A 115,343-nucleotide genomic window follows, 5' to 3' on the forward strand; every position below is an offset into this window, starting at 1 on the left:
GCTCCGGATATGACCAACAACAATCACAACAACAAAGCCAGCTATCAGAGTCATCTGGCCAACAAGCCCCGCAAGCCACCAGCCAACAAACAGGCTCTTTCACCGACCCTCTGTCTTCTGGCTCCGGTGACGGCTACGCAGACCCTCAACAACACGCACATACTTTGGGTTTAGATTGTTTCGTCCACCCCTGTCATGGCATTTGTAAATTCCGACCATCTTTCGAAAACATGGGGCCAGATGAAAGGTCGCTGAATTTTGAAGAAAGTCTGGCAAGCCTATCAGGAGCAGTACCTGGGCAAAACTCATGCCCCCATAATTGTCTCTGCTATCGTTGCATCTGGCATTCTGATCCTGCAAATGAAACATCAAATGACCCCTTTGCTATTCAACTCCAATGGGCTTCTGACCATCTATTTCAGGTATATGGTATTGATGACAACCCGGTCAATACAACCGCCCCTGCAGAGCAAGTCAGCTGTAACCGGACAATGGTCGATGAGGATCGCCAGTTACGGTGTTGCGAGAGAGTCTACAAGAGTGTTCAATCCCTTTTGAATCACCAAAGAAAAATCCACACTGGCAAAAAAACCTGTCTCGCACCCGTGTTCGGAGAGGATGGCCGACTGCGACCATGCGGGGAGGTCTGGAAAAATGCCAGTGCCCTGTCGGGCCACAAAAGAAAAATGCACACTGGGCAGCAAATCTGTGAAGTAATCGTGGTCGGAGAGGATGGTATAACGCAACCATGCGGGAGAGTCTGCAAGAATGCCATTATCCTCTCAGATCATAAAAAAAGAAAGCACATGGGGCAAAGAATCTGCACTATGATCCTTGCCGATGAGGATAGCCAGCAGCGGCTATGCGGGAAGGTGTGCATGAATGTCCACGCTCTACGGTATCACGAAAGAAGCGCTCACACCGGGCAACAAACCTGTAACGTTATGATGCTCGGAGAGGATGGCCAGCAAAGGCCATGCACGCTGATCTGCAAGAATGTTGGAGCCCTGACGAATCACAGAAACAGATACCACTCCGGGCAACAAACCTGTAAAGTAACCGAGACAGGAGAAGATGGCCAACCTCGAGCATGCGGCAAGGTCTTCAAAAATGTCAGCGCCCTGGGGTATCACAAAAAAAGCGCCCACACCGGGCAACAAACCTGTGACTTTATGATGGTTGGGGAGGATGGTGAGCGACGGCCATGCGCGAAGGTTTGCAAGAATACCATAGCCCTTTATGATCACAAAAGAGGTACCCACACCGGGCAACAAACCTGTGACGTTATGATGGTTGGGAAGGATGGCGAGCGAAGGCCATGCGGAAAGGTTTGCAAAAATATCCAAGCTCTTGGTGATCATAAAAGAAGCGAGCACACCGGGCAAAAAACCTGTGATGTGATAGTAGCCGATGAGGATGGCCAGCAACGACCGTGCGGGAAGGTCTACAAGAATAGACATGTCCTCTGGGATCACAAAAAAAACGCCCACACCGGGCAAAAAACCTGTGATGTGACCGTGGCCGATGAGGATGGCCAACAGCGCCTGTGTGGAAAGGTTTACAAGAATGCCAAAACACTGTCTGTGCACAAAAGAACACATCGCAAACGCAAGCCTGTTGATACGAACCAGAAAGACGGCCTCAGCCCTCCATAAGGTAATGTGAATAAGCAACGACCTTAAGCAGAAGGTTTTTTCTTGATCTATCCTTCCTCTCTGTATAGAAGGTGTCACGAAACTCCAACAAATCGTTCCCACGCTGCGACCCACAGGGCCTGAGAGCATGGAAACCAGAGTTTTGCGACCCGCTCTATATCCGGAGGCAAGGATAAGATCATTAAATACTCACTCTTCGCGGCACCTCTGTTGCTACTTTTGCTGACTGTCGCCTGTCGGGCCGAAACCTTGACCGGACGCTATATTGTCGAGCTTCAACAGGATGCAGCTTTTTCAAACCAGAGTTTTTCTTTAAAGCAAGACCAACGTGCATTGTCGGATAACCCGTCAGATATTACCGAAAAAAACGGCTTTAAAAGACCAGATTTACCCTCTGATGATAAACGACAAAGATTTTTCAGTTACGAAGTAAAAACAACCTTCATTGAATCGATCTCATGGCAGTTGCTTTATGCCACGAATTTACTGGTTACCTTCGAACTGATCATGACCAGCAAAACCCACCCTCCGGGTTCTACCTCTTATTCATGCTCACCAGTAGAAGGGATTGTCACTGTCGGCTGGCTTTTGAAAAACTATTGGAACCCCGACTCATCGTTTTTTAAACCGATTAAACAATCAGGAGTGAGGTTGGCACGGGGGAATGAGCCCATTGCAATCACTACTATGATGCACGGCTCCGGATATAACCAACAACAACCACAACAACAAAGCCAGCTATCAGAGTCATCTGGCCAACAAGCACCACAAGCCATCAGCCAACAAACAGGCTCTTTCACCAGCCCTCTGTATTCTGGCTTTGGTGACGGCTTCGGAGACCCTCAACAACAAGCACATACTTTAGGTTTAGATTGTTTCGTCCACCCCTGTTATGGCATTTGTATATTCCGATCATCTTTCGAAAACATGGGGCCAGATGAAAGGTCACTGAATTCTGAAGAAAGTCTGGCAAGACTTACAGAAGCAAAACCCGGACAAAACTCATGCCCCCATAATTGTCTCTGCTATGGTTGCATCTGGAATTTTGATCCTGCAAATGAAACATCAAGTGATCCCTCTATCATTGAACTCCAATGGGCTTCTGGCGACCAATTTCAGGTACATGGCATTGATGACAAACCGGTCAATACAACCGCCGCTTTGGAACAAGTCAGCTGTCACCTGACAATGGTCGATGAGGATGGCGAGCTTCGCAATTGCGAGAAAGTCTACAAGAGTGTTGCATCCCTTTTGAATCACCAAAGAAAAATCCACACCGGCAAAAAAACCTGTCTCGCGACCGTAGTCGAGAAGGATGGTCGGCTGCGACCATGCGGGGAAGTCTGCAAAAATGCCAGTAACCTGTCGAATCACAGAAGAAGGGTCCACAGCGGGCAACAAACCTGCAACTTTACAGTGGTCGAAGAGGACGGCCAGCAGCGACCTTGCGGAACGGTCTGGAAAAATGCCGGTGCCCTGTCGAATCACAAGATAAGGACCCACACCGGGCAACAAACCTGTGACGTGACAGTGGTCGAAAAGGATGGCCAGCAGCGACCTTGCGGAACGGTCTGCAAGAGCACCAGAGCCTTGTCGTTTCACAAGCGTGGATACCACAGCGGGCAAAAAACCTGTGAAGTGATCGTGGTCGGCAAAGATGATAAACCGCAACCATGCGGGAGGGTATGCAAGAATTCCATCACCCTGTCGCATCACAAAAGAAACGCCCACACCGCTCAAAGAACCTGTGACCTGATCGTGGTCGGGAAAGATGGTCAGCCGCGGCCATGCGGAAAACTCTGCAAGAGTGCTCAATCTTTCTCGTGTCATAAATTTAACCAGCACACCGGGAAAAAAACCTGTAACCTGACCGTGGTCGAAGAGAATGACCAGCAGCGACCTTGCGGAACGGTCTGCAAGAACGCCAAAGCTTTATGGATTCACAAACTTGGATACCACAGCGAGCAAAAAACCTGTGATGTGATCGTGGTCGATGAGTATGGCCTGCAGCGGCCATGCGGGAAGGTCTACAAGAATGTCAGCGCTCTATGTGATCACAAAAGAAGGCCTCACACCGGGCTACAAGCCTGTGACGTTATGACGGTCGGGGAGGATGGCAAGCAATGGCCATGTGGAAGGGTTTACAAGAATGCCAAAGCCCTGTCTGTGCACAAAAGAATACACCGAAAGCGCAAGCCTGTTGCTGCGAACCAGAAAGACGCTGTCAGCCCTCCATAAGGTAAAGTGAATAAGCAAAAACCTTTAGCAGAAGGTTTTTGAAAGAAAAACACGCTTGCTTTCTTGATCTATCCTTCCTCTCTGTACACCCCGAGGCAAGGATAAAATCATTAAATACTCACTCTTAGCGGCTCCTCTGCTGCCACTTTTGCTGACTGTCGCCTGCCAGGCCGAAACCTTGACCAGACGCTTTATTGTCGAGATTCAACAGGATGCAATTTTTTCAAAACAGAGCTTTTCTATAAAGTCAAATAAACGCTTAATGTCGTATATTATATCGAATATCTCCGAAAGAAACTGTTTTAAAACACCAGATTTACCCTGTGATGATAAACGACAAAAATTTTTCAGTTACGAAATAAAAACAACCCTCATTGAGTCGATTTCCCGGCAGTTACTTTACGCCACGAATTTGCTGGTTGCCTTCGAGCTGATCATGACCAGCAAAGCCCCTCCTCTGAGTGCTACCTCTTATTCGTGGCTACCGATAGAAGGGGTTGTCACTGTCGGCTGGCTTTTGAAAAGCTATTGGAACCCCGACTCACCGCTGTTTCAACCGTTTGAACAATCAGAAATGAGGTTGACACAGGGGAATCAGCCCTTTGCGATCACTATTATGATGCACGGCTCCGGCTATAACCAACAACAACCACATCAACAAAGCCAGCTACGAGAATCATCTGGCCAACAAGCCCCACAAGCCAACAGCCGACCAACAAGTGCTTTCACCAACCCTCTGTCTTCTGGCTCCGGTGACGGCTTCGAAGACCCTCAACAACACGCACATACTTTGGGTATAGATTGTTTCGTTCACCCTTGTCATGGCGTTTGTAACTTCCGACCATCTTCCGAAAGCATAGGGTCAACTGAAAGGGTGCTGAAATCTGAAGAAAGTCTGACAAGCCCTGCAGGAGCAACAGCCGGACAAAACCTATGCCCCCATAATAGTCTCTGTCATCGTTGCATCAGGCATTCTGATTCTGCAAATGAAACATCAAATAATCTCTTTGCCATTCAACTCCAATTCACTTCTGGCCAACTGTTTCAGGGACATGGCATTGATGACAACCCGGTCAATACAACCGCTCCAGTGCCAGTCCCCTGTAACCTGACAATACTTGATGAGGATGGTCAGCTACGAAATTGCGAGAAAGTCTACAAGAGCGCTTTTTCCCTTTTGAATCACAAAAGAGCATACCACTCCGGTAAAAAAACCTGTCTCGCGCTCGTGGTCGGGAAGGATGGTCAGCTGCGACCATGCGGGAAGGTCTGCAAGAATGCCAGCACCCTTGGGTATCACAAAAGAAAGACGCACACCGGGCAACAAACCTGTGACGTCATAGTGGTCAAAGAGGATGGTCAGGAACGGCCATGCAGAAAGGTCTGCAAGAATGCCGACGCCCTGTCGAATCACAAAAAAAACGCCCACTCCGGGCAAAGAACCTGTGATGTAACCGTGGTCGATGAGAATGGTCAGCTGCGGCCTTGCGGGAAGGTCTTAAAGAATGCCGGTCTCCTGTCGAGTCACAAAAGAGACGCCCACACCGAGCAAGAAACTTGTGACGTGATCGTGGTCGGAGAGGGTCACCAGCAGCGACCATGCGGAAGGGTCTGCAAGAACGCCAAAGCCCTTTCATCTCACAAGACTGGATGCCACAGCGGGCAAAAAACCTGTGCAGTACTCGTGATCAGCAAGGATGGTAAACCACAATTGTGTGGGAGGGTCTTCAAGAATGCCTATATCCTGTCAGATCACAAACAAAGAAAGCACAGTGGGCAAAAAACCTGTGATGTGACCCTGGTCGGAAAGGATGGTCAGCCCCGGCCATGTGGAAAGGTTTTCAAGAATGCCAAAACCCTGTCTGTGCACAAAAGAATGCATCGAAAACGCAAGCCTGTTGATACAAACCAGAAAGACAGTCTCAGCCCTCCATAAGATAATGGGAAGTAACGACCTTTAACAGAAGGTTTCTGACAAAAAAACAGGCTTACTTTCTTGATCTATCCTTCCTCTCTGTATATCTGGAGGCAAGGATAAAATCATTAAATACTCACTCTTTGCGGCACCTTTGCTGCTACTTTCCCTGACTGTAGCCTGTCAGACCGAAACGTTGACAAGACGTTATATTGTCGAAATACAGCAGGATGCAACTTTTTCAAAACAGAGTTTTTCTGTAAAACCAAACCAGCATGTACTGTCGTATGATACGTCAGATATTGCCGACAAAAACGGTTTTATAACACCAAATTTACTCTCTGATTATAAACGACGATGCTTTTTCGGTTACGAAGTAAAAAAAAACCTGATTGAGTCGATTTCCTGGCAATTGCTTTACGCCACTAATTTGCTGGTTGCCTTCGAACTGATCATGACCAGCAAAGCCCACCCTCCGGGCGCTACCTCTTATTCATGGCCACCGGTAGAAAGGATTGTCACTGTCGGCTGGCTTTTGAAAAGCTATTGGAACCCCGACTCACCGATGTTTAAACCGATTGAACAATCAGAAATGAGGTTGACCCAGGGGAACCAGCCTTTTGCAATCACGACTATGATACACGGCTCTGGATATGTCCAACAACCACAAAGCCAGCTACCAGAGTCATCTGGCCAACAAGCCCCACAAACAACCCACCAGCCAACAAACGCTTTCACCAACCCTCTGTCTTCTGGCTCCGGTGACGGCTTCGAAGACCCTCAACAACACGTACATACTTTGGGTATAGATTGTTTCGTTCACCCCTGTCGTGGCGTTTGTAACTTCCGACCATCTTCCGAAAGCATAGGGTCAACTGAAAGGGTGCTGAAATCTGAAGAAAGTCTGGCGAGCCTTACAGCAGCAACACCCGAACAAAACCCATGCCCCCATGATTGCCTCTGCTATTGTTGCATCAGGCATTCTGCTTCTGCGTATGAAACATCAAATAATCTCTTTACCATTCAACTCCAATGCGCTTCTGGCCAACTTTTTCAGGGATATGACATGGATGACAACCCGGCCAATACAACCCCCCCTCCAGAGCCAGTCCCCTGTAACCTGAAAACGCTTGATGAGGATGGTCAGCTACGAAATTGCGAGAAAGTCTACAAAAGCGTTCAATCCCTTTTTGATCACCAGAGAAAAGTCCACTCCGGTAAAAAAACCTGTCTCGCACCCGTGGTCGGGGAGGATGGCCGTTTGCGACCATGCGGGGAAGTCTGGAAAAATGCCGTTGCCCTGTCGAATCACAGAAGAAGTGCCCACACCGGGCAACAAACCTGTAACGTCATAATAGTCACAGAGGATGGTCGGGAACGACCATGCGGAAGGGTCTGCAAGAATGCCAGTGCCCTGTCGAGCCACAGAGGAAGGACACACACCGGGCAGCAAACCTGTCAAATCACAATGGTCACAGAGGATGGTCAGGAACGTCTATGCGGAAAGGTCTGCATGAATGCCTTCGCCCTGTGGAGTCACAGAACAAGTGTCCACTCCGGGCCAAGAACCTGTAATGTAACCGTGGTCGGTGAGGCTGGTCAGCTGCGGCCTTGCGGGAAGGTCTGCAAGAATGCCAGCGCCTTTTCCGATCACAAAAGATACGCCCACACCGGGCAACAAACCTGTGACGTGATCGTGGTCGGAGAGGGTGGTCAGCAGCGACCATGCGGAACGGTCTGCAAGAACGCCAAAACCCTTTCATCTCACAAGGTTGGATGTCACAGTGGGCAAAAAACCTGTGAAGTAATCGTGCTCGGCAAGGATGATAAACCGCAACCATGCGGGAAGGTCTGCATGAATTCCGGCGCCCTGTCGAGCCACAAAAAAAGCGCTCACACCGGACAAAGAACCTGTGATGTGACCGTGGTTGGGGAGGATGGTCAGCTGCGGCCATGCGGGAAACTCTGCAATAATGCAGGTTCTCTCTCGTCTCATAAATTCAAACAACACACCGGGAAAAAAACCTGTCAGGTAACCATGGTCGCAGAGGATGGTCAGCCGCGACCTTGCGGAACGGTCTGCAAGAATGTCAGCGCTCTAAGGTATCACAAAATAAGCACCCACACCGGGCAACAAACCTGTGATGTGACCGTGCTCGGGGAGAATGGTCAGCTGCGACCATGCGGAAAGGTTTACCAGAATGCAATGGCCCTGTCTGCGCATAAAAGGACCCATCGAAAACGCAAGCCTGTTGATGCGAACCGGAAAGACGGTCTCAGCCCTCCGCAAGGTAATGTGAATAAGTAACGACCTTTAGCAGAAGTTTTTTGACAGAAAAACACGCTCACTTTCTTGATCTATCCTTCCTCTTTGTATATCAGGAGGCAAGGATAAAATCATTAAATACTCACTCTTTGCGGCACCTTTGCTGCTACTTTTGCTGACTGTCGCCTGTCAGGCCGAAACGTTGACAAGACGTTATATTGTTGAGCTACAACAGGATGCAGATTTTTCAAACCAAAGTTTTTCTATAAAGCCAAACCAAGGTGCACTGTCGGATGATCCGTCAGATATTGCCGACAAAAACGGTTTTGTAACACCAGATTTACTCTCTGATTATAAACGACGATGCTTTTTCAATTGCGAAATAAAAACCACCCTCATTGAGTCGATTTCCTGGCAGTTGCTTTACGCCACGAATTTGCTGGTTGCCTTCGAACTGATCATGACCAGCAAAGCCCCCCCTCCGGGTGCTACCTCTTATTCATGGCTACCGGTAGAAGGGATTATCACTGTCGGCTGGCTTTTGAAAAGCTATTGGAACCGCGACTCACCGCTGTTTAAACCGATTGAACAATCAGAAATGAGGTTGACACAGGGGAATCAGCCTTTTGCAATCACGACTATGATGCACGGCTCCGGATATGACCAACAACCACAACAACAACAACAAAGCCAGCTACCAGAGTCATCTGGCCAACAAGCCCCACAAACACCCCCCCAGCCAACAAGCGCTTTCACCAACCCTCTGTCTTCTGGCTCCGGTGACGGCTGCGGAGACCCTCAACAACAGGCACATACTTTGGATTTAGATTGTTTCGTTCACCCCTGTCATGGCGTTTGTAAATTCCGACCATCTTCCGAATTCACCTGCAACCTGACAATGATCGATAAGGATGGCCAGCTACGGAATTGCAAGAAAGTCTACAAGACTACTCAATCCCTTTTGAACCACAGAAAAGGATACCACACCGGTAAAAGAACCTGTCTCGTGCCCGTAGTCGGGAAGGATGGTCGGCTGCGACCATGCGGAGAGGTCTGGAAAAATGCCACTGCCCTGTCGAATCACAGACTAAAGGCCCACACCGGGCAACAAACCTGTAACGTCATAATGGTCACAGAGGATGGTCGGGAACGGCCATGCGGAGAGGTCTGCAAGAATGCCAGTGCCCTGTCGGGCCATAAAAGAAGGAAGCACACCGGGCAGCAAACCTGTGAAATCATAATGGTCACAGAGGATGGTCAGGAACGTCAATGCGGAAAGGTCTGCAAGAATGCCAGCGCCCTGTCGTGTCACAAAACAAGCGCCCACACCGGGCAAAGAACCTGTGATGTGACCGTGGTCGATGAGGATGGTCAGCCACGGCCTTGCGGGAAGGTCTTCAAGAATGCCGGTTCCTTGTCGGGTCACAAAAGAGACGCCCACACCGGGCAAAAAATCTGTGACGTGATCGTGGTCGGAGAGGGTGGTCAGCCGCGACCATGCGGAACGGTCTGCAAGAACGCCAAAACCCTTTCATCTCACAAGGTTGGATGCCACAGCGGGCAAAAAACCTGTGCGGTACTCGTGGTCAGCAAGGATGGTAAACCACAACTGTGTGGGAGGGTCTTCAAGAACGCCTATATCCTGTCAGATCACAAAAAAAGAAAGCACAGTGGGCAAAAAACCTGTGCTGTGACCGTGGTCGGAAAGGATGGTCAGCCGCAGCCATGTGGAAAGGTTTACAAGAATGCCAAAACCCTGTCTGTGCACAAAAGAATGCATCGAAAACGCAAGCCTGTTGATGCGAACCAGAAAGACGGTCTCAGCCCTCCATAAGGTAATCTGAAGTAAGCAACAACCTTTAACAGAAAGATTCTGACAGAAAAACAGGCTTACTTTCTTGATCTATCCTTCCTCTCTGTATACTTGGAGACAAGGATAAAATCATTAAATACTCACTCTTTGCGGCACCTTTGCTGCTACTTTTGCTGACTGTCGCCTGTCAGGCCGAAACGTTGACAAGACGTTATATTGTTGAGCTACAACAGGATGCAGATTTTTCAAACCAAAGTTTTTCTATAAAGCCAAACCAAGGTGCACTGTCGGATGATCCGTCAGATATTGCCGACAAAAACGGTTTTGTAACACCAGATTTACTCTCTGATTATAAACGACGATGCTTTTTCAATTGCGAAATAAAAACCACCCTCATTGAGTCGATTTCCTGGCAGTTGCTTTACGCCACGAATTTGCTGGTTGCCTTCGAACTGATCATGACCAGCAAAGCCCCTCCTCTGGGTGCTACCTCTTATTCATGGCCACCGGTAGAAGGGATTGTCACTGTCGGCTGGCTTTTGAAAAGCTTTTGGAACCCCGACTCACCGATGTTTAAACCGATTGAACAATCAGAAATGAGGTTGACACAGGGGAATCAGCCTTTTGCAATCACGACTATGATGCACGGCTCCGGATATGACCAACAACCACAACAACAAAGCCAGCTACCAGAGTCATCTGGCCAACAAGCCCCACAAACAACCCCCCAGCCAACAAGCGCTTTCACCAACCCTCTGTCTTCTGGCTCCGGTGACGGCTACGAAGACCCTCAACAACACGCACATACTTTGGGTTTAGATTGTTTCGTTCACCCCTGTCATGGCGTTTGTAAATTCCGACCATCTTCCGAATTCACCTGCAACCTGACAATGGTCGATAAGGATGGCCAGCTACGGAATTGCAAGAAAGTCTACAAGACTACTCAATCCCTTTTGAAACACAGAAAAGGATACCACACCGGTAAAAAAACCTGTCTCGTGCCCGTTGTCGGGAAGGATGGCCGGCTGCGACCATGCGGAGAGGTCTGGAAAAATGCCGGTGCCCTGTCGAATCACAGAATAAAGGCCCACACCGGGCAACAAACCTGTAACGTCATAATGGTCACAGAGGATGGTCGGGAACGGCCATGCGGAGAGGTCTGCAAGAATGCCGGTGCCCTGTCGGGCCACAAAAGAAGGATGCACACCGGGCAGCAAACCTGTGAAATCATAATGGTCACAGAGGATGGTCAGGAACGTCAATGCGGAAAGGTCTGCAGCAATGCCAGCGCCCTGTCGAGTCACAAAACAAGCACCCACTCCGGGCAAAGAACCTGTGATGTGACCGTGGTCGATGAGGATGGTCAGCCGCAGCCTTGTGGGATGGTCTTCAAGAATGCCGGTCCCCTGTCGGATCACAAAAGAGACGCCCACACCGGGCAAAAAGCCTGTGACGTGACCCTGGTCGGAGAAAATGGACGCCAGTGGCCTTGCGGAAAGGTCTGCAAAAGCGCCAGAGCCTTGTCGTCTCATAAGTTTGGATGTCACAGTGGGCAAAAAACCTGTCAAGTAATCGTAGTCGGCAAGGATGATAAACCGCAACCATGCGGGAGGGTCTGCATGAATAGCAGCGCCCTGTCGAGACACAAAAAAAGCGCTCACACCGGGCAAAGAACCTGTGATTTGACCGTGGTCGGGGAGGACGGACAGTCGCGGCCATGCGGGAAACTCTACAGTAGTGCTGATTCTCTCGCGTGTCATAAATTCAAACAACACACCGGGAAAAAAACCTGTGACGTTATGATGGTTGTGAAGGATGGTGAGCGACGGCCATGCGGAACAGTTTGCAAGAATCGCCAAGCCCTTTGTAACCACAAAAGAAATGCCCACACCGAACAAAAAACCTGTGACGTTATGATAGTCGGTGAGGATGGCCAACAGCGACCATGCAGAAAGGTTTACAAGAATGCCAAAACCCTGTCTGTGCACAAAAGAATACACCGAAAGCGCAAGCCTGTTGCTGCGAACCAGAAAGACGGCCTCAGCCCTCCATAAGGTAAAGTGAATAAGTAAGAACCTTTAGCAGAAGGTTTTTGACAGAAAAACAGGCTTACTTTCTTGATCTATCCTTCCTCTCTGTATATCTGGAGGCAAGGATAAAATCATTAAATACTCACTCTTTGCGGCACCTTTGCTGCTACTTTTGCTGACTGTCGCCTGTCAGGCCGAAACGTTGACAAGACGTTATATTGTTGAGCTACAACAGGATGCAGATTTTTCAAACCAAAGTTTTTCTATAAAGCCAAACCAAGGTGCACTGTCGGATGATCCGTCAGATATTGCCGACAAAAACGGTTTTGTAACACCAGATTTACTCTCTGATTATAAACGACGATGCTTTTTCAATTGCGAAATAAAAACCACCCTCATTGAGTCGATTTCCTGGCAGTTGCTTTACGCCACGAATTTGCTGGTTGCCTTCGAACTGATCATGACCAGCAAAGCCCCCCCTCCGGGTGCTACCTCTTATTCATGGCTACCGGTAGAAGGGATTATCACTATCGGCTGGCTTTTAAAAAGCTATTGGAACACCGACTCAGCAGTGTTTAAGCCGATTGAACAAACAGAAATGAGGTTGACACAGGGGAATCAGCTCTTTGCAATCACTACTATGATGCAAGGCTCCGGCTATGAGCAGCAACAACCACAACAACAAAGCCAGCTACCAGAGTCATCTGGCCAACAAGCCACACGCCAACCAACAAGTGCTTTCACCAGCCCTCTGTCTTCTGGCTCCGGTGACGGCTTCGGAGACCCTCAACAACACGCACATACTTTGGGTTTAGATTGTTTCGTTCACCCCTGTCATGGCGTTTGTAAGTTCCGGGCATCTTCCGAAAACATGGGGCCAACTGAAAGGGCGCTGAATTCTGAAGAAAGTCTGGCGAGCTCTACAGGAGTAACACCCGGACAAAACCCATGCCCCCATAATTGTCTCTGCCATCGTTGCAGCAGGCATTCTGATTCTGCAAATGAAACATCAAATGATCGCTTTGCCATTCAACTCCAATGCACTTCTGGCCAACTGTTTCAGGGACATGGCATTGATGACAACCCGTTCAATACAAGCGCTCCTGTGCCAGTCCCCTGTAACCTGAGAATACTTGATGAGGATGGTCAGCTACGAAATTGTGAAAAAGTTTTCAAGAGTGTTCAATCCCTTTTGAATCACACAAAACAAGTCCACAGCGGTAAAAAAATCTGTCTCGCGCCCGTGGTCGGGAAGGATGGTCGGCTGCGACCATGCGGGGAGGTCTGGAAAAATACCAATGCCCTGTCGAGCCATAAAAGAAGGATGCACACCGGGCAGAAAACCTGTGATGTTATAATGGTCACAAAGGATGGTCAGGAACGGCCATGCGGAAAGACCTGCAAGAGTAGCGGTGCCCTGTCGGACCACAAAAGAAGGACGCACACCGGGCAGCAAACCTGTGAACTCATAAGGGTCACAGAGGATGGTCAGGAACGTCAATGCGGAAAGGTCTGCATGAACGCCAGCAGCCTGTCGAGTCATAAAAAAAGAGCCCACGACATGCGAAGAACCTGTGATGTGACCGTGATCGGGGAGGATGGTCAGCCGCAGCCATGCGGGACACTCTGCAAGAGTTCCAGGTCTCTCGCGAGTCATAAATTCAGACGCCACACCGGGCAAAAAACCTGTGACGTAATCCTGGTCGGAGAGGATGGCCAGCAGCGACCTTGCGGAACGCTCTGCAAGAATGTCGACACTTTACGGTATCACAAAGATAGCACTCACGCCGGGCAAAAAACCTGTAACGTTATGATGGTTGGGGAGAATGGCCAGCAACGACCATGCGGAAAGGTTTGCAAGAATGTCTATAAACTGTCAGATCACAAACAAAGACAGCACAGTGAGCAAAAAGCCTGTGCTCTGATCGTGACCGATGAGGATGGCCGGGAACGACCTTGCGGAACGGTCTGGAAGAATGTCAGCGCTCTACGGTATCACAAAAAAAGCACCCACACCGGGCAACAAACCTGTGACGTTATGATTGTCGGGGAGGATAGCCAGCGACGACCATGCGGAAAGGTTTGCAAGAATGTCTTTACCCTGTCTGAACACAAAAAAAGAAATCACAGCGAGCAAAAAACCTGTGATGTGATCGTGACCTATGAGGATGGCCAGGAGAGGCCATGCGGGAAGACCTGCAAGAGTGCCTGCGTTCTACAGGAGCACAAAAGAAACACTCACTCCGGGCAACAAACCTGTGACTTTATGATGGTCGGGGAGCATGGTGAGCAACGGCCATGCGGAACAATTTGCAAGAATAACCTTGCCCTTTGTTATCACAAAAGAAGTACCCACTCCGGGCAACAAACCTGTGACGCCATAATGGTCACAGAGGATGGCCAGAAACGGCCATGCGGGAAGGTCTACAAGAATAAAAATGTCTTGTGGCGTCACAAAAAATACGCCCACACCGGGCAACAAACCTGTGATGTAACAGTGGTCGGGGAGAATGGTCAGCGACGGCCATGCGGAAAGCTTTACAAGAATGCATTGACCCTGTCTAATCACAAAAGAACCCATCGAAAACGCCAGCCTGTTGATGCGGACCAGAAAGACGGTCTCAGCCCTCCATAAGGTAGAGTGAATAAGAAAGAACCTTTAGCAGAAGGTTTTTGACAGAAAATCACGCTTGCTTTCTTCATCTATCCTTCCTCTCTGTATATCTGGAGGCAAGGATAAAATCATTAAATACTCACTCTTAGCGGCTCCTCTGCTGCTACTTTTTCTAACTGTCGCCTGTCAGGCCGAAACCTTGACCAGACGTTATATTGTCGAGCTTCAACAGGATGCAGCTTTTTCAAACCAGTGTTTTTCTATAAAGCCAGACCAACGTTTACTGTCGGATAATCCGTCAGATATTGCCGACAAAAACAATTTTATAACACCAGATTTAGCCTCTGATTATAAACGACAGAGTTTTTTCAGTTACAAAGTAAAAACAACTCTCATTGAGTCGATTTCCTGGCAGTTGCTTTACGCCACGAATTTGCTGGTTGCCTTCGAACTGATCATGACCAGCAAAGCCCCTCCTCTGGGTGCTACCTCTTATTCATGGCTACCGATAGAAGAGATTGCCACTGTCGGCTGGCTTTTGAAAAACTATTGGAACCCCTACTCAGCACTGTTTAAACTGATTGAACAATCAGAAATCAGGTTGACACAGGGGAATCAGCCCTTTGCAATCACTACTATGATGCACGGCTCCGGCTATGAGCAACAACAACCACAAAGCCAGCTACCAGAGTCATCTGACCAACAAGCCCCACAAACCACACGCCAGCCAACAAGCGCCTTCACCAACCCTCTGTCATCTGGCTCAGGTGACGGCTTCAGAGACCCTAAGCAACACGCACATACTTTAGGGTTAGATTGTTTCGTTCACCCCTGTCATGGCGTTTGTAAATTCCGATCATCTTCCGAAAACATGGGGCCAGCTGAAAGGTCGCTGAAATCTGAAGAAAGTCTGGCAAGCCATTCAGGAACAACACCAGAACAAAACTCTTGCCCTCACAATTGTCTCTGCTATCGTTGCGTTCGACATTCTGATCCCGCAAATGAAACATCGAATAATCCCATTGCCATACAACTGCAATGGGCTTTTGGCCAACCATTTCAGGTACATGACATTGATGACAACCCGGCCAATACAACCCCCTCCCCAGTGCCAGTCCCCTGTAACCTGACAATACTTGAAGAGGATGGTCAGCTACGGAATTGCGAGAAAGTCTACAAGAGTGTTCAATCCCTTTTGAATCACAAAAGACAAGTCCACACCGGCAAAAAAACCTGTCTCACTCCCGTGGTCGGGGAGGATGGCCTTCTGCGACCATGCGGGAAGGTCTGCAAAAATTTAGTTGCCCTGTCGAATCACAGAAGAAGTGCCCACACCGGGCAGCAAACCTGTAACGTGATAATGGTCACAGAGGATGGTAGGGAACGGCTATGCGGAAAGGTCTGCAAGAGTGGTGGCGCCATGTCGAGTCACAAAAAAAACGTCCACAGCAGGCAAAGAACCTGTGGTGAGACCGTGGTCGGGGAGGATGGTCAGCTGCGGCCATGCGGGAAACTCTTCAGAAGTACTCAATCTCTCTCCACTCATAAGTACAGTCGACACACCGGGCAAAAAACCTGCGACATGCCCCTGGTCAGAGAGGATGGTCGGCAGTGGCCATGCGGAACGGTCTGCAAGAGCAACAAAGCCTTGTCAGATCACAAGCGTGGATACCACAGCGGGCAAAAAATCTGTGAAGTAATCGTGATCGGCGAGGATGGTAAACAGCAACCATGCGGGAGGGTCTGCAAAAATGCCTATATCCTGTCGAGTCACAAACAAAGACACCACAGCGAGCAAAAAACCTGCGATGTGATCGTGGCCGATGAGGATCGCCAGCAGCGGCCATGCGGAAAAGTCTGCAAGAGTGTTCAAGACCTGTCATGTCACAAAAGCAGATACCACTGCGGACAACAAACCTGCAACGCTATATTGGTCAGCGAGGATGGCCAGCAACGACCTTGCGGAACCGTCTGCAAGAATAAACGAACTCTGTCGGGTCACAGAAGGAGCGCCCACACCGGGCAACAAACCTGTGATGTGACCATGGTCGGAGAGGATGGTCAGCCGCAGCCTTGTGGAAAGGTTTACAAGAATGTAAACACCTTTTCTAAGCACAAAAGAACCCATCGAAAACGCAAGCCTGTTGATACAAACCAGAAAGACACTCTCAGCACTCCATAAGGTAATGTGATTAAGTAAACAACTTTAGCAGAAGGTTTTTAACAGAAAAACACGCTTACTTTCTTGATCTATCCTTCCTTTCTGTATATGTGGAGGCAAGGATAAAATCATTAAATACTCACTCTTTGCGGCACCTCTGCTGCTACTTTCGCTGACTGTCGCCTGTCAGGCTGAAACCTTGACCAGACATTATATTGTCGAGCTTCAGCAGGATGCCGCTTTTTCAAACCAGAGTTATTCTATCAAGCCAGACCAACGTTCACTGTCGGATAATTCGTCAGATATTGCGAACAAAAACGGCTTTAAAACACCAGATTTAGACCCTGATTATAAACGACAGAATTTTTTTAGTTACGAAGTAAAAACAACCCTCATTGAGTCGATTTCCTGGCATTTGCTTTACGCCACGAATTTGCAGGTTGCCTTCGAACTGATCATGACCAGCAAAGCCCCTCCTCTGAGTGCTACCTCTTATTCATGGCTACCGATAGAAGGGATTGTTACTGTCGGCTGGCTTTTGAAAAGCTATTGGAACCCCGACTCAGCACTGTTTAAACCGATTGAACAATCAGAAATCAGGTTGACACAGGGGAATCAGCCCTTTGCGATCACTACTATGATGCACGGCTCCGGCTATGACCAACAGCAACCACAAAGCCACCTACCAGAGTCATCTGGCCAACAAGCCCCACAAGCCAACTGCCAGCCAACAAGTGCTTTTACCAGCCCTCTTTCTTCTGGCTTCGGTGACGGCTTCGGAGACCCTCAACAAAACGCACATACTTTGGGTTTAGATTGTTTCGTCCACCCCTGTCATGGTGTTTGTAAACTCCGACCATCTTCCGAAAAAATGGAGCCAACTGAAAGGTCGCTGAATTCTGAAGAAAGTCTGACAAGCCTCACAGTAGCAACACCCGGACAAAACCCGTGCCCCCATAATTGTCTCTGCTATCGTTGCACCAGGCATTCTGATCCTGCAAATGAAACATCAAAGGATCCCTTTGCTATTCAACTCCAATGCGCTTCTGGCCAACTATTCCAGGTACATGACATTGATGATAACCCGGATAATACAACCGCCCCTGCAGAGCAATTCGCCTGTAACCTGACAATGGTCGATGAGGATGACCACTTACGAAATTGCGAGAAAGTCTACAAGAGTGCTCAATCCCTTTTGAATCACAAAAAACAAGTTCACAGCGGTAAAAAAACCTGTCTCGCGCCCGTGGTCGGGCAGGATGGTCGGCTGCGACCATGCGGGAAGGTCTGGAAAAATGCCGGTGCCCTGTCGAGCCACAAAAGAAGAACGCACACCGGGCAGAAAACCTGTGAAGTCATAATGGTCACAAAGGATGGTCAGGAACGGCCATGCGGAAGGGTCTGCATGAGCGCCAACTCCCTGACGAATCACAAAAAGAGAGCTCACGACATGCAAAGAACCTGTGATGTGACCGTAGTCGGAGAGAGTGGCCAACAGAGGCCTTGCGGAACGGTCTGCAAGAGCGCCAAAGCCTTGTCAGACCACAAGCTTGGATACCACAGCGGGCAAAAAACCTGTGCAGTCATTGTGGTCGGCAAAGAGGGTAAACCGCAACCATGCGGGAAGTTCTGCAAGAATGCCAGCGCTCTGTCGAGTCACAAAAACAGCGCCCACACCGGGCAAAGAACCTGTGATGTAACCGTGGTCGGTGAGGATGGTCAGCTGCGGCCATGCGGGAAACTCTGCAACAGCAATCACTCTCTCTCTTCTCATAAGTTCAATCAACACAGCGGGCAAAAAACCTGTGACTCAACCCTGGTCGGAGAGGATGGCCAGCAGCGACCTTGCGGAACGATCTGCAAGAGCGCCAAAGCCTTGTCGTCTCATAAGCTTGGATATCATAGCGGGCAAAAAACCTGTGAAGTCATTGTGGTCGGCAAGGATGATAAACCACAACCATGCGGGACGGTCTGCATAAATGCCTACGCCCTGTCGGCTCACAAAAAAAACGCCCACAGCGGGCAACAAATCTGTGAAGTTATGATAGTCGGGAACGATGGTCAACCGCAGCCATGTGGGACTCTCTGCAAGACTGCTCAAATTCTCTCGTGTCATAAATTCGATCACCACAGCGGACAAAAAACCTGTGTCTTAACCGTTGTCGGGGAGGATGGCCTGCAGCGACCCTGCGGAAGAGTCTGCAAGAGCGCCAGGTCCTTGTCGTCTCACAAGCTTGGATACCACAGCGGGCAAAAAACCTGCAGTATGCTCATTGCCGATAAGGATGGCCAGCAGCAGCCATGCGGGAAGATCTGCACGAATGTCAACGCTCTGCGGTATCACAAAAAAAGCGCTCACACCGAGCAACAAACCTGTAACCTTATGATGGCCGGGGAGGATGGCCAGCAACGGCCATGCATGACGATCTGCAAGAGTCCTGCCATGATGAATCACCAAAGAAGATACCACTCCGGGCAACAAACCTGTGAAGTAACCGTGACTGGGGAAAATGGCCAACCTCGGACATGCGGCATAGTCTTCCAGAATGTCAACGCTCTGGAGTATCATAAAAAAAACGCTCACACCGGGCAACAAACCTGTGTCGTTAATATGGTTGGGGAGGGTGGTGAGCGACGGCCATGCGGAACAGTTTGCAAGAATAGCCGAGTCCTTCGTAATCACAAAAGAAATGCCCACGGCGAGCAACAGACCTGTGACCTTATGATAGTCGGGGAGGATGGCCAGCGACGACCATGCGGGAAGGTCTATAAGAATAAGTCGGTCCTTGCGGATCACAAAAAAAACGTTCACACCGGGCAACAAACCTGTGACGCTATGATAGTCGGTGAGGAAGGTCAACAGCGGCCATGTGGAAAGGTTTACAAGAATGCCAAAACCCTGACTGCGCACAAAAGAACACATCGAAAACGCAAGCCTGTTGATGTGAACCAGAAAGACAGTCTCAACCCTCCATAAGATAAAGTAAATAAATAACGACCTTTAGCAGAAGGTTTTTGAAAGAAAAAAAACTCACTTTCTTGATCTATCCTTCCTGTCTGTATACCCGGAGGCAAGGATAAAGTCATTAAATACTCACTCTTAGCGGCACCTCTGCTGCTACTTTCGCTGACTGTCGCCTGTCAGCCAGAAACCTTGACCAGGCGTTTTATTGTGGAACTTAAACAAGATTCAGTTTTTTCAAACCAGAGTTTTTCTATAAAAAAAGACCAACGTTCACTGCCGTATAGCACGTCAGATATTACCGACAAAAACGGTTTTAAAAGACCAGATTTATCCTCCGACTATAAACGACAGTACTTTTTTAGTTACGAAGAAAAAACAACCCTCACTGAGTCGATTTCATGGCAGTTGCTTTACGCCACGAATTTGCTTGTTGTCTTCGAACTGATCATGACCAGCAAAGCCCCTCCTCTGAGTGCTACCTCTTATTTATGGCTACCGGTAGAAGGGATTGTCACTGTCGGCTGGCTTTTGAAAAGCTATTGGAGCCCCGACTCACTTCTGTTTAAACCGATTGAGCAATCAGAAATCAGGTTGACACAGGGGAATCAGCCCTTTGCGATCACTACTATGATGCACGGCTCCGGCTATGACCAACAACAACCACAGCAACAGCCACAACAGCAAAGCCAGTCACCAGAGTCATCAGGCCAACAAGCCAAAGGCCGACCAACAAGTGCTTTCACCAGCCCTCTGTCTGCTGGCTCCGGTGACGGCTACGAAGACCCTCAACAACACGCACATACTTTAGGTTTAGATTGTTTCGTTCACCCCTGTCATGGCGTTTGTAAATTCCGACCATCTTCCGAAAACATGGGGCCAGCTGAAAGGTCGCTGAATTCTGAAGAAAGTCTGGCAAACCCAACAGGAGCAACACCCGGACAAAACCCCTGCCCCCATAATTGTCTCTGCTATCGTTGCAACTGGCATTCTGATTCTGCAAATGAAACATCAAATAATCTCTTTGTCATTCAACTCCAATGCGCTTCTGGCCAAATTTTTCAAGTACATGACATTGACCGCAATTCGGTCAATACAACCGCTCCGGTGCCAGTCCCCTGTAACCTGACAAGACTTGATGAGGATGGTCAGCTACGGAATTGCGAGAAAGTCTACAAGAGTGCTCAATCCCTTTTGAATCACCAAAAAAAATTCCACACCGGCAAAAAAACCTGTCTCGCACCCGTGATCGCGGAGGATGGCCGACTGCGACCATGCGGGGAGGTCTGGAAAAATGCCGATGCCCTGTCGGGTCACAAAAAAAAGGCCCATACCGGGCAACAAATCTGTGCAGTCATAATGGTCACAGAGGATGGTCAGGAGCGGCCATGCGGAAAGGTCTGCATGAATGCCAGCGCCCTGTTGACTCACAAAAAAAGCGCCCACACCGGGCAAAGAATCTGTGATGTAATCGTGGTCGGGGAGGATGGTCAGCCGCAGCCATGCGGGAAACTCTGCAATAGTGCTGGCTCCCTCTCATGTCATAAATTCAAACAACACACCGGGAAAAAAACCTGTGACGTAACCATGGTCTCAGAAGATGGCCAGCCGCGACCTTGCGGAACGGTCTGCAAGAATGTCGGCGCTCTGCAGTATCACAAAAGAAGCACCCACACCGGACAACAAACCTGCGACGTTATGATGGTCCGGGAGGATGGCCAGCGACGGCCATGCGGAAAGGTTTGCAAGAATGCCTGTACCCTGTCAGATCACAAAAAAAGAAATCACAGCGAGCAAAAAACCTGTGATGTGATCGTGACCGATGAGGATGGCCAGGAGCGGCCATGCGGGAAAGCCTGCAAGAGTGCCTGCGTTCTACAGGAGCACAAAAGAGACACTCACTCCGGGCAACAAACCTGTGACGTTATGATGGTCGGTAAGGATGGCATGCGACGGCCATGCGGAAGAGTTTGCAAGAATCGCCGAGCCCTTTGTAATCACAAAAGAAATACCCACGCAGGGCAACAAACCTGTGACGTAATGATAGTCGGGGAAGATGGCCAGCGACGACCATGCGGGAAGATCTATAAGAATAAGTCGATCCTTGCGGATCACAAAAAAAACGGCCACACCGGGCAACAAACCTGTGATGTTATGATAGTCGGGGAGGATGGTCAACAGCGGCCATGTAGAAAAGTTTACAAGAATGCCAAAACCCTGTCTGAGCACAAGAGAACACATCGAAAACGCAAGCCTGTTGATGCGGACCATAAAGACAGTCTCAGTCCTCCATAAGGTAATGTGAATAAGTAACCACCTTTGGCAAAAAGTTTTCGACAGAAAACCACGCTTACTTTCTTGATCTATCCTTCCTCTCTGTATATCCGAAGACAAGGATAAAATCATTAAATACTCACTCTTTGCGGCACATCTGCTACTACTTTCGCTGACTGTCGCCTGTCAGGCTGAAACCTTGACCAGCAAAGCCTCTCCTCTGGGTGCTACCTCTTATTCATGGCTACCGATAGAAGGGATTGCCACGGTCGGCTGGCTTTTGAAAAGCTATTGGAACCCCGACTCACCACTGTTTAAACCGGATGAACAATCAGAAATGAGCTTGACACAGGGGAGTCAGCCCTTTGTAATCGCTACTATGATTCAAGGCTCCGGATATGACCAACAACAACCACAACAACAAAGCCAGCTACCAGAGTCATCTGGCCAACAGGCCCTGCAAGCCAGCCGCCAGCCAACAAGCGTTTTCACCAGCTCTCTGTCTTCCGGCTCCGGTGACGGCTACGAAGACCCTCAACAACACTCACACACTTTGGATTTAGATTGTTTCGTCCACCCCTGTCATGGCGTTTGTAAATTCCGATTACATTCTGATTCGGCAAACGAAAGGTCAAATGATCCCTTTGCCATTCAACTTCAGGCACATGGCATTAATGACAACCCGGTCAATACAACCGCTCCTGCAGCGCCAGTCTACTGTAACCTGACAACGGTCGATCAGTATGGCCAGCTATGGAATTGCAAGGGAGTCTACAAGAACGCTAAATCCCTTTTGGATCACCAAAGAAAAGTCCATTCCGGTGAAAAAGCCTGTGTCGTGCCCGTGGTCGGGAAGGATGGCCAACAGCGACCATGCGGTAAGCTCTGCAAGAATGCCAAGACCCTGTCGGATCACAAAAGAAGGTCGCACTCCGGGAAAAAAACCTGTGACGTAACATTGGTCACAGAGGATGGCATGGAAAGGCCATGCGGGAAGGTCTGCAGGCATGCCATGGCCCTGTCGGATCACAAAAGAAACGCCCACACCGGCCAAAGAACCTGTAATCTTGCCTTGCTCGGGGAGGATGGTCTGCGACGGCCATGCGGGAAGGTCTGCAAGAATGCCATCGCCCTGTCGGATCACAAAAAAAACACTCACATCGAACAGAGAACCTGTGGCCTGACCATGGACGGAGAGGATGGTCTGCAGCGGCTATGCGGGAAGGTCTTCAGAAATATCAAAGCCCTGTCGAATCACAAAAGAAACGCCCACATCGGACTAAGAATCTGTAAGGTGCGACTGGTCCGAGAGGATGGCCAGCAGCGGCCTTGCGGAAAGGTCTGCAAGAGCGTCAGAGCTTTGTCGTATCACAAGCTTAGATACCACAATGAAAATAAAACCTGTGAAGTAATCGTGGTCGGCAAGGATGGTAAACCGCAACCATGCGGGAAGGTCTGCAATAATGCCTACATCCTGTCACTTCACAAAAAAAGAAACCACAACGGGCAAAGAACCTGTGTTGCAATCGTGGCCGATGATGATGGTCAGCAGCGGTCATGCGGGAAGGTCTGCAAGAGTGTCGGCGCTCTGCGAGATCACAAAAGATACACTCACAACAGGCAACAATCCTGTGACATAGCAGTGGATGGTAAGGATGGTCGGCAGCGGCCGTGCGGGACGCTCTGCAAGAGTGCACAAACTCTTTCAAGTCACAAAAAAACACATCAACAACGCAAGCCTGTTGATGTGGACCAGAATTAGCAAAAGGTTTTTGTCAGAAAAACAAGCTTATTTTCTTGATCTATCCTTCCTATCTTTATACCAGAAAGCAGGTATAGAATTATTAAACACTCTCTCTTTGTGACACCACTGCTGCTATCGTTGTCTGTCGTTAGTCAGGCCGAACCGTTGACAAAACGTTTTGTTGTCGAGTTCCAACAGGATCCAGGTTCTCCAAACCAGGGTTTTTCTGTAAAGCCTGACCGACGTAAATTGGCGGGTAAGCCGCCAGACATTAATGGCTTAAAAAGATATTCAGAGCCTTCTCTACCTTATTCAAAACGACAAAGATCGTATGGTTATCGCATAAAAACGTTCATCATCGAGTCGATTTCCTGGCAATTGCTATACGCCACCAACCTGCTGGTTACTTACGAACTGATACTGACCACAAAAGGTACTCCTCTGAGCCCCAGCTTTTATTCATGGCTTCCTTTAGAAACAGTTGTCGCTGTCGGCTGGCTTTTAAAAAGCTACTGGAACCTCTGTTCACCACTGTTCAAACCAATTAAACTACAGTCGGCTTTTATTTCGGCACTGGGGATGCATCCTTTTTCGGTCACTATTATGATGCCTGGCTCTGAAAATGAACAACAAAAGGGCCAACCATCAGGATGCTCTGACCAACAAACCCCCGTTACAACCACACATCCTATAAGCTATTTCACCAGACTTCAGTATTCCGGCTCTGGTGGTGGTGACAAAGCCCCCCACCAACAACACACGTTGGATTTAAACTGTTTTGTCTATTCCTGCAATGGCGTTTGTAGATTTCGATCAGCAGCCGGACCGGACCCACACTGCAACTTGATTGAAGGACACTGCTCGAGATCCATCAATGATTTTGATGCTTTAAGCGCTCCGGATTTCCGACAAAACCCACTTTTTGAAACATTGAACAGTCTACCTGACATTCAACACCATAATGCGCAAATGCCCGGGAATGAATCTGCCACCACTGAAGATTTGATTATCATCAACGGGTTACTCAATCTTCGAAATCAAAGCTCTTTTAAAGTAACACAACAAACGACAACAGGATCATACCAATGGGTTAAAAAACCACGTCATCTTTCAACAGGTATCAGGCATGCCAGTGATCACAGCAGGAAACTAACCTGTGATGCGTCAGTGATTGGAGAAGATGGCCTACAGCGGCCATGCGGGAAGGCCTCTAAGAATACTAAATCTCTGTCGTCTCATAAAAGTAGAGTTCACACCGGACAGCGAACCTGTAACAAAAAACTGGTCGGGGAGGATGGTCGTCAGCGGCTATGCGGTGCCCTGTACAAGAATGCCGGGGCTCTATCGAATCATAAAATCAGAGACCACACCGAACAAAAAACCTGTGACGCGACAGTGGTTAGAGAGGATGGCCAGCCGCAAGCATGCGGAATTCTCTGCAAGAATGCCAGAGCAATGTCAGATCATAAAAGCAAATACCACACAGGACAAAAAACCTGTGAAGAGATCCTGATCGGGGATGATGGAGAGCTACGGCCATGTAGAATGGTCTGCAAGAATGCCATTGCGTTGTCGAATCACAAAAGAATACATCGAAAACGAAAGCCTGTTGTTGTGGATCAGGATTAGGAAATGTTATTTGACAGAAAAGCACGCTTATTTTCTTGATCTATCCTTCCTCTCTGTATACCAGAAGGCAAGGATAGAATTATTAAACACTCACTATTTGCGGCAGCGCTGTTACTGCTATGGTTGTCTGTCATCAGTCAGGCCGAACCCTTGACAAAGCGTTTTATAGTTGAGCTGCAACAGGATACAAGTACTCTAAACCAGAATTTTACTATGAAGCCGGACGGGCTTAAATTGGCGAGTAACCCGTCAGACGTTGCTGACACAAATTTAGAACGTCAAATGACGTATAATTATGACATAAAAATGACCTTCATTGAGTCAATTTCCTGGCAATGGCTCTACGCCACTAACCTGCTGCTTGCTTACGAGCTGATCCTGACCACCAAAGACATCCCTCTGAGTCCCACCCCTTATCCATGGCTACAGATAGAAACGGTTGTCACCGTCGGCTGGCTTTTAAAAAGCTATTGGAACCCCAATTCACTGCTGTTTAAACCGATTGAACGACAGTCTGAATCTATATTGACACAGGAGGGACTCCCGTTTGTGGTCACTGCTATGGAGCCAGATTCCGGAGATGAACAACAAGGCCAACCATCAGAATCATCTGACCAGCAAGCACCCGAAACACCTAAACGCTCTAAAGGCTATTTCATCAGCGTTCAGTATTCGGGCTCTGGTAATGGTGACGAAGCCCCTCAACAACACCAACACACATTAGATTTAAACTGTTTCATCTATCCTTGTCATGGCGTTTGCAGATTTCGATCAATGAATAGTCTTCAGCGCCAATGGGCTTCTGGCCAAACCTTTCAGCCTCAGGCACATCAACCTGATAATCTACGAATGCCCGGGGGTGTGTCTGTCACTTCTGATGATTTGATTATAATCAACGGATTACTCAGTCTTCGTAATCAAGGCCCTCTTAAAGAAACCGTAATTTCCTGTGCGCCTGTGCATTTCACCCCGTCAATGGAAACTTTAGTAACAGAACAAACGACAAAACCATCCCAATGGGGGAAAAGCCCACCCCATCTCTCTCAGAAAGGCACAAGTGAAGCCAGAAGCCACAGCGGGAAACGAACTTGTGACTGGATGCTGGCCGAGGAGAATGGCCAACGGCGACCATGCGGGAAGGTCTTCAACAATATTCACTCCCTGTCGGCCCACAAAAGCAGATACCACAGCGGGCAAAAAACTTGCGACGCAGAAGTGGTCGGGAAGGATGGCCTGCAGCGACCTTGCGGAAAGGTCTGCAAGAATGCTACCGTCCTGACGAATCACAAAAGCAGATACCACACCGGGCAAAGAACTTGCGACGCAAGAGTGGTCAGGAAGGATGGCCTGCGGCGACCTTGCGGAAAGGTCTGCAAGAACGCTCGCGTCCTGACGGATCACAAAAGAAAAGCCCACAGCGGACAAAGAACCTGTACTCTGATGGTGACCGGAGAAAATGGCCTGCGGCGACCATGCAGAAAGGTCTGCCTGAATGCTCGCGCCCTGACGAATCACAAAAGAAAAATCCACGGCGGACAACAAACCTGTGATCTGATGGTGATCGGAAAAGATGGCCTGCAGCGAACATGCGGGAAGAGCTACAGTAGCGCCAGAGCCCTGTCTGATCACAAAGGCAAATACCATACCGGGCAAAAAACCTGTGACGCGACATTGCTCGGGGATGACGGCAAGGAGCAGCCATGTGGAAAGGTCTGCAGGAATATTCAAGCCCTGCGGGATCACAATAGAAGGTACCACACCGGACAACAAATCTGTGACGCGACATTGCTCGGGAATGACGGCAAGGAGCAGCCATGCAGAAAGGTCTGCAGGAATCTTCAAACCCTGCGGGATCACAATAGAAGGTACCACACCGGACAACAAATCTGTGACATAAAACTGGTCGGAGAAGATAGCCAGCAGCGAACATGCGGGAAGATCTGCAAAAATTTTGCGGCCCTGTTGACTCATAAAATCAGAAACCACAGTGAACAAAAAACCTGTGAAGCAACCGTGGTCGGAGAGGATAACCAGCAGCGGCCATGCGGTAAGGTCTACAATAGTGCCAGAGCCCTCTCTGATCACAAGTGCAAATACCATACCGGGCAAAGAACCTGTGATGTGATAGTGGTCGGCAATGATGGTAAAAAACGACCATGCGAAAAGGTCTGCAACAATATTCAAGCCCTCTCGGATCACAAAAAAAAAGACCATACCGGGCAACAAATCTGTGACGCTAGAGTGGTCGGGAAGGATGGCCAGTGGCGATCGTGTGGAGAGGTCTGCCAGAATGCTATCGCCCTGTCGAATCACAAAAGAACACATCGAAAACGCAAGCCTGAAAATGTTGACCGGGACGGTGACTTCAGCCCCCAAAAGATAACGCAAATAAGTAACGATCTTCAATAGCAGGTTTTTGACAGGGAAACACGCTTACTTTCTTGATCTATCCTTCCTTTCTGTATATCGGAACGCAAGGACAGGATTATTAAAAACTCACTTTTTTCGACACCACTTTTTCTGCTACTGTTCTTATCTGCCATCGGCAAGGCCGAACCGTTGACAGGTCGTTTTATTGTCGAGCTTCAACAGAATTCAGGTCTTCCAAAACAGAGCTTTTCAATCGAGTCATACCGGAGTAAATGGTCGGATAAACCGTCAGGCGTTGCCGACATCGACATTTACTCAAGACTAGATTTACCATCCTGTAATGTACGTCAGATATCTAACAATTACGAAGTAAAAACAACTATCATTGAGTCAATTTCCTGGCGATGGCTTTACGCCTCGAATTTGCTGACTGCCGTCGAACTGATCTTTACCGCCAGAGTCTCCAATCTGAACTCTACGCCCTGTTTATGGCTACCTGTAGAAGCCGCTATTGCTGTCAGTTGGTTTTTGAAAAGCTATTGGAGCCCCAGTTCACTGCAGTTTAATCCGATGGAGCATCAAGAGGAGCAACAAGAGGCGACATCCATTTTGAGACATGGAGATCTACCATTTACCAACATCGCTATAATGCTTGGCTCTGGAAATAACCAACAACCCTGTCAACAACAAGACCAGTCATCAGAATCATCCGGCCAGCACGCTCCGGTAGCCACGGGCTATTCTACCAGTGTCCTGTATTCTCGCTCGTGTGACGGTAACGAAGACCCTCAACAACAGCAACATACCTTAGGTTTAAAATGCTTCGTCCAGCCCTGTTATGGTGTTTGTAAATTCCGACCCTCTTCCGAAAGCACGGGGCCAGCTGAATCGTCGCTGAATTATGAAGACGGGGTCGCCTTAGACGGGGTCGCCTCGAAATCAATGGGTAAAAGGGCAACCGATAGGGTGGCCTCTGCCGGGCAGGCAACCTGCAACGTGGTAGTGTTTGGGGACGTCGGGCAGCTGAAGCAATGCCAGAGAATCTTCAAAACTGCTCAAGCCCTGCGTAATCACAAAAAAAGAGTCCATACCGGGCAAAAAATCTGTGATGTGGCCGTGCTCAGGGAAGATGGCCAGCTGCGGCCATGCGGAAAAGTCTACAAAAATGTTGATTCTCTGTCGTCTCACAAAAGAAACTTCCACAGCGGACAAAAAACCTGTAATTCATCCGTGGTTGACGAGAATGGCCAGCTGCGGCCATGTGGAAAGCTCTGCAAAAATGCTGATTCTCTGTCGTCTCACAAAAGAAACTTCCACACCGGGCAACAAACCTGTGACTCAACCGTGGCTGGGGAGAATGGCCAGCTGCGGCCATGTGGAAAGCTCTGCAAAAGTGCTCATTCTCTGTCGTCTCACAAAAGAAACTTCCACACCGGGAAACAAATCTGTGACGTCAATGTGATCGGGGGGAATGGCCAGCAGCAGCCATGCGGAACAGTCTGCAGGAGTGCTCAAAACCTGTCAGAACACAAAAACAAATTCCACGGCGAGCAAAAAACCTGTGAGGAGGTCATTATCGGGGAAGATGGCCAGCCGCAGCCATGCGGGAGGATCTGCAAGAATACTTATAACCTGTTGTTCCACAAGTACAGAGTCCACGGCAAGCAACAAATCTGTGACGCGATAGTCTTCGGGGGAGGTGGCAGGCAGCGACAATGCAAGAAGGTCTGCAAAAATGCTCTTTCACTGTCGGTTCACAAAAGCAAATACCACAGAGGGCAACAAAAATGTGACCATCGAAAACGCAAGCCTGTTGATGTAAAACAGGATGATGATCTCAGTAATCCAAAAGGCAAAGCCGACAGGTAACGGTCTTCGACTGAAGGTTTTCACAGAATAACATCCTTATTCTCCTAGTCTATCCTTTCTTTCTGTAAACCAGAACGCAAGGATAGAATTATTAAGTTCTCACTCTCTGCGACACTGCTGTTGCTGCTAACGTTGTTGCCCGTCATCGGCCTCGGCGAACCGTTGACAAAGCATTTTATTGTCGAGCTTCAAGAGAGTGCAGGTCATGCCAACAAAAATGGCCATGCAAGACAAGACTTACCGCTCGATAACAAACGACAAATATTCACCAATTATAGAGTAAAAAAAGCTATCATTGAGTCGATTTCCCGGCAATGGCTTTATGCCACGAATCTGCTGGTTGCCTTCGAACTGACCCTCACCACCAGAGACGCCACGACTCTGAGCTCCACACCTTGTTCATGGCTACCGGTAGAAGCGGCTCTGACTGTCGGTTGGTTTTTAAAAAGTTATTGGAGTATCAATTCATTGTTGTTTAACTTGGTGGAACAGCAAGAGGCGACACCCATCCTGAGACAGGGAGATCAGCTATTTAGCAACATCGCTATAACGTTTGGCTCTGGAAATAATCAACAACCCTGTCAGCAACAGGACCAGCCATCAGCATCACCCGATCGGCAAGCTCCGGCAGCCAAAGGCTATTCCACCAGCGTCCAGTATTCTCGCACGGGGGACGGTGAAGAAGGTCCTCAACAACAGCAGCATACTCTGGGTTTAAATTGCTTCGTCCAGCCCTGTTATGGTGTCTGTAAATTCCAACCATCTTCCGAAAGCACGGGACCAGCTGAATGGTCGCTGAATTGTGAAGACGGGGTCGCCCCGGACTCAATGGCTATAAGGACAACCGATAGAGGGGCCTCTGCCGGGCAGGCAACCTGTAACCTGGTAGTGGTTGGGGAGGTTGGGCAGCTGCTGCAATGCGGAAAAGTCTACAAAAATGCTGATTCTCTGTCGTCTCACAAAAGACGCTTCCACACCGGGCAAAAAACCTGTGACGTCTCCGTGATCGGGGAAGATGGTCAGCAGCAATGCGGGCAAGTCTGCAAGAATGCTGTAGCCCTGTCACATCACAAAAGCAAATTCCACAGCGGGCAAAAAACCTGTGACTCGACCGTGATTGGGGAGAATGGCCCGCTGCGGCCATGCGGGAAAGTCTGCAAGAATGCTCTAGCCCTGTCAAATCACAGAAGCAAATTCCACAGCGGGCAAAAAACCTGTGATTCAACTGTGGTTGGGGCGAATGGCCAGCTACGGCCATGTGGAAAGCTCTACAAAAATGCTGATTCTCTGTCATCTCACAAAAGACGCTTCCACAGTCAGCAAAAAACCTGTGACTCAACCGTGGTTGGGGAGAATGGCCAGCTGCGGCCATGTGGAAAGGTCTACAAAAATGCTCATTCTCTGTCGTCTCACAAAAGAAACTCCCACACCGGGAAACAAATCTGTGAGGTCAATGTGATCGGGGGGAATGGCCAGCAGCAGCCATGCGGAACAGTCTGCAAGAGTGCTCAAAACCTGTCGGAACACAAAATCAAAGTCCACGGTGGGCAAAAAACCTGTAACGTGGCCATTATCGGGGAAGATGGCCAGTCGCAACCCTGCGGGAGGATCTGCAAGAATACTTATAACCTGTTGTTCCACAAATACAGAGTCCACGGCAAGCAACAAATCTGTGACGCGACAGTCGTCGGGGAAGGTGGCAAGCAGCAACAATGCAAGAAGGTCTGCAAAAATGCTGCTGCCCTGTCGGCTCACAAAAGCAACTATCATACCGGACAACAAACCTGTCATTTGACCCTGGTTGGGGAGGATGGTCAGCAGCAGCCATGCGGGAAGGTCTACAAGAATGCTCGTGCCCTGTCGGATCACAAAAGAAGACACCACACCAAGCTAAAAATCTGTGACGTAATCGTGGTCTTGGAGGATGGCCAGTCGAGGCCATGCGGGAAAGTCAGCAAGAATGCCTGTGCCCTCTCCGTTCACAAAAGCGGATACCACACAGGGCAAAAAAACTGTGACGTGACCGTGTTTGGTGAGAATCAGCAACCACGACCATGCGCAAAGGTCTTCAAGTGTGCTCGAGCCCTGTCAAATCATAAAAGCAGATACCACAGCGGACAACAAACCTGTAGCACGACCGTGATTGGGGTGGACGGCCAGCCGCGACCATGCGGGAAGGTCTGCAAAAGTGCTGAAGATCTCCTGAGTCACAAAGGAACACATCGAAAACGCAAGCCTGTTGATGTGAAACAGGATGATGATCTCAGTAATCCAAAAGGCGAAGCCGACAGGTAATGGTCTTCGACTGTAGGTTTTCTTGACATCCTCCCCACCCTAAAGAGGGTATCGCAAAACTCTCTCCGGCGTGGGAACGCGTTGACTCCCGTCATTGCCGGCTTCATTCTCGTCATTCCCGGCTTCATTCTCGTCATTCCCGGCTTCATTCTCGTCATTCCCGCGAAGGCGGGAATCCACACTGACTCTCCACCAGAACCCTACTGCCCGGTGTCCCCCTGGCCTTGTCATCCCCGAGAAGGCAGAGATCCACCGTTGGCGCTGGATTCCCGCCTTCGCGGGAATGACGACTTCAGAGCGTGAGAACGAGCGGTTGAAGTTTTGCGACACCCTCTAAAAGTACGGGGTTTTACGCTCATTCGATGAAGTAACGATAAAGTAACATCCTTATTCTCCTGGTCTATCCTTCCTTTCTGTAAAACAGAACGCAAGGATAGAATTATTAAGTTCTCACTCTCTGCGGCACTGCTGTTGCTGCTACCGTTGTTGCCCGTCATCGGCCACGGCGAACCGTTGACAAAGCATTTTATTGTCGAACTTCAAGAGAGTGCAGGCCCTGCCAACAAACATGGCCATGCAAGACAAGATTTACCGCCCGATAAAAAACGACAAATATCCAACAATCACGGAGTAAAAAAAACCATCATAGAGTTGATTTCCTGGCAATGCCTCTATGCCACGAGTCTGCTGGTTGCCTTCGAACTGACCTTTACTACCAGGGACGCCAAGCCTCTGAGCTCCATACCTTGTTCATGGCTACCGGTAGAAGCGGCTATAGCTGTCGGTTGGTTTTTAAAAAGTTATTGGAGTATCGATTTACTGCTGTTTAACCCTCTGGGACGTCAAGAGAAACATCAAGAGGCGACATCCATCCTGAGACGGGGGGATCAGCCATTTAGCAACCTCGCTATAACCTTTGGCTCTGGAAATAATCAACAACCCTGTGTGCAACAGGACCAACCCTCAGAATCAACCGGCCAGCAGACCTCGCTGGCCATAAGTTATTTCACCAGAGTCCTGTCTTCTCGCTCGAGTGACGGTAACGAAGACCCTCAACAACAGCAACATACTCTGGATTTAAATTGCTTCGTCCAACCCTGTTATGGTGTCTGTAAATTCCAACCATCTTCCGAAAGCACGGAGCCAGCTGAATGGTCGCTGAACTGTGAAGACGGGGTCGCCTCAGACGGGGTCGCCTCAGACGGGGTCGCCCCGAACTCAATGGCTACAAAGACAACCGATAGGGGAGCCTCTACCGGGCAGGCAACCTGCAACGTGGTAGTGGTTGGGGAGGTCGGGCAGCTGCTGCAATGCAAGAGAATCTTCAAAACTGCTCAAGCCCTGCGTAATCACAAAAAAAGAGTCCATTCCAGGCAAAAAATCTGTGACGCGCCCGTGTTCAGGGAAGATGGCCAGCCGCAGCCATGCGGAAGAGTCTACAAAAATGCTGATTCTCTGTCGTCTCACAAAAGACTCTACCACACCAGGCAACAAACCTGTGACGTGACCGTGGTCGGGGAGGATGGTCATCAGCCGTGCGGGAAAGTCTGCAAGAATGCTGCAGCCCTGAAACATCACAAAAGCACATTCCACAGCGAGCAAAAAACCTGTGACTCAACCGTGGTTGGGGATAATGGCCAGCCGCGACCATGTGGGAAAGTCTGCAAGAATGCTGCAGCCCTGTCACAACACAAAAGCACACTCCACAGCGGGCAAAAAACCTGTGACTCAACCGTGGTTGGGGATAATGGCCAGTCGCGACCATGTGGGAAAGTCTGCAAGAATGCTGCAGCCCTGTCACGACACAAAAGCATATTCCACAGCAGGCAAAAAACCTGTGACTCAACCGTGGTTGGGGAGAATGGCCAGCTGCAGCCATGTGGAAAGGTCTGCAAAAATACTCATTCTCTGTCGTCTCACAAAAGAAACTTCCACACCGGGAAACAAATCTGTGCCGTCAATGTGATCGGGGGGAATGGTCAGCAGCAGCCATGCGGAACAGTCTGCAGGAGTGCTCAAAACCTGTCGGAACACAAAAACAAATTCCACGGCGAGCAAAAAACCTGTGACGAGGCCATTATCGGGGAAGATGGCCAGCCGCAACCCTGCGGGAGGATCTGCAAAAATACTTATACCCTGTTGTACCACAGATACAGAGTCCACGGCGAGCAAAAAATCTGTGACGCGATAACAGTAGGGGAAGATGGCAAGCAGCGACAATGCAAGAAGGTCTGCAAAAATGCTCTGGCACTGTCGGTTCACAAAAGCAAATACCACAGAGGGCAACAAAACTGTGACGTGTCCGTGGTCGGGGAAGATGGCCTGCCGCAGCCATGCGGGAAAGTCTGCAAGAATGCCAGTGCTCTCTCCGTTCACAGAAGCAGATACCACAACGGGCAACAAACCTGTAACACGATCGTAGTTGGGTTGGACGGCCAGCCGCAGCCATGCGGGAAGGTCTGCAAAAGTGCTAAAGATCTCTTGAGTCACAAAGGAACACATCGAAAACGCAAGCCTGTTGATGTGAAACAGGATGATGATCTCAGTAATCCAAAAGGCGAAGCCGACAGGTAATGGTCTTCGACTGTAGGTTTTCTTGACATCCTCCCCACCCTAAAGAGGGTATCGCAAAACTCTCTCCGGCGTGGGAACGCGTTGACTCCCGTCATTGCCGGCTTCATTCTCGTCATTCCCGGCTTCATTCTCGTCATTCCCGCGAAGGCGGGAATCCACACTGACTCTCCACCAGAACCATACTGCCCGGTGTCCCCCTGGCCTTGTCATCCCCGAGAAGGCAGAGATCCACCGTTGGCGCTGGATTCCCGCCTTCGCGGGAATGACGACTTCAGAGCGTGAGAACGAGCTGTTGAAGTTTTGCGACACCCTCTAAAAGTACGGGGTTTTACGCTCATTCGATAAAGTAACGATAAAGTAACATCCTTATTCTCCTGGTCTATCCTTCCTTTCTGTAAAACAGAACGCAAGGATAGAATTATTAAGTTCTCACTCTCTGCGGCACTGCTGTTGCTGCTACCGTTGTTGCCCGTCATCGGCCACGGCGAACCGTTGACAAAGCATTTTATTGTCGAACTTCAAGAGAGTGCAGGCCCTGCCAACAAACATGGCCATGCAAGACAAGATTTACCGCCCGATAAAAAACGACAAATATCCAACAATCACGGAGTAAAAAAAACCATCATAGATTTGATTTCCTGGCAATGCCTCTATGCCACGAGTCTGCTGGTTGCCTTCGAACTGACCTTTACTACCAGGGACGCCAAGCCTCTGAGCTCCATACCTTGTTCATGGCTACCGGTAGAAGCGGCTATAGCTGTCGGTTGGTTTTTAAAAAGTTATTGGAGTATCGATTTACTGCTGTTTAACCCTCTGGGACGTCAAGAGAAACATCAAGAGGCGACATCCATCCTGAGATGGGGGGATCAGCCATTTAGCAACCTCGCTATAACCTTTGGCTCTGGAAATAATCAACAACCCTGTGTGCAACAGGACCAACCCTCAGAATCAACCGGCCAGCAGACCTCGGTGGCCATAAGTTATTTTACCAGCGTCCTGTCTTCTCGCTCGGGTGACGGTAACGAAGACCCTCAACAACAGCAACATACTCTGGGTTTAAATTGCTTCGTCCAACCCTGTTACGGTGTCTGTAAATTCCAACCCTCTTCCGAAAGCACGGGGCCAGCTGAATGGTCGTTGAATTGTGAAGACGGGGTCGCCTTAGACGGGGTCGCCTTAGACGGGGTCGCCTTGGATCGAGCCAACACGGAGTCAATGGGTTCAGGGGCAACCAATACATCGGCCCCTGCCTGGCAGGCATGCAACATGATAGTGGTCGGAAAGGATGGCCAGCTTCGGCAATGCGAGAAAGTCTTCAAGAGTGCTCAAACCTTGTCGAATCACAAAAGAACAGTCCATTCCAGGCAAAAAACCTGTGACGTGACCGTGTTCAGGGAGGATGGCCAGCTGCAGCTATGTGGAAAGGTCTGCAAAAATGTTAACTCTCTGTTGTCTCACAAAAGAAACTTCCACACCGGGAAACAAATCTGTGACGTCAAAGTGATCGGGGAGAATGGCCAGCAGCAGCCATGTGGAAGAGCCTGCAGGAATAATCAAGAACTGTCGTATCACAAAAAAATATTCCATAGCGAGCAAAAAACCTGCGACGTGACAATGATCGCGGAAGACGGCAAGCCGCAACCATGCGGGACGGTCTGCAAGAATGCCCACACCCTGTTGTCCCACAAATACAGATTCCACGGCAAGCAACAAATCTGTGACATGATAGTCGTTGGGGAAGGTGGCAAGTTTCGACAATGCAGGAAGGTCTGCAAAAATCCTCCTGCCCTGTCGGCTCACAAAAGCAGATACCACAGAGGGCAACAAACCTGTGACGTGACCGTGGTTGGCGAGGATTACCAATCATGGCCGTGCGGAAGGGTCTGCGAGAGTGCTCAAAGCCTGTCAAATCACAAACGCAAATTCCACAGCGGCCAAAAAGCCTGTAACTCGACCCTGATTGGCGAGAATGACCTGCCGCAGCGATGCGGGGTAGTCTGCAAGGATTCTCAAACTCTTTCGGATCACAAAAGAAGAGACCACACCGGGCAAAAAATCTGTAGCTCTAACGTGATTGGGGAGGATGGCCAAATGAGGCCATGCGGAAATATCTGCAAGAATGCTAAAGCCCTGTCTACTCACAAAAGCACATTCCACAGTGGACCAAGAACCTGTAACTCAACCGTGGTTGGGGATAATGGCCAGCTGCGGCCATGCGGGATGGTCTGCAGGAATTATGGAGCTCTGTCGGATCACAAAAGAAGAAACCACACCAAGCTAAAAATCTGTGACGTGACACTGGTCTGGGAGGATGGCCAGCCACGTCCATGCGGGAAAGTCTGCAAGAATGCCAGTGCCCTCTCCATTCACAAAAGCGGATACCACACAGGGCAAAAAAAATGTGACGTGACCGTGATTGGTGAGAATCAGCAACCGCGACCATGCGCAAAAGTCTTCAAGTGTGCTCGAGCCCTGTCAAATCACAAAAGCAATTGCCACAGCGGACAAAAAACCTGTAACACGACCGTGATTGGGGTGGAAGGCCAGCCGCAGCCATGCGGGAAGGTCTGCAAAAATAATAAAGATCTCTCAAATCACAAAAGAACACATCGAAAACGCAAGCCTGTTGATGTGAAACAGGATGATGATGTCAGTGGTCCAAAAGGTAGAGCCGACAGATAACGGTCTTCAACTGAAGGTTATTGACAGAGTAACACCCTTATTTTTCTGGTCTATCCTTCCTTTCTGTAAACCAGAACGCAAGGGTAGAATTATTGAACTCTCACTCCATGCGGCACTGCAGTTGCTGTCAGCTTTATTGCCCGTCATCGGCCAGGCCGAACCGTTGACAAGCCATTTTATTGTCGAGCTTCAACAGAGTGCAGGCCTTCCAAAACAGAGCTTTTCAATAAACCCGGAACAGCGTACATGGTCGTATATCCCGTCTGGCCCTGCCTGCCAAAACGGCTATGCAAGGCCAGATTTAGCCACCGATAACACACGACAAATAACCCCCAATTATGGAGTAAAAAAAACTATCATTGAGTCGATTTCCTGGCAATGGCTTTACGCCACGAATCTGCTGGCTGCCTTCGACCCGCCCCTAATTACCAGAGACCTCACACCTCTGGGCTCCACACCCTGTTCATGGCTACCGGTAGAAGCGGCTGTAACTGTCGGTTGGTTTTTAAAAAGTTATTGGAATCTCAATTCACTGATGTTTAACCCGATAGAACATCAAGAGGAACAACAAGAGGCGACATCCATCCTGAAACAGGAGAATCAGCCATTTAGCAACATCGCTATAATGTTTGGCTCTGGAAATAACCAACAACCTTGTCAGCAACAGGACCAGCGATCAGAATCAACCGGGCAGCAGACCCCGATGGCCGTAAGCTATTTTACCAGCGTCCTGTATTCTCGCTCGGGGGACGGTAATGAAGATCCTCAACAGCAGCAGCACACATTGGGTTTAAATTGCCTCGTCCAGCCCTGTTATGGCGTTTGTATATTCCGACCATCTTCCGAAAGCACGGGGCCAGCTGAATGGTTGTTGAATTGTGAAGACGGGGTCGCCTTAGACGGGGTCGCCTTAGACGGGGTCGCCCTAGACGAGTTCGCCCTAGACGAGTTCGCCCTGGACGAGTTCGCCCTAGACGAGTTCGCCCTGGACGAGTTCGCCCTAGACGAGTTCGCCCTGGACGAGTTCGCCCTAGACGAGTTCGCCCTAGACGAGTTCGTCTTTGACGGGGTCGCCTTAGACGGGGTCGCCCCGAACTCAATGTGTGCAGGAACAACCGAGACAAGAGCCTCTGCCGGGCAGATAACCTGCAATGTAGAAGTAGTAGTTGGGGAGGGTGGCCAGCTTCAGCAATGCGGGAGAGTCTTCAAGAATGCTAAAGCCCTGTTGATTCACAAAAGTAAATTACACAGCGGGCAAAAAACCTGTGACTTGGCCATTATCGGGGAAAATGGTAAGTCGCAACCATGTGGGAAAGTCTACAAAAATGCCCTTGCCCTCTCCGTTCACAAAAGCGGATACCATACCGGGCAACAAACCTGTGATTTAACCACAGTCGGGGAGTATGGTCAGCAGCGGCCATGCGGGAAAGTCTGCAAGAATGCCCTTGCCCTGTCCGTTCACAAAAGCGGATACCATAGCGGGCAAAAAATCTGTGACTTTCCCCTGGTTGGCGAGGACAACCAACTGCGGCCATGCGGAACAGTCTGCAAAAATGCTCATTCTCTATGGTCTCATAAAAGAAACTTCCACCCCGGGAGACAAATCTGTGACGTCACTGTGATCGGGGTGAATGGCCAGCAGCAGCCATGCGGAACTGTCTGCAGGAGCGCTAGCCTGACGTATCACAAAGACAAATTCCACGGAGGGCAAAAAATCTGTAGCGTGACCGTGGTTAGCGAGGATCAGCAATCATGGCCATGCGGAAGGGTCTTCCGGAGTGCCCAAACCCTGTCAAATCACAAATACAAATTCCACAGCGGCCAGAAAACCTGCAACTCGATCGTGATTGGGGAGAATAACCTGCCACGACCATGTGGGTTAGTCTGCAGGGATTCTCGGGCTCTTTCGGATCACAAAAGAAGACACCACACCGGGCAAAAAACCTGTAACTCTAAAGTGATTGGGGAGGATGGCCAACTGCGGCCATGCGGAAATATCTACAAGAATGCTAAAGCCCTTTCAACTCACAAAAGCTCATTCCACAGTGGAGAAAGAACCTGTAATTCTAGCGTGATTGGGGAGGATGGCCAGCTGCGGCCATGCGGGATGGTCTGCAGGAGTTATGGAACTCTGTCGAATCACAAAAGAAGGGACCACACCGGGCCAAAAACCTGTGACGAGATCCTGGTCGGAAAGGAGGGTCAGCAGCAGCCATGTGGGAAAATTTGCAAGAATGCCAGTGCTCTCTCCGTTCACAAAAGCAGATACCACAGCGGGCAACAAACCTGTAACACGACCATGCTTGGGGTAAACGGCCAGCAGCGGCGATGCGGGAAGGTCTGCAAAAGTGCTCAAGATCTCTCGAATCACAAAGGAACACATCGAAAACGCAAGCCTGTTGATGTGAGCCAGAACGCTGACCTCAGTGCTTCAGAAGGTAAAGCCAACAGGTAATGATCTTTAATTGAAGGTTTTTGATGGAGTAACACCCTTATTTTCTTGATCTATCCTTCCTTTCTGTAAACCCGATCGCCAAGGATAAAATTATTAAACTCTCACTCTCTGCAGCACTGTTGCTGCTACCGTTGTTATCTGTCTTCAGTCAGGCCGAACTGTTGACAAAGCATTTTATTGTCGAGTTTCAAAAGAGTGCAGGTCTTCCAAACCAGAGCTTTTCAATAAAGCCATACCAGAGTAAATGGTCAGATAACCCTTCAGGCCTTGCCGACACAAACGGTTATGCAAGATCAGATTTACCACCCGACAATAGACGACAGATAACTAACAATTACGAAGTAAAAACAACCATTATTGAGTCGATTTCCTGGCGATGGCTTTACGCCACGAATCTTCTGGCTGCCTTCGAACTCATCTTTATCACCAGAGTCTCTCCTCTGAGTTCAACATCTTGTTCATGGCTACCGGTGGAAGCGGCTATAGCTTTCGGTTGGATTTTAAAAGACTATTGGAGCCCCGGCATACTGCTGTCTGACCTGATGAAGCATCAAGAGGCGACATCCATCCTGAGACAAGGGGATCAACCATTTACCAACATCGTTATAATGTTTGGCTCCGACCATAACCAACAACCTTGTCAGCAACGAGACCAGACAACAGAATCTTCCGGCCAGCATGCCACGCTGGCCACAGGCTACTCCACCAGCGTCCTGTATTTTCGCTCGGTTGACGGTAACGAAGACCCTCAACAACAGCAGCATACTTTGGGTTTAAATTGTTTTGTCCAAACCTGTTGTGGCGTCTGTAAATTCCGACCATCTCCCAAAAGCATGGAACCAGTTGAACGGTCTCTGAATTGTGAAGACGGGGTCGCCTCAGACGGGGTCGCCTCAGACGGGGTCGCCCAGAACTCAATAGCTGCAGGGGCAACCGATACACCAGCCCCTGCCGGGCAATCAACCTGCAACGTGATGCTGGTCGGGAAAGATGGTCTGCTTCGACAATGCAAGAGAGTCTTAAAGAGTGCCAAAGCCCTGTCGAATCACCAAAGAAGAGTCCATACCAGGCAAAACATCTGTGAAGTGATCGTATTCAGGAAGGATGGCCAGCTGCGCCCCTGTGGAAAGGCTTACCAAAATGCTAATTCTCTGTCGTCTCACAAAAGAAGCTTCCACACCGGGCAACAAACCTGTGATGTTACCGTGACCAGGGGGAATGGCCAGCAGCTGTCATGCGGAAAGATCTGCAAGAGTGCTCAAGCCCTGTCAATTCACAAAAGCAAATTCCACAACGGGCAAACAACCTGTATAGAGAAAATTGTCGGGGAAGATGGCAGGCCACGGCCATGTGGGAAGGTCTTCAAGAATGCTTATGCAGTGTCGCTTCACAAAAACAGAGTCCACGGCAAACAACAAATCTGTGACGTTACAGTGATCGGAAAAAATGGCCAGTTGCTGCCATGCAGGGCAATCTGTAAAAACGCTAAAGCTTTTTCGGATCACAAAAGAAGATTGCATAGCGGGCAACAAACCTGTGACGTGACCTTGGTCGGGAAGGATGGTCAGCAGAAGCCATGCGGGAAAGTCTGCAAAAGTGCCTGTGCCCTCTCCGTTCACAAAAGCGGATACCACACCGGACAAAAAACCTGTGACTTTACCTTCTTTGGCGAGGATCAAAGACCGCAGCCATGCGGAAAGGTCTGCAAGAATGCTCAAGCCCTGGCAAGTCACAAAAAGAGATCGCACAGCGGGAAAAAAACCTGTGACTCAGCTGTGGTAGGTAAGGATGGCCAGCCGAGGCCATGCGGGATGGTCTGCAAGAATTACGAAACTCTGTCGGATCACAAAAGAAACTTCCACGCCGAGCAACAAATCTGTCAATTGACCGTGGTAGACGAAGATCAACAACTGCGGCTGTGCGGAAAGGTCTTCAAAAGTCCTCAAGCCCTGTCAAGTCACAAAAGCAGACTCCACAGTGGGCAAAGAACCTGTTATACGACAGTGATTGGTGAAGATGGCCAGCTACTACCATGCAGGACAGTCTGCAAGAATGCTAAAGATTTTTCGAATCACAAAAGAAGACTCCACACCGGGCAAAAGGTATGTGAACTAACTGTGGTCGAAAAGGATGGTCGGCAGCAGCCGTGCGGTAGAGTCCTCAAGAGTGCCTTTGACTTCTCCGTTCACATAAGCAGATACCACAGCGGACAACAAACCTGTGACTTTCCCCTGGTTGATGAGGATCATCAATCGCGGCCATGTGGAGAGGTCTGCAAGAATGCTCAAGCCCTGTCAATTCACAAAAGCAAATCGCACAGTGGGCAAAAAACCTGTGACTTTACCGTCGTTGGGAAAGGCGGCCAGCCGCGACCATGCGGGAAGGTCTGCAACAACCGCAGAGCACTGTGGGATCACAAAAGATGCCAACACACCAGGCAAAAAACCTGTGACGTGACCATGGTTGGCGAGGATCACCAACCGCGTTTGTGCGCTAAGGTCTGCAAGAGTGCTCAAGCCCTGTCAACTCACAAAAGCAAATTCCACAGCGGGCAAAGAGCCTGTGACTCGACCGTGATTGCGAAGGATGGCCAGCCGCAGCCATGCGGGATGATATGCAGGAACTCTGGAGCTCTGTCGTATCACAAAAGAAAAGAGCACAGCGGACAACAAACCTGCAACGAAATCCTGATCACAGAGGATGGCCAGTCAGAGCTATGCGGGATGGCCTGCAAAAATGCTCAAGATCTCTCAAGTCACAAAAGAGTACATCGAAAACGCAAGCCTGTTGATAAGTAGGACAATAACCTCACTCATCCAGAAGCTAAAACGAATCAGTAATGATCTTTAACAGAGAGACTTTGACAGAATACGTCCTTATTTTCTTGATCTATTCTTCTTCTCTGTAAACCAGAACGCAGTGATAGTATTATTAAACACTCATTTGCGGCATCGATGTTGCTGTTAGCGTTGCTGCCTGTCATCGGCCAGGCCGAATCGTTGAAAAAATGTTTTACTGTCGAATTTCAACAGATTAAAGGCCTTCCAAGCCAGAGCTTTTTTATAGAACCAGACAAAAGTACATGGTCGGATAACCCGTCAGACTTTGCTGAAACAAGCAGCTATGCAAGACCAGATTTATCAACGGATAGTATACGACACAAAAATAACAGTTACAGAGTAAAAACAACAATCATTGAGTCGATTTCCTGGCAACGGCTTTATGCCACTAACCTGCTGGTTGCTTACGAACTGACCCTGACCACCAGATGCACACCGCTGGCCCCCACCGCTTATTCATGGTTACTGATAGAAACGGTTCTCGCTGTCGACTGGATGTTAAAAACTGTTTGGAACCCCGATTCACCTCTGTTTAAACCAATTGAACTACAGCCGTCATCTATATTGACACAGGGGGGGCACATATTTGCGATCACCACTGTGGAGCCAGGCTCTGGACAAGGGCAACAACAAGGCCAGCTATCACAATTAGCTGACCAACAGACCAAACAGCCAACCCGCCAAACTGCAAGCGCTATGAGCCACGCCCTCTATTCCTGCCCCGGCGATGGTAATGGAGACTCTAAACAACACTCACATACTCTGGGTTTAGATTGTTTCGTCCATCCCTGTCATGGCGTTTGCAGGCTACGAACTTCGTCCGATCCTACACATTCAATGACTACAGGGACTGCATGTGCTGACCCTGTAGTGTCACTGAGAGATGAAGTTCCAACGCCCGGGAATTTGCCTGCCAGCACTGAAGATCTGATTATAGTCGAGGGGTTACTCAGTCTGAGTAAATACAAACCTCACGAAGAAACCGAAATTTCCTTTACACCTGTCCATATCACATTCCCAATGGCGATTTCAGCAACCCGACAAACAACAGGATCACCCCAATGGGGCCAAAGCCCGCCTCGTCTTTCCCGGACAGGCACCAGACAAGTCACTGACCACAGCGGGAATCGAACCTGTTACGAGACCCTGTCGGGGGATAATGGTCAGCAGCGACCATGTGGTAAAATCTGCAAAAGTACTTCGGCCCTGAAGGTTCACAAAAGCAGATACCATAGCGGGAAAAGAAGCTGTTACACGGCCGTGGTTGGAGAGGATGGTGGAAAGCGACAATGCGGAAAGATCTGCATCAATGCTCAAGCACTGTGGGAGCACAAAAAAAGAGACCACAGCGAGCGACAAATCTGTGACGTAACAGTGGTCAAAAAGGATGGCAAGCAGGGACCATGCGGGAAGATCTACAAGAATGTTCCTACCCTGTCGATACACAAAAGCAGATACCATACCGGGCAAAGAACCTGTCAGTTGACAATAGTCAGGGAGGATGGCCAGCAGCGGTCATGCGGAAAGGTCTGCAACAATCTTCAAGCCCTCACGGATCACAAAAAAAGAGACCATACCGGGCGACAAAGCTGTGACTCAAGAGTGGTCAAAATGGATGGCCAGCAGCGACTATGCGGGAAGGTCTGCCAGAATGCTCGCACCCTTCTGGATCACAAAAGAAACACCCACAGCGGGCCAAAAACCTGCGACTTAACAGTGGTAGGACAGGATGGCCCGCCGCAGCAATGCGGAAAAATCTTTAAGAGTTCCCAGGCCCTGTCAACTCACAAAAGCAGATTCCACAGCGGGCGAAAGAGCTGCGACTCGACCGTGGTTGGGGAAGATGGCCAGTCACAGCCATGCGGGAAGGTCTGCATAAGTGCTAAAGCTCTCTCGAATCCTGAAAGAATACATCGAAAACGCAAGCCTGATGATGTGAACCAGGATGATGACCTCAGTGCTCCAGGAGGTAAAACCAAAAGGTAATGATCACTACAAGAATTTTTTTACAAAAAAATATCTTTATTTTCCTGATCTATCCTTGCTTTCTGTAAACCAGAACACAAGGATAGAATTATTAAACACTCACTCTTTGCGGCATCAATGTTGCTGCTACTGTTGTTATCTGTCATCGCTCAGGCCGAATCGTTAACAAGGGGTTTTGTCCTCGAGCTTCAACAGGATCCTGGCTCTCCAAACCAGAGTTTTTTTATAAACTCAGACCCGCTTACATTGTCGGGCAAACCGTCAGTCATCACCAAAAGCTATTCAGGATCAGATTTTCCACCTTATGACAAACGACAAAGACCTGACAGTAACAGGGTAAAAACACCCCTTATCGAGTCCATTTTCTGGCAATGGCTTTACGCCACTGATCTGCTGGTTACCTACGAACTGACCCGGGCCACCAGAGGTACAACACTGAGCCCCACTCCTTATTCATGGCTACCGGTAGAAATGGCTGTCGCTGTCGGCTGGTTTTTACAAAGTTATTGGAACCCCGATTCATTGCTGTTTAAACCATTTGGTATACATATGTCGTTTATATTGACATTGGAAGATCACAGGTTTGTGATCACCACCATGGTGCCTGGCTCTGAACAACAGCAACAACAAGGCCAGCTATCACAATCAACTGGCAAACAGGCCCCACAAGCCAGCAGCCAACCTGCAAGCGCTTTCAACAGTCCCCTGTATTCTGGCTCTGCCGACGGTAACGGAGACTCTCAACAACAGTCACATACTTTGGGTTTAAATTGTTTCGTCCATCCCTGTCATGGCGTTTGCAAGTTCCGATCATTATCGGATCATACCTATTCAATGAGTGCATGGACTGCTTGTGCTGACCCTATCGGACCACCCGGTAATAAAGCAACAATACCCGGGAATTTGCCTGCCAGCGCTAATGACTGGATTATAATCCAGGGGCTTCTCATTCTGGGTCAGCACGGAACTGACAATGAAAACGAAATTTCCTCTACACCTGCTCACTTTACCCCCTTAATGGTGACTTCAGAAACACAACAAACCGCTACAGAAACACCTCAATGGGGTCAAAGGCCACCTGGTCTTTCCCGGACAGTCACCGGGCAGGCCACTGAACAAAGCGAGAAACTAATCTGTGACCTGACCCTGTGCGTTGAGAATGGTCAGCAGCGATCATGTGGAAAGTTCTACAGGAATGCTCATGCCCTGTCACTTCACAAAAACGGATACCACACTGGGCATAGAACCTGTGACGTGACTGTGGTCGGGGAAGATGGTAAGGAACGATCATGCGGAACATTCTGCAACAATGCTGCTGCCCTGACGAGGCACAAACAAAAAGAGCACTCCGGGCAACAAATCTGTGACACAACAGTGGTCAGGAAGGATGGTCGGCAGCGACCTTGCGGGAAGGTCTGCAAGAACGCCATAGCTCTGTCGAAACACAAAAGACACATCCACAGCGGACAAAGAACCTGTGTCATAAAAGTAGTCAGGGAGAACGGGCAACAGCAGCCATGCGGGAAGGTCTGCAAGAATGTACAAGCCCTGTTGGCTCACAAAATAAACAACCATAGCGAGCAAAAAACCTGTGACCTGACCGTGATCGGGGAGGATGGTCAGCAGCGGCCATGCGCAAAGGTCTGCAAGAATGGTCAATTACTTTTGTATCACAAAAGAAGCCTCCACACCGGGCAACAAACCTGTGACCTGACTGTGATCGGCGAGCATCACCAGCCGCAGCCATGTGGAAAGGTCTGTAGTAGTACTCAAGCCCTATTAATACATAAAAGCAGATTCCATACCAGGCAAAGGACCTGTCAGGTAAAAATAGTCGGGGAGGATGGTCAGTCACGACCATGCGCGACGCTCTGCAAGGGTATTGGAGCACTTTCGGATCACAAAAGAAGAGACCACACCGGAAAACTAACCTGCAACGTGATCCTGGTTCCAGAGGATGGCCAGCCGCAGCAATGCGGGAAGGTCTGCATAAGTGCTAAAGCTCTCTCAAATCACAAAAGAACACATAGAAAACGCAAACCTGTTGGTGGAAACCAGGATGTTGAAATCATTGCTCCAAAAGGCAAAGCCAACAGGTAAAGATCCTTAACAGGAGGTATTTGGTAAGGAAACACCTTGATTTTCTTGATCTATCCTTCCTCTCTGAATACCAGAACGCAGGGATAGAATTATTAAACATTCACTCTTTGCAGCACCAATGTTGCTGCTACTGTTGTTATCTGTCATCGGTCAGGCCGAACCGTTAACAAGGGGTTTTGTCCTCGAGCTTCAACAGGATCCTGGCTCTCCAAACCAGAGTTTTTTTATAAACTCAGACCCGCTTATATTGTCGGGCAAACCGTCAGTCATCACCAAAAGCTATTCAGGATCAGATTTTCCACCTTATGACAAACGACAAAGACCTAACAGTAACAGGGTAAAAACACCCCTTATCGAGTCCATTTTCTGGCAATGGCTTTACGCCACTGATCTGCTGGTTACCTACGAACTGACCCGGGCCACCAGAGGTACAGCACTGAGCCCCACTGCTTATTCATGGCTACTGATAGAAATGGCTGTCGCTGTCGGCTGGTTTTTACAAAGTTATTGGAACCCCGATTCATTGCTGTTTAAACCATTTGGTATACATATGTCGTTTATATTGACATTGGAAGATCACAGGTTTGTGATCACCACCATGGTGCCTGGCTCTGAACAACAGCAACAACAAGGCCAGCTATCACAATCAACTGGCAAACAGGCCCCACAAGCCAGCAGCCAACCTGCAAGCGCTTTCAACAGTCCCCTGTATTCTGGCTCTGCCGACGGTAACGGAAACTCTCAACAACAGTCACATACTTTGGGTTTAAATTGTTTCGTCCATCCCTGTCATGGCGTTTGCAAGTTCCGATCATTATCGGATCATACCTATTCAATGAGTGCATGGACTGCTTGTGCTGACCCTATCGGACCACCCGGTAATAAAGCAACAATACCCGGGAATTTGCCTGCCAGCGCTAATGACTGGATTATAATCCAGGGGCTTCTCATTCTGGGTCAGCACGGAACTGACAATGAAAACGAAATTTCCTCTACACCTGCTCACTTTACCCCCTTAATGGTGACTTCAGAAACACAACAAACCGCTACAGAAACACCTCAATGGGGTCAAAGGCCACCTGGTCTTTCCCGGACAGTCACCGGGCAGGCCACTGAACAAAGCGAGAAACTAATCTGTGACCTGACCCTGTCCGGTGAGAATGCTCAACAGCGACGATGCGGAAAGGTCTGCAAGACTTCTCATGCCCTGTCGCTTCACAAAAGCAGATACCACAGCGGGCACAGAACCTGTGCCGTGACTGTGGTCGGGGAGGATGGTAAAGAGCGATCATGCGGAAAAGTCTGCAACAATGCTAACGCCCTGACGAAGCACAAACGAAAAGATCACTCCGGGCAACAAATCTGTGACACATCAGTGGTCAGGAAGGATGGTCGGCAGCGACCTTGCGGGAAGGTCTGCAAGAACGTAATAGCTCTGTCGGAACACAAAAGAAACATCCACAGCGGGCAAAAATCCTGTGACCTGACTGTTGCCGGTGAAGATAGCCAGCTGCGGCTATGCGGATTGGTCTGCAATAATACTCAAGCCTTGTCTTATCACAAAGTCAGAGAGCATCGCGGTCAACAAACCTGTAAGCTAATTATGGTCGGAGAGGATGGCCAGCAGAGGCCATGCGGGAAAATCTGTAAAAATGCCTATAGCCTGTCATATCACAAAAGAAAAGAGCACAGCGGGCAACAAACCTGTGAACTGACCCTTGTCGGGGAGGATGGCCAGCCACAGCCATGCGGGACGACCTGTAAAAATGCCCAAGCCCTGTATTATCACAAAATCAAAAACCACACCCGGCAACAAACCTGCAACGTGAATCTGGTCACGGAGGATGGTCTGAAGCGGCCATGTGGGACGACCTGTAATAATGCCCTGGCCCTGTCATATCACAAAAGAAGAGACCACACCGGGCAACAGACCTGCAACGCGATTCTGGTCACGGAGGATGGCCAGCTGCAGCCATGTGGGACGACCTGTAATAATGCCCTGGCCCTGTCATATCACAAAAGAAGAGACCACACCGGGCAGCAAACCTGCAACGTGGCCCTGATCTCAGAGGATAGCCAGCCAAAGCTATGCGGGAGGGTCTGCAAAAACGCTGATGCTCTCTCGAGTCACAAAAAAAGACATCGAAAACGCAAGCATGATGATGTGAACCAGGATGATGACCTCAGTGCTCCAAGAACTAAAACCAACAGGTATTGACATCCTCCCCGCCCTAAAGAGGGTGTCGCAAAACTTCAACAGCTCGTTCTCACGCTCTGAAGTCGTCATTCCCGCGAAGGCGGGAATCCAGCGCCAACGGTGGATCTCTGCCTTCTCGGGGATGACAAGGCCAGGGGGACACCGGGCAGTATGGTTCTGGTGGAGAGTCAGTGTGGATTCCCGCCTTCGCGGGAATGACGAGAATGAAGCCGGGAATGACGAGAATGAAGCCGGCAATGACGAGAATGAAGCCGGCAATGACGAGAATGAAGCCGACAATGACGGGAGTCAACGCGTTCCCACGCCGGAGAGAGTTTTGCGACACCCTCTAAAGGACGGGGATTCCTACCACCAGACGGTCATGCCCGACCGCAGTGTATACCTTACCCAGTAGCGGCATACACCTTATTCGACAATCTGCTCTACCTTTCGGATTGTCTAGGAGCCTGACCGAGAATAGTCTGCCCTACTGCGGCGGCAGCAAATTGGTCTGAAAATCCGCTTTTGTTCGTCAAATAGCTCGCTATTCTCCTCACAAAACCGAATTTTCATCCTCAATTTTCTGCCGTCCTCGCTACGGGCGCTATTCTCGGTCTAATGGGATGGTCCGCCCCTCCTAAACGGCTTCAAATGAGCCAAAATGGAGTTAACCATTTAAACAGGATTAACCGGAGCGAACCACCCATGACTATTTCAGTACTTGGTATCGATATTGGCAAGAACAACTTTCACCTGTTTGGTGTTGATGAGCAGGGTAGCAAAGTCATCAGAAAGAAGTTGTCCAGGAAGAACCTTTTGGAGTACGTGGCAAATCTGGAGCCATGCATTATCGCTATGGAAGCTTGTGGTGGTGCTCACTATTTGGCTCGGTTATTCAAGAACTATGGGCATACTGTCAAGCTGATTTCACCTCAATTTGTCAAGCCTTATGTCAAGACCAACAAAAATGACTACAACGATGCTGAAGCGATTGCAGAAGCAGCTTCACGGCCCAGCATGCGTTTTGTACCTGTTAAAACGTCAGAGCAGCAGGCCTGGCAACTTCTGCACCGCTATCGTCAACAAGCGGTTGATCAGAGAACTGCCCTGGTTAACCAGATCCGGGGGTCACTATTGGAAGAAGGTATTGTGGTTGCCCAGGGTATTGGTAAAGTTCGTGCACAGCTTCCACGAATTCTGGAAGATGCTGAAAATGGACTCCATTCGCTGACTCGTGAGCTGCTACATGGTTTATCAGAAGAGTTGGCCAGTCTTGACAAGCGTATTCAACAGTATGACCAGAAAATTCAGGAGCTGGCTGAAAAAGACGAATGTCGTCGAATGATGACTATGCCGGGTATCGGAGCCATCACTGCCACAGCATTGAAGGCAGCCGTTGGTGATGCGACGTATTTTAAATCTGGTCGACACCTTGCCGCATGGTTGGGATTAGTTCCAAGACAGCATTCCACAGGCGGTAAGTCAGTCCTGCTGGGCATCAGTAAACGGGGTGATAAATACCTGCGCACATTATTGATACACGGCGCACGTTCGGTACTCCACTGCCTCAAAAATAAGGATGACCGCTGTAAAAAATGGGTTAGCCAACTTAATGAGCGCAGCAATCACAACGTTGCCGCCGTTGGTCTGGCTAATAAAATGGCTCGGATTGTCTGGGTCATCATGACCCGAAATGAAGTTTACAAGGCTGCATAATGAGGTAAAGGCGGCAGCGGCAAAGTAAAGCATAAGCTTAATCAAAGGGGAACCCCCCCGCAGATTGCGATGAGCATGTACAGTTGATGGCAAACAGGTAAAAACCGGCAACCTGAAACCTGATAGGAGTCTTGGCCCTTGAGGCCGTCGGACTGATAAGGCCAGGTTGCGCGGATACCCATCAGGGCCAGAGGGTTAGACCTCATGAATAGGCCGTATATATGATTGCAGTTATCTTTGTTTGCTAATTAACAAAACAGGCTCTTGCAAAACGGGGCGGACCATATAAGGCTCCTAGGCGACCCCGTTAACAAACACGGGCAGAAAGCGGAAGGTATTTTACTTCTCCTGTCAGGTAGCGTAATCGCAAAAAACACCTGACGGATAGCAAAGTAGCACAAGGGGCTTGCTTTGCAAGCCGAGCTTACATCCCCGTCCTCAAGAGGGTGTCGCAAAAGGGTATGGTCAGCAGGATATATCAAGATCGTCGTTCCCGCGCAGGCGGGAACCCACCACGAACAGTGGATCTCCGCCTTCGCGGAGATGACGGTTTGAAGCTTGAAGCGTTTTAATTGACCTTTTGCGACACCCTCTCAAAGTACGGGGTTTTACGCTCATTCGATAAGATATCGTCCGGTGCGGCCTCTGGTTTTTAACTGTGTTTTTTAACAAAGTGTCTTCGACAGAAAAACATACTTATATTCTTGATCTATCTTTCCTCTCTGTATATTGGAATGCAAGGATAGAATTATTAAACTCTCACTCTTTGCAGCACTGCTAATACTGCTAATACTGCTAATATTGTCCTCTTTTGTCTGTCAGGCCGAACCATGGTCAGGAAGCTATATTGCTGAGTTTGAACAGGATGCAATTTCGCCAAACTGGAGTTTTTCCATTAAAAGTGACCTGCAAACATTGCCGGACAACCCGTTATATATTTCTGATACAAACGGCTATACAGGACCCGATTCGCCGCCTGATGACAAACGACAAGTAGCAGGTGGTTACGAGGTAAAAACGACCATCATTGAGTTAATTTCTTGGCAGTACCTTTACGTTTCTCATCTAACAGTTGCTTACAAACTGATCCTGACCACCACCCCTTTGAGCTCCAAACTATATTCATGGCTACCTCTAGAATTAGCTGTCGTTGTCGGCTGGCTTTTAAAAAACTATTGGAGCCCCTATTCACAGCTGTTTAACCCGTTCGAACAACAGGCGGCAGTTATTTTGACACAGGGCGACTACCCGTTGGCAAACATCACTATTATGTTTGGCTCTGGACATAACCCTCCACAATACCAGCCGTCAGAATCATCTGGTCAGCGAGCCCCACAAACCTCCACCCAACCTACAGGCAATTTAACTGAACTCCTGCATTCTGGCTCTTTTGACGGCAACGGAGACCCTCAACAACTCCATCATACTCTGAGTTTGAATTGTTTTCTCTCTCCCTGTCATGGTGTTTGTGAATTTCGATCATCATCTGATAACCTCGGGCCTGCTGAATGGTGGCCCAACCCCGAAGAAAGCCCGACAAGATACGCAAGAGTAGCACCCGGACAAAGTGCATGCCCCCATTTGGCTGATGGATACTGCTTTATTTGCATCAGTCAATTGGCTCCTTTAGATACTATAAATCCCCTACAAAGTTCACTATTCATAACAGCGAATGATTCCCCTGCCATTGAACCTCAAAACGACTATGGTCAACTGGTTAAGCCAGATACAAATCAGTCACAGATGCATGGCGCTGATAGCAGCCCTGCCAATAGCTACAACTTTACAGACGAACTTACCTCAGACTCAGTAACTATCGTGACGACCAATATCCCCCCCGCCGACAGGCAACTAATCTGTGACGTAACCATAACCGGGAAGGATGGCCAGCCGGTGACATGTGGAGTCATCTCCAAGAGGAAAAAGGCACTGTCAGTTCACAAAAGCAAATACCACTCCGGGCAAAAAGCCTGTGACGTGACCCTGGTTGGGGAGGATGGCCGTCGGCGGCCATGCGGGAGGCTCTGCAAGCATGCTGAAGACCTCTCGGATCACAAAAGAAGAGAGCACACCCTGCAACAAACCTGTTATGTCACCGTGATCGGTGTGGATGGTCTGCTGCGGACATGTGGGGCCATTTGTAAGAATGCCAAGTCTATGTCAGATCACAAAAGCAAAAACCACTCAGGGCAAAAAGCCTGTCAGGTCATGGTGATCGGGGACGACAGCCAGCTGCGGCCATGCGGGTTGGTCTTCAAATGTTTGAGAGCCCTGTCAGATCACAAAAGAAAAGAGCACAGCGGTGAAAAAATCTGTAATCTGACTCTGATCAGTGAAGATGGCCAACCGCAGCCATGTGCGTTTCCCTGCAAAAATGCCAAAGCTTTTGCAAATCACAAAACCAGATTCCATAGCACTGAGCACAACTGTGACTTTACAGTGTCCGACGAAGACGGCCAGCAGCGACCATGCGAAAAATTCTTCAAAAATAGTAAAGCCCTGAAGAGTCACAAGAGAAACGTTCACAGCAATCAACAAATCTGTGACGAAACCGTTATCGGGCAGGATGGCCAGCTGCGGCCCTGCGAAATGGTGTGCAAGAATCTTCTAGCCCTGAAATACCACAATAAAAAAGACCATAGCGGGCAACAAATATGTAAGGTTCGCGTGTTCACAAAGGATGGCCAGCAGCGGTCATGTGGATTTGTCTGTAAGAATACTCAAGCCCTTCGGTATCACAAATACAGAGACCACACAGGGCAACAAACCTGCAGTGCAATAGTGTTCGCAGAAGATGGTCAGAAACGGCCATGTGGAAAGGTCTGCAAGAACGCTCAATCCCTGCGAAATCACCACAGAAGCGACCACACCAAACCAAAAGTTTGTTTCTATGAAGTCGTTGGCGAACAGAGTCAGCGCCAGTCATGCGGGAGGGTTTGCAAAAGTGCTATAGACCTTGTAAATCACAAAAGAACAGCCCACAGTGGGCAGGCGATATGTGACGCAAATATAGTTGGCAAGGATGGCCAGCAGCGGCTATGCGGAAGGACCTTCAATAATATTCAAAACCTTTCGGTGCACAAAAGCAGATTCCACGGCACGCAAAAAATCTGTTACTCGACAGTGGTCGGAGAGGATGGCCAGCCGCGACCATGCGGAAAGACATTAAAAAATTCTAAAGGCCTGTCGAATCACCGAATGAAAGAACATTCCGGAGAACAAACCTGCAAAATAGCAGTACACGGGGAGGATGGTCAGCCGAGTCCATGTGGAAAGGTCTGTAAGAATGCTATGGCCCTGTCTTATCACAAAAGAGTACATCGAAAACGCAAGCCTGATGATGGGGACAAGTAAATATCTCCATCTTATCCCTACCCTGTCATTCTTTTGACCTACTTTCCTATCTGTATACGAGAAAGTAAGGATAGAATCATTAAACACTCTCTCTATCTGACCCTGCTATTGCTTTCATTGTCTGTCGTCTGTCAGGCCAAACCGTTGACAAGTCGTTTTATAGTTGAGCTTCAACAAAGCACAGGTTATCCAAACCAGAACTTTTCTATGAGGCGAGACCTGAATACATCGTCGGGGAACCCGTCACAGAGAACGTATGATTACGAGGTGAAAACAACCATTATTGAGTCGATTTCGTGGCAATTGCGCTATGCCACGAATCTGCTGATTGCATACCAACTGATCCTGATCTCCAAGTACTCTCCCGCATGCACCATGTCTCATTTGTGGCTATCTCTGGACGCCATTGTGATTGTCAATTGGCTTTTGAAAAGCAGTTGGAACCCCGATTCACCGCTGTTTAATCCGATTGAACAACAGGTGACATCTATGTTGGCACAGAGGAGTCAACCGTTTGCGATCATGAAAATGATTTTTGGCTCCGAGCATCACCAACAACCCTACCAGCCATCAAAATCATCGGAGCAGCACGCCCCGGAAGCCACCAGGCACTCTGAAGGCTCTGTCATTAGCCCTCTGCAACCTGGCTCTGGCGGCGGTGGCGAAGGCCCTCAACAACATTTGCACACTTTAGGTTTAAATTGTTTTGTTTATCCCTGTAATGGAATTTGTCAATTCCGACTGTCACCCGATAATACCGGGACCGCTGAGTTACACTGTGAGCGGCCCTTCATGCCAATACAGATTCCAGAGACAATAACAGGAATGCAAATCTCTCAAACAGAAGCATCACCCGAACAAGGCTTATGCCCACATTTGACTCAAGGATACTGTTTTCATTGCATGATTGAGTCTGATTCTTCAGAAGCTATACTTCGCGAACAAAACCAGCTTACAGAAATATTGAATAATTTCCCTGATGATATTCAGCTCCTGTGCGATTCTGATGAACTATTTCAGCCATATGATATTGATGGCAGCCCTCTGGGAGGATTGACCATAGACTCAATAAGCGCTGAGGCAGCCTGTGCAAACGATCCTGCCGGGCGACCAACCTGCAACCTGGCACTGGCTGGGGTGGTTGACCAACTGAGACCTAACGGAAGAGTTTACAACAAAGTTCAATCCCTGACGTATCATAAAAAAAGAGCCCTCTCCGGTGAAATAACCTGTGAGGTGACTGTGGTCGGAAAGGATGGCCGACCACAGCCGTGCGGGAAACTCTGCAAAAATGCCCCATCTCTCTGGTCTCACAAAAGTAAAATCCACAGTGGGCAAAAAATCTGTGATGCGACCGTGGTCGGTGAGAATGGCCAGCCGGGTCCATGCAGGAAAGTCTGCAAGAATGCTGCAATTCTGGCGACTCACAAATACAAAACCCATGGAAGGCAAAAAAACTTTGAAATGACCATGATCGGGGAGAATGGCCAGCTGCGTCCACGCAAGAAGACCTTCAAGAATGTCAGAATCCTGAGGGATCACAAAAACAGAGAGCGCGAAAGGCAACAAATTTGTGATGTGACAGTGGTCGGAAAGGAAGATCAGCAGCAGCCATGCGGCAAGGCCTTTAAGACTATTAGAGTCCTTTTGGATCACAAAAGAAGAGATCACTCCGGGCAAAAAACCTGTGACGCGACCACGGTCGGGAAGGACGGCCAGCGGCAGCCATGCGGAAGAGTCTGCAAGAGTCAAAGAAGCCTGACGGATCACAAAAGAAGAGACCACACCGGGCAGAAAATCTGTCAGGTAACCGTGATCAGGGAAAATGGCCAGCTGCACCTATGCGGGAAAATCTGCAAGAGTGCTCAAGCCCTCTCAGAACACAAAAGAAGGGATCATACCGGACAGCAAATCTGTGACGAAACAGTGATCACAGAGGATGGCCAGCTGCAACCATGCGGAAAGACCTGCAAGAATGCTGAAGCCCTGACGAATCACAAAAGAATACATCGAAAGTACTAGGAGGCCGACCGAGAATAGCGCCCGTAGCGAGGACGGCAGAAAATTGAGGATGAAAATTCGGTTTTGTGAGGAGAATAGCGAGCTATTTGACGAACAAAAGCGGATTTTTAGACCAATTTGCTGCCGCCGCAGTAGGGCAGTCTATTCTCGGTCGGCCTCCTAGGAGCCTGTTGATGCAGACAAGGGGAAACGCCTCAGACTTCGAGAAAGTAAAATGAATAAGTAACGACAGAGCCGCTTTATGACGTTTACCTGGTCAAACTTTGATTTTTAACAAAAGGCCTTTAACAGAAAAACACCCTTATTTTCTTGATCTATCCTTCCTCTCTGTAAGCCAGAAAGCAGGGATAAAATTATTGAACACTCACTCTTTACGTTACTTCTGTTGCTGCCACTTTCATTGCCTGACACTGGCCAGACCGGACCATTGTCAGAACCTTATATTGTGGAGTTTCAACAAAGCTCAGGCTCTCCAAGTTACGACTTTTCCATGACACCAGATCGACACACATTATCGGTCAACTTGTCAGACAGTGACCAAACACACGACTATGCCGAATCAGGTTCACCACCGGATAACAAACGATACAGACCTGACGTTTACAGGATAAACACGGCCCTCTTTGTGTCGATTTCCTGGCAGTTTCTTTACGCCACGAATCTGCTGGTCGCTTACGAACTGACCCTGGGCAGCAGAGATGCCCCTCTAATCGCCCCCCCCTGTTCATGGTTACCTGTAGAAGCCGTTGTCAGTGTCGGTTGGCTTTTACAAAGCTATTGGAACCCGGATTTACCGCTGTTTAACCCGATCGCACGGCAGTCAACGTCTATGTTGACACGGGGGAATCCCCCGTATACTGCCATCACAATTACGTTCAGCTCCGGGGATAACCAACAGCAGCAACAGCAGCACCAACAATATCAATCATCAGAATCCTATGGCCAGCAAGCCCCACTGATATCTACCCACTCTGCAGGCTCTATCAGTGGCACTCTTTACTCTGGCTCTGGTGGCGGTGACGAAGACCCCGAACAACATCAACATACTTTAGATTTAAATTGTTACTTCAATTTCTGTCATGGCGTTTGTCAGCACCGACCCTCATTCGACAGCACAGAGTTCGCTGAATCGCCGCTGAATTTTACGGAGATTTCAATTGGCCACACAGGAGATATGCTCCAACAAAGCTTTTTATCTGATTTGTTGAATAGACACTGCCATAGTTGCATAGGTCATTTTAATTCTGTGAGCGCTACAGATTCTCAAGTTGAGCCGATTTTCGAAACATTGAATAATCTCTTTGACACTGAAATCCTGGGCTACGGGCAATCATCTCAGCTACAGACTCAGAACATGGATGACAAACTATTCAATAGCTTCAGTCTCTCAGAGTGGGCTGCCTCAGACGGGGTTAACTATACAACTGACGCCAGTGTGTCACTGAACGATGACGTGCAAATATCCGGGAATTTGCCTTCCACGGATAATGATTTTTTAGTCATCAATGGTTCACCCTCTGCACAGTGCCTTCTCGAACAGCACGAGGTTTTCCTTACAATGGGCCATTCAGAAACACAGCAGACAACCACTGAATCATCCCTTTTGGATCAGCGCCAACCTCATCTTTACCAGACAGCAACATTAACAAGCCTGTTGGATCAAAAAAGCAACAACCGTACCAGACAATCAACCTGCAAAGTAAACGTGATCGGGGAGGATGGCCAACATTGGCCATGCGGGAAGGTCTGCAAAGATAATCAAGCCCTGTCGAAACACAAAAGAAAAGACCACAGCGGACAACAAACCTGTGGTGTGACAGTCATCGGGGAAGACGGCCAGCCAAGGCCATGCGGGAAAGTCAGCAAGAATACTAAAGCCCTGTCATCTCACAAAAGCAGAGACCACTCCGGGCAAAAAACCTGTTACGTGACAGTCACCGGGGAGGATGGCCAGTTGCGGCCATGTGGAAGGGTCTTAATGAGCGCTCGAGGGCTGACAGATCACAAAATAAAAGACCACAGCAAGCAAAAAACCTGTGTCATGACAGTGATCCGTGAAGATGGTTCGCCAAAACCCTGCGGGGTCATCTGCAAAAACGCCAAAAGCTATTATGATCACAAAAGATTCGCCCACAGCGGGCCGAAAACCTGTGATTTACCCGTGGTCGGGAAGGATGGTCAGCCGCAGCCATGCGGGAAGATCTGCAACAATGCTCAAGCCTTGTCGATCCATAAACTCAGAACCCACAGCGGGAAAAAAACCTGTGAAGTGAAAATAGTCGCAGAGGATGGACAGCTGCAACCATGCGGAAAAGCCTGCAAGAATGCTGGTGCCCTGAATGAACACAAAAGAGCACATAGAAAACGCAAGCCTGTTGATGTTAAACCGGACAATGACTTGAGTCGTCAAGAAACTAAAGTGAACAAGTAACGATCTGACTCCAGTCCTGTCAGAAGCTTTTCAAGAGGAGGCCTTTGACGGAAAAACGTGCTTATTTTCTTGATCTATCCTTCCTATCTGTAGACCTGAACGCAGGGATAGAATTATTAAACACTCACTCTTTTCGGCATCGCTTTTTCTGCTACTGTCGCTGTCTGTCGTTTGTCAGGCAAGACCATGGACAGGACGTTTTACAGAACCGGATCAGCCGCCTGATTACGAACGCTACGGAGCGGGTTATCAGGCAAAAGCCACGATCATTGAGTCGGCTTCCTGGCAATGGCTTTACGCCAGTGACCTGCCGATTGCTTATGGTCTGATCCTGACCACCAACGACGCTTCTCTTCGCTCAACCCCTTATTCATGGCTACCTGTAAAAATGGTTGTTGCTGTCTGCTGGCTTTTAAAAAGCTATTGGAACTCCGATTTACGACTGTTTAACCTCATTGAACAAAAAAAGATGAGTCAAAATCCCCCGTTTGTGATCACCCTTATGATGCCTGGCCCTGGACATAACCAACAACGATACCCGCCATCAAAATCATCTGGCCAGCCAGCCCAACAAGCAATTAATCACCCTACAGGCTCTTTCATTAGCCCTCTGTATTATGGCTCTGGTGGCAGTAACGGAGGCTCTCAACATCATCAACATACTTTGGGTTTAAATTGTTTCGCCTATCCATGTCATGGTGTTTGCATATTCCTGTCATCATCCTTTAGCAGCGAGCCCGCCGAATGGCCGCTGAACTCTGAAGGCAGTTCGACAGACCAAACAGGATCACTCAATGATGATGTGACTAGGCCCGGGCAAATGTTTGTCAACGTTGATGACGTGGTTATAATCAACGGGCTACTCAAACTGCAAAGTCGGAGCCTTCCCGGAGCGACCGGGATTTCCTGTATGCTTACCCGCTCTTTCCCTCCGATGGAGACTTCAGAAACAAACCAGACAACAACAGAATCATCCCAATGGGATCAGAGCACACCTCATCTTTCCCAGTCACCCCCAACAGCAGTAGCTATATTCACGACATCAAACCAAAGAACCTCAAAAACGGGAACGCTTGGATTGACAGGAATTTCACCTTCGGATTGTCTTCCCTCCGAAGAAACTAGACATTGCCAACAAACCCTGTCGAATCACAAAAGAAGAGACCCCTGCGGGCAACGAATCTGTGTCATGACATTGGTCGGAGATGACGGTCAGCCGCATCCATGCGGGAAGGCCTTCAACAATGCTCAAGCCCTGTATGATCACAAAAAAAGAAGCCACACAGAGCAACAAACCTGTATCTTGACAGTGGTCGGAGAGGATGGTCAGCAGCGGCCATGCGGGAAAGCCTGCAAGAATGCTCGCGCTATGACGGACCACAAAAGAAGGGTTCACACCGGGCAAAAAACCTGTGAGGTAACCGTGGTCGGGGAGGATGGTCAGCAACAGCCATGTGGTATAGCCTGTAAAAATGTTAAAACCCTGTCGGATCACAAAATAAGACACCACACCGGGCAACAGACCTGTTACGTGCCCCTGGTTGAGGAGGATGGTCAGCAGCGGCCATGCAGGGCGGTATGCAAGAATGCCCGAGCCCTGACGGTTCACAAAAGCAGAGTGCACAGCGGGCAAAAAACCTGTGTCGTGTTATTAGTCGGAGAGGATGGTCAGCAACGACAATGCGGGAAGATCTGCAAGAATACTCAAGTCCTGATGGATCACAAGAGAAGAGACCACACCGGACAACAAAACTGTGAGCTGACTCTGCTCGGAGAGAATGGTCAGCAACGACAATGCGGAAAAGTCTGCAAGAATGCTCAAGCACTGAAGGATCACAAGAGAAGAGACCACACCGGACAAAAAATCTGTGACTTTACCGTGGTCGGGTTGAATGGAGTGAAGCAGCCATGCGGAAAAGTCTGCTGGAGTACCAGCGCTCTATCGAACCATAAAAGAGAACATCGAAAACGCAAACCTGTTGATGTAGATCAGGACGATTGATCTGCTACCCGCCATTTCATAAGGTTTTACCCGGTGCCATCTTTGGTCCAGTTTTTTTTACGGTAGTTCCCTGACAAAAAAGCACACCTATTTTCTTGATCTATCCTTCCACTCTGTAGACCAGAATGCAGGGATGGAATTATTAAACACTCACTTTTTGCAATACCTCTGTTGATGATACTCTCGTGTTTTGTTGTCTGTCAGGCTGATCCATGGACAGAACCGTTTATTATCAGGTTTGAACAAAATAAAGGTTCTCCACTACGGAACTTTTCTATAAAGCTTGACCGTCAAACATTGCCGGGAAGTCCCTCAGACATTGCCCACACAAATGGCTTTACAGAATCAGATTCTCTGCCTGATGAAAAACGACAAAGACCTGGTGATTATGGAGTAAAAAAGGCCATCATTGAGTCGATTTCATGGCAATGTCTTCACGCCAGTCATCTTCTGGTCGGTTATCAGCTGATCCTGACTAACAAAAACACACCTTCAGACTCCATCTCTTATTCATGGCTACCTGCAGAAGTGGTTGTCGCTATCGATTGGCTTTTAAAAAGCTATTGGAACCGGGACTCACCGCTGCTTAACCCGTTTGAACAACAGGAGGCGACATGTATGTTGACACAGAGGTACCAACCGTTTTCAGCCATCACTATGACGTTTGGCTCCAGAGATAATCAACAACAATATCAGCTATCAGAATCATCGGAACAGCCAGCTTCGCAAGCCAGCCACCAGTCTACAGGCGATTTAAACAGTCTCCAGTACTCTAACTCTGGCGACGGTAACAAAAGTCCGGAACAAAACCTGCATAGCTTGGGTTTAAATTGTTTTGTTCATCCCTGTCGTGGCGTATGTAAACTCCAACAATCAACCGATAGCAAGGAGCGAGCTGAATTACACTTTGGGGAGACCTCTGCCCCGATAAAGACTTCGGATGCAATGACAGAAAAACAAGCCGCTGAACCAGAAGCAATACCCGGACAAAGACTGTTTACTCATTTGGAGAATAGACACTACCTCAGTTGCATAGGCCATTCTGATTCTGTAAAAGCTACACATTCCGAACAAAAATCACTGTTCAAACTATGGAATGATTTTTCTGACATTTACCCGCCATTTTATAGTGACCAATTATTTGAGCCACAGCCGCATGACATTAATGGTCATCTGGCCAATAGCATTAACTCTTTAGACGGGGTCGCCTCAGACGGGGTCGCCTCAGACGGGGTCGCCTCAGACGGGGTCGCCTCAGACGGGGTCGCCTCAGACGGGGTCGCCTCAGACGGGGTCGTCTTAGACGAGTTCACCTCAGACGAAGCCGCCCTGGAAGGAGCCTCCTTCGACGAGGTATCCATAGACTCAATGGGTACTGTGGCTGCTTTTAGCACATTCCCCGCCGGGTCACTCAACCATGAAATGTCAATATCCGGAAATTGGTCTTCCATCACTAATGAATTTTCGGTCATTGACAGTCCATTTGGACCAGATCGTTTTCTCGAAGAAAACATTTTTCCCCCTACATTTATCAAGTTCTCCCCCCTGAAAGGAGCTTCAGAAACACAACAAAACACCACTGAATCATCTCATTCGGTTCAGAGCCAACCTCATCTTTCCTGGACAGGCGTAGAAGGGGCCGATAACAAAAGCAAAATCAACACCGGGCAAAAAGCCTGCAACGTGAACGTGGTCGGGGAGGATGGCAAGCAGAGGCCTTGTGGATCAGTCTTCAAGAATGCTAAATCGCTGTCATCTCACAAGCACAGATACCACACCGAGCAAAGAATTTGTAACTTGACTGTAATCAGTAAGAAGGGGCAGAAACAGCCATGTGGGAAGATCTGCAAAAATACTGGAAGCCTGTTGGATCACAAAAATAGAGTCCACAGTGGGCAACAAACTTGCGGCCTGACCCTGGTCAGGGAAGACGGCCAGTCACAGCCATGCGGGGTGGTCTTAAAAAATGCAAATGCTCTGGCGAATCACAAAAAAAGAGACCACACCGGGCAACAAATCTGTCACGCAATAGTGACCGGGAAAGACGGCCAACAGCGATCATGCGGGAAGACCTGCAAGAATGTAAAGGCCTTCTACATTCACAAAAGCAATTACCATGGCGGGCAGCAAGCCTGTGGCTTGACGGCGGTCTCAGAAGATGGCCAACAGCGGCCATGCGGGATAGTCTGCAAGAATCCTCATGCCCTTGCGGTTCACAAAAGAATTGCCCACACCGGGCAACAAAGCTGTGATGCAAAAGTAGTCGGGAAAAATGGCCAACCAAGGCTATGTGGGATCATCTTCAAGAATTTCAATTCTTTGTCATCTCACAAATCGAGAATCCACAGCGGGCATCAAACCTGTGACGTGACCGTCGTCGGCAAGGATGGTCGGCCGGGACCATGCGGGAAGATCTGCAAGAATGCTGGCGTCCTGTCGAATCACAAAATAAAACATCGAAAACGCAAGCCTGTTGATATGGACCAGGACAATGACCCCGATCATCCATCAGGTAAAGAGAAAAAGTAACGACCAGTAAAGCGTTTCAATGAAGTTTCACCCGTTACAACCTTTGGTTTTTAACAAAGTTTATTTAACAGTGGGTCTTTAAAGGAAATTCTTTGACAGAAAAGCACGCTCATTTTCTTGATCTATCCTTCCTCTCTGAAGACCAGAATGCAAGGATAGAATTATTAAATGCTCACTGTTTGCAATGACTCTTTTGATATCACTGTCGTTTTTTGTTGTCTGTCAGGCTGATCCATGGACAGGACGATTTATTATCGAGTTTGAACTAAATTCAGGTTTTCCAAACCGCAGCTTTTCTGACCAACACAGATTACCGGTCAACCCATCAGACATCGCCGAAAAAAAAGACTATACGGAATCCGATTCGCTTTCTGATATCAAACGACAGCAAACTTACATTTGCAGAGAAAAAACGACCTTCATCAAGTTCATTTCGTGGCAATGGCTTTACGCCACTCACCTGATGGTTGCTTATGGGCTGACCCTGAGCACCAGATATGCTCCTTCAAGCTTCATTTGTTACTCATGGCTACCTGTAGAAGTGATTGTCGCTGGCGGCTGGCTTTTAAAAAGCTATTGGAAACCGGATTCATCGCCGTTTTATCCTTTTGCACGACAAGTGTTATCTATATTGACACAGGAGGATCAATGTTTGGCGATCATCACCATGATGCCTGGCTATGGACGTAACCAACAACAAGGCCAACCATCAGGATCATCTGACCAGCAAGCCCCCCAAACATATACTCATCCTTTAGTCCATCTGACCAGTCTTTTGTTTTCCAACTTTGGCGATGGTAACCAGGGCCCTCAACAACACCAACATACGTTGGATTCGAATTGTTTCATCCATCCCTGTCATGGCCTATGCAGATTCCGACCATTGTCCGATTCGTCCAACAACGGAACTCTGAACTCCTTACAGAGTTCGACTGGGCACACAGAGGCAACACCCAGACAAGACTCATGCCCGCATTTTGCCGATACAACCGCCTCTGCCGGGAAAGTAGTCTGCAATGTGATTATGGTCAGGCAGGATGGCCAGCTAAGGCAATGCGGGACGGCCGTTAAGAATGCCAAAGCCCTCATGTCTCACAAAAGCGGATACCATACCGGGAAAAAAAACTGTGACATGCCCCTGATCGGTGAGGATGGCAGGCAGCGACCATGCGGGAAGCTCTGTAAGAATGCTCACGCCCTGTCATGTCATAAAAACAGATACCACTGCGGGCAAAAAACCTGTGATGTGAATCTGGTCGGTGAGAATGGCCAGTTGCAGCCATGCGGGAAGGCCTGCATTAATTCTAAAACCCTGAAAGAACACAAAAGAAGAGACCACAGCATGCAACAAACCTGTGTCGCGATCATGGTCGGGGAGGATGACCAGCAGCGGCCATGCGGGAAGACTTTCAAGAATATAGAAACCCTCTACTCTCACAAGAGCAAATACCACAGCGGGCAAAGAGCCTGTGACGAAACAGTAGTCGGAAAGAATGGCCAACAGCAGCGATGCGGGAAGACCTTCAAGAATGCACAAACCCTCTACACTCACAAAAACAATTACCACAGCGAGCAGCAAACCTGTTGCCTGACCGTGGTCGGGGAGGATGGGCAGGAGCAACAATGCAGCAAGGTCTGCAGGAATGCTAAAGCCCTCTCGAATCACAAAAGAAGAGACCATACAGGACAACAAACCTGTGATAAAACCCTGGTCTCAGAAGATGGCCAACAGCGACCATGTGCAAAGGTCTGCAGGAATTTTGGAGCCCTGCAGGCTCACAAAAGAAGAGCCCACACCGGTCTACAAACCTGCGACACTACACTAATCGGAAAGGATGGCCAAGCAAGACCCTGCGGGGTAAATTTCAAAAATCTTCAATCTCTTTTATCTCACAAAAACAGATACCACACTCGGGAAAAAACCTGTGACATGACCGTCGTCGGGAAGAATGGCCTGCAGCGCCCATGCAGGAAGGTCTGCAAGAATGCAGGATCCCTGTCGGATCACAAAAGAAGACATCGAAAACGCAAGCCTGTTGATGTGGACCAGGGCGATGACCTCAGTCATCCAGAAAGTAAAAAGAAAAAGTAACGACCAGTACATGGCTTCAATTAGGTTTACCGGGTGCAAGCTTATTTTCTTGGGCTATCCTTCCTCTCTGTAAACCAAAATGCAGGGATAGAATTATTAAACGCTCGCTCTTTGCTCTGACACTATTGATGGTATTACCGGTTTCTTTCGTCTGTCAGGCTGAACCATGGACAGGACATTTTATTATCGAGCTTGAACAGAATTCAGGTTTTCCAAACCCGAGTTTTTCTATCAAGCGCGATCAACTCACATTATCTGGAAACCCGCCAGACATCACCGACACAAACGACTATGCAAAATCCGATTCGCCGCCTGATGACAAACGACACATACCTGACGATTATCAGGTAAAAACGACCCTCATTGAGTCGATCTTCTGGCAATGGCTCCACGCTGCCAAGCTGCTGATTGCCTACGAACTGATCCTGACTACCAGAGACGCTCCTCCAGGCTCAAAACGGCTACCTGTAGAAGTGGTTGTCGCTGTCGGCTGGCTTTTAAAAAGCTACTGCCCCCCCTGTTCACCGCTGTTTAATCCAATTAAACTGCAAGCGGTATCTATGTTGAAACAGGATGAGCTCCCGCTTGCAATCACCATTACGATGCCTGGCTATAAACATGAACAGCAAGGTCAACCATCTGAATCATCTGACCAGCAAGCTCCCGAAACACCTGCCCGCCCTTCAGGTTATTTCTCCAGTCATCTGTCTTCTGATTATGGCGACGGTGACGAAAGTCCTCGACAACACCAACATACGTTGGATTTAAATTGTTTCGTTCATCCGTGTTATGGTCTATGCAGATTCCGACCTCCATCGGACAGCGGAGCGCTGAATTCCGTGGAGAGTTTGATTTGCCAAATAGAATCAGCACTCAGACAAGGGCCATGCCCTCATTTTGCCAATAAAAACTGCTATCGTTGCAATTTAATGGATGGGGTCGCCTCAGACGGAGTCGCCTTAGACGGGGCTACCTCAGACGGAGTCGCCATAAAATCAATGGGTGCAGTGGCAACCCATACAAACGCCTCTGCCGGGAATGCATTCTGCAACATGATGGTGATCAAGCAGGATGACCCGCTGCAGCAATGCGGGATGATCCGCAGGAATGCTAAAACCCTTTCGGATCACAAAACAAGAGACCACGCCGGGCAACAAACCTGTGATATGACCCTGGTCTCAACAAATGGCCAACAGCGGCCATGCGGGAAGGTCTTCGCGAATCCTGCCAGCCTGAGGGTTCACAAAAGAGGTGCTCACACTGGTCAACAAACCTGTAACGTAACAGTGGTCGGGAAAAATGGCCAACAGAGGCTATGCGGGGTAGTACTCAAAAATCTTCAATCTCTGTCATCTCACAAATCCAGAATCCACAGAGGGCAACAAATCTGTGATGTGACCGTGGTCGGGAAGGATGGCGAGCGGCGACTATGCAGGAAGGTCTGCAAAAATGCCGGAGTCCTGGCGAATCACAAAAGAAAACATCGAAAACGCGAGCCTGTTAACTTTGAACAGGAGGATGACCTCTGTCCTCCGAAAGGTAAGAAGAGAAAGTAACGACCAGTATGGCTTCAATGTGGTTTTACCACGTGCAACCTTTGATTTTTAACAGCGTTTTTTAAAAAAAAGTTCTTTGACAGAAAAGCAAGCTAATTTTCTTGATCTATCCTTCCTTTCTGTAGACCAGAATGCAAGGATGGAATTATTAAACACTCACTCTTTGCAATACCTATATTGATGACACTGTCGTTTTCTGTCGTTGGTCAGGCTGAATTTTGGAAAGGTCATTTTATTGTCGCGCTTGAACTGAATGCAAGTTGTCCAAATCTGAGTTTTTCCATCAAGCGCGACCAACCTGGATTACCGGGAAACCCGTCCGACATTGCTGACACAAACAACTATGCAGGATCTGACTCTCTAGCCGAAGACAAACGACAAAGAGAAGATGGCTATGGAGTTCAAATGTCCCTCAATGAGTTGATTTCCTGGCAGTGGCTTCATGCCACTAATCTGCTGATTGCTTACGAACTGACCCTGTCGACCAGAGACGTTCCTCTAAGCTACCCCCCTTTTACACGGCTGCCTGTGGACGTGGTTGTCGCTATCGGCTGGCTTTTAAAAAGCTATTGGACCCCCAATTCACTGCTGTTAAACACAATTGAAAGACAATCGGCAGTTATATTGAAAAAGCGGTATCAACCATTTTCGATCACCACTGTGATGGCAGGCTGTGAACATGACCAACAAAAAGGACAACCATCAGAATCATCTGTTCAGCAAACCCCCGCCACTCACATCTGCCCTCCAGGCCATTTCACCAGCATACTGTTTTCCTCTTCTGAGGAAGGGAACGGAGACCCTCAGCAATACCAACATACGTTGGATTTAGACTGTTTCGTCTACCCCTGTAATGGCATTTGCAAATTTCGACCATCATCCGAAAGCGGAATGCTGGATTTCCTGAACAGTTGGACAGACGACACAGAATTGACATACGGACAAAGCTCATACCTACAATTGGCCAATAGACCTTCCTATGGTTGCCTCAGTCATTCTCAGACTGAAAGCACTGGACATCACCAGCAAAACTCACTTTTGGAAGCATTGAATAATCCCCCCGCCATTCAACTGCAATATACTTCTGGACAACTCATTCGGACACACGACACTGATGGCAACCGACCCTATAATCGCAGCTCTTTTGACGGGGTCGCCTTAGACGGGGTCGCCTTAGACGGGGTCGCCTTAGACGAGGTCGCCTTAGACGAGGTCGCCTTTGACGGGGTCGCCTTTGACGGGGTCGCCCTGGACGGGGCTGCCTTAGACGGGCTCGCCCCGGTCTCAATGGGTGTAAGGACAGCCACAGCCCTGGTCAAACAAGAAGCCTGCAACGAAATAGGGACCATGAATAATGATCAACATTGGCGCTACGGAATGGTCAGTGAGAGTTCTAAAGCCATGACAGAACACAAAAAAGCAGCCCACAGCGGACAACAAACCTGTGCTGTAACCACAGTTGGAAAGGATGGCCAGCAACAACCATGTGGGAGGCTTTTTAAGAATGTCCGGTCATTGTCAAGTCATAAAAGCAAATGCCACGGTGGGCAAAAAACCTGTGACATGACAGTGGTCGGGGAGGGTGGCCAGGAGAAGTCATGTGGGACAGTCTGCAGGAATCCTGAAGCCCTGCGGACTCACAAAAGAATTGCCCACACCGGACAACAAACCTGTATCGTGATCGTGGTCGGAGAGGATGGCCAGCCACGACCATGCGGAACGGTCTGCAAGAACAAAGAAAGCCTGATCTCTCACAAAAGCAAAATCCATAGTGGGCAACAAACCTGTGCCGCGACAGTGGTTGAGGAGGGTGGCCAGCGGCGTCCATGCGGGAAGATCTGCGAGAATGCAAAATCCCTCTACACTCACAGAAGCCTATGCCACAGCGGGCAACAGACCTGTGTCTTGACCGTCGTCGGGGAGGATCGTCAGGAGCGACAATGCGGGAAGGTCTGCAAAAATGCTATAGCTCTGTTGAATCACAAAAGAAGCAAACATGCCAGGCAACAAACCTGTGGTGTGATCCTGGTCAGCATGGATGGTCAGCGGAGGCCATGTGGGAAGGTCTGCAGGAATCCCGGAGCCCTGCAGAATCACAAAAGAATTGCCCACACCGGACAACAGACCTGTAACTTAACAGTCGTCGGGAGGGATGGCCAAACGGGGCAATGCGGGGGAGTTTTCAAGAATCTTCAATCCCTGAAATCTCACAAACTCCGGATCCATAGTGGGCAAAGAACCTGTGACGAACCCGTCGTCCGGGAGGACGGCCAGCAGCGGCCATGCGGTAAGGCCTGCAAGAATAATGCAGCTCTAATGTATCACAAAGGCATACATCGAAAACGCAAGCCTGTGAATGTGAACCAGACCGGTGACCTCAGTGCAACTGAAAGTAAGAAGAAAAAGTAACGACCATTAGACGACTTCAATGAGGTTTTACCCAGCGCAACCTCTGATTTATGGCAGAGGTTTTTTACAAGAAGTTTTTTGACAGAAAAGCACACTTATTTTTGATCTATCCTTCCTCTCTGTAGACCAGAATGCAAGGATAGAATTATTAAACACTCACTCTTTTCAGCAGCGTTGTTGTTGCTCCTGTCCTTCCCTTTCATCTCCCGGGCTGAGTCGTTAACAATACATTTTATTATCGAGCTTGAACAGAATACAGACTTTCCACCTGATAAGAAACCATACAGAGCCACCAGTTATGGCGTGAAAACGTTCCCTTTGAGCTCCAGGCCCTATTCATGGGTACCAATAGCAGCCTTTGTTGATGTCGGCCAGCTTTTAAAAAGCTATTGGAATCCGGACTCAGCCCTGCTTAACCCTATTGAACAAATGGAGGCGACCTCTATGCTGACACAGGGAGATTACTCGCTTGCGACTATCACTGCGATGTTTAGCTCCGGGCAAAACCCAGCACAATACCAACAATCAAAATCATCTGGCCATCAAGCATCACAAGCTAACAAACAACCTGCAGGCTCTTTCATTAGCCCTCTGTATTTTGGTTCTGGCGGCGGTAAAGGAGGCCCGCAAAAGCACTCACATACTTTGGGCTTAAATTGTTTCATCTATCCCTGTTATGGCGTTTGTCGATTCCGATCATCATTCGATAGCAGAGCATCCGCCGGGTGGCCTCTGGGTTCAGTTGGAAGCTCGACAGACCACACAGGGGCGTTACCTGAACAAAGTTCATGCCCTCATTTGGCTAATGGATACTGCTTTAGTTGTATAGGTCATTTTGATTTTCTAAACGCTACAGACTTCCGACAAGGTTTGCCTTTCGAGAGCATGGAGTTTTTTTCTGACATTCAACTCCAATGTACATCTGTCCAACTATTTCAGGCGCATAGCATTGTTAGCAACCCAACCAGAAGCTGCAACTATAAAGAAGAGGTTGATTCAGGTGAGGTCAATATAGAGGAGGCCGACTCAGACGAAATCGACGTAGAAAAGATCGACTCAGACGAAATCGACGTAGAAAAGGTTGACTCAGACGAAATCGACGTAGAAAAAGTTGACCCAGCCACAATAGGTCCCAGGTTAACCTGTAGAGTAGACCCTTCCAGGCAGCGAAGCTGTGAAGTGGTCCTGGTCAGGAAGGAGGGTCAGAAGCAACTATGTGGGGTGCTCTGCGTGAATGCGAAAGCCTTGCAGGAACACAAAAGAAGAGAGCACGGCGAACAAAAAATCTGTTACCTGACCAGAGTCGGAAAGGATGGTCAGCAGCAGAGATGTGGGATGGTCTGCAAGAATCCTAAAGCCCTGTCGGATCACAAAAGAAAAGACCACTCCGGGCAACAGGCCTGCGACAAGATCGTTGTCACAGAGGATGGCCAGAAGCGACTATGCGGGAAGATTTGCAAGAATATTCAGGCGCTTTCATGCCATAAAAGCAGATACCACACCGGTCGCAAAACTTGTAACCTGACCGTGGTCACAGAGGATGGCAAACAACGGCAATGTGGGTTGACAGTGGCGAATGCTCGCGCCCTGGCGGATCATAGAAGTAGACACCACACCAGGCAAAAAACCTGTGACTGGATAGTGATCGGAAAGAATCGACAGCAGCGACTATGCGGGAGAGTCTGCAGAAGTACCAGAGCCCTGTCGGATCACAAAAGAAAAAACCACAATGGGCAAAAAAACCGCGACGTAACAGTGGTGTGGAAGGATAGTCAGCGGCGGCCATGCGCGATGGCCGACAAGACGACCCAGGTCCTTTACAGTCAAAAAAGAACACATCGAAAACGCAAACCAGTGCCTGACGATAACTCAGGTCTCTGACAGAAAAATTCACTTATTTTTTGATCTATCCTTCCTCTTTGTAAACCAAAAGACAAGGATAGAATTGTTAAACACTTACTCTTTGCGACACCGCTGTTATTGCTGCTTTCGTTGTTTGCAGTCTGTCAGGCCGAACCCTGGACAGGACGGTTTACTGTCGAGCTTGAACAGGATACAGATTCTCCGGGCCAGAGCTTTTCTATAAAGCATAATCAACATACATCGTCAGGCAATCCATCCGATATTGCTCACAAAAACGGCTGCACAAGATCAGCTTCGCCGTCTGGTGAAAAACGACAAAGATCGGGCAGATACGAGATTAAATCGACCATCATTGAGTCAGTTTCGTGGCAATGGTTTTGTGCGGTTCATCTGTTGGTTGCTTACGAACTGCTCCTGACCACCAAAAACAACCCTCTAAACTCCAGCCCTTATTCGTGGGTACCTTCAGAAGTGGTTGTCGTTGTCGGTTGGCTTTTAAAAAACTATTGGAATCCCGATTCACCTTTATTTGACCCAATCGAACAACAGACGACATCCATGTTGACACAGGAGGATTATCTGTCTCAGATCCTCATTACCATGTATGGCTATGGACAAAATCCAACACAACATCAGCCATCAGAAGCATCCGGTAAACAAACCCCACAAACCACTAATCTCCCAAAAGACTCTCTCACTAACCCGCTTTATTCTGACACTGGCGGCGGTAACGGGGGCTCTGAACAACTCTCACATACTTTAAGTTTAAATTGTTTCGCTCACCCCTGTAACGGCGTTTGTCGATTCAGACCATCAACCGATGGCAAAAGGCCCGCTGAATGGACGCTGAATTACCAGGAAATCTCGTCAAACTGCACAGAAACGCACCCCGGACAAGGCTTATACCCTCATTTTGCCAATGGACATAACCCCTCCCAACGACAAGCGCATCAGCCTGATGATGCAACAACGCTCAAGCATTTACCTGTCAACACTGATGATTTGGTTATAATCAACGGATTGCTCAATCTACGTAATCAAAGTTGTCCCGAAGAATCCGAAATCTCCTTCACGCTTAGCCATCTCACATCCCGTGCGGGGATTTCAAAAACAGAACAAACAGTCACTCACTCATCCCAATTGGATCAAAGCTCATCCCATATTTCCCGGACAAACAGAGTACAAGCCATAAACAATAACGAACAACCAGCCTGTGGCTTAACAATAGTTGGCGAGAATGGCCAGCCGCAGCCGTGCAGGACAATCTGCAAGAATGTTAATGCCTTGTCGGTTCATAAAAGCAAATACCATACCGGACAAAGAGCCTGCTACGTGATGGTGGTCGGGGAAAGTGGCCAGCAACAGCAATGCGGAAAGATCTGCAAGAATGCCAGTGCACTGGCAAATCACAAAAGAAGAGAACACACCGGAAAACAAATCTGTGGCGTAACGGTGGTCCTGGAAGATGGCCGGACACGACTATGCGGGACGGTGTGTAAGAATGCCGATACCCTGTCTACTCACAAAAGAAGACACAAAACCGGTCAACAAACCTGTAACGCGACCGTTGTCGGGAGGGATGGTCAGCAGCAGCCATGCGGAAAGGTTTTCAAGAATGCCTGCACGCTGGCGGATCACAAATACAAATATCACCGCGGCCAACAAACCTGTTCTATGTCCATGGTTGGAGAGGATGGTCTCTCGCGGCCGTGCGGGACGGTCTGTATGAATACTTATTCACTGATGAATCACAAAAGAAGATATCATACCGGAAAACAAACCTGTGACCTGAACGTGATCGGCGAGAACGGCCAACAGAAGTGTGGGAAGGTCTTCATGAATGCCAAAGATCTGTCGACTCACAAAAGCGCCTGCGATACCAGACGACAAACCTGTATGCTGCCAGTAACCGAAGACGGTGCCCAGCCGCAGCCATGCGGAAAAGTCTGCAGCAATAAGAGTAAGCTGGCGGGTCACAAATACAAACACCACAGCGGGCAGCAAACCTGTTATATGACCGTGGTCGGAGAGGATGGCCTTCGACGATATTGCGGGACTGTCTGGAAGAATCCTAACTCCCTGATGAATCACAAAAGAAGACAACACACCTCAGAACAGACCTGTTACGTGACAGTGATCGGGAAGGATGGTCGGCAGCGGCGATGCGGGAAGGTCTGCAAGAATGCAAGCTCGCTGGCGGATCACAAATACAAATATCACAGCGGGTACCACACCTGTCATATGAACGTGGTCGGAGAGGATAGTCTCCCCCGGCAATGCGGAATGGCCTGGAAGAATGCCAATTCCCTGACTAACCACAAAAAAAGATACCACACCGGACAACAAATCTGTGACGCGACCCTGGTCGGTGAGAATGGCCAGATGTATTCATGCGGGAAGCTCTTGAATAATGCAAAAGCCCTTTCGGATCATAAAAGAATACATCGAAAACGCAAGCCTGTTGATGCAGACAGGGACAAAGACCTCAGCCCTTGATCTGACAGCAGCCATTTCATGAGGAAGACAAAAAAACACGCTTATTTTCTTGATCTATCCTTCCTCTCTATATCCCGGAACGCAAGGATAGAATTATTAAACTCTCACTCTTTGCGGCACTGCTGTTGCTACCGTTGCTGTCTTTCGCCAGTCAGGCCAAAGCATGGACAGGGTGCTTTACTGTTGAGTTTGAACAGAATACGGGGTTTAAAAAACAAAAATTTTCTATAAAACCTGACCGGCCCACATTGTCGGCATTGCCGGGCAACCCGTCAGACGTCACTGCCACACGCGGCTATGGAGGATCGTATACACGGCCTGATAAAAAACAACACAATTCGAGTGGTTACCGGGTAAAAACAACCATCGTTGCGTCAATTTCGTGGCACTGGCTTTACACCACGAATCTGCTGGTTGCTTACGAGCTGATCCTGACAACCAAAACTTCCCCACTGAGCTCCAGCAATTATTCTTGGGTACCTGTAGAGGTGGTTGTTGCTGTCGGCTGGCTTTTGAAAAGTTACTGGAACCTCGATTCAGCCCTGTTTAACCCGTTGGAACAACTCAGTCTGAGCGAACAACAAGAGACGACATCTTTGTTGAAACAGCAGGACCATCCGTTTGCGTCCATCATCACTGTCTACGGCTCTGGATATACCCCACCGCAATATCAGCCTCCAGAGTCATCCGGCCAGCAACCCCCACAAACCACTCCTCTGCCTATAGGCTCTCTCACTAATCCGCTATATTCTGGCACTGGCGACGGTAACGGGGATCCTGAACAAATCCTGCATACTTTAGGTTTAAATTGTTTCGTCTACCCCTGTCATGGCATTTGTCAATTCCGATCATCACCCGAAAACAGAGGGGCCAATAAGTGGCCACTCAATGATGATGCGCCAATGTCAGGACATTTGCCTATCTCCTCTGATGACTGGGCTATGGTTAGAGGGTTACTCAATCTACGTGGTCATAGTCTTCCTGAAGAAACCGGTATTTCCTGTATACCTATCCCTTCAACAGAGACTTCGGTAGCACAACCAACAAGACAATCATTCCAATCGGGGCAAAGTCCACCTCATCTTTCCCAGACAGGCAAATTACAAGCTTCGGAAACGCTTGAATTAGCTGGAACTTCACCTTCGGGTTGTTTTCCTTTTAAAGGAGATACCCACTGCCGACGAGCCCTGACGAATCACAAAAGTAAACGGCAGGCGGGGGAAAAAACCTGTGACGTGACCATGGGGGATGACCAGCAGCGGCCATGCGGGACAGCCTGCAAGAATGCTCTATACCTCCAGAAGCACAGAAGAAAGGACCACACCGGACTTCAAACCTGTAGCATGGCCATAGTCGGGAAGAATGGCCAGCGGCAACCATGCGCAAAGATCTTCAAGAACGCTCAAGCCCTGTCGGTTCACAAAAGCAAATACCACTCCGGGCAAAAAACCTGTGACGTGGCAGTGCCCGGGGAGGATGGCCAGCAGCAGACATGCGGAAAGATCTGCAGGAATGCTCAAGCGCTGTCGGATCACAAAAGCAGAACCCACACAGGACAAAAAGTCTGTGATTTGACCCTGTTTTTGGGGAATGGTCTTAAGCGGCCGTGCGGAAAAGTCTGCAAGAATACGCTAAGTCTCCTGGAGCACAAAAGAAGCGCCCACGCCAGACAACAAAAACAAACCTGCAGAGTGCTCATCGTCGGGAAGGATGGTCAGCAGCAGCCATGCGGGGCAGTCTGCAAGAATGCCAGACACCTCTTTGAACACAGAAGAAGCGCCCACACCGGACCACAAACCTGTAGCATTACCGTAGTCGGGAATGACGACCAGCAGCGACCATGCGGAAGAGTTTACAAAAATGCCAAAGCCCTGTCCGATCACAAAAGCAGAGTTCACAGCGGGCGAAAAACCTGCAACGTGACCATAGTCGGGGAGGATGGTCATCAGCAACCATGCGGGAGAGTCTGCAAGAGTGCTGTATGCCTCATGGAACACAGAAGAAGTGCCCACACCGGACTGCAAACCTGTAGCATGATCATAGTCGAGGAGGATGGCCAGCAGCGACCATGCGGAACTATTTGCAAAAGTGCCAAAGCCCTGTCGGATCACAAAAACAGAATCCATAGTGGACAACGAACCTGTGACCTGATCATAGTCGGTAATGATGGCCAGCAGCGACCGTGCGGAAGTGTTTGCAATAGTGTCAAAGCCCTGTCGGATCACAAAAGCAAAATCCATAGTGGACAACAAATCTGTGACGTGATCATAGTCGGTAATGATGGCCAACTGCGACCATGCGGGAGTGTCTGCAAAGGTGTCAAAGTGCTGTCGAATCACAAAAACAGAGTCCATACCGGACAACAAACCTGTGACGTGATTGCGGTCGGGAAGAATGGCCAGCAGCAGCCATGCGGAAAATTATACAAGAATCTTGGCAGCCTGCAGGATCACAAAAGAAGAAAGCACGGCGGGCAAAAAACCTGTAACCAAAAAGTGGTCGGGGAAAACGGTCAGCAGCGGCTATGTGGAACGGTTTGTCAGAATTTTCAAACCCTGTCAAAACATAAAAGAATACATCGAAAACGCAAGCCTTTTGATGCAGGCCTCGACAATGACCCCAGCCCTTGATCTGATGCCTGCCCTTTCATAAGAAAGACGTAAAAAGAGACTTATTTACTTGATCTATTCTTCGTATGCCAGAAAACAAGGATAGAACCATTAAACGCTCACTCTTTGTGGCAGCACCGTTGTTACTACTTTTGTTCTCTGTCGTCTGTCATGCAGAACAATGGACGGGGCATTTTACTGTCAAGTTTGAACAGAGTCATGGTTTTCAAAAACAAAACTTTTCTCCGGACAACAGACCTGTGACATAGGCGTGGTCGGGGGAGATGGTCGGCAGCGGCTCAACGCCAATGTGCTTATTGCCAACACTTTCAGCCTCGGACTTATCAACCTGATGATGCACAAAACTCCAAAACACAAACCTGCCGATATTGACCAGAATAATGACCTCAGTCATCAAGAAGGTAAAATGAATAAGTAAAGATCTGACTCCAGTCCATTCATAATGATTTTGCCCTTTACGGCCTTTAATTTCTGACAGAAAGTTTTGATAGCAAAACACGATTATTTTCTTGATCTATCCTTCCTCTCTTTAAACCAGAAAACAAGGATAGAATTATTAAACACTCACTCTTTGTTGTACTGCTCTTACAGCCACTTTTGTCATCTGTCGTCTGTCAGGCGGAATTATTGACAAGAAATTTCATAATTGAGCTTGAACAAAATGCCGACTCTCCAAAAGAGAACTTCACTATAAAGCCTGACCTGAATACATTGCCGGGTTGCCATTCAGACATTGCTGAAACAAACGGCTATGAGAGATCAGACACGCAGCCTGATAACAAACTAGACATAACCTGCGGTTACTACGTTAAAACGAACCTCATTAAGTCAATTTCACGGCAATGGCTTTATATCACGACTCTACTGATTGCCTACGAACTGAGCCTTACCACCAAAGACATTCCCCTGAACTCCAACCCTTATTCATGGCTACCTGCAGAAGTGGCTGCGGCTGTCGGCTGCCTTTTAAAAAGCTATTGGAACCAGGATTCATTTCTGTTTAACCCGATTGATCAACAGTCGACTTCTATTTTAACGCATGAGAATCGCCCGTTTACGACCGTCACAACAATGTTTGGCTCAGGGTGCAACCCACCACAACAGCCGCCGCCAGAATCATCCGGCCAGCAAGCGCCAGAAGCCACCACTCAGACTATCGGCTATTTCACCCGCCTCCTTTTTTCTGATTCAGACGACGGTGGCGAGGACCCTGAACAACACTCACACACTTTAGCTTTAAATTGTTTTGTTGATCCCTGTCATGGTGTTTGCCAATTCAGAGCAGTTAGCGGAACGGCAGCTGAATGGCCACTTGATGATGCGCAGACGCCCTGGAATGAGTCTGCCTTCTCAGATGATTTCAGCATAATCAATGGGTTAATCAATTTAAGTAACACTGAGCCTCTCGAGGAAACCGGAACTTCTTTCACGCCTGCCCTTTCAACACCGCCAATAGAGACTTCAGAAACACAACAAACAACAGGGTCATCACGATTAGGTCAAAGCCTGAGTCCTCTTGTCCATATACGCCCAAAGCAAGCCACAGTCCACAGCAGGCAACGAGTTTGTAACCTGGCCCTGGTCGGGAAAGATGGCCAGCAGCGGCCATGTGGGAAGGTCTTCAAGAACAGAGATTCACTGTGGTCTCACAAAAGCGGCGTCCACACCGCACAAAAAATCTGTGAAGTCAGAATGATCAGGGAGAATGGTCAGTGGCGGCCATGCGGGAAAATCTGCAGGAATGCTAAAGCCCTGATTAATCACAAACACAATCACCACAACGAGCGGCAAACCTCTGACGTAACCGTGGTCAGGGAGGATGGTCTCCCGCAGCCATGCGGAATACTCTGTAAGAATGCTAGCGCCTTGACCGATCACAAAAAAAGACATCATACCGGGCAAAGAGTCTGTAACCTGACCTTAGTCGCAAAGGATGGTCAGCGGCGACCATGTGGGGCGTTCTGCAAAAGTGCTCAAGCCCTGTCGGATCATAAAAGAAGACACCACACCGGGCCAAAAACCTGTGACATAAACATAACTGGTGAAAATGGCCAGCAGCGGCCATGCGGGAAGGTTTGCAAGAATGTTAAAGCCCTGTCATCTCACAAATTCAGAGAGCATAACAGTCGACAAACCTGCGACGTTCCAGTAGTTGGTAAGGATGGTCTGAAACGATCATGCGGAACGGTCTGTCAGAATGCTCAAACCCTTGCGGAGCATAAAAGAGTACATCAAAAACGCAAACCTGTTGATGCAGGCCGGGACAATGACTGCCCCCCTTGATCTGACACCTGTCCTTTCATAAGAAAGACACAAAAACACGCTTATTTTCTTGATCTATCCTTGCTCTCTGTATACCAGAAAGCAAGGATAGAATTATTAAACACTCACTCTTTGCGGCACTGCTGCTGCCGATAATTTCGTTATCCGTCTTCTGTCAGGCCGAAGTGTTGACAAGAAGTTTAATAGTCGAGCTTGAACAGAATGCAGGTTCTCCAAAACATTCCTTCTCAATAGATCGTGACCCGGATACATTTTCAGGCGATACATTGTCAGATACATCGTCAGGCCATCCATCAGACATTACTGACACAAACGGCAACTCAGGACCATGCTCACAGTCTGATAACAAACCACACAGGTCCGGTTATTACGAGGCAAAAACAACCATCATCAAGTCTGTCTCATGGCAATTGCTTTACGCCGCGAACCTGCTGCTTGCTTACGAACTGATCCTGACCAACAGAAAAGCTAACCCAGACTTAAATTCTGATTCATGGCTGCCTGTAGAAGTATTGTTTGCTGCCGACTCGCTTTTAAGAAGCTATTGGAACCAGGATTCACTGCCGTTTAATCCGATTGAACAACAGGCAAAGTCTATGTTGACACATGGAAACCACCCGTTTGTGACCATCACGACAATGCTTGACTCTGGACATAACTCACCAGAATACCCACCGCCAGACTCTTCCGCCCAGCATGCTCCGCAAGCTACCACCCAGACTGTAGTTTATTTCACTTATCTCTTGCATTCTGACTCTGGTGACGGTGACGAAGCGCCTGAACAACACTCACACACTTTAGGTTTAAATTGTTTCGTCGATCCCTGTCAGGGCGTTTGTCGATTCCGTGTATCATCCGATAACAGAGAGCCGACTCAATCGTTACCTGGTCATGTGCGAATGCCAGGGAATGCGTCTGTCACTTCTGATGATTTGGTTATAATCAGCGGGCTACTCAATCTGCGTAATCGTAGTCCTCTCGGAGAAACCGGAATTCCCTTTACACTTAGCCATTTCACCCCCCCAATCAGGACTTCAGAAATACTACCAACAGCAACGGCATCAACCCAATTGGATCAAAGCCCACCTTATCTTTCCAGGACAGGCACAAACCGGGCAACAGTCCACAGCGGGCAACAATCCTGTAAGGTGACCCTGATCGGGGAAGATGGCCAACATCGACCATGTGGGAAGACCTGCAAGAATGCTCACGCCCTGTCGGTTCACAAAAGCAGATACCACACCGGGCAAAAAACCTGTACCGTGATAGTGATCAAAGAGGATGGTCAGGAGCAGCTATGCGGGACAGTCTGTAAGCATGGAAAAGCCTTGTCAGAGCACAAAAAACGAGATCACACCGGCCAACAAATCTGTGATGCAACTGTGATGTGGAAAGATGGCCAGCTGCAGCCATGCGGGGCTGTCTGCAAGAATGCGAAAAGCCTGTCGAATCACATAAGAAGGTACCACACCAGACAACAAACCTGTGACATAACAGTGGTCGGAGTAAATGGCCTGCAGCGGCCATGCGGAAGGTTCTGCAAAAATGCACAAGCTCTGTCGGTTCACAAAAGCAGAGTCCACACCGGGCAACGAATCTGCGCCCAGACAGTCATCGAAAAGGATGGCCAGCAGCGGTTATGCGGGGCTCTCTGCAAGAACGCTCAGGCCCTGTCGGATCACAGAAGCAGATACCATAGCAGACAGCGAGCCTGTGACGTAAACCTGATCGGTGACGACGGTCAACAGCAGCCATGCGGGAAGGTTTGCAAGAATACAAAAGCCCTGTCATCTCACAAAAACAGAGAGCACAGCGGGCAAAAAACCTGCAACGTATCCGTGCTAGCGGAGGATGGCCAGCCAAAGCCATGCGGGAAGGTCTGCAAAAATTCTCCAGACCTGTCGAATCACAAAAGAATACATCGAAAACGCAAACCTGATGATGTGAACCAGAAAGATGACCTCAGCCTTCAGTCAGATAAACTGAAATAAGTAGCTACGCTTATATGAGCTTTCAAGAAGTTTTGCCCAGTGCAGCCTTTGATTTTTAACAGAAAAACACACTTATTTTCCTGTTCTATCCTTCCTCTCTGAATACCAGTATGCAAGGATAGAATTATTAAACACTTAATCTATGCTACATCGCTTTTGCTGCTACCGTCATTGTCTGTCACCTGTCGGGCTGAACCTTTGACCAGTCATTTTGTTGTTGAGCTTGCACAGGATGCTGGTTCTCCAAAACAGAACTTTGCTATAAAGCCCGGGTGGCATACATTTTCGGAAGACCCGTCAAACATTACCGACACAGACGGCTATACAGAGCCTGACCTGCCACCCTATGACAAACGACACAGACTTATTACATACGGAGTAAAGACGACCGATACTGAGTCGATTTCGTGGCAATGGCTTTACGCCACAAACCTGATGATTGCTTACGAACTGATCCTGAATACCAGAGACCCTTCCCTGTACTTCCCCCTTTATTCATGGCTATCTGTGGAAATGACTATCGCTGCTGGTTGGTTTTTAAAAAGCTATTGGAACCTCAAATCGCCTCTGTTTAACCCGAACGGACAGATTACGGCATCTATTTTGACACAGGGCGATCACCCATTTGCGATCACCACTATGACGCCTGGCGCTGGACATTACCAACAGCAAGGCCAACCAACAGAAACATCCGACCAGCAAGCCCCAAAAACCACCGCCTATTTTACAAGCTCTTTCATTCAGTCTCTGTATTTTGGCTCTGCCGATGGTTACCGTGATCCTCGACAACACTCACATACTTTGGGTTTAAATTGTTTCATCCATCCCTGTCATGGCGTTTGTAGATTACGACCATCACCCGATAATACACATTCAATGATTGCAGAGGCAGCAATTACTAATCCTTCTGGGCCAATCAGTGATGATGCACCAACGCTCCAGGGTTCGACTGTCACCGCTGATGATTGGGTTATAATCAAAGGGTTACTCAGTCTGGGTGGTCACAGTCTTCCAGAACAAGCCGGTATTTCCTTTACGCCTTTCCATTCCAACCCCTCAATGGGAACGTCAGAAACACAAGAAACAAAAACAGAACCATCCCGACCGGCCTCAGGCACAACTCATCTTTCCCGGATAACCTCAATAAAAGCGACAGACCAGAGTGTGCAACCAACCTGTGAAATGACCCTTGTCGGGGAAGATGACCTGGAAAGGCGATGCGGAAAGGTTTGCAACAGTGCCAGAACCCTGTCGGATCACAGAAGAAAAAACCACACAGGGCCACAAACCTGTGAGGTAAGCGTAGTCGAGGGTCATGGCCAGCTGCGACCATGCGGGAAAGTTTGCAGGAGTGCCAAAGCCCTGTCGGCTCACAAAAGCAGAAACCATACCGAGCAAAAAGCCTGTGATGTGTTAGTGTTCAGGAAGAATGGCCGGCTACAGCCATGCGGAAGGGTCTGCAGAAATGCTGGTGCCCTGTCGGATCACAAAAGCGGACACCACTCCGGGCAAAGAACCTGTGACGTGCAAGTAGTCGGGGAGGATGGACTGTCGCAGCCGTGCAGTAGGATCTGCAAGAGTACTAAAATCCTGTCGGATCACAAAAGAAGATACCACTCCGGGCAACAAGCCTGTGACCTGAAAGTGGTCGGGGAGAATGGTCAACTAAGGGCATGCGGAAAGGTCTGCAATAGTTCACATGCCTTGACGGAACACAAAAGGAGACATCGAAGGCGAAAGCATGTTGATGCGGATCAGGACAATAACTTCACTCATGATCTGACACCCAGCCTTCCACAAAATTAATCAGGAGCAATCTTTAGCTTTAAATATTGGTTCTTTTTCAAAAGATTTTAGACAGAAAAACACGCTTATTCGTGCGAGACGCTCTGCAAGACTGCTATCTGTCGAATCACACAAGAATACATCAAAAGCGAAAACCTGTTGATGTCGACCTTGACGGCGACCTCATCCACTAATCGGTCGGCCACACCGTTGCATGACCTGATCTATCCTTGTCTTTCTGTAGACCGAATACAAGGATAGAATGATTAAACTCTCACTCTTCGCGGCACTGCTATTAATGCTAGTGTCGTTGTCTGTTATCGGTCAGACCGAATCGACAAGTCGTTTTATTGTTGAGCTTGAACAGAATGCAGACGCTCCAATAAAGAACTTTACTATAAATATCCACCGTCGTGCATCACCGTGCAACCCGTCAAATATTGCCGACACAAAAGGCTATTCAGGATCAGATCTGCCACCTGAAAAAAAATGCCGCAAGCCTGACGCTATTCGAGTAAAAAAAAACATCACTGAGATGATTTCATGGCAACTGATTTACGCCACAAATCTGCTGGTTGCTTACGAACTTATCCTGACCACCAAAGGCCCACCTCTGAATTCCAACCCTTACGCATGGCTACCGTTAGAAGTGGTTGTCAGTTGGCTTTTGAAAAGCTACTGGAATCCCGATTCATGGCTGTTTAACCCGATTGAACAACAGGCGAGTCAGGGACTCCCGTTTGCGTCCATCACTATAATGTCTGGTCCTGGACAAAACCAGGAACAATATTCGCCATCAAAATCCTCTTGCCAGCAAGCTCCGCCGACAACCACTCCCCATACAGCCTCTTTCGCGCCCTCGCTCAATACAGACTATGCCGACGGCAACGGAGATCCTCAGCAACCCTCACACAGTTTGGATTTAAATTGTTACGTTTATCCCTGTAATGGCGTTTGTCGATTCCGATCATCATCCGATAGCACCGAGCCCCCTCTGTGGACAATGGATTGCGAAGAAAACTCATGCCCCCACTTGGCCAATGGGCACTGCCTGAGCTGTATAGGTCATCTGGATCCTCTACACATTACAGACTTCCAGAAAAGCTCACCTTTCAAAACACCGAATGATCTTTCAAAGACTGAACCCTCATACAATTACGACCCACAACCCGTTGGCATTGATAGCAACTCTGACGGGGTCGCCATAGACGGGGGCGCCTGTACATCTAACGCCATCGTGCAAGTCAACTATGACGCACCAATACCGGAAGAACGGACTACAACCGATAATAATTCTGCGCTTCACGGCTCACTCGATATGCAGAGCCATCCCGGAGAAGATAAGATTATATTTACACTTGCCCATTCAGAAACACAAACAACAACCACTGAATCATTCAAATGGGATCAGTACCAACCTCATCACATACAGACAGCGGCAATACAACCTGAATACTGCAACAGGCAAAAAACCTGTGATGCGATTGTGGTCGGGAAGGATCACAAAGAGCGGCCATGCGGAATTATCTGCAAGGATACTCAAGCCCTGCGAAATCACAAAAGAAAAAAACACAGCGGACAACAAACCTGTGACCTGATCGTGGTCGGAGAGGATGGCCAACCGCGGCCATGCGGAAGGCTCTTCCAGAATATTCAATCCCTGGCAACACACAAAAGCGGCCAGCACTCAGGACAAAAAACCTGTAAAGTGATCGTGGTTGGGGAGGATGGCCTGCAGCGACCATGCGGAGCGGTCTGGAAGAATGCTAATTCCCTGACGAATCACAAAACCAGAGTCCACAGCGGGCAACGAGTCTGTACCGTAAACGTAATTGGGGAGGATGGCCAGCTGCGTCCATGTGGAGCAGTCTGCAAGAGCACTAAAGCCCGCTCGGATCACAAAAGAACCGTCCACAGCAGTCAACAAACCTGTAACATGACCGTTTTAGGGCAGGATGGCCAGGAGCGGCCATGTGGGATGGTCACGATGAATCTACAAGCCCTGACGACTCATAGAAGTTACTACCACACCGCGAAAAAAATCTGTGACGTGATCCTGATCGGGAAGGATGACCAGCCGCAGCCATGCGGGATGATCTGCACAAATTCTCGAGCCCTGTGGAGTCACAAAAGAAGATACCACACCAGGCAACAAACCTGCGATGTGAACGTGACCGGGGAAGATGGCCTGGCGCGATCATGCGGGATGATCTGCGAAAACCCTCAAGCCCTGTTGATTCACAAAAAAAAACATCGAAAACGCAAGCCTGTTAATGTGGAACAGGACGATGACTCAGCCCACAAAAAAAGAAAACCGTACAACTAATGATCCGGTCTGATATTCTTCCATTCATAAGGTTTTGCCCGGTGCAAGCTTTGGTTTTTAGCAGAAGATTTTTAACAGCCTGTGACGCAATAATAATCAAAGAAGGTAGCCAAGAGCGGGTATGCGGGAATATCTTCAAAAATGCCAGATCCCTGTCAGATCACAAAAGAAAAATCCATGATGGACAACAAATATGTGGCGTGACTGTGGTCGGGGAGAATGGCCAGCAGAGGCCATGCGGGACAATTAGCAAAAATTCTAACGCTCTGTCAAATCACAAAAGAAGAGCCCATACCAGACAAGGAACCTGCGACGTCAAAGTGATCGAAAAAAATGGCAAACTGCGGTTATGCGGGAAGATTTGCATAAATGCTCAATATCTCTCGATTCACAAAAGCAAAGCCCACAGCGGCCAAAGAACCTGTGACGCGACTCTGATCGGAGAGGATGGCCAACTGCAACCATGCGGGGTGATATGCAAGAATGCCGGAGCTCTGTCATCTCACAAAAGTGGGCATCACAGCGGAAAAAAAACCTGTGACGCGACAGTGGTCGGGAAAGATGGCCAACAAAGGCCATGCGGGAAGATCTGTAAGAACGCTTATGCCTTCTCCAGGCACAAAGGAAGACATCAAAAGCGCAAGCCCGTCAATGTGGACGAGAGTGATGATCTCAGCCTTCAAAAAATAAAGTGAATAAGTAATGATACTTTCATATATCCGTCCTTTCATGAGGTTTTTGCCATTGTAACCTTTGGCTTTTAGCACAGAAACACGCTTTCTTTATTGATTTAACCTTCCTCTCTGTAAACCAGAATGCAAGGATAGAATTATTAAACGATCACTCTCTGAGGCACCGCTGTTACTTCTACTATTGATATCTGTCGTCTGTCTGGCAGAACCGTGGACAGAAGGTTTTACTGTGGAGTTTGAAAAGAATGCAGGCTACCCAAGCCATAGCTTTTCTATAAAGCACGAACCGAATACATTACCGGGCACCGCATCAGATATTGTCGACACAGACGGCTACGCAGGATCAGATGAAAAACGACATAGACATTACGGTTACAGAGTCAGAACCACTGCCATTGAGTCGATTTCGTGGCAATGGCTTTATGCGACCAATTTAATGGCTGCTTACGAACTGATCCTTATCACCAAAGGCAATCTTTTGATCTCGAATCCTGATTTATGGCTATCGGTGGAAGTGGTCGCTATCGACTGGCTTCTAAAAAAGTATTGGAACCCCGATTCCTCAGCGTTAAACCCGATTGAACAACAGGTAACACCTATGTTGACACAGGGGGATCTGCCTTTTGCGACCATCACTACGATGTTTGGCTCTGGCGACAATCAAAAACTGCACCCGCCATCAAAATCATCCGGCCGTCGAGCCCATGCAGCAATCACCCAATTTACAAGCTCTTTCTGCAACCCACTGTATTCTCGCTCTGGCGACGGTAACGAAGGCCCTCATCACCACTCACACACTTTGAGTTTAAATTGTTTCGTCCATCCTTGTCGTGGCATTTGTAGATTCCGACCCTCACCCGATAACACAGAGCCACCTGAATGGCTGCTGAATACCTTGGAATGTTCAATGGGTCACAAACAGGCAACACCCACGCAAAGCTCATGCCCTCATTTGGCTGATGGACACTGTTTCAGTTGCATAGATCATCTTGATTCTGGTCAACTATTTGAGCTAAAGGTGCATGACAGTTATCGCCATCCAGCTAATAGCAGCAACCCTGCAGACGGGGTCGCCTCAGGCCAAATGAGTCCATGGGCAACTCATACAGCTGACGCTACCGGACCACCCAATCATGATGGATCAATAACCAGGAATAGCTATCTTCCTTTCGCAAGAACGATACATCGTCAAAAATCCCTCTCAGATCATCAACGAATCTGTGGCGTCAAATTGGTCTCAGAGGATGGCTTGCAGCGACCATGCGGGACAGTCTGCAAGAATGCTCAAGCCCTGACGGATCACAAAAGAAGAGACCATAGCGGGCAACAATCCTGTGGTCTGCCAGTAGTCGGGATGGATGGCCTGCAGCGGACATGCGGGAAAATCTGCAAAAATATTCAGGCTCTGATGTCTCACAAAAGAGCTGCCCACACAGGACCACAAATCTGTAACTTACCCGTGACAGAGAAGGATGGTCAGCCACGGCCATGCGGAAAGCTCTGCAAGAATTCTGAAGCCTTGTCGGATCACAAAAGCAGATACCACTCCAGGCAACAAACCTGTTATGTAACCATGACCGGGGAGGATGGTCAGCAACGATTATGCGGAAAAGTCTGCAAGAATGCTCGGGTCCTGTCTTCTCACAAAAGCAGATACCACTCCGGGCAACAAACCTGCGGATTGACACTGGTCGGGGAAGATGGCCAGCAGCGTTCATGTGGCGCAGTCTGCAAGAATGCTCAAGCCCTGTCGCAACACAAAAGAAGAGAACATATCGGGGAACAAACCTGCACTCTGTCAATAATCGGGAAAGACGGACTGCAGCGACCATGCGGGAAAATCTGCAAGAGTCCTCTGAGCCTGGCGTCTCACAGAAGAATCTTCCACACCGGTCAAAAAACCTGTGACGTAAACGTGATCGGAGGAGATGGCCTGCCAGGACCATGCGGGAAAATCTGCAAGAATGCTCAAGCCCTGTCGGATCACAAAAACAGAGCCCACACTAAACAAAAAATCTGTGAAGTAACAATGATTGGGGAGGATGGCCAGCAACGACCATGCTTAAGGGTCTGCATGAATTCTAAAGCCCTGTCTTACCACAAAAGCAGATGCCACTCCGAGCAAAAAATCTGTTACTTAAAAATGACCGGAAAAGATGGCCAACAACAACCATGCGGAAAGATCTGCAAGAATTCCCGAGTCCTGTCAGATCACAAAAACAGATACCACACCGGGCAGCAAACCTGTAAACAGACAGTGGTCACAGAGGATGGCCAGCAGCAACCATGCGGAAAGATCTGCGATAATATACGGGCTTTATCGACTCACAGAAGAATTGCTCACACGGGTCAAAAAAAATGTGACGTAATCGTGGTCGGTAAGGATGGTCAGCCACAGCCATGCGGAAAGATCTGCCGGAATGCCCAGGCTCTCACGGCTCATAAAAGAAGACATCGAAAAAGCAAGCATATTGATTCAGAGCAGAACGATGGCCCCGGTCTTCAAAAAAGCAAAGTGAATAAGTAATGATATGTTCTGATATCCGTCCTCTGTTAAAAGAATAACACGCTTATTTTATTGATCTATCCCGCTCTCTTTAAACCTGACTGTAAGGACAGAATCATTAGACGCTCACTCTCTTCGGTATCAGTGTTACTTCTACTTTTGCTGTCTCTCGACTGTCAGGCAGAACTGTGGACAGAACATTTTACTGCTGAGTTTGAAAAGATTGCAGGCTACTCGAATCATGGTTTTTCTATAAAATGCGAACTGAATTCATTGCCGGACAACCCTTCAGATATTGCCGATACAGACAGCTATGCAGGATCAGATGAAAAACGACACAGACCTTATGGTCACAGAGTTAAAACGACCATTAGTGAGTCGATTTCGTGGCAATGGCTTTATTTCACGAACCTGCTGGTTGCTTACCAACTGACCCTGATTATCAAAGACAATCCTCTAAACTCCAGCCCTGATTCATGGCTTCCGGTAGAGGCGGTTGTTGCTGTCGGCTGGCTTTTAAAAAGCTATTGGAACCCCGCTTCCTTCCTCTTCCTGTTTAACCCAATTGAACAACAGGCAGCATCGGTATTGAAACAAGAAAATTTTACGTTTGCGATCATCACTGCGATGTTTGGCTCTGGAGACAATCCACAACAGTACCCGCCATCAGAATCATCCGGCCAGCAAGTCCCGGCAGCGAGCCCCCATATTACGGGCTATTTCACTAACCAGCTGTACCCTGGCTCTGGCGACGGCAACCGAGGCCCTCAACAAAACTCCCATACTTTAGGTTTAAATTGTTTCGTCTATCCCTGTCATGGCGCTTGCAGACTCCGAACAACACCGTGTAGCACAGTGCAAGCTGAATGGCTGCTAAATACTATGGAAAGTTCAACAGGTCAGACTGAAGCAACACCCGGGCAAAGCTCATGCCTCCATTTGGCTAGCGGATACTGCTTCAGTTGCATAGATCATTCTAATTCTGGTCAACTATTTGACCTACAGACGCATGAGGTTAATGGTAATCCAGCTAATGGCGACAACCCTTTAGAAAGAGTCGCCATAGAAGAAGTCGTCATACAAGGGACCGCCCCGGGCTCACTGAATGCAATGGCAGCTCACGTAGCTGAAGCTACCGGACCACTCAACTATGTTGAATCATTGCCCGGGTATGGTTTTTTTCCTCCCATAGGAATGCCTCCCTCTGGAACTGCACATTTCCAACACTCCCCGTCAGATAACCAAAAAACCTGTAATGTCAGAGTGATCGCAAGAGATGGCCAGTCATATCCTTGCGGGATAGTCTGCAAAAGTACCCAACATCTCTCAACTCACAAAAACAAGGCCCATACTGAGCAACACATTTGTGACGTCAAAGTGGTCGGAGAGGATGGCCAGCTGAAGCTATGCGGAATGATCTGCGAGAACGTCGCGGCTCTTTGGAATCACAGAGGCAAATACCACAGAGGGCGACAAACCTGTGACATAAAGGAAACCGGCGAGGATGGCCAGAATCGGCGATGCGGGAAGGTTTGCAAGAATGCACAGACCCTGTCGGCTCACAAAAAGAGATGCCACAGCGGGCAAAAAACCTGTGACGTGATAGTGGTCGGGGAAGATGGCCAGCGTCGTCCATGCGGGAAGGTCTGCACGCATATCCAAGCCCTGTCGTATCATAAAAGAAGGGAACACACCGGGCAACAAACCTGTGACGTAACAGTGATTGCGGAAAATGGCCAGCTGCAGCCATGCGGAAAGATTTATATGAATGCTGATAGCCTTTGGCATCACAAAAGAAACATCCACACTGCGCAACAGAAATGTGATATCAAAGTGGATGGAGAATATGGCCAGCCACGGCCATGCGGGAAAATCTGTAAGAATGTTCAAGCCCTCTCGGAACACAAAAGAAGCGCACACACCCGACAAAGAAACTGTGACGTGCCAGTAGCCGGGAAGAACGGTCGGCTGCAACCATGCGGGCAGCTCTGCAAGAGTGCTAAAAAATTAACCGATCACAAAAGAAGAGCTCACACCGGACGACAAATCTGTGAAGTGACTGTGGCCAGGGAGGACGACCAGCTGCGGCCATGCGGAACGGTGTGCAAGAATGTTCAAGCTCTGATTATCCACAAAAGCAGATACCACAGGAAGGAGAAAACCTTCGACCAGGAGCTTGGTCGCAGAGAATGGCCAACCGGTAGCGGGGCTGCACAAAAGTAGCGAAATCCCAGTGCAACTCAACTTTTAACAGAAATTTTTTAAAAGAATAATGTGCTTATTTTCTTGATCTATCCTTCCTCTTCTGTAACCCAGAATGCAAGGACAGATTTATTAAACACTCATGCTTTGTCGCACTGCTACTATCGGTGCCTATCGTCTGTCAGCCCGAAACGTTGACAAGACGCTTTATTGTTGAGCTTCAACAGGATACAGGTTTTCCAGGACAGAACTTTTCTATAACGTCTGCCCGGCATATATTGCCGGATCGCCGGTCAGAGATTGTCGACACCAATGGCTACCCAGGATCAGATTCTCAGCCTGATGATACACGACATATTTCTTACGGTTACAGAGTTAAAACGACCATTATCGAGACACAAGACACGTCACCACCCCTGACACGGATAGTTCACCTGTTTGCTGCCATCTTTACCATGTTTGGCTCCGAACATCACGCACAACAATATCAGCCATCAGGATCATCGGGGCAGCAAGCCTCACAAACCACTTCCCTCATTACAAATTCTTTCACCCTTCTCCTGAATACTGATTATCGTGACGGTAGCGACTACCCCAAAGGCAATCTGCATACTTTGGGTTTCAATTGTTTCGTCCATCACTGTCGTGGCGTTTGTCAATTCCGACCATCATCCAGTAGCAGAGGGACTGCTGAACCGCTGCTGAATTCTGAAAAAAATTTATCAGGCGACACAGAATTAATACCCGGACAAAGCTCGTGTCCTCATTTGGCCAGTGGATATTGCTTTAGTTGCCTGGTTCAAACTGATCCTTTAAACACTGCAGATATCCAACAAAACTCGCCTTTTGAAACATTGATTCAGCTCCAATACAATTCTGAGCCATTATTTAAGCCAGAGGTTTATAGCATTGACTGTGTCCCGGCCAAACCTATAGATAGGGTCGCCTCAGACTGGATCGCCTCAGACTCAATAGGTGAAGGAAGAGCTTATGAAATAGATCCTGTTGGAAATACAGATAGTGTCGCTAGCATAGACAAAGAGGATTTCCAGCAGCGACCATGCGGAAAGGTCTACAGGAATGTTCACACCCTGTTGGATAACAGAAGCAGAATCCGCAGCGGGCAAAAAAACTGTCACTTAACAATCATCGGGGAGGATGGGCAGCAGAGGCCATGCGGGGCTGTCTGCAAGAATGCTCGGGCATTTTGGGATCACAAAAGTAAAGCCCACTCCAAACAAAAAATCTGTGACGCGACAATCCTCGAAAAGAATGGTCAACTGCGGCCATGCGGGACTGTCTGCAAGAATATTCGAGCCTTTTGGGATCACAAATACAGAATCCACACAGGGCAAAAAACCTGTGACGTAACCGTGACTGCGGGGGATGGCCAGCCGCGACCATGCGGAGCAGTCTGCAAGAATTCTCAAGTTTTGTCGGGTCACAAAAGGAATGTGCATGGCAGTCCAAAAATCTGTGACGTGACAGTGGTTGGGGTGAATGGCCAACCACAGCAATGCGGAAAGACCTACAAGAGTCTCAGCGCCCTGTCGGATCACAAAAGAAAACATCAAAAACGCAAGCTTGTTGATGTCGAGCGGGACAATGCTCCCGGTCCTTGATCTGACACTCCTTTCATCAAGTTCTGCGCTGTGTGCCTCGGGTCTATGGCAGAGTTTTTTTAATCAAGGTCTCTGATCGAAAAACACACTTATTTTCTTGATCTATCCTTCCTCTCTGTAAGCCAAAATGCAGGGATAGAACTATTAAACACCCACTCTTTATGGCAATTCTCTTGCTGTTACTGTCGTTGAATGTCATCTGTCCAGCCAAACCTCTGACAAGACGTTTTACAGTCGAGTTTGAGCAGGATGCAGACTTTCTAAAACAGAGCTTTTCTGTAAAGCATGACCAGCATATATTGCTGAAAAACCCGCCAAACATTGCCGACACAGACGGCTACGCAGGGCCAGATTGGCCTCCTGATATAATACGACAAAAGCCTTTCAATCAAAGACTAAAAACTTTCCTTATAGAGCCGATTTCGTGGCAATTATTTTACGCCACTCATCTGCTGGTTGCTTACGAACTGATCTTGACGACCAAAGTAGTGCCTTTGGGCTCAGGCTTTTATTCATGGATACCTTTAGAAGCGGCTGTCGCTGTCGGCTGGCTTTTAAAATGTTATTGGAACCCCGATTCCCAGCTGTTTAACACGATTGAACAACAGCAGATGAGTCAGGATTACCCATTTATGGCTATCACTCTGATGTTTGGTTCCGGACGTAACCAACGAGGATACCAGCCATCAAAATCATCCAGCCAGCAAGCCCCAACGACAACTACCCGCCTTAAGCACTCTCTTATCAGACTCCAGAATACTAACGGTGGCGACGGTAACGGAAATCCTCAAAAAGAGTTACACACTCTGGGTTTACATTGTTTCGTCCGTCCCTGTAATGGCGTTTGTAGATTCCGATCATCATCCGATAGCAAGGAGCCCGTTGAATGGATGCTGGAAACATTGAATGATTCCCCTGCCATCCAACTCCAATGCGCTTCTGATCAACCCTTTCAGCCGCAGGCACAGCAACCTCAGCATCACGGCACGGATGACAACCCGACAAAGTGCTGCAACCATTCACTCACAATGACCACAGGGGCAGCATATACTGGCCACAGCGGGGCACTTAATGTTCATTTACGAATGCCTCGGAATATGTCCGTCACCGATGATGACTTGATCATAATCAACGGGTTGCTCAATTTACGTGGTCATAGTCTTTCAGAAGCAACAAGGATTTCCTTTACGCTCAACCATTTAACATCTCCAGTGGCGACTTCAGAAACACAACAACCAACAAGACTAACCCAGGCAGATCAAAACCCACCCCACCTTTCCCAAACAGGAGCAGCACAAGCCGAAGACTACAGTGGACTGGAAATCTGTGACGCAACCATAGTAGAGGACGACGGCCAGCAGCGACAATGCGGGAGGATCTTCAAGAGTCTTCACTCCCTGACCGGTCACAGAAGAAGAAACCACGGCGGACAAGAAGTTTGTGATGTAACTCTGTTCTCTGAGGATGGCCAGCAGCCATGCGGGACAGTCTGCAGGAATGCTCAAGCCCTGGCGGATCACAAACTAAGAACCCACACCGGGCAACAAACCTGTGGAGAAACCTTGGTCGCAGAAGATGGCCAGCTGCAAACATGCGGGAGGATCTTCAAAAATGCTAAGGCCCTGTTATCTCATAGAAGCAAATATCATACCGGGCAAAAAACCTGTGACATAACCATGGTCAATGCGAATGGTCAGCAGCAACCATGCGGAAGGGTCTACAAGAATAACCAGGCCCTTTGGGTCCACAAAAACAGGGAACACAGCGTGCAAAAAACCTGTAAAATGCCGGTACTCGGCAAGGATAACCAGCAGCGGCCATGCGGTAAAGTCTACAATAACGCTCAAGCCTTTTCGTCTCACAAAAGCAGAGTGCACAGCGAGCAAAAAACCTGTGATGTGTCCATGACCGGGGAAGATGGTCGACCAAAGTTGTGCGGGGCAGTTTGCAAGAACAATGGATCGCTGATGACTCACAAAAAAAAAGAACACTCCAGGCAAAAAACCTGTGTAGCGAGAGTGATCAAAGAGGATGGAAAGATACGACGATGCGGAAAGGTCTGTGAGAATGCTCAAGTCCTGTCGGATCACAAGGGAATACATCGAAAGCGCAAGCCTGTTAATCCTGAACAGGACGATGTTTTCAAACCCTGACCTGGCAAACACCATTTCATGAGGTTTACCCGATGCAGACTTTGGTCATTAATAACCGTTTTATGACACAACACCATAACAGAAAAACACGCCTGTTTTCTTGATCTATTCTTCCTCTCTGTAAACCAGAATGCAGGGATAGAGTTATTAAACACTCATTCTTTACGGTACTTCTGTTGCTGCTACAGTCGTTTTCTGTCATCGGTCAGGCCAAAACTTTGACGAGACGTCACGTAGTTGAGTTTGAACAGGATGCAAGTTTTCTAAAACAGAACTTTTCTATAAGGCTTGAACAGCCTACATTGTCGGACGATCTTTCAAACATTGCCGACATAAACGGCTATACAGAACAGGATTGGCTATTCGAAATAAAACGACAGAAGCCTTTCTATTTCAGAGTGAAAACTACCTTCACCGGGTCGATTTCGTGGCAATTTCTTTACGCCACTCACCTGCTGGTTGATTGCGAACTGAAACTGAAAACCAGAAGTGCACCTCTGTACTCCAGTCCTTATTCATGGATACCCATTACAGAAGCAGCTATCACTGCCGTTTGGCTTATAAAAAGCTACTGGAACCCAGCCTCAACGCTGTTTAAACCAGTTGTACGACATTCGGCATATATATTAACACAGGTGGATTACCTGTTTGCAACCATCACCATGATGTTTGGCTCCAGACATGACCAACCACAAGACCAGTCATCAAAATCATCCACCCAGACAGCCCCGCAGACAACCAGCCACCGCATACATTCTTTCACCAGCACCCTGAATACTGACTATGGCGACGGTAACAAAGACCCCCTACGGCATTTACACTCTATGGGCTTAAATTGCTACATCTTTCCCTGTTTTGGCGTTTGTCTGTTACGACAATCATCCGATAGCAGAGGTTACGCTGAAAGGTCTCTGAATGACGGTGAAAGTTCTCTGAATTACACAGGAGAAACAGCCGAACGAAACGCACTCCATCATTTGGCAAATAGATACAGATTAAGTTACATGAGCCAACTTGATCCTCTACTCCAGGCCCATGGCATGGGTGGCAACCCGGCCAATAACTGCAACCCTGCAGGTGGGGTCGCCTCAAACTCAATGAGTTCAGAACCTGTCGATACCACTGACGCTGTCGGGCAACTCACCTGTGATGTGGCCGTGGTAAAGAAGGATGGACAGCTGCAGCCATGTGGGACGATCTGCAAGAACTCTCGATCACTGTCATCTCATAAAAGCAGTATCCACAGCGGGCAAAGAACTTGTGAGGTGACCGTAGTCGGAAAGAATGGCCAGCTGCGACCATGTGGGAAAGTCTGCAAAAATAAGCGAGCCCTGTGGGACCACAAAGGCAACCTCCATACCGGGCAAAAGACCTGTGCCATGATAGTGGTCGGAGAGGATAACCAGCCAAGACCCTGCGGGAAAGTCTGCAATAGTGCCAGAAATCTGTCGTATCACAAGAGAGACTCACACTGCGAAAAAAAAATCTGTGACCTGACTGTGGTCGGCAAGAATGGCCAGCTACGGCCATGCGGGAAGATCTGCAAGAATAATCAATATTTGCAGATTCACAAAAAATGCATTCATAGTGGACAACAAACCTGTGACGAAGTTGTGGTCAGCAAAGATGGCAAACCGCAGCCATGCGGTAAAGTCTGCAGGAATGCCAAAACTCTGTTGGTTCACAAAAGAAGCACTCACAGCGGACAACAAACCTGTGACGCAACCGTGATCGGGGAGGATGGTCAACCGCAGCCATGTGGCAAGCTCTGCAAGAGTATACAAGCCCTTTCGGATCACAAAAACAGAAATCACTGCAAGCAAGCAACCTGCAACGTAACCGTGATCGGGGAGAATAACCAGAAGCAACCATGCGGCAAAGTCTGCAAGAATACTCGTGTCCTGTCGTCTCACAAAAGCAGGGTCCACACCGGGCAAAAAACCTGTGGCGAGAGTCTGTTTGGGGAAGGTGGCCTGCCGAAGCCATGTGGAATAGTCTTTCTGAATGCTCAAGCCCTTTCGACACACAAAAGAAAAGAACACAGCGGTCAGCAAATCTGTGACAAAACAGTGATCGGGAAAGATGGCCTGCCGCAGCCATGCGAAAAGATCTGCAAGAATGCTCACGCCCTGTCAAGCCACAAAAGAATACATCGAAAACGTAAGCCTGTTGATATAAACCGGGATGATGACTTCACTCCTCAAGAAGACAGAGCTATTTGCAGCGATTTTTTGACCGGTGATGCCTTGGGTTTTTAACAGAAAATTTTCAAAAGAAAAACACACTTATTTTCTTGATCTATCCTTCCTCTCTGTGTATCTGAACGCGAGGATAGAATTATTAAACACTCACTCTTTTTAGCGAAAATTCGACAGGCCTCGCAGGAGTCACGCCGGGACAAAGCTCATACCCTCTTTCGGCTAACCAATACTGCTATGGTTGCATGAGGTATTTTGAATCTGAAGATGCTCCAGCTTCCCAAGAAAAATCGCTTCTTGAACTATTGAATGGCACAGTAGAATCCCGATCAGGATCTTTAATACACCCCTTACAAGGCAGGCCATTTCGCAGCAACTTTTTGCCCGTTGCAACCTCTGGCTTTCAACAGAAGTTTATTAACAGAAAAACCCCCTTACTTTATTGATCTATCCTTCCTCCCTGTATACCAGAATACAGGGATAGAATTATTAAACACTCACTCTTTTGGGCACCACTGTTGCTACTACTGTCGTTATCCGTCGCCTGTCAGGCTGAACTGATAACAAAACATTTTATTATCGGGCTTGAACAGGATTCAGCTTATACAGGCAAGTGCTTTTCTATAAAACATAACCTGCATGTACTGCCGGGCAAGCTGTCAGACATTGCCGGAACAAAAGGCTATGCAGAATCAGAATTACCGTCTTATAACAAACGACACAGTTCATTCAGTTACGGGTTAAAAAGGACCAACATAGAGTCAATTTCCTTGCAGTTGCTTTACGCCACTTATCTGCTGGTAGCCTTCGAACTCAACCTGACCACCAGAGAAGCCCCTCCGGGTTCTACCCCTTATTCATGGCTACCGATACAAGCGGTTGTCGCCGCCGGTTGGCTTTTAAAAAACTATTGGAGCGACGATTCGCCACTGTTCAGCTCGATTGAGCAACAGGAAGCGAGTCAGAATCACCCTCTTGCGGCCATCACTATGCTGCTTGGCTCTGGACATGACCAATCGCAATACCAGCCATCAAAGTCATCGGGGCAGCAAGCCCCACAACCCATCACAGACACTAAAAACTATTTCACTAATTGCCTGTATTCTGACTCTGGCGGTGGTGACCAGAGCCCTCATCAAGACTCACATAGTTTCGATTTAAATTGTTTCGTCTATCCCTGCAATGGCGTTTGCAGGCTCAGGCCATCACTCGATAGCAGGGTATCCGATGAATCGCCGCTGAATTACAAAAACAGCTTTACAGATCAAGGAGGAGCGACACCCGAACAAAACTCACGCCCTCAATGTACCAATGCTTACTGCCTTGATTGTGTGGGTCATTCTGATTCTGTATACGCTACCAATTGCCAACAAAATCCGCCTGTCGAAACATGGGCTCCCACCCCTGGCATACCACTGCAATGCATTTCTGGCCAACTCCTTCAGCCACAGGCGCACCAGCCAGACTCCCAGGGCATGAGCAGCAACCCGACCGACAGCTGCAACCATGCAAACTCGAGTACAGGGACTACCTATATTGACCATACCGATACACTCAATGATGATGTGTCAATGCATGAGCATTTGCCTATCAACACTGATGATTGGGTGATAGTCAACGCTCTGCTGAATCTGGGCAAGCGCATTCTTCTCGAAAGAAACGAAATTCCATTTACACTTACCCCTCCCCCAATGGGGACTTCAGAAACACAACAAACGACAACAGAATCATACCAATTGGGTCAAAGCCCACCTCGCCATTCCCGGACAGATCAGGCGCAAACTACAGATCACAGCAAACAAAGAACCTGTAACCTGAGCCTAGCTGGGAAAGAAGACCAACAACGGCCATGCGGAGCAATCTGCAAGAATGCCAGAGCCCTCTCGTCTCACAAAAGCAAATACCATACAGGACAAAAAACCTGTCCAGTGACGGTGATTGGTGAGGATGGTCAGCAGCGACCATGCGGATCAGTCTGCAGGAATGCTCGAGCCCTGTCATGTCACAAGAGCAAAATCCACTCCGGGGAACAAGTCTGTGACCTGACCGTGGTCGGGGAGGATGGCCAGCAGCAGCTATGCGGCAGAGTCTGTAAAAACTCTCAAATTTTTTCGGCTCACAAAAGCAGATACCACACCCTAAAAAAGACCTGTCAAGTGACCGTGATTGGTGAGGATGGTCAGCAGCGACCATGCGGATCAGTCTGCAGGAATGCTCGAGCCCTGTCATGTCACAAGAGCAAAATCCACTCCGGTGAACAAGTCTGTGACCTGACCGTGGTCGGGGAGGATGGCCAGCAGCGACCATGCGGATCAGTCTGTAGCAATGCTCGAGCCCTGTCATCTCACAAGAGCAAAATCCACTCCAGGGAACAAGTCTGTGACCTGACCGTGGTCGGGGAGGATGGCCAGCAGCAGCTATGCGGCAGAGTCTGTAAAAACTCTCAAGTTTTTTCGTCTCACAAAAGCAAATACCACAGCGGGCAAAAAACTTGTGATGTGACCGTGTATGGACAGGATGGTCAGCAACGGCCATGCGGGAAGCTCTGCAAACATTCTCGAGCCCTGTCATCTCACAAAAGCAAAAACCACCGCGGGCAACAGATTTGTGACATAACAGTAGTCGAGGAGTATGGTCATCAGCGGCCATGCGGGAAGGTCTGCAAGAGCTCTCAATCCCTTTCAGATCACAAAATCAGACAACACAGCGGGCAACAAGCCTGTGACGTGACCGTGGTCGAGGAAGATGGCCAGCCGCAGCCATGCGGGATAGTCTGCAAGAATGCCAAAGCCCTGTCATATCACAAAAGCAGAAACCACTCTGGGCAGAAAACCTGCGAGGTTTCGGTGGTCAAAGAGGATGGCCAACAGCAACCATGTGGGGCGGTTTGCAAAAGTGCTAAAGCCCTGTCATCTCACAAAATCAAACACCATCTCAAGCAACCAGCCTGTGACGAAACAGTGTTTGGAGAGAATGGCCAGGAGCAACCATGCGGGAAGATCTGCAAAAATCCCAGTGCTCTGTCGGATCATAGAAGAAGACACCATACCGGGCAACAAGTCTGCGACGCAACCGTGGTCGGAGAAGATGGTCAGACGCTGCCATGCGGGCAAGTCTGCAAAAATATCAGATCCCTTTCGGATCACAAAAGCAGAAACCATACCGGACAAAAAACCTGTAGCATAATCATGGTCGGGGGGGATGGTCAGCAGCAACAATGCGGGAAGACCTGCAAGAATGCCAGTGCCCTGTCGGATCACAAAAAAAGGGACCATGCCAGGCAAAAAACCTGTGCAGAGACCACAGTCGGGAAGGACGGTCAGCCGCGCCCATGCGGGAAGGTCTGCAAGAGTGCTCAAGCCTTGTCGGAGCACAAAAGAGTGCATCGAAAACGCAAGCTTGTTAGTTTGGACCAAGGTGTCCCCTGATCTGGCACCTGTCCCTTCATGAGTTTTTTTCCGGTGCAGCTTTGGTTTTTTAACAGAAGGTTTTTAACAGAAAAACACGCTTACTTTCTTGACCTATCCTTCCTCTCTGTAAACCAGAACACAAGGATAGAATTATTAGACACTCATTCTTTTCGTTACCACTGTTGGTGCTGTCGTTGTTTGTCGTCTGTCAGGCCGAGCCTTTGACAGGACCTTTTATTGTTGAGTTTGAGCAGGATGCAGGTCCTCAAAGCCGGAGCTGTTCTATAAAGCGTGCCCAGCATACATTGTCCGACAATCCGTCAGACACCGCTGACAATCAACACAGACCCCCTGGTTACGGGGTAGATACGACCCCTGTTGAGTCGAGTTCCTGGCAACTATTTTACGCCAATCATCTGCTGTCTGGTTACGAACTGATCCTGACTATCAGAGGCGCCTCTGCGCGCTCCACCCCGTGTTCATGGATACCTGTCGAAGTGGTTATCGCTTTCAGCTGGCTTTTAAAAAGCTATTGCCGTCCCCACTCAACACTGTTTAACCTGATTGAACTAAAAGAGGCACCGCAAGAAGCGAGTCAAAATAACCCGTTTGCGATCATCACTGCGCTGTTTGGCTCCGAGCGTAACCAACAACAACACCCACCATCAGAACCATCCGGCCTGCAGGCCTCACAAGCCACCCCCTCTCTTGCAAGTTCTATAATTCGCCCTCTGTACTCTGCCTCTGGCCGGGGTAACCGGAGCCCTCAGCAATACTTTCATACTTTGGATTTAAATTGTTTTGTCTATCCCTGTCATGGTGTTTGCGGATTCCGACCCTCACCCAACAGCACAGAGCCCAGTGAATGGCCACCGAATTCCGAGGACGGTTCGTCAGATCACGCAGGAGTTAAGCCCGGTCAAAAAACACCTCCCCATTCTGCCAATGGATACAGCCCTGGTTATTCGGATCATTCTGGTTTTGTAAACGCTAAAGATTTCCAAGAAATCCGACCTTTCGAAATACGGATTAATCCCCCTGACATTCATCTCCAGTGTGATTCTGGCCAACCTTCTGAGCAACAGGCTGATCAGCATCAGCTCCATGGTCTTGATGGCAACCTGAATGGCTGCAACCCTGGATGTTCAATGAGTGCTGAAGTGGCAAATACTGCCCCTATGGAGCCAGTCAATGATGATATCCCAATGCGCAGACATTTACCTATCACTGCTGATGATTTGGTTATAGTTAACGGTTTACTCAAGCTACGTGGCCAGAATCTTCTCGGAGAAACCGGGATTTCCTTCACGTCTACCCATTCAGAAACACAACACATAACCACTGAATCATCCCAATCGGCTCAGAGCCAACCTGATCTTTTCCAGACAGAAGCAATACAAGCCACAGACAACAGCGGGCAAAACATCTGTCATGTGACCATGATCGGAAAGAATGACCGAATGCGATCATGCCGGAAGTCCTGCAAAAGTGATCAGGCCCAGACGGATCACAAAAGAACAGACGACACGAGACAACGAATCTGTCAAGAGACTGTGCCCGGGAAATCTGGCCAGCAGCGACCATGTAGAACTGTCTGCAAAAACGCCAACGCTCTGTCATCTCACAAAAACAGATACCACAAGGGACAACAAACCTGCAAAGTGAACGTGATCAATGAGAATGGCCAGCAGCAATCATGCGGGAAGGTTTGCAAGAATAACCGTGCCCTGGGTGATCACAAAAGCAGAGACCACAGCGGGCAGCAAGTCTGTGAGGTAATAGAGCCCGGGCAGGATGGCCAGCAGCAGCCATGCGGAATGATTTGCAAGAATGCCAAAGCCCTGTCATGTCACAAAAGCAGAGGGCATAGCGGGCAAAAAACCTGTGACCGGACTGTAATCGGGGATGATGGCCAGCCTCGGCCATGCGGGAAGCTCTACAAAAATGCTCAGGCCCTGTCGACTCATAAAAGTAGATTCCACTCCGGGCAAAAAATCTGTGACGTAACCGTAGTTGGGGAAGATGGCCAGCTGCGACCATGCGGAATCATCTTTAAGAATGCTCCATCTATGTCGTCTCATAAAAGCAAGGTCCACAGCGGGCAAAAAACCTGTGACGCGATCGTGGTCGGGGAGGACACCAAGCTGCGGCCATGCGGAAAGTTCTTCAAGAATGCCCAAGACCTGTCATCTCACAAAAGAAGAGACCACACAGGGCAACAAGCCTGTGATGAGACCGTGGCCGTGATGTATGATCAGCAGCGGCGATGCGGAAAGATCTGCCTGAATGCTCACGCCTTGTCGGTGCACAAAAGACTTCATCGAAAACGCAAGCGTATGGATACGGACCTGAACGACTAGTCTGGCAAGCTTTCATGAGATTTTTCCAGATGCTACTTTTGCTTTTCAAGAGAGGCTTTTTGCCAGAAAAACACCCTTATTTTCATGTTCTATCCTTTTTCTCTGTAAACCAGAATGCAAGGATAGAATTATCAAACACATAGTCCCGGCTGCACTGCTATTGCTGTCGTTGTCTGTCGTCTGCCAGGCCAGACCCTGGGCAGGACGTTTTATTGTTAAGCCTGAACAGGATGCAGCTTCTCCAAACCATAATTTTTCTATAAAACTTGACCGGCGCAGATTGTCGCTCACCCCCTCAGATATTGGCAACACTGACGGCTGCGCAGAAGCGGGTATGCCACCTGATAACAAACGACAAAAGATTTATAGTTACGAGATACAAAAGACTCTTATTGAGTTGATTTCGTGGCAATGGCTATACGCAACAAAGCTGTTGGTTGCTTATGAACTGATCTTGACCAACAAAGACAAGCCCCTGGGCCCGACCCTTTATCAGGCTGTCACAAAAATACTCATCTGCTCCGGGTTGAGAAAGGGTTACTGGAGTTTTGCGACACCTTCTTATTCCTGGATACCTCTGGAAGCAACTATCGCTGTCGGTTGGCTCTTAAAAAGCCTTTGGAACTCTGATTCACCGCTGTTTAACCCGATTGTACAAAGGGAAGCGAGCCAAAATCGCCCGTTTGCGATCACCATTATTATGTCTGGCCCTGAACATAACCCGGCACAATATCAGCATCAGTCATCAGAATCTTCTGGTGAGCAAGCCCCACAAGTTACCACCCACCCTAAAGGCTCTTTCACGAGTTTCCTACACTCTGGCGAGGGTAAAGGAGATCCTCAGCAACACTCACACACGTTAGGTTTGAATTGTTTCCTCCATCCTTGCCATGGCGTTTGTCAATTTCGACCATCATTCGATAGCAATGAACACGCTGAATGGCCGCCAAATCCCTTAGACCATTCGACAGGTCAAACAGGACAAAACTCACACGCCTGTTTGGCTAATGGTCCCAGCTTGAGCTGCAGAAGTCATGTTGATTCTATAATCGCCAGACATTTAATGAATGCAGGGGCAGCAAATAATGACCCTGCCGGACCAGTCAATTCTAATGTACCAATGTCGGGGCATTTGCCTGTCACCGCTGATGACATTGTTATAATCGATGGGTTACTCAGTATGCGTCGTAAAATACGAGCCAGAGACCAGAGCAGACTACCAACCTGTGACGTGACCCTGGTCATGGAAGATGGCCTGCAGCGGCCATGCGGGCATGTCTGTAAAAATGCTCAAGCCCTGTCATCTCACAAAAGCAAATACCACACCGGCGAAAAGACCTGTGACGCGACCCTGGTCCTTGAAGACGGCCATCAGCAACCATGTGGAAAGGTCTGCAAGAATGCTCAAGTCCTGATGAATCACAAAGGCAGATTCCACACCGGCAAACAAACCTGTGACAAAAAAGTGATCGACAAGGATGGTCAGCAACGACCATGCGGAAGAATCTGCAAGAATGCTCGAGTCCTGTCATCTCACAAAAGCAGATACCATACAGGGCAACAAACCTGTGCAGAGACCATAGTCGGGAAGGATGGACAGCCGCGCCCATGCGGGAAGGTCTGCAAGAGTGCTCAAGCCTTGTCGGATCACAAAAGAGGAGACCACAGCGAGCAAAAAATCTGTAACCTGTCAGTGATCGGAGAAAATGGCCAGCAGCCATGCGGGGCGGTTTGCAAAAGTTCCAAAGCCCTGTCAGATCACAGAAGAAAATACCACACCGGGCAAAGAACCTGTGAAGTGATCGTGATCAGTGAGAATGGCCAGCAGCAATCATGCGGGAAGATCTGCAACAATGCTCTGGAACTTTCGAATCACAAAAGAGTACACCGAAAACGCAAGCCTGTGAATGTGAAACAGGGCGATTAATCCCTTGTCTGGCACCCTTTCATGGTTTTTTCCGAGTGCTACTGTCGCTGACTGTCGTCTGTCAGGCCAAACCGTGGACAGGACGCTTTAATGTCGAGCTTGAACAGGGTGCAGGTTCTCCAAGCGACACTTTCTCTATAAAATTTGACCGGGGCACATTGTCGGGCAACCCTTCAGATATTAGCGTCACCAACGACCACAATGAATCAGGTTTTCTACCTGATAAAAAACGACGAAAACATTGCATTTACACACTGAAGACGCCCCTTATTGATTCTACTTTTTGGCAATTACTTTACAACTTTCATCTTCTGATTGTTTACCAGCTAATCCTGATCAACAAAGACGCCTCTTCAGGCACCACTCAATATTCATGGCTAGGAGGCTGACCGAGAATAGCGCCCGTAGCGAGGACGGCAGAAAATTGAGGATGAAAATTCGGTTTTGTGAGGAGAATAGCGAGCTATTTGACGAACAAAAGCGGATTTTCAGACCAATTTGCTGCCGCCACAGTAGGGCAGACTATTCTCGGTCAGCCTCCTAGGAGCCTGACCGAGAATAGCGCAACCAGACCAACAGAAGTTTTCCCAAATCTTAAAATGAGCAAAAAATATCCAATTATTAGTGGGATTTTGCTCATTTTTGCATATTTATGCCTTCTCACAGCCTCTATGCTGCCTTTTTAGCCTCTTTCAAATCTTCAAGACGGATTGACCTCGTGGAAGCCGCTTTTACAAATTTTTTGATATTATGCGCAGTGCATACCAGTGAAAATTCCGCTGAAACTTTTTCTTTGCCGCGGAGACTGAACCCTCGGAAACCAGATTCTTTTATCTGTCCAAATGGTGGCTCCGCAATAACTTTACGACGCTCATATATGGCTTTCGCACCGGCTGTCTCCATTTTCTTATTCATAGCCTGACGTGCTTTTTCAAACTTATCGGTACGGATAACCCTGCCAGCCTCTTTCTTTGAATCACTGCAATTCCGACGATAAGGGCATTCCCTGCATACCGTCTTGTTTGCCCGGTAGCTTTTTCTTTTGCTTTTGCTGGCCGGGTTCGTTACCAGCTTTTCCCCTGCCGGACAGATAAATACATCAGCTTCGGAATCATACGCAAAATCCGCTTTGACAAACTTCCTGTCAGAGCTTTCAAGGTCGTCAGCGGCAGGCTTCTCCGCCTTGTCGGTTGCGATATAGGCATCAATCTCATGTCGCTCGACTGTATGTAAGTTTGACCCTGAGAAGTAACCATTATCCATACTCCACTTATCTACAGCCGCGCCATCAGTGGCTCCTGATAATGCCCTCAGCGCCGGCTCCACTTCCTGTACATCGTTGGCGTGTTGGCTGACATGCTGGCCAACAATGATCTGGTTATCGGAATCAACTGTAATTTGAGCATTGTAGCTGTACTCACAATACCCCTTCTTGCTCATCACGCGGGCATCGTGATCTGCAAAACTGATCTGCTTTTTGTCGTCTATTGGTTTGTCTGGATTTAAAGCTTTTTCACGTTCTTCAAGTGCTTTCTTGGCCTCTTTGATTTTTTTCAGGCGCTCTTCTTTAAACTGGAGGTCTTCAGGAATGCTGTAACCATTGGTTGCTTTGTAGGCGTCATCTTCTTCCTGATCACACTGACTGGCTTTTTTGATCAGCTCATCCACTTCGGCACTGAGTTCTGCCTCTTTCGCTTTGAGCCTCCCGTAGCTCATGGCCTTGTGTTTTGAGCTGTTGGCTTTGAACTTGGAGCCGTCCAGGCTGATATGACCCAGTGATGCCATTTTGAGTTCAATGGCCAGTTTGACTGACTGTTTGAAGCAGTCATGGAAAAACGACAGATTATCCTTACGAAAGTCACCAAGAACCCTGAAATTCGGGCAGTTCATTTGTGAGATATACATGAACGCCAAGTCTTGTCGACACCGTCGCTCAATCTCACGGGAACTGAAAACACCATGGCTGTATGCGTAGATCAGAATAGCGACAATGAGCTTTGGAGGGTATGCGTGCTGACCAAGGTGGTGATATTTTTTTTCGACTTCAGACGTATTAATGTTCTGAAAAATGCTTTCATAAATAAAACAATCATGATCTTTGGGAAGCAAATCGAAAACGTTGGTTGGGAACAGCAGATGCTGATCAAACTCAACAGGACTGTCCTTAAACTTTGGTGGTGGTGACATTTGGCATAATCAGAGTTGGTTTAAGGCTTATCATAACAGATAAGCCTATTCTCGGTCAGGCTCCTAGCAGCCTGTCGGACTTAAGCGTCCGTAGCGAGGATTGCAAGAAATTGAGGATAAAAATCTCTGTTTCTGAGGAGAATAGCGAGCTATTTGACGAAGAAACAGAGATTTTTAGACCAATTTATTGCAACCGCAGTAGGACAGTCTTAAGTCCGACAGGCTGCTAGCAGCAGAAGCGGTTGCATTTTTCAGTTGGCTTTTAATGAGTTCAGGGACAGCCTTTACAGAAGCTCTTATCGGGTTACTCAGCGATGATGCGTCAATACCCGGGAATGATTGCCTTGTTCCCGAAGGAACACCAGCTAAAGGAGCTACTCACTGCCAACAAACCTTGTCCGGGCAAGAAATAATACACGACAAAAATCTAATAATATGCAATATCACCGTGACCAGAAGGGATCGCCAGAAGCAGCTAAGTGGTGCAGTCTGCAAGAATGTTCAATCTCTGTGTACTCACAAAAACAAACTCCACAGCGGAGAAAAAACCTGTAAGGTGACAGTGTTCACAGAAGAATTCATGGAAAACGCAAGCCTGTTGATGTGGATCTGGACAATAACCTCGATCCTTAATATGTTCGGCAAAGGTCTGACCAATACGCAGCGACTTTTTGCCCGGTGTAGCCTTTGGTTTTAGTAAAGGGTTTATGAACAGAATATCTTTGGCAGAAAAGCATGCTGATTCTCTTGATCTATCCTTCCTCTCTGTAAACCAGAAAGCAAGGATAGAATTATCAAACACTCACCTTTTGCGGTAGTGATGTTTTTACTTCTGACGTTGTCTCTCCCCTGTCAGGCTGAACTCCGGACAAGATGTTTTATTGTCGAGTTTGAACAGGATACTGGTTCTCCAGATCAGGGCTTTTACATAAAACAAGACCAGCACACATTGTCAGAAAACCCGTCAGACATTATCTGTACTTCAGACCATTCAGGATTTGATTCGCCCCCTGATGATATACCTCAAAAATCTTGCAGTTATGGAGTTAAAACAACCATCATTAATGTGATTTCGTGGCAATGGCTTTATACCACTCATCTGCTGGCGGTTAACCAACTTATCCTGACCACCAGAGACGCTCCTCTGTTCTCCAATCCTTATTCATGGTTACCTCCAGAAGCAATTATAGTTTTCTGTTGGCTTTTAAAAAGCTACTGGAACCCCAATTCACCGATGTTTAACCCGATTGAACCAAAAGTGGCTCAGCAAGAGGCGAATCAGAATCAACCGTTTGCGACCATCAATGCAATGTTTGGCTACGGAAATAACCAACAACAATGCCAGCCATCAGCATCATCCGGTCAGCAATTCCAGAAAGCCTCCAATCACCTTACAGGCTCTTTCAACAGTCTCGTGAATATTGACTATCGCGGCGGTAACGGAGGCCCTCAAGAACAGTCACACACCCTGGGTTTAAATTGTTTCATCTATCCCTGTCGTGGCGTTTGCAGATTTCGACCATTATCTTTCAGCAGTGAGCCCACTGAATGGACATTGAGTACCGAAGAAAGTTCGAAAGGACAAAGCTCATGCACCCATTTGGTGAATGAATGCCGTTTTAATTGTATAGGTGATTTTGATCTTGCAGGCGCAACATATTTCCAACAAAAACCACCTATCGAAACATGGATTGATCCCACTGCCATTCATCTCCAATATAATTCTGGCCAACCAGTTGAGCTTAAGCCGCATAACGTGTACGACAACGTTATAGACGGGGTTGCCTCAGACGGGGTTGCCTCAGAAGGAATGGCCCCGGACTACAAAAGCGAATATCACAGCGAGCAACCAACCTGCAAAGTTACAGTGGTCCGTGAGGATGGTCAGCAGCGGCCATGCGGGATGGTCTGCAAGAATATTCAAGCCCTGGTGAATCACAAAAGAAGAGCCCACACCGGGCCAAAAGCCTGTTATATGACCCTGGTTGGAGAGGATGGCCAGCGGCAACCATGCGGGCAAGTCTGCAAGAATGCTCTATCGCTATCCGTTCACGAAAGCAAAGTACACTCCGGGCAAAAGACCTGTGACGCAAGAGTCATCGGAGTGAATGGCCAGAAGCACCTCTGCGGGAGGGTCTGTAAGAATGCTGGAGCCCTGTCGGATCACAAAATAAGATACCACAGCGGGCAACAAACCTGTGACGTGAGAATGGTCGGGGAAGATGGTCAGCAGCGGCTATGTGGGAAGATCTGCAAGAGTCTTAAGACCCTGTCAGATCACAAAAGAGCAGCTCACGGCAGGCAACAAATCTGCGACGAAATAATGATCAGGGAGGATGGCCGACTGCAGCCATGCGAGGCGATCTGCAAGGGCTCCAAAGCTCTGTCTGATCACAAAAAAAGATACCATAGCGGACAACAAACCTGTGACACAGCCCTGATTGGGGAAGATGGCCAGCAATGGCCATGCGGGAAAGTCTGCAAGAATATTTGTACCCTGACGTATCACAAGAAAACAGCTCACAGCAAGCAATAAACCTGTGACGTAAAAATACTCGCAGAGGATGGTCAGCTGCGTCCATGCAGGGAGGTCTGCCAGCTTTCTATGGACCCCTCGAATCACAGAAGAATACATCGAAAGCACAAGCCTGTTGATGAACGCCGGGAGGATGACTCCACTCCACAAAAAGGTAAATGAATAAGTGGTATGGATATGATACCCATCATTTATGAAGGAGGCACAAAAACACACTTATTTTCTTGATCTATCTTTCCTCTCTGTAGCCAGAAAGCAAGGACAGTATTATTAGATACTTACTCTTTGCGGGACTGCTTTTGCTGCTTCAGTCACTATCTGTCGTCTGGGCCGAACCGTGGACAGGACGTTTTATGATCGAGTATGAACAGGATGCTGGTTCTTCAAACCGGTGCTTTTTCATAAAGCATGACCGTCAGACATTACCAGACAACCCGTCAGATATTGCCGACACAAACGGCTGTTCAGGATCAGCTTCGCCCCACGATGACAAACGCCAAAAACTTTGCCGTTACGAAGTGAAAACGACCACCTTTGAGTCAACTTCGTGGCAATGGCTTCATGTCACAAAGCTACTGCTTGCTTACGAGCTGACCCTGACAACCGACCCCTTCCCTCTAAATTCGAACTTTTCTTCATGGCTATCTGTAAAAGCGATTTTTGCGATCATCGCAGCGATGTTTGGCTCTGGAAGTAACCAGCAAGAATACCAGCCATCTGTATCGTCCAGCCAGAAAGCCCCACAACCCATCACCCGCATGGCTGGTTCATTAACCAACCCTGTGTATTCTGGCTCTGGCGACGGTAAAGGAGATCCTCAACAACACCTGCACACTCTGGATTTAAATTGTTTCGTCTATCCCTGCATTGGGGTTTGTCAATTCCGATCATCACACGATAGCAGAGCACCCGCTGAATGGCCGCTGAGTTTCATTGAAAGCTCATGCCCTCATTTGACTAATGGATACTGCCTTAGTTGCATAGGTTTTGATCCGGCAAACGAAGCATATTCCGAACAACACTCAGCTCTTGAAACATTGAATGAACTCCCTGAAATTCACCGCCCATTCGATTTTGACCAATTGACTCAGACACAAGAACTCATGACAAATCACAAAAGCAAATGCTACGTTGGGAACCTGGTATGCAACGAGCTGCGGGGCGGGGAGTATGATCAGCCGCAGCTATGCGGAAGGGTTTGCAAAAATACTAAAGCCCTTTCGGTTCACAAAAGCAGATACCATACCGGGCAAAAAATCTGTGACGTGACCCTGATCGGAGCAGATGGCCAGCCAGGGCTGTGCGGGAAATTCTGCAAAAATGCTCAAGCCCTGTCGGATCACAAAAGAAGATACCACAGCAGACGTCAAACCTGTGATGTGAATCTGGTCGGGAAAGATGGCCAGCAGTGGCCATGTGGTATGGTCTGCAAGAATGCCCGCTCTCTGGCGGAGCATAAAAGCAAATGCCACAGCGGGCAAAAAACCTGTGACAAAACAGTGGTCAGGAAGGATGGCAAACAGTGGCCATGCGGGAGGGTCTGCAAAAATGCTAATGCCCTGTCGAATCACAAAAACAGAGTGCACACCGGACAACAAACCTGTGATGTGATGGTAGTTGGGGAAGATGGCCAACAACAACCATGCGGTATGATCTGCAAGAATGCTAAAACCCTGTGGGACCACAAAGGAAGACATCGAAAACACAAGCCTGTTAGTCTGGACTCTGACCTCGGCCTTTGATTTACCCAACCTTCCATGCTTTTTTTCCGGCAGCAACCATCGGCTTTAAAGAGAATGTTTTTGACAGAAAAACATGTTTATTTTCTTGATCTATCCTTCCTCTCTGTATATCAGGATCCAGAGACAGAATTATTAAACACTTTCTCTTTGCGGCACCGTTGTTGCTGCTACTGTGGCTGTCTGCCGTCTGTCAGGCCAATCCGTGGAAAGGACGCTTTAGTGTTGAGCTTGAACTGAATGCAAGTTCAAAACAGAGCTTTTCCATAAAGTCTGACCGGCCAACACTGTCGGGAAACCCGCTAGACACTACCGACACAAAAAGCTACCCAGGATCAGCTTTGTCAACCGATGACAAACAACACAGACATGCTGGTTCGACCATTATTGAGTCGATCTCGTGGCGATGGTTTTACGCCACGAATCTGCTGATGGCTTTTGAGCTGATCCTGACCACTCAAGACGCTCTTGTGAGCTGCGCTCCTTATTCATCGCTACCTTTGGAGGCGATTATAGCTGTCAGCTGGCTTTTAAAAAGCTTTTGGCATCCCGATTCACCGCTGTTTAAATCAATTGAACAACAGGCGGCACTTATGTTGACAGAGGGGGATCACCGATTTGCAACCATCACCACGATGTTTGGCTCTGGACATAACCCACCCCCCTATCAGGCATCAGAATCATCCGGTCAACCCACCCCTGCGACCAGTAACCAGGCTACAGACTTTTTCACCAGCATCTTTTACTCCGGCTCTGCCGATGGCAACGGAGGCTCTCAACAACACCAACACACGTTAGGTTTAAATTGTTTCGTCTATCCCTGCAATGGCGTTTGTCAATTCCGACCACCATCCGATAGCAGCGATTCAGTTGAAAGGCCGCTGAATTCTCCAAACAGTTCGATAGACAACGCAGTAACACCTCAACAAACATGTCCTCATCTGCCCCATGGACACTGCCTCAGTTGTATGCGCTATCTTGATCCTGCATGCGCCTCAGCCTCCCAGGCATACTCAACTTTGAAAACATTGGATGAGCTTTTTGAAATTCAATTGCCATTCGATTCTGGCCCACTATTTGATCGAGAGTTGAACGACTTTGGTAGCAACCCGGCCAATAACTTCAACTCTATTGACTTACTGAATGCAGGAGCAGCCTATAGATCGGATGCTATAGGAGCACCCAATGATGAAGAGCTGACGTTCAGGAATTTTTCTTTCAACGACTATGAATTTCCGGCCACTAATGGGTCACTTGATCTTCAGAGTTTTGCCGAAAATGCCAGATTTTCCTTGACACTTAACCAATCCCCTCTTCCGACGGGAATTTCAGAAACACAACAAACAACTTATGAATCATTCCAATTGAGTCAAAGCCAGGCTGATCGTCCCCCGACAGCCGCAGCATCAGCCCTTTCAGATCGCATAATCGTCACCGGGCAAACTACCTGTAACTTAATAGTGATCGGGGAGGATGGCCAGCAACAACTTTGTGGAAAGAGCTACAAGCGTATTCAAAGTCTGTCGGAACACAAAAGCAGAGAACATAGCGGTGAAAAAACCTGTGATTCAACAGTGATCGGAGAGGATGGTGAGCAACGGCCATGCGGAAAAGTCTGCAAGAATGCTCGAGTCCTGTCATGTCACAAGAGCAGAATCCACCCCAGGCAACAAGTCTGTCACGTGAAGGTGGTCGGGAAGGATGGCCAGCCACAACCGTGCGGAAAGGTCTCAACGAGTGTTGTCGCCCTGTCATCTCACAAAAGCAAAGCTCACAGCATGCAAAAGACCTGTCATGTGACAGTAGTCGGGAATAATGGACAGCTTAAGCCATGCGCAAAGATTTTTAAGAGTGCTCAATCTCTGGCAAGTCATAAATGCCAATATCATTCTGGGCAAAAGACCTGTGATATGATAACAATCGGCGAGGATGGTCAATCGCATCCATGTGGGAAGATCTGTAAGAATGCTCAGTCACTATCGACTCATAAAAGCCAATATCATAGCGGGCAAAGAACCTGTCGCGTGACAATAGTCGGGGAGAATGGACAGCTTCAGCCATGCAAAAAGATTTTTAAGAGTGCTCTAAGTCTATCGACTCACAAAAGCCAATTTCATAACCGGCAATGGATCTGTGATGTGACAATAGTCGGGGAGAATGGCCAGCTGCAACCATGCGGGAAGGTCTACAGGAGACCTCAGTCTCTGTCGACTCACAGAAGAAAAGAGCATACAGGGCAACAAATCTGTGACTCAACCATAGACAGAGGGAACAGCCAGTCGCAACCGGGCGCCAGGGGCTGCAGTAATGCTGAAACCCAGTTGCAACATAAAAGAATAGATCGAAAACGCAAGCATACCGCCGAGGAGCAGGAAGATGACCTCAGCCCTTAAAAAGATTGAGTAAATAAGTAATGATCTGACCTCCGCTCTTTCGTTAGGTGATCTATTCTTCTTGCCAGTGAACTAGATTCCAGGGATAGAATTATTAAACATACTCTCTCTTTGGCACTGCTTTTGCCGCTTCTGTCGTTTTCTGTCGTCTGTCAGGCCAAAACCTGGACAGGAACTTTTACTATTGAGATTGAACAGAATTCGGGTTCTCAAAAACAGAGCTTTTTTATAAAGCGTAGCCGAGGTACACTGCCGCCCTCCTCAGACATTGCCGACACAAACGGTTATACAGGATCAGATTCGCCATCGGATAGAAAGCGACAAAGTCGTGTCTGTTCGTCTATCATTGAGTCGATTTCGCGGCAATGGCTTTACGTCTCGAACCTGCTGGTTGCTTACGAACTCATCCTGACCACCCAAGACGACTCCCATAGCTCCACCCCTTATTCTTGGCTACCTTTGGAAGCGGTTGTCACTGCCTACTGGCTTTTAAAAAGCTTTTGGAATCATGATTCACAGTTATTTAAACCAATTAGACTACAGTCGACATCTATTTTGACACAGAGAGATCAACTGTTTGCGACCATCACTATGACACTTGGCTCCGGACATAATCCACCCCAAAATCAGCCAGCTGAATCATCAAGGCAGCGTACTCCACAGGCCACCAGCCAGCCTACAGGCTATTTTACTCATCTCCAGTATTCTGAATCTGCCGACGGTAACGAAGATCCACAACAACATTCACACACTCTAGGTTTAAATTGTTTCATCTATCCCTGTCGTGGCGCTTGTGAATTCCGACCATCATCCGATAGCAGTGATCCTGATGAATGGCCGTCGCATTCTATAGAAAACTTGCGAGCTCACATAAAAGCAACACCCGAACAAAACTCATGCCCCCATTTGGCTGACGGGCGCTGCTTTAGTTGCATAGGTCACTTTGATCTTTTGAGCGCTAAAGGTTCCCAACCAAACTCGGCTGTCGGAACATTGGACGATCTTTCTGACATTGAATTTCCGTTCGATTCCAGGCCTCTATTTGATCTGGAGGCGTATAACTTTGATAACGACCCGATCAATAGCTTCAGCTTTTCAGACTTAATGAATGCAGGAGTGGCCTTTACAAAGAATACTAACAGGCTACTCAATGATGAAGTGCTATCCCACAGAAGTTTGTCGTCCAACGCGCTTGAGTTTCCGGTCATTAATCGGTCACCCGATTCACACGGTCTTTCTCAAGAAGCAGGGGGCTCCCTGACATTCACCCAACTGCCTCCTCCAATGGGAAATTCAGAAACACAACCAAACACCACTGAATCGTCACAATTGAGTCAAAGCACAGCTCGTCATTCCCAAACAGGTGTTGCACAAGCTTTTTCAGATCACAAAAGCAGAGTCCACAGCGGGCAAAGAACCTGTAACGTGACTGTGACCGGAGAAGATGGCCAGCCAAGGCCATGCGGGAAGATCTGCAAGCATGCTCGAGCCCTGTCGGATCACAAAAGAAAAACACATGGCGAGCGACAAACCTGTGACGTGATCGTGTTAGGGGCGGATGGCAAGCATCGGCGATGCGATCGAGTCTGCAAAAATGCTCGAGCTCTTTGGAATCACAAAAGAAGAAGCCATAGCGAGCAAAAAATCTGTGACGTGATCCTGATCGATGCTGATGGCCAGCGACGGCCATGCGGTAAAATCTGCAAAAGTGTTCAAGCCCTGTCGGATCACAAAAGAAGAAAACATAGAAAGCAAAAAGCCTGTAACACAAGCCTGGTCCGCAAGGGTAACCTGCAGAGTTCCTGAGACAGACTCTGCAAGAACGCCAAATTTCTGGAGAAAATCAAAAGAGAGCATCTAAAACGCAAACATGTTGATGTCGATCGGGACGATGGCTGTCCTTAGTCTGACACCCGCCCTTTCATGAGATTTTAACCGGTGCAACCTTTGTTTTTTTTTGTAAAAAAACTTTGACAGGAAAGCGCACTTATTTTATTGATCTATCCTTCCTATCTGTAGTCAGAATGCAAGAATAGAATTATTAAACACTCACTCTTTGCGGCACCTTTGTTGCTTCTACTGTCGCTGTCTCTCGCCTGTCAGGCTAAACTGTGGACAGGATGCTTTGCTGTTGAACTTGAAAAGAATTCAGGTTCGGCAAAACAGGGCTTTTCCATAAAGCGTAACCGACTAACACTAGCGGGAAATCCGTCAGACACTGTCGACATAGACGGCTATACCGGAGCAGCTTCACCACCAGATGACAAACGACACAGGCATGGCGATTCGAGCATTATTGAATTAATTTCATGGCAATGGCTTTACGCTGCTGACCTGCTGGTTGCTTTCGAACTGATCTTGACCGTTCAGGACGCTCTTCTTAAGTCAGAGCCTTATTCATGGCCACCTTTAGAAACGACTATTGTTGTCGCTTGGCTTCTAAAAAGCACCCGGAACCCTGATTCACCAATGTTTAACCCGATTGAACAACATGAGTCGAGTCAGGATCAGCCCTTTGCAACCATCACTACGATGTTTGGCTCCGAACGTAACCCACCACAATACCAGCCATCAGAATCACCGGGGCAGCAGACCCCAAAAGCCACCACCCAACCTGCGAGCTATTTTACTGATCCACTGTCCTCTGACTCTGGCGACGGTAACGAAGACCCTCAACAACACTTACACACTTTTGGTGTAAATTGTCTCGTTTATCCCTGTAATGGCGTTTGTCAATTCCGTCCCTCTTCCGATAACAGCGGTCCCGCTGAATGGCCGCTGAATTCCGGAGAAAGTTCCACAGGTCACTCAAAAGCAATATCCAAACAGAGTTCATGCCCTCATTTCGCTAATAGATACTGTCTGACTTGCACCTGTTATTTTGTTCCTGTAAATGCTATAGATACCCAACAAAACTCGACTTTCGTAACATTAGACGATCTTTCTGACATTGAATGCCCATTCGATTCTGGTCGACAGTTTGACTTACAGGCCTATGACATTGATAGCAGCCCGACCCATAGCTTCAACTCTATAGACTTAATGAATGCAGGGCCAGACTCAACAACTAATGTGACCGGGCCACTCAATGATGATGTGCCAATACCCGGCTACTGGCCATCCAACGCTCATCATTCTGCGGTTGTTAGTGGATCTTATCTGCAGAGTCTTCCCGAAGAAGCCGGGTTTTCCTCTATGCTCCCGCACCTGCCACCTCCAGTGGAAACTTCAGAAACACAACAAACCAATGCTGAATCTTCCCCA

General features: G+C 48.4%; 59 protein-coding genes (2 of these 59 only partly in view). 57 read left to right on the forward strand and 2 right to left on the reverse strand.

The window, feature by feature from the left end; genetic code table 11:
• The 24 genes from ACO6V5_RS14250 to ACO6V5_RS14365 all read left to right on the forward strand — a co-directional run.
• Window positions 1-1,655: the 3' portion of a hypothetical protein gene (locus tag ACO6V5_RS14250; protein ID WP_422409195.1), read on the forward strand. 448 nt of this gene lie to the left of the window's left edge; the window shows 1,655 of its 2,103 coding nt (coding positions 449-2,103); its start codon lies beyond the left edge, outside the window; its stop codon occupies window positions 1,653-1,655.
• A gap of 210 nt (window positions 1,656-1,865) precedes the next feature.
• Window positions 1,866-3,893: a hypothetical protein gene (locus tag ACO6V5_RS14255; protein WP_422140025.1), complete on the forward strand. Its 2,028-nt coding sequence runs from the start codon at window positions 1,866-1,868 to the stop codon at window positions 3,891-3,893.
• A gap of 262 nt (window positions 3,894-4,155) precedes the next feature.
• On the forward strand, window positions 4,156-5,829 hold the full coding sequence (locus ACO6V5_RS14260; RefSeq protein WP_422409197.1) for a hypothetical protein: 1,674 nt from the start codon (window positions 4,156-4,158) through the stop codon (window positions 5,827-5,829).
• A gap of 175 nt (window positions 5,830-6,004) precedes the next feature.
• A complete protein-coding gene (locus ACO6V5_RS14265) occupies window positions 6,005-8,116 on the forward strand; it encodes a hypothetical protein (protein WP_422409199.1) in 2,112 nt (703 codons plus the stop codon).
• A 160-nt stretch (window positions 8,117-8,276) separates the two neighbouring features.
• Window positions 8,277-9,908 carry a hypothetical protein gene (locus ACO6V5_RS14270; RefSeq protein ID WP_422492120.1) on the forward strand — a complete coding sequence of 544 codons (1,632 nt, stop codon included), beginning with the start codon at window positions 8,277-8,279 and terminating at the stop codon, window positions 9,906-9,908.
• A gap of 179 nt (window positions 9,909-10,087) precedes the next feature.
• Window positions 10,088-11,941, forward strand: coding sequence for a hypothetical protein (locus ACO6V5_RS14275; protein WP_422140021.1), 1,854 nt, complete (start codon window positions 10,088-10,090; stop codon window positions 11,939-11,941).
• Between the two features lie 178 nt (window positions 11,942-12,119).
• A complete protein-coding gene (locus ACO6V5_RS14280) occupies window positions 12,120-14,552 on the forward strand; it encodes a hypothetical protein (RefSeq protein ID WP_422492122.1) in 2,433 nt (810 codons plus the stop codon).
• A 178-nt stretch (window positions 14,553-14,730) separates the two neighbouring features.
• On the forward strand, window positions 14,731-16,713 hold the full coding sequence (locus ACO6V5_RS14285; protein ID WP_422412499.1) for a hypothetical protein: 1,983 nt from the start codon (window positions 14,731-14,733) through the stop codon (window positions 16,711-16,713).
• Between the two features lie 178 nt (window positions 16,714-16,891).
• On the forward strand, window positions 16,892-19,669 hold the full coding sequence (locus ACO6V5_RS14290) for a hypothetical protein (RefSeq protein WP_422412497.1): 2,778 nt from the start codon (window positions 16,892-16,894) through the stop codon (window positions 19,667-19,669).
• A gap of 195 nt (window positions 19,670-19,864) precedes the next feature.
• Window positions 19,865-21,949, forward strand: coding sequence for a hypothetical protein (locus tag ACO6V5_RS14295; RefSeq protein WP_422412495.1), 2,085 nt, complete (start codon window positions 19,865-19,867; stop codon window positions 21,947-21,949).
• Between the two features lie 178 nt (window positions 21,950-22,127).
• Window positions 22,128-23,690, forward strand: a complete 1,563-nt coding sequence (locus ACO6V5_RS14300; protein ID WP_422132399.1) for a hypothetical protein — start codon at window positions 22,128-22,130, stop codon at window positions 23,688-23,690.
• A gap of 99 nt (window positions 23,691-23,789) precedes the next feature.
• Entirely contained in the window at window positions 23,790-25,301 is a 1,512-nt protein-coding gene (locus tag ACO6V5_RS14305) for a hypothetical protein (protein ID WP_422412493.1), read from the forward strand.
• A 282-nt stretch (window positions 25,302-25,583) separates the two neighbouring features.
• Complete coding sequence (locus ACO6V5_RS14310; RefSeq protein ID WP_422412491.1) at window positions 25,584-27,710, forward strand: hypothetical protein; 2,127 nt, start codon at window positions 25,584-25,586, stop codon at window positions 27,708-27,710.
• Between the two features lie 150 nt (window positions 27,711-27,860).
• Window positions 27,861-29,540, forward strand: a complete 1,680-nt coding sequence (locus tag ACO6V5_RS14315) for a hypothetical protein (protein ID WP_422412489.1) — start codon at window positions 27,861-27,863, stop codon at window positions 29,538-29,540.
• A 132-nt stretch (window positions 29,541-29,672) separates the two neighbouring features.
• Complete coding sequence (locus ACO6V5_RS14320; protein WP_422442190.1) at window positions 29,673-31,835, forward strand: hypothetical protein; 2,163 nt, start codon at window positions 29,673-29,675, stop codon at window positions 31,833-31,835.
• Window positions 31,836-31,916: 81 nt separating this feature from the next.
• On the forward strand, window positions 31,917-32,138 hold the full coding sequence (locus ACO6V5_RS14325) for a hypothetical protein (RefSeq protein ID WP_422442188.1): 222 nt from the start codon (window positions 31,917-31,919) through the stop codon (window positions 32,136-32,138).
• A 180-nt stretch (window positions 32,139-32,318) separates the two neighbouring features.
• Complete coding sequence (locus tag ACO6V5_RS14330; RefSeq protein ID WP_422442187.1) at window positions 32,319-34,409, forward strand: hypothetical protein; 2,091 nt, start codon at window positions 32,319-32,321, stop codon at window positions 34,407-34,409.
• 81 nt (window positions 34,410-34,490) lie between these two features.
• Window positions 34,491-34,691: a hypothetical protein gene (locus tag ACO6V5_RS14335; protein ID WP_422132394.1), complete on the forward strand. Its 201-nt coding sequence runs from the start codon at window positions 34,491-34,493 to the stop codon at window positions 34,689-34,691.
• A gap of 180 nt (window positions 34,692-34,871) precedes the next feature.
• The gene (locus ACO6V5_RS14340) at window positions 34,872-37,091 is read left to right on the forward strand and encodes a hypothetical protein (protein ID WP_422442185.1); all 2,220 of its coding nucleotides are present in this window, start codon (window positions 34,872-34,874) and stop codon (window positions 37,089-37,091) included.
• The gene (locus ACO6V5_RS14345; protein WP_422413489.1) at window positions 37,063-39,546 is read left to right on the forward strand and encodes a hypothetical protein; all 2,484 of its coding nucleotides are present in this window, start codon (window positions 37,063-37,065) and stop codon (window positions 39,544-39,546) included. The genes ACO6V5_RS14340 and ACO6V5_RS14345 overlap by 29 nt, the downstream gene beginning before the upstream one ends.
• 131 nt (window positions 39,547-39,677) lie before the next feature.
• Window positions 39,678-42,344: a hypothetical protein gene (locus tag ACO6V5_RS14350; RefSeq protein WP_422492123.1), complete on the forward strand. Its 2,667-nt coding sequence runs from the start codon at window positions 39,678-39,680 to the stop codon at window positions 42,342-42,344.
• Window positions 42,345-42,500: 156 nt separating this feature from the next.
• Window positions 42,501-44,372, forward strand: a complete 1,872-nt coding sequence (locus ACO6V5_RS14355) for a hypothetical protein (protein WP_422132388.1) — start codon at window positions 42,501-42,503, stop codon at window positions 44,370-44,372.
• 117 nt (window positions 44,373-44,489) lie between these two features.
• On the forward strand, window positions 44,490-46,472 hold the full coding sequence (locus tag ACO6V5_RS14360; RefSeq protein ID WP_422442184.1) for a hypothetical protein: 1,983 nt from the start codon (window positions 44,490-44,492) through the stop codon (window positions 46,470-46,472).
• A 118-nt stretch (window positions 46,473-46,590) separates the two neighbouring features.
• Window positions 46,591-48,690 carry a hypothetical protein gene (locus tag ACO6V5_RS14365; protein ID WP_422132386.1) on the forward strand — a complete coding sequence of 700 codons (2,100 nt, stop codon included), beginning with the start codon at window positions 46,591-46,593 and terminating at the stop codon, window positions 48,688-48,690.
• Window positions 48,691-48,739: 49 nt separating this feature from the next.
• Here the strand turns inward: ACO6V5_RS14365 and ACO6V5_RS14370 are convergent, their stop codons facing one another.
• Window positions 48,740-48,982 carry a hypothetical protein gene (locus ACO6V5_RS14370; RefSeq protein ID WP_422442182.1) on the reverse strand — a complete coding sequence of 81 codons (243 nt, stop codon included), beginning with the start codon at window positions 48,980-48,982 and terminating at the stop codon, window positions 48,740-48,742.
• A 392-nt stretch (window positions 48,983-49,374) separates the two neighbouring features.
• Between ACO6V5_RS14370 and ACO6V5_RS14375 the strand changes: the two genes are divergently transcribed.
• The 27 genes from ACO6V5_RS14375 to ACO6V5_RS14505 all read left to right on the forward strand — a co-directional run bounded on the left by ACO6V5_RS14375 (window position 49,375) and on the right by ACO6V5_RS14505 (window position 103,613).
• The gene (locus tag ACO6V5_RS14375) at window positions 49,375-50,385 is read left to right on the forward strand and encodes an IS110 family transposase (protein WP_422492124.1); all 1,011 of its coding nucleotides are present in this window, start codon (window positions 49,375-49,377) and stop codon (window positions 50,383-50,385) included.
• Window positions 50,386-51,186: 801 nt separating this feature from the next.
• Window positions 51,187-53,739: a hypothetical protein gene (locus ACO6V5_RS14380; RefSeq protein ID WP_422413899.1), complete on the forward strand. Its 2,553-nt coding sequence runs from the start codon at window positions 51,187-51,189 to the stop codon at window positions 53,737-53,739.
• Window positions 53,740-54,006: 267 nt separating this feature from the next.
• The gene (locus ACO6V5_RS14385; protein WP_422140002.1) at window positions 54,007-55,761 is read left to right on the forward strand and encodes a hypothetical protein; all 1,755 of its coding nucleotides are present in this window, start codon (window positions 54,007-54,009) and stop codon (window positions 55,759-55,761) included.
• A gap of 385 nt (window positions 55,762-56,146) precedes the next feature.
• A complete protein-coding gene (locus ACO6V5_RS14390; RefSeq protein ID WP_422411054.1) occupies window positions 56,147-58,192 on the forward strand; it encodes a hypothetical protein in 2,046 nt (681 codons plus the stop codon).
• A 469-nt stretch (window positions 58,193-58,661) separates the two neighbouring features.
• Window positions 58,662-60,194 carry a hypothetical protein gene (locus ACO6V5_RS14395; RefSeq protein WP_422140001.1) on the forward strand — a complete coding sequence of 511 codons (1,533 nt, stop codon included), beginning with the start codon at window positions 58,662-58,664 and terminating at the stop codon, window positions 60,192-60,194.
• A 174-nt stretch (window positions 60,195-60,368) separates the two neighbouring features.
• The gene (locus ACO6V5_RS14400) at window positions 60,369-62,723 is read left to right on the forward strand and encodes a hypothetical protein (protein ID WP_422411052.1); all 2,355 of its coding nucleotides are present in this window, start codon (window positions 60,369-60,371) and stop codon (window positions 62,721-62,723) included.
• A gap of 184 nt (window positions 62,724-62,907) precedes the next feature.
• Window positions 62,908-64,815, forward strand: coding sequence for a hypothetical protein (locus ACO6V5_RS14405; protein ID WP_422139999.1), 1,908 nt, complete (start codon window positions 62,908-62,910; stop codon window positions 64,813-64,815).
• A gap of 128 nt (window positions 64,816-64,943) precedes the next feature.
• Window positions 64,944-66,371, forward strand: coding sequence for a hypothetical protein (locus ACO6V5_RS14410; protein ID WP_422137032.1), 1,428 nt, complete (start codon window positions 64,944-64,946; stop codon window positions 66,369-66,371).
• A gap of 180 nt (window positions 66,372-66,551) precedes the next feature.
• Window positions 66,552-68,780 (forward strand): hypothetical protein, encoded by a 2,229-nt coding sequence (locus ACO6V5_RS14415; RefSeq protein WP_422411050.1) that lies wholly within the window; start codon window positions 66,552-66,554, stop codon window positions 68,778-68,780.
• Between the two features lie 177 nt (window positions 68,781-68,957).
• Window positions 68,958-70,661: a hypothetical protein gene (locus ACO6V5_RS14420; RefSeq protein WP_422411048.1), complete on the forward strand. Its 1,704-nt coding sequence runs from the start codon at window positions 68,958-68,960 to the stop codon at window positions 70,659-70,661.
• 111 nt (window positions 70,662-70,772) lie between these two features.
• Entirely contained in the window at window positions 70,773-73,139 is a 2,367-nt protein-coding gene (locus tag ACO6V5_RS14425; RefSeq protein ID WP_422411046.1) for a hypothetical protein, read from the forward strand.
• Between the two features lie 125 nt (window positions 73,140-73,264).
• The gene (locus ACO6V5_RS14430; RefSeq protein ID WP_422411044.1) at window positions 73,265-75,769 is read left to right on the forward strand and encodes a hypothetical protein; all 2,505 of its coding nucleotides are present in this window, start codon (window positions 73,265-73,267) and stop codon (window positions 75,767-75,769) included.
• Between the two features lie 250 nt (window positions 75,770-76,019).
• The gene (locus tag ACO6V5_RS14435) at window positions 76,020-76,187 is read left to right on the forward strand and encodes a hypothetical protein (protein ID WP_422411042.1); all 168 of its coding nucleotides are present in this window, start codon (window positions 76,020-76,022) and stop codon (window positions 76,185-76,187) included.
• A 209-nt stretch (window positions 76,188-76,396) separates the two neighbouring features.
• Window positions 76,397-78,052, forward strand: coding sequence for a hypothetical protein (locus ACO6V5_RS14440; RefSeq protein WP_422411040.1), 1,656 nt, complete (start codon window positions 76,397-76,399; stop codon window positions 78,050-78,052).
• A 167-nt stretch (window positions 78,053-78,219) separates the two neighbouring features.
• A complete protein-coding gene (locus tag ACO6V5_RS14445; protein WP_422411038.1) occupies window positions 78,220-80,043 on the forward strand; it encodes a hypothetical protein in 1,824 nt (607 codons plus the stop codon).
• A 198-nt stretch (window positions 80,044-80,241) separates the two neighbouring features.
• Window positions 80,242-81,849, forward strand: a complete 1,608-nt coding sequence (locus tag ACO6V5_RS14450) for a hypothetical protein (protein WP_422137024.1) — start codon at window positions 80,242-80,244, stop codon at window positions 81,847-81,849.
• Between the two features lie 241 nt (window positions 81,850-82,090).
• Complete coding sequence (locus tag ACO6V5_RS14455) at window positions 82,091-84,154, forward strand: hypothetical protein (RefSeq protein ID WP_422411036.1); 2,064 nt, start codon at window positions 82,091-82,093, stop codon at window positions 84,152-84,154.
• 41 nt (window positions 84,155-84,195) lie between these two features.
• Entirely contained in the window at window positions 84,196-84,849 is a 654-nt protein-coding gene (locus ACO6V5_RS14460) for a hypothetical protein (RefSeq protein ID WP_422411034.1), read from the forward strand.
• 226 nt (window positions 84,850-85,075) lie between these two features.
• Window positions 85,076-87,373 carry a hypothetical protein gene (locus tag ACO6V5_RS14465; RefSeq protein WP_422411032.1) on the forward strand — a complete coding sequence of 766 codons (2,298 nt, stop codon included), beginning with the start codon at window positions 85,076-85,078 and terminating at the stop codon, window positions 87,371-87,373.
• A gap of 123 nt (window positions 87,374-87,496) precedes the next feature.
• The gene (locus ACO6V5_RS14470) at window positions 87,497-89,575 is read left to right on the forward strand and encodes a hypothetical protein (protein ID WP_422411030.1); all 2,079 of its coding nucleotides are present in this window, start codon (window positions 87,497-87,499) and stop codon (window positions 89,573-89,575) included.
• Window positions 89,576-89,721: 146 nt separating this feature from the next.
• Window positions 89,722-91,176 carry a hypothetical protein gene (locus ACO6V5_RS14475; protein WP_422411028.1) on the forward strand — a complete coding sequence of 485 codons (1,455 nt, stop codon included), beginning with the start codon at window positions 89,722-89,724 and terminating at the stop codon, window positions 91,174-91,176.
• 161 nt (window positions 91,177-91,337) lie between these two features.
• The gene (locus tag ACO6V5_RS14480) at window positions 91,338-93,329 is read left to right on the forward strand and encodes a hypothetical protein (protein ID WP_422411026.1); all 1,992 of its coding nucleotides are present in this window, start codon (window positions 91,338-91,340) and stop codon (window positions 93,327-93,329) included.
• Window positions 93,330-93,547: 218 nt separating this feature from the next.
• The gene (locus tag ACO6V5_RS14485; protein ID WP_422411024.1) at window positions 93,548-95,587 is read left to right on the forward strand and encodes a hypothetical protein; all 2,040 of its coding nucleotides are present in this window, start codon (window positions 93,548-93,550) and stop codon (window positions 95,585-95,587) included.
• A gap of 458 nt (window positions 95,588-96,045) precedes the next feature.
• Window positions 96,046-98,955: a hypothetical protein gene (locus ACO6V5_RS14490; RefSeq protein ID WP_422442179.1), complete on the forward strand. Its 2,910-nt coding sequence runs from the start codon at window positions 96,046-96,048 to the stop codon at window positions 98,953-98,955.
• Window positions 98,956-99,131: 176 nt separating this feature from the next.
• On the forward strand, window positions 99,132-101,297 hold the full coding sequence (locus ACO6V5_RS14495) for a hypothetical protein (RefSeq protein ID WP_422139983.1): 2,166 nt from the start codon (window positions 99,132-99,134) through the stop codon (window positions 101,295-101,297).
• 169 nt (window positions 101,298-101,466) lie between these two features.
• On the forward strand, window positions 101,467-103,224 hold the full coding sequence (locus ACO6V5_RS14500; protein ID WP_422139982.1) for a hypothetical protein: 1,758 nt from the start codon (window positions 101,467-101,469) through the stop codon (window positions 103,222-103,224).
• 35 nt (window positions 103,225-103,259) lie between these two features.
• Window positions 103,260-103,613 carry a hypothetical protein gene (locus ACO6V5_RS14505; protein ID WP_422413818.1) on the forward strand — a complete coding sequence of 118 codons (354 nt, stop codon included), beginning with the start codon at window positions 103,260-103,262 and terminating at the stop codon, window positions 103,611-103,613.
• Between the two features lie 280 nt (window positions 103,614-103,893).
• On the opposite strand, the gene ACO6V5_RS14510 is transcribed toward ACO6V5_RS14505, so the two are convergent.
• Window positions 103,894-105,411, reverse strand: coding sequence for an IS1182 family transposase (locus tag ACO6V5_RS14510; RefSeq protein WP_422132798.1), 1,518 nt, complete (start codon window positions 105,409-105,411; stop codon window positions 103,894-103,896).
• A gap of 265 nt (window positions 105,412-105,676) precedes the next feature.
• Between ACO6V5_RS14510 and ACO6V5_RS14515 the strand changes: the two genes are divergently transcribed.
• The 6 genes from ACO6V5_RS14515 to ACO6V5_RS14540 form a co-directional block, all read left to right on the forward strand.
• Window positions 105,677-106,108 (forward strand): hypothetical protein, encoded by a 432-nt coding sequence (locus ACO6V5_RS14515; protein ID WP_422139980.1) that lies wholly within the window; start codon window positions 105,677-105,679, stop codon window positions 106,106-106,108.
• A gap of 123 nt (window positions 106,109-106,231) precedes the next feature.
• The gene (locus tag ACO6V5_RS14520; RefSeq protein WP_422137012.1) at window positions 106,232-107,947 is read left to right on the forward strand and encodes a hypothetical protein; all 1,716 of its coding nucleotides are present in this window, start codon (window positions 106,232-106,234) and stop codon (window positions 107,945-107,947) included.
• Window positions 107,948-108,300: 353 nt separating this feature from the next.
• The gene (locus tag ACO6V5_RS14525) at window positions 108,301-109,689 is read left to right on the forward strand and encodes a hypothetical protein (RefSeq protein ID WP_422411212.1); all 1,389 of its coding nucleotides are present in this window, start codon (window positions 108,301-108,303) and stop codon (window positions 109,687-109,689) included.
• 158 nt (window positions 109,690-109,847) lie between these two features.
• Window positions 109,848-112,079, forward strand: coding sequence for a C2H2-type zinc finger protein (locus tag ACO6V5_RS14530; protein WP_422411210.1), 2,232 nt, complete (start codon window positions 109,848-109,850; stop codon window positions 112,077-112,079).
• 111 nt (window positions 112,080-112,190) lie between these two features.
• Entirely contained in the window at window positions 112,191-113,885 is a 1,695-nt protein-coding gene (locus tag ACO6V5_RS14535) for a hypothetical protein (protein ID WP_422411208.1), read from the forward strand.
• A 261-nt stretch (window positions 113,886-114,146) separates the two neighbouring features.
• Window positions 114,147-115,343, forward strand: the 5' portion of a protein-coding gene (locus tag ACO6V5_RS14540; RefSeq protein WP_422137008.1) for a hypothetical protein. The gene runs 900 nt beyond the window's last position; 1,197 of the gene's 2,097 nt are visible here — the first part of the coding sequence; it begins with the start codon at window positions 114,147-114,149; its stop codon lies beyond the right edge, outside the window.

The sequence above is a fragment of the Endozoicomonas sp. ALD068 genome, from assembly GCF_049310145.1.
GTDB lineage: Bacteria > Pseudomonadota > Gammaproteobacteria > Pseudomonadales > Endozoicomonadaceae > Endozoicomonas_A.

What these genes read in the sequence shown, in the direction of transcription:
- ACO6V5_RS14260 (WP_422409197.1), top strand. Translation starts at nt 4,156, where the DNA reads ATGTCGTATATTATATCGAATATCTCCGAAAGAAACTGTTTTAAAACA.
- ACO6V5_RS14310 (WP_422412491.1), top strand. Translation starts at nt 25,584, where the DNA reads ATGACGTATAATTATGACATAAAAATGACCTTCATTGAGTCAATTTCC.
- ACO6V5_RS14355 (WP_422132388.1), top strand. Translation starts at nt 42,501, where the DNA reads ATGTTGCTGTTAGCGTTGCTGCCTGTCATCGGCCAGGCCGAATCGTTG.
- ACO6V5_RS14360 (WP_422442184.1), top strand. Translation starts at nt 44,490, where the DNA reads ATGTTGCTGCTACTGTTGTTATCTGTCATCGCTCAGGCCGAATCGTTA.
- ACO6V5_RS14365 (WP_422132386.1), top strand. Translation starts at nt 46,591, where the DNA reads ATGTTGCTGCTACTGTTGTTATCTGTCATCGGTCAGGCCGAACCGTTA.
- ACO6V5_RS14375 (WP_422492124.1), top strand. Translation starts at nt 49,375, where the DNA reads ATGACTATTTCAGTACTTGGTATCGATATTGGCAAGAACAACTTTCAC.
- ACO6V5_RS14395 (WP_422140001.1), top strand. Translation starts at nt 58,662, where the DNA reads ATGAGTCAAAATCCCCCGTTTGTGATCACCCTTATGATGCCTGGCCCT.
- ACO6V5_RS14400 (WP_422411052.1), top strand. Translation starts at nt 60,369, where the DNA reads ATGATACTCTCGTGTTTTGTTGTCTGTCAGGCTGATCCATGGACAGAA.
- ACO6V5_RS14405 (WP_422139999.1), top strand. Translation starts at nt 62,908, where the DNA reads ATGACTCTTTTGATATCACTGTCGTTTTTTGTTGTCTGTCAGGCTGAT.
- ACO6V5_RS14410 (WP_422137032.1), top strand. Translation starts at nt 64,944, where the DNA reads ATGGTATTACCGGTTTCTTTCGTCTGTCAGGCTGAACCATGGACAGGA.
- ACO6V5_RS14415 (WP_422411050.1), top strand. Translation starts at nt 66,552, where the DNA reads ATGACACTGTCGTTTTCTGTCGTTGGTCAGGCTGAATTTTGGAAAGGT.
- ACO6V5_RS14455 (WP_422411036.1), top strand. Translation starts at nt 82,091, where the DNA reads ATGATTAAACTCTCACTCTTCGCGGCACTGCTATTAATGCTAGTGTCG.
- ACO6V5_RS14480 (WP_422411026.1), top strand. Translation starts at nt 91,338, where the DNA reads ATGGCAATTCTCTTGCTGTTACTGTCGTTGAATGTCATCTGTCCAGCC.
- ACO6V5_RS14510 (WP_422132798.1), bottom strand. Translation starts at nt 105,411, where the DNA reads ATGTCACCACCACCAAAGTTTAAGGACAGTCCTGTTGAGTTTGATCAG.
- ACO6V5_RS14515 (WP_422139980.1), top strand. Translation starts at nt 105,677, where the DNA reads ATGAGTTCAGGGACAGCCTTTACAGAAGCTCTTATCGGGTTACTCAGC.
- ACO6V5_RS14520 (WP_422137012.1), top strand. Translation starts at nt 106,232, where the DNA reads ATGTTTTTACTTCTGACGTTGTCTCTCCCCTGTCAGGCTGAACTCCGG.
- ACO6V5_RS14525 (WP_422411212.1), top strand. Translation starts at nt 108,301, where the DNA reads ATGATCGAGTATGAACAGGATGCTGGTTCTTCAAACCGGTGCTTTTTC.